Origin of the sequence: Saccharothrix tamanrassetensis, from assembly GCF_014203665.1 — a bacterium.
Taxonomy (GTDB): domain Bacteria; phylum Actinomycetota; class Actinomycetes; order Mycobacteriales; family Pseudonocardiaceae; genus Actinosynnema; species Actinosynnema tamanrassetense.
Genome location: NZ_JACHJN010000014.1, coordinates 55958 through 169991, shown reverse-complemented (window position 1 = coordinate 169991; position 114034 = coordinate 55958). Strand labels below are relative to the sequence as shown.

At 71.8% G+C, this 114034-nt stretch carries 108 protein-coding genes, 1 pseudogene and 1 riboswitch (2 of these 110 cut by a window edge); of the genes and pseudogenes, 55 read left to right on the top strand and 54 right to left on the bottom strand.

What is annotated here, in order from left to right; all coding sequences use genetic code 11:
* A protein-coding gene (locus FHS29_RS33665; RefSeq protein ID WP_312865215.1) for a sensor histidine kinase crosses the window boundary here: on the bottom strand, positions 1 to 36 show its start. Its footprint begins 1143 nt before the window's first position; only the first 36 of its 1179 coding nucleotides appear in the window; its start codon is at positions 34 to 36; the stop codon falls past the left edge of the window.
* Between the two features lie 107 nt (positions 37 to 143).
* On the opposite strand from FHS29_RS33665, the gene FHS29_RS33660 reads away from it, so the two are divergent.
* Positions 144 to 1046, top strand: coding sequence for an ABC transporter ATP-binding protein (locus tag FHS29_RS33660; RefSeq protein WP_184698265.1), 903 nt, complete (start codon positions 144 to 146; stop codon positions 1044 to 1046).
* Positions 1043 to 1738: an ABC transporter permease gene (locus FHS29_RS33655; RefSeq protein WP_184698263.1), complete on the top strand. Its 696-nt coding sequence runs from the start codon at positions 1043 to 1045 to the stop codon at positions 1736 to 1738. Before FHS29_RS33660 ends, FHS29_RS33655 begins: the two co-directional genes overlap by 4 nt.
* Positions 1739 to 1815: 77 nt before the next feature.
* Here the strand turns inward: FHS29_RS33655 and FHS29_RS33650 are convergent, their stop codons facing one another.
* The 5 genes from FHS29_RS33650 to FHS29_RS33630 are packed head-to-tail and all read right to left on the bottom strand — an operon-like array spanning position 1816 to position 7412.
* The gene (locus FHS29_RS33650) at positions 1816 to 3060 is read right to left on the bottom strand and encodes a UDP-glucose dehydrogenase family protein (protein ID WP_184698261.1); all 1245 of its coding nucleotides are present in this window, start codon (positions 3058 to 3060) and stop codon (positions 1816 to 1818) included.
* The gene (locus tag FHS29_RS33645; protein ID WP_184698259.1) at positions 3018 to 3905 is read right to left on the bottom strand and encodes a glycosyltransferase family 9 protein; all 888 of its coding nucleotides are present in this window, start codon (positions 3903 to 3905) and stop codon (positions 3018 to 3020) included. Before FHS29_RS33645 ends, FHS29_RS33650 begins: the two co-directional genes overlap by 43 nt.
* Entirely contained in the window at positions 3902 to 4852 is a 951-nt protein-coding gene (locus FHS29_RS33640; protein ID WP_184698257.1) for a glycosyltransferase family 2 protein, read from the bottom strand. The genes FHS29_RS33645 and FHS29_RS33640 overlap by 4 nt, the downstream gene beginning before the upstream one ends.
* Complete coding sequence (locus FHS29_RS33635; RefSeq protein ID WP_184698255.1) at positions 4849 to 6465, bottom strand: carbamoyltransferase family protein; 1617 nt, start codon at positions 6463 to 6465, stop codon at positions 4849 to 4851. The genes FHS29_RS33640 and FHS29_RS33635 overlap by 4 nt, the downstream gene beginning before the upstream one ends.
* 26 nt (positions 6466 to 6491) lie before the next feature.
* A complete protein-coding gene (locus FHS29_RS33630; RefSeq protein ID WP_184698253.1) occupies positions 6492 to 7412 on the bottom strand; it encodes an NAD-dependent epimerase/dehydratase family protein in 921 nt (306 codons plus the stop codon).
* A gap of 61 nt (positions 7413 to 7473) precedes the next feature.
* On the opposite strand from FHS29_RS33630, the gene FHS29_RS33625 reads away from it, so the two are divergent.
* Entirely contained in the window at positions 7474 to 8334 is an 861-nt protein-coding gene (locus tag FHS29_RS33625) for a glycosyltransferase family 2 protein (RefSeq protein ID WP_184698251.1), read from the top strand.
* Positions 8335 to 8469: 135 nt separating this feature from the next.
* On the opposite strand, the gene FHS29_RS37925 is transcribed toward FHS29_RS33625, so the two are convergent.
* Entirely contained in the window at positions 8470 to 8955 is a 486-nt protein-coding gene (locus FHS29_RS37925) for a winged helix-turn-helix domain-containing protein (protein ID WP_312865214.1), read from the bottom strand.
* A 91-nt stretch (positions 8956 to 9046) separates the two neighbouring features.
* Between FHS29_RS37925 and FHS29_RS33615 the strand changes: the two genes are divergently transcribed.
* The gene (locus FHS29_RS33615) at positions 9047 to 9865 is read left to right on the top strand and encodes an aldo/keto reductase (RefSeq protein WP_184698247.1); all 819 of its coding nucleotides are present in this window, start codon (positions 9047 to 9049) and stop codon (positions 9863 to 9865) included.
* A gap of 35 nt (positions 9866 to 9900) precedes the next feature.
* Here FHS29_RS33615 and FHS29_RS38370 read toward each other — a convergent pair whose 3' ends face one another.
* Positions 9901 to 10401: a DUF2087 domain-containing protein gene (locus FHS29_RS38370; RefSeq protein ID WP_184698245.1), complete on the bottom strand. Its 501-nt coding sequence runs from the start codon at positions 10399 to 10401 to the stop codon at positions 9901 to 9903.
* 62 nt (positions 10402 to 10463) lie between these two features.
* Between FHS29_RS38370 and FHS29_RS33605 the strand changes: the two genes are divergently transcribed.
* On the top strand, positions 10464 to 11222 hold the full coding sequence (locus FHS29_RS33605) for an anthrax toxin-like adenylyl cyclase domain-containing protein (RefSeq protein ID WP_312865213.1): 759 nt from the start codon (positions 10464 to 10466) through the stop codon (positions 11220 to 11222).
* On the opposite strand, the gene FHS29_RS33600 is transcribed toward FHS29_RS33605, so the two are convergent.
* The 5 genes from FHS29_RS33600 to FHS29_RS33580 form a co-directional block, all read right to left on the bottom strand.
* Positions 11132 to 11524: a DUF4383 domain-containing protein gene (locus FHS29_RS33600; RefSeq protein WP_184698243.1), complete on the bottom strand. Its 393-nt coding sequence runs from the start codon at positions 11522 to 11524 to the stop codon at positions 11132 to 11134. The two genes, FHS29_RS33605 and FHS29_RS33600, sit on opposite strands and share 91 nt — an antisense overlap.
* A gap of 287 nt (positions 11525 to 11811) precedes the next feature.
* Positions 11812 to 13047 (bottom strand): ABC transporter substrate-binding protein, encoded by a 1236-nt coding sequence (locus tag FHS29_RS33595; protein ID WP_184698241.1) that lies wholly within the window; start codon positions 13045 to 13047, stop codon positions 11812 to 11814.
* Positions 13048 to 13132: 85 nt separating this feature from the next.
* Complete coding sequence (locus FHS29_RS33590; RefSeq protein ID WP_184698239.1) at positions 13133 to 13285, bottom strand: hypothetical protein; 153 nt, start codon at positions 13283 to 13285, stop codon at positions 13133 to 13135.
* A 514-nt stretch (positions 13286 to 13799) separates the two neighbouring features.
* Positions 13800 to 16142 (bottom strand): glycoside hydrolase family 65 protein, encoded by a 2343-nt coding sequence (locus tag FHS29_RS33585; RefSeq protein ID WP_184698238.1) that lies wholly within the window; start codon positions 16140 to 16142, stop codon positions 13800 to 13802.
* Entirely contained in the window at positions 16139 to 16852 is a 714-nt protein-coding gene (locus tag FHS29_RS33580; protein WP_184698236.1) for an HAD family hydrolase, read from the bottom strand. Before FHS29_RS33580 ends, FHS29_RS33585 begins: the two co-directional genes overlap by 4 nt.
* Positions 16853 to 16911: 59 nt before the next feature.
* Between FHS29_RS33580 and FHS29_RS33575 the strand changes: the two genes are divergently transcribed.
* Positions 16912 to 18219, top strand: a complete 1308-nt coding sequence (locus FHS29_RS33575; protein ID WP_184698234.1) for an NAD(P)/FAD-dependent oxidoreductase — start codon at positions 16912 to 16914, stop codon at positions 18217 to 18219.
* Positions 18220 to 18375: 156 nt separating this feature from the next.
* Here FHS29_RS33575 and FHS29_RS33570 read toward each other — a convergent pair whose 3' ends face one another.
* Entirely contained in the window at positions 18376 to 18696 is a 321-nt protein-coding gene (locus FHS29_RS33570; protein ID WP_184698233.1) for a DUF3140 domain-containing protein, read from the bottom strand.
* Positions 18693 to 18983, bottom strand: a complete 291-nt coding sequence (locus FHS29_RS33565; RefSeq protein ID WP_184698231.1) for an ArsR/SmtB family transcription factor — start codon at positions 18981 to 18983, stop codon at positions 18693 to 18695. The genes FHS29_RS33570 and FHS29_RS33565 overlap by 4 nt, the downstream gene beginning before the upstream one ends.
* Positions 18984 to 19100: 117 nt before the next feature.
* On the opposite strand from FHS29_RS33565, the gene FHS29_RS33560 reads away from it, so the two are divergent.
* Both FHS29_RS33560 and FHS29_RS33555 read left to right on the top strand, forming a co-directional pair.
* On the top strand, positions 19101 to 19751 hold the full coding sequence (locus FHS29_RS33560) for a hypothetical protein (protein ID WP_184698229.1): 651 nt from the start codon (positions 19101 to 19103) through the stop codon (positions 19749 to 19751).
* An 888-nt stretch (positions 19752 to 20639) separates the two neighbouring features.
* Positions 20640 to 21332, top strand: a complete 693-nt coding sequence (locus tag FHS29_RS33555; RefSeq protein ID WP_184698228.1) for a sunset domain-containing protein — start codon at positions 20640 to 20642, stop codon at positions 21330 to 21332.
* 150 nt (positions 21333 to 21482) lie between these two features.
* Here FHS29_RS33555 and FHS29_RS33550 read toward each other — a convergent pair whose 3' ends face one another.
* The gene (locus tag FHS29_RS33550) at positions 21483 to 21770 is read right to left on the bottom strand and encodes a WhiB family transcriptional regulator (protein ID WP_184698226.1); all 288 of its coding nucleotides are present in this window, start codon (positions 21768 to 21770) and stop codon (positions 21483 to 21485) included.
* A gap of 48 nt (positions 21771 to 21818) precedes the next feature.
* Positions 21819 to 22676: a MerR family transcriptional regulator gene (locus tag FHS29_RS33545; RefSeq protein ID WP_184698222.1), complete on the bottom strand. Its 858-nt coding sequence runs from the start codon at positions 22674 to 22676 to the stop codon at positions 21819 to 21821.
* 90 nt (positions 22677 to 22766) lie between these two features.
* Between FHS29_RS33545 and FHS29_RS33540 the strand changes: the two genes are divergently transcribed.
* From FHS29_RS33540 to FHS29_RS33530, 3 genes are all read left to right on the top strand, one after another.
* On the top strand, positions 22767 to 23780 hold the full coding sequence (locus FHS29_RS33540; protein ID WP_184698219.1) for a chemotaxis protein CheB: 1014 nt from the start codon (positions 22767 to 22769) through the stop codon (positions 23778 to 23780).
* Positions 23777 to 24493: an ATP-binding protein gene (locus tag FHS29_RS33535; RefSeq protein WP_184698218.1), complete on the top strand. Its 717-nt coding sequence runs from the start codon at positions 23777 to 23779 to the stop codon at positions 24491 to 24493. The genes FHS29_RS33540 and FHS29_RS33535 overlap by 4 nt, the downstream gene beginning before the upstream one ends.
* Positions 24494 to 24640: 147 nt before the next feature.
* Entirely contained in the window at positions 24641 to 26488 is a 1848-nt protein-coding gene (locus FHS29_RS33530; protein ID WP_184698215.1) for a CheR family methyltransferase, read from the top strand.
* A 187-nt stretch (positions 26489 to 26675) separates the two neighbouring features.
* Here FHS29_RS33530 and FHS29_RS33525 read toward each other — a convergent pair whose 3' ends face one another.
* The 3 genes from FHS29_RS33525 to FHS29_RS33515 all read right to left on the bottom strand — a co-directional run bounded on the left by FHS29_RS33525 (position 26676) and on the right by FHS29_RS33515 (position 29462).
* The gene (locus FHS29_RS33525) at positions 26676 to 27221 is read right to left on the bottom strand and encodes a hemerythrin domain-containing protein (protein WP_184698212.1); all 546 of its coding nucleotides are present in this window, start codon (positions 27219 to 27221) and stop codon (positions 26676 to 26678) included.
* A gap of 50 nt (positions 27222 to 27271) precedes the next feature.
* A complete protein-coding gene (locus FHS29_RS33520; protein ID WP_184698210.1) occupies positions 27272 to 28270 on the bottom strand; it encodes a C40 family peptidase in 999 nt (332 codons plus the stop codon).
* A gap of 337 nt (positions 28271 to 28607) precedes the next feature.
* Positions 28608 to 29462 carry a PfkB family carbohydrate kinase gene (locus tag FHS29_RS33515; protein ID WP_184698207.1) on the bottom strand — a complete coding sequence of 285 codons (855 nt, stop codon included), beginning with the start codon at positions 29460 to 29462 and terminating at the stop codon, positions 28608 to 28610.
* 242 nt (positions 29463 to 29704) lie between these two features.
* Here FHS29_RS33515 and FHS29_RS33510 point away from each other — a divergent pair, with 242 nt between their 5' ends.
* From FHS29_RS33510 to FHS29_RS33500, 3 genes are all read left to right on the top strand, one after another.
* Positions 29705 to 30109: a YciI family protein gene (locus FHS29_RS33510; RefSeq protein WP_184698204.1), complete on the top strand. Its 405-nt coding sequence runs from the start codon at positions 29705 to 29707 to the stop codon at positions 30107 to 30109.
* Complete coding sequence (locus FHS29_RS33505) at positions 30106 to 31308, top strand: RNA polymerase sigma factor (protein WP_184698202.1); 1203 nt, start codon at positions 30106 to 30108, stop codon at positions 31306 to 31308. Before FHS29_RS33510 ends, FHS29_RS33505 begins: the two co-directional genes overlap by 4 nt.
* A gap of 167 nt (positions 31309 to 31475) precedes the next feature.
* Positions 31476 to 31871, top strand: a complete 396-nt coding sequence (locus FHS29_RS33500) for a DnaJ family domain-containing protein (RefSeq protein ID WP_184698199.1) — start codon at positions 31476 to 31478, stop codon at positions 31869 to 31871.
* A 30-nt stretch (positions 31872 to 31901) separates the two neighbouring features.
* Here the strand turns inward: FHS29_RS33500 and FHS29_RS33495 are convergent, their stop codons facing one another.
* Positions 31902 to 32087: a DUF397 domain-containing protein gene (locus FHS29_RS33495; RefSeq protein WP_184698196.1), complete on the bottom strand. Its 186-nt coding sequence runs from the start codon at positions 32085 to 32087 to the stop codon at positions 31902 to 31904.
* Positions 32088 to 32110: 23 nt separating this feature from the next.
* Positions 32111 to 32959 (bottom strand): helix-turn-helix domain-containing protein, encoded by an 849-nt coding sequence (locus FHS29_RS33490; protein WP_221457070.1) that lies wholly within the window; start codon positions 32957 to 32959, stop codon positions 32111 to 32113.
* 146 nt (positions 32960 to 33105) lie between these two features.
* Here FHS29_RS33490 and FHS29_RS33485 point away from each other — a divergent pair, with 146 nt between their 5' ends.
* The 3 genes from FHS29_RS33485 to FHS29_RS33475 all read left to right on the top strand — a co-directional run bounded on the left by FHS29_RS33485 (position 33106) and on the right by FHS29_RS33475 (position 37377).
* Positions 33106 to 33354: an HC3 family zinc finger protein gene (locus FHS29_RS33485; RefSeq protein ID WP_184698194.1), complete on the top strand. Its 249-nt coding sequence runs from the start codon at positions 33106 to 33108 to the stop codon at positions 33352 to 33354.
* Between the two features lie 17 nt (positions 33355 to 33371).
* The gene (locus FHS29_RS33480) at positions 33372 to 34256 is read left to right on the top strand and encodes a Scr1 family TA system antitoxin-like transcriptional regulator (RefSeq protein ID WP_184698191.1); all 885 of its coding nucleotides are present in this window, start codon (positions 33372 to 33374) and stop codon (positions 34254 to 34256) included.
* A 172-nt stretch (positions 34257 to 34428) separates the two neighbouring features.
* On the top strand, positions 34429 to 37377 hold the full coding sequence (locus tag FHS29_RS33475; protein ID WP_184698189.1) for a tetratricopeptide repeat protein: 2949 nt from the start codon (positions 34429 to 34431) through the stop codon (positions 37375 to 37377).
* Here the strand turns inward: FHS29_RS33475 and FHS29_RS37335 are convergent.
* Positions 37374 to 38522, bottom strand: coding sequence for an SEFIR domain-containing protein (locus FHS29_RS37335; protein WP_246441123.1), 1149 nt, complete (start codon positions 38520 to 38522; stop codon positions 37374 to 37376). The genes FHS29_RS33475 and FHS29_RS37335 overlap by 4 nt on opposite strands.
* A 211-nt stretch (positions 38523 to 38733) precedes the next feature.
* On the opposite strand from FHS29_RS37335, the gene FHS29_RS33465 reads away from it, so the two are divergent.
* The gene (locus FHS29_RS33465) at positions 38734 to 40374 is read left to right on the top strand and encodes a protein kinase domain-containing protein (protein WP_184698186.1); all 1641 of its coding nucleotides are present in this window, start codon (positions 38734 to 38736) and stop codon (positions 40372 to 40374) included.
* A 2-nt stretch (positions 40375 to 40376) separates the two neighbouring features.
* Here FHS29_RS33465 and FHS29_RS33460 read toward each other — a convergent pair whose 3' ends face one another.
* On the bottom strand, positions 40377 to 41348 hold the full coding sequence (locus FHS29_RS33460; protein WP_184698183.1) for a hypothetical protein: 972 nt from the start codon (positions 41346 to 41348) through the stop codon (positions 40377 to 40379).
* A 400-nt stretch (positions 41349 to 41748) separates the two neighbouring features.
* Here FHS29_RS33460 and FHS29_RS33455 point away from each other — a divergent pair, with 400 nt between their 5' ends.
* Together FHS29_RS33455 and FHS29_RS33450 are read left to right on the top strand one after the other, a co-directional pair.
* Positions 41749 to 43941, top strand: a complete 2193-nt coding sequence (locus tag FHS29_RS33455; RefSeq protein ID WP_312865212.1) for a tetratricopeptide repeat protein — start codon at positions 41749 to 41751, stop codon at positions 43939 to 43941.
* 255 nt (positions 43942 to 44196) lie between these two features.
* Positions 44197 to 44361, top strand: coding sequence for a hypothetical protein (locus FHS29_RS33450; RefSeq protein WP_184698180.1), 165 nt, complete (start codon positions 44197 to 44199; stop codon positions 44359 to 44361).
* Between the two features lie 115 nt (positions 44362 to 44476).
* Here the strand turns inward: FHS29_RS33450 and FHS29_RS33445 are convergent, their stop codons facing one another.
* Positions 44477 to 45100 (bottom strand): TetR family transcriptional regulator, encoded by a 624-nt coding sequence (locus tag FHS29_RS33445; protein ID WP_184698177.1) that lies wholly within the window; start codon positions 45098 to 45100, stop codon positions 44477 to 44479.
* Between the two features lie 208 nt (positions 45101 to 45308).
* Here FHS29_RS33445 and FHS29_RS33440 point away from each other — a divergent pair, with 208 nt between their 5' ends.
* Positions 45309 to 45881: a hypothetical protein gene (locus FHS29_RS33440; protein WP_184698174.1), complete on the top strand. Its 573-nt coding sequence runs from the start codon at positions 45309 to 45311 to the stop codon at positions 45879 to 45881.
* An 18-nt stretch (positions 45882 to 45899) separates the two neighbouring features.
* Here the strand turns inward: FHS29_RS33440 and FHS29_RS33435 are convergent, their stop codons facing one another.
* Positions 45900 to 46499 carry a TetR family transcriptional regulator gene (locus FHS29_RS33435; protein ID WP_184698171.1) on the bottom strand — a complete coding sequence of 200 codons (600 nt, stop codon included), beginning with the start codon at positions 46497 to 46499 and terminating at the stop codon, positions 45900 to 45902.
* A gap of 61 nt (positions 46500 to 46560) precedes the next feature.
* On the opposite strand from FHS29_RS33435, the gene FHS29_RS33430 reads away from it, so the two are divergent.
* Positions 46561 to 47313: a GAF and ANTAR domain-containing protein gene (locus tag FHS29_RS33430; protein ID WP_184698167.1), complete on the top strand. Its 753-nt coding sequence runs from the start codon at positions 46561 to 46563 to the stop codon at positions 47311 to 47313.
* A 164-nt stretch (positions 47314 to 47477) separates the two neighbouring features.
* Here FHS29_RS33430 and FHS29_RS33425 read toward each other — a convergent pair whose 3' ends face one another.
* From FHS29_RS33425 to FHS29_RS33415, 3 genes are all read right to left on the bottom strand, one after another.
* On the bottom strand, positions 47478 to 47738 hold the full coding sequence (locus FHS29_RS33425) for a helix-turn-helix transcriptional regulator (protein WP_184698164.1): 261 nt from the start codon (positions 47736 to 47738) through the stop codon (positions 47478 to 47480).
* 74 nt (positions 47739 to 47812) lie between these two features.
* Entirely contained in the window at positions 47813 to 48241 is a 429-nt protein-coding gene (locus FHS29_RS33420) for a nuclear transport factor 2 family protein (RefSeq protein WP_184698162.1), read from the bottom strand.
* Positions 48222 to 48713 carry a hypothetical protein gene (locus FHS29_RS33415; RefSeq protein ID WP_184698158.1) on the bottom strand — a complete coding sequence of 164 codons (492 nt, stop codon included), beginning with the start codon at positions 48711 to 48713 and terminating at the stop codon, positions 48222 to 48224. Before FHS29_RS33415 ends, FHS29_RS33420 begins: the two co-directional genes overlap by 20 nt.
* A gap of 219 nt (positions 48714 to 48932) precedes the next feature.
* On the opposite strand from FHS29_RS33415, the gene FHS29_RS33410 reads away from it, so the two are divergent.
* Positions 48933 to 49880: an NsdA family TPR-like regulatory protein gene (locus FHS29_RS33410; protein ID WP_184698155.1), complete on the top strand. Its 948-nt coding sequence runs from the start codon at positions 48933 to 48935 to the stop codon at positions 49878 to 49880.
* 90 nt (positions 49881 to 49970) lie between these two features.
* Here FHS29_RS33410 and FHS29_RS33405 read toward each other — a convergent pair whose 3' ends face one another.
* From FHS29_RS33405 to FHS29_RS33395, 3 genes are read right to left on the bottom strand one after another with little or no spacing between them, the layout of a single operon-like run.
* Positions 49971 to 50711 carry a sulfite exporter TauE/SafE family protein gene (locus tag FHS29_RS33405; RefSeq protein ID WP_184698152.1) on the bottom strand — a complete coding sequence of 247 codons (741 nt, stop codon included), beginning with the start codon at positions 50709 to 50711 and terminating at the stop codon, positions 49971 to 49973.
* A complete protein-coding gene (locus tag FHS29_RS33400; RefSeq protein WP_184698149.1) occupies positions 50708 to 52021 on the bottom strand; it encodes an MBL fold metallo-hydrolase in 1314 nt (437 codons plus the stop codon). The genes FHS29_RS33405 and FHS29_RS33400 overlap by 4 nt, the downstream gene beginning before the upstream one ends.
* Positions 52022 to 52076: 55 nt before the next feature.
* The gene (locus FHS29_RS33395) at positions 52077 to 52844 is read right to left on the bottom strand and encodes a GntR family transcriptional regulator (RefSeq protein ID WP_184698147.1); all 768 of its coding nucleotides are present in this window, start codon (positions 52842 to 52844) and stop codon (positions 52077 to 52079) included.
* Between the two features lie 296 nt (positions 52845 to 53140).
* On the opposite strand from FHS29_RS33395, the gene FHS29_RS33385 reads away from it, so the two are divergent.
* From FHS29_RS33385 to FHS29_RS33360, 6 genes are all read left to right on the top strand, one after another.
* Positions 53141 to 54229, top strand: coding sequence for an ROK family protein (locus FHS29_RS33385; protein ID WP_312865211.1), 1089 nt, complete (start codon positions 53141 to 53143; stop codon positions 54227 to 54229).
* Positions 54223 to 55071, top strand: a complete 849-nt coding sequence (locus FHS29_RS33380; protein WP_184698144.1) for a class II fructose-bisphosphate aldolase — start codon at positions 54223 to 54225, stop codon at positions 55069 to 55071. The genes FHS29_RS33385 and FHS29_RS33380 overlap by 7 nt, the downstream gene beginning before the upstream one ends.
* Positions 55068 to 55976 carry a 1-phosphofructokinase family hexose kinase gene (locus FHS29_RS33375; RefSeq protein WP_184698141.1) on the top strand — a complete coding sequence of 303 codons (909 nt, stop codon included), beginning with the start codon at positions 55068 to 55070 and terminating at the stop codon, positions 55974 to 55976. Before FHS29_RS33380 ends, FHS29_RS33375 begins: the two co-directional genes overlap by 4 nt.
* A gap of 70 nt (positions 55977 to 56046) precedes the next feature.
* Positions 56047 to 56832 (top strand): DeoR/GlpR family DNA-binding transcription regulator, encoded by a 786-nt coding sequence (locus FHS29_RS33370; RefSeq protein WP_184698137.1) that lies wholly within the window; start codon positions 56047 to 56049, stop codon positions 56830 to 56832.
* 155 nt (positions 56833 to 56987) lie between these two features.
* Positions 56988 to 57527, top strand: coding sequence for an RNA polymerase sigma factor (locus FHS29_RS33365; protein ID WP_184698134.1), 540 nt, complete (start codon positions 56988 to 56990; stop codon positions 57525 to 57527).
* The gene (locus tag FHS29_RS33360; RefSeq protein WP_184698130.1) at positions 57527 to 57955 is read left to right on the top strand and encodes a hypothetical protein; all 429 of its coding nucleotides are present in this window, start codon (positions 57527 to 57529) and stop codon (positions 57953 to 57955) included. Before FHS29_RS33365 ends, FHS29_RS33360 begins: the two co-directional genes overlap by 1 nt.
* Before the next feature lie 20 nt (positions 57956 to 57975).
* Here the strand turns inward: FHS29_RS33360 and FHS29_RS33355 are convergent, their stop codons facing one another.
* The 3 genes from FHS29_RS33355 to FHS29_RS33345 all read right to left on the bottom strand — a co-directional run bounded on the left by FHS29_RS33355 (position 57976) and on the right by FHS29_RS33345 (position 61603).
* On the bottom strand, positions 57976 to 58938 hold the full coding sequence (locus FHS29_RS33355; protein ID WP_184698127.1) for a TolB-like translocation protein: 963 nt from the start codon (positions 58936 to 58938) through the stop codon (positions 57976 to 57978).
* Positions 58935 to 60146: an MFS transporter gene (locus tag FHS29_RS33350; protein WP_184698125.1), complete on the bottom strand. Its 1212-nt coding sequence runs from the start codon at positions 60144 to 60146 to the stop codon at positions 58935 to 58937. The genes FHS29_RS33355 and FHS29_RS33350 overlap by 4 nt, the downstream gene beginning before the upstream one ends.
* A gap of 65 nt (positions 60147 to 60211) precedes the next feature.
* Positions 60212 to 61603 carry a CBM96 family carbohydrate-binding protein gene (locus FHS29_RS33345; protein WP_184698122.1) on the bottom strand — a complete coding sequence of 464 codons (1392 nt, stop codon included), beginning with the start codon at positions 61601 to 61603 and terminating at the stop codon, positions 60212 to 60214.
* 184 nt (positions 61604 to 61787) lie between these two features.
* Between FHS29_RS33345 and FHS29_RS33340 the strand changes: the two genes are divergently transcribed.
* Entirely contained in the window at positions 61788 to 62942 is a 1155-nt protein-coding gene (locus tag FHS29_RS33340; RefSeq protein WP_184698119.1) for a saccharopine dehydrogenase family protein, read from the top strand.
* A 10-nt stretch (positions 62943 to 62952) separates the two neighbouring features.
* Here the strand turns inward: FHS29_RS33340 and FHS29_RS33335 are convergent, their stop codons facing one another.
* Positions 62953 to 63813 carry a LysR family transcriptional regulator ArgP gene (locus FHS29_RS33335; RefSeq protein WP_184698318.1) on the bottom strand — a complete coding sequence of 287 codons (861 nt, stop codon included), beginning with the start codon at positions 63811 to 63813 and terminating at the stop codon, positions 62953 to 62955.
* 72 nt (positions 63814 to 63885) lie between these two features.
* Here FHS29_RS33335 and FHS29_RS33330 point away from each other — a divergent pair, with 72 nt between their 5' ends.
* From FHS29_RS33330 to FHS29_RS33315, 4 genes are all read left to right on the top strand, one after another.
* Positions 63886 to 64473, top strand: a complete 588-nt coding sequence (locus tag FHS29_RS33330) for a LysE/ArgO family amino acid transporter (RefSeq protein WP_184698316.1) — start codon at positions 63886 to 63888, stop codon at positions 64471 to 64473.
* A 156-nt stretch (positions 64474 to 64629) separates the two neighbouring features.
* Positions 64630 to 66480, top strand: a complete 1851-nt coding sequence (locus tag FHS29_RS33325) for a hypothetical protein (protein ID WP_184698115.1) — start codon at positions 64630 to 64632, stop codon at positions 66478 to 66480.
* Positions 66481 to 66508: 28 nt separating this feature from the next.
* A complete protein-coding gene (locus FHS29_RS33320; protein WP_184698112.1) occupies positions 66509 to 68101 on the top strand; it encodes an ABC transporter substrate-binding protein in 1593 nt (530 codons plus the stop codon).
* Between the two features lie 194 nt (positions 68102 to 68295).
* Complete coding sequence (locus FHS29_RS33315; RefSeq protein ID WP_184698110.1) at positions 68296 to 69003, top strand: hypothetical protein; 708 nt, start codon at positions 68296 to 68298, stop codon at positions 69001 to 69003.
* Between the two features lie 48 nt (positions 69004 to 69051).
* Here FHS29_RS33315 and FHS29_RS33310 read toward each other — a convergent pair whose 3' ends face one another.
* From FHS29_RS33310 to FHS29_RS33295, 4 genes are all read right to left on the bottom strand, one after another.
* Positions 69052 to 70125, bottom strand: a complete 1074-nt coding sequence (locus tag FHS29_RS33310; RefSeq protein ID WP_184698107.1) for an epoxide hydrolase family protein — start codon at positions 70123 to 70125, stop codon at positions 69052 to 69054.
* Between the two features lie 204 nt (positions 70126 to 70329).
* Positions 70330 to 71364, bottom strand: coding sequence for a helix-turn-helix domain-containing protein (locus FHS29_RS33305; protein WP_184698105.1), 1035 nt, complete (start codon positions 71362 to 71364; stop codon positions 70330 to 70332).
* A gap of 374 nt (positions 71365 to 71738) precedes the next feature.
* Positions 71739 to 72932 (bottom strand): hypothetical protein, encoded by a 1194-nt coding sequence (locus FHS29_RS33300; RefSeq protein ID WP_184698103.1) that lies wholly within the window; start codon positions 72930 to 72932, stop codon positions 71739 to 71741.
* A complete protein-coding gene (locus FHS29_RS33295; RefSeq protein WP_184698100.1) occupies positions 72929 to 74440 on the bottom strand; it encodes an alkaline phosphatase D family protein in 1512 nt (503 codons plus the stop codon). Before FHS29_RS33295 ends, FHS29_RS33300 begins: the two co-directional genes overlap by 4 nt.
* 238 nt (positions 74441 to 74678) lie before the next feature.
* On the opposite strand from FHS29_RS33295, the gene FHS29_RS33290 reads away from it, so the two are divergent.
* Entirely contained in the window at positions 74679 to 75158 is a 480-nt protein-coding gene (locus FHS29_RS33290) for a YybH family protein (RefSeq protein WP_184698097.1), read from the top strand.
* On the opposite strand, the gene FHS29_RS33285 is transcribed toward FHS29_RS33290, so the two are convergent.
* The gene (locus FHS29_RS33285) at positions 75077 to 75679 is read right to left on the bottom strand and encodes a hypothetical protein (RefSeq protein WP_184698092.1); all 603 of its coding nucleotides are present in this window, start codon (positions 75677 to 75679) and stop codon (positions 75077 to 75079) included. The two genes, FHS29_RS33290 and FHS29_RS33285, sit on opposite strands and share 82 nt — an antisense overlap.
* Before the next feature lie 124 nt (positions 75680 to 75803).
* On the opposite strand from FHS29_RS33285, the gene FHS29_RS33280 reads away from it, so the two are divergent.
* The 4 genes from FHS29_RS33280 (at position 75804) to FHS29_RS33270 (ending at position 79574) form a co-directional block, all read left to right on the top strand.
* Positions 75804 to 76874 (top strand): sensor histidine kinase, encoded by a 1071-nt coding sequence (locus tag FHS29_RS33280; RefSeq protein WP_184698088.1) that lies wholly within the window; start codon positions 75804 to 75806, stop codon positions 76872 to 76874.
* Positions 76871 to 77119, top strand: a complete 249-nt coding sequence (locus FHS29_RS38365; RefSeq protein WP_312865210.1) for a response regulator — start codon at positions 76871 to 76873, stop codon at positions 77117 to 77119. Before FHS29_RS33280 ends, FHS29_RS38365 begins: the two co-directional genes overlap by 4 nt.
* On the top strand, positions 77113 to 77508 hold the full coding sequence (locus FHS29_RS38360; RefSeq protein ID WP_312865209.1) for a response regulator transcription factor: 396 nt from the start codon (positions 77113 to 77115) through the stop codon (positions 77506 to 77508). The genes FHS29_RS38365 and FHS29_RS38360 overlap by 7 nt, the downstream gene beginning before the upstream one ends.
* Positions 77509 to 77747: 239 nt before the next feature.
* Positions 77748 to 79574: a DNA/RNA non-specific endonuclease gene (locus tag FHS29_RS33270; protein WP_184698084.1), complete on the top strand. Its 1827-nt coding sequence runs from the start codon at positions 77748 to 77750 to the stop codon at positions 79572 to 79574.
* Positions 79575 to 79739: 165 nt separating this feature from the next.
* On the opposite strand, the gene metE is transcribed toward FHS29_RS33270, so the two are convergent.
* Complete coding sequence (gene metE / locus FHS29_RS33265; protein WP_184698081.1) at positions 79740 to 81953, bottom strand: 5-methyltetrahydropteroyltriglutamate--homocysteine S-methyltransferase; 2214 nt, start codon at positions 81951 to 81953, stop codon at positions 79740 to 79742.
* A 115-nt stretch (positions 81954 to 82068) separates the two neighbouring features.
* Positions 82069 to 82272: riboswitch (cobalamin riboswitch) on the bottom strand.
* A 34-nt stretch (positions 82273 to 82306) separates the two neighbouring features.
* On the bottom strand, positions 82307 to 83521 hold the full coding sequence (locus FHS29_RS33260) for an FAD-dependent monooxygenase (protein ID WP_184698077.1): 1215 nt from the start codon (positions 83519 to 83521) through the stop codon (positions 82307 to 82309).
* Between the two features lie 87 nt (positions 83522 to 83608).
* Between FHS29_RS33260 and FHS29_RS33255 the strand changes: the two genes are divergently transcribed.
* A complete protein-coding gene (locus FHS29_RS33255; protein WP_184698074.1) occupies positions 83609 to 84148 on the top strand; it encodes a TetR/AcrR family transcriptional regulator in 540 nt (179 codons plus the stop codon).
* 99 nt (positions 84149 to 84247) lie between these two features.
* Here FHS29_RS33255 and FHS29_RS33250 read toward each other — a convergent pair whose 3' ends face one another.
* The 4 genes from FHS29_RS33250 to FHS29_RS33235 are packed head-to-tail and all read right to left on the bottom strand — an operon-like array spanning position 84248 to position 88987.
* Positions 84248 to 85135, bottom strand: a complete 888-nt coding sequence (locus FHS29_RS33250; protein ID WP_312865208.1) for a carbohydrate ABC transporter permease — start codon at positions 85133 to 85135, stop codon at positions 84248 to 84250.
* Positions 85132 to 86484, bottom strand: a complete 1353-nt coding sequence (locus tag FHS29_RS33245) for an ABC transporter permease (protein ID WP_184698069.1) — start codon at positions 86482 to 86484, stop codon at positions 85132 to 85134. The genes FHS29_RS33250 and FHS29_RS33245 overlap by 4 nt, the downstream gene beginning before the upstream one ends.
* Positions 86481 to 87782, bottom strand: a complete 1302-nt coding sequence (locus FHS29_RS33240; protein ID WP_184698066.1) for an ABC transporter substrate-binding protein — start codon at positions 87780 to 87782, stop codon at positions 86481 to 86483. Before FHS29_RS33240 ends, FHS29_RS33245 begins: the two co-directional genes overlap by 4 nt.
* Positions 87779 to 88987, bottom strand: coding sequence for an ABC transporter ATP-binding protein (locus FHS29_RS33235; protein WP_184698063.1), 1209 nt, complete (start codon positions 88985 to 88987; stop codon positions 87779 to 87781). Before FHS29_RS33235 ends, FHS29_RS33240 begins: the two co-directional genes overlap by 4 nt.
* A gap of 216 nt (positions 88988 to 89203) precedes the next feature.
* Here FHS29_RS33235 and FHS29_RS33230 point away from each other — a divergent pair, with 216 nt between their 5' ends.
* From FHS29_RS33230 to FHS29_RS33220, 3 genes are all read left to right on the top strand, one after another.
* On the top strand, positions 89204 to 89893 hold the full coding sequence (locus FHS29_RS33230) for a response regulator transcription factor (protein WP_184698060.1): 690 nt from the start codon (positions 89204 to 89206) through the stop codon (positions 89891 to 89893).
* Complete coding sequence (locus FHS29_RS33225; protein WP_184698057.1) at positions 89890 to 91158, top strand: sensor histidine kinase; 1269 nt, start codon at positions 89890 to 89892, stop codon at positions 91156 to 91158. Before FHS29_RS33230 ends, FHS29_RS33225 begins: the two co-directional genes overlap by 4 nt.
* Before the next feature lie 467 nt (positions 91159 to 91625).
* Entirely contained in the window at positions 91626 to 92438 is an 813-nt protein-coding gene (locus FHS29_RS33220) for a carbohydrate-binding protein (RefSeq protein ID WP_221457062.1), read from the top strand.
* Here FHS29_RS33220 and FHS29_RS38550 read toward each other — a convergent pair.
* Positions 92417 to 92800: pseudogene (locus tag FHS29_RS38550) on the bottom strand (hypothetical protein); the annotation flags it as partial. The gene FHS29_RS33220 and the pseudogene FHS29_RS38550 sit on opposite strands and share 22 nt — an antisense overlap.
* A gap of 404 nt (positions 92801 to 93204) precedes the next feature.
* On the opposite strand from FHS29_RS38550, the gene FHS29_RS33215 reads away from it, so the two are divergent.
* Entirely contained in the window at positions 93205 to 95205 is a 2001-nt protein-coding gene (locus FHS29_RS33215) for an MDR family MFS transporter (RefSeq protein WP_184698051.1), read from the top strand.
* 169 nt (positions 95206 to 95374) lie between these two features.
* Here the strand turns inward: FHS29_RS33215 and FHS29_RS33210 are convergent, their stop codons facing one another.
* From FHS29_RS33210 to FHS29_RS33195, 4 genes are all read right to left on the bottom strand, one after another.
* A complete protein-coding gene (locus FHS29_RS33210) occupies positions 95375 to 95848 on the bottom strand; it encodes a DoxX family protein (RefSeq protein WP_184698048.1) in 474 nt (157 codons plus the stop codon).
* Between the two features lies 1 nt (position 95849).
* Positions 95850 to 97490: a peroxidase family protein gene (locus FHS29_RS33205; protein WP_184698045.1), complete on the bottom strand. Its 1641-nt coding sequence runs from the start codon at positions 97488 to 97490 to the stop codon at positions 95850 to 95852.
* A 302-nt stretch (positions 97491 to 97792) separates the two neighbouring features.
* Positions 97793 to 99592 carry a S9 family peptidase gene (locus tag FHS29_RS33200; protein WP_184698042.1) on the bottom strand — a complete coding sequence of 600 codons (1800 nt, stop codon included), beginning with the start codon at positions 99590 to 99592 and terminating at the stop codon, positions 97793 to 97795.
* Positions 99589 to 100935, bottom strand: coding sequence for a M20/M25/M40 family metallo-hydrolase (locus FHS29_RS33195; protein WP_184698039.1), 1347 nt, complete (start codon positions 100933 to 100935; stop codon positions 99589 to 99591). The genes FHS29_RS33200 and FHS29_RS33195 overlap by 4 nt, the downstream gene beginning before the upstream one ends.
* Before the next feature lie 106 nt (positions 100936 to 101041).
* On the opposite strand from FHS29_RS33195, the gene FHS29_RS33190 reads away from it, so the two are divergent.
* The 3 genes from FHS29_RS33190 to FHS29_RS33180 all read left to right on the top strand — a co-directional run bounded on the left by FHS29_RS33190 (position 101042) and on the right by FHS29_RS33180 (position 103112).
* Complete coding sequence (locus FHS29_RS33190; RefSeq protein WP_184698036.1) at positions 101042 to 101572, top strand: ArsR/SmtB family transcription factor; 531 nt, start codon at positions 101042 to 101044, stop codon at positions 101570 to 101572.
* Positions 101573 to 101755: 183 nt separating this feature from the next.
* Positions 101756 to 102793 (top strand): GDSL-type esterase/lipase family protein, encoded by a 1038-nt coding sequence (locus FHS29_RS33185; RefSeq protein WP_184698033.1) that lies wholly within the window; start codon positions 101756 to 101758, stop codon positions 102791 to 102793.
* Between the two features lie 160 nt (positions 102794 to 102953).
* Positions 102954 to 103112 (top strand): hypothetical protein, encoded by a 159-nt coding sequence (locus FHS29_RS33180; protein ID WP_184698030.1) that lies wholly within the window; start codon positions 102954 to 102956, stop codon positions 103110 to 103112.
* 875 nt (positions 103113 to 103987) lie between these two features.
* On the opposite strand, the gene FHS29_RS33175 is transcribed toward FHS29_RS33180, so the two are convergent.
* Both FHS29_RS33175 and FHS29_RS33170 read right to left on the bottom strand, forming a co-directional pair.
* The gene (locus FHS29_RS33175; RefSeq protein WP_184698028.1) at positions 103988 to 104566 is read right to left on the bottom strand and encodes a hypothetical protein; all 579 of its coding nucleotides are present in this window, start codon (positions 104564 to 104566) and stop codon (positions 103988 to 103990) included.
* A gap of 84 nt (positions 104567 to 104650) precedes the next feature.
* Positions 104651 to 107002 (bottom strand): immune inhibitor A domain-containing protein, encoded by a 2352-nt coding sequence (locus FHS29_RS33170; RefSeq protein WP_184698025.1) that lies wholly within the window; start codon positions 107000 to 107002, stop codon positions 104651 to 104653.
* Between the two features lie 238 nt (positions 107003 to 107240).
* On the opposite strand from FHS29_RS33170, the gene FHS29_RS33165 reads away from it, so the two are divergent.
* The 8 genes from FHS29_RS33165 to FHS29_RS33130 form a co-directional block, all read left to right on the top strand.
* Positions 107241 to 107639, top strand: a complete 399-nt coding sequence (locus FHS29_RS33165) for a TOBE domain-containing protein (protein ID WP_184698021.1) — start codon at positions 107241 to 107243, stop codon at positions 107637 to 107639.
* A 3-nt stretch (positions 107640 to 107642) separates the two neighbouring features.
* Positions 107643 to 108395, top strand: coding sequence for a molybdate ABC transporter substrate-binding protein (modA, locus tag FHS29_RS33160; RefSeq protein ID WP_184698018.1), 753 nt, complete (start codon positions 107643 to 107645; stop codon positions 108393 to 108395).
* Positions 108392 to 109192, top strand: coding sequence for a molybdate ABC transporter permease subunit (gene modB, locus FHS29_RS33155; RefSeq protein WP_184698015.1), 801 nt, complete (start codon positions 108392 to 108394; stop codon positions 109190 to 109192). Before modA ends, modB begins: the two co-directional genes overlap by 4 nt.
* Positions 109189 to 110238 (top strand): ABC transporter ATP-binding protein, encoded by a 1050-nt coding sequence (locus FHS29_RS33150; RefSeq protein ID WP_184698012.1) that lies wholly within the window; start codon positions 109189 to 109191, stop codon positions 110236 to 110238. The genes modB and FHS29_RS33150 overlap by 4 nt, the downstream gene beginning before the upstream one ends.
* Complete coding sequence (locus tag FHS29_RS33145; protein WP_184698009.1) at positions 110235 to 110801, top strand: dienelactone hydrolase family protein; 567 nt, start codon at positions 110235 to 110237, stop codon at positions 110799 to 110801. Before FHS29_RS33150 ends, FHS29_RS33145 begins: the two co-directional genes overlap by 4 nt.
* 148 nt (positions 110802 to 110949) lie before the next feature.
* Positions 110950 to 112323, top strand: coding sequence for a cysteine--tRNA ligase (gene cysS, locus FHS29_RS33140; protein ID WP_184698006.1), 1374 nt, complete (start codon positions 110950 to 110952; stop codon positions 112321 to 112323).
* A gap of 162 nt (positions 112324 to 112485) precedes the next feature.
* Entirely contained in the window at positions 112486 to 113082 is a 597-nt protein-coding gene (locus FHS29_RS33135; protein ID WP_184698003.1) for a superoxide dismutase family protein, read from the top strand.
* Positions 113083 to 113328: 246 nt separating this feature from the next.
* Positions 113329 to 114034, top strand: partial view of an NAD-dependent protein deacetylase gene (locus tag FHS29_RS33130; protein WP_184698000.1) — the 5' portion only. It continues 233 nt past the right edge of the window; 706 of the gene's 939 nt are visible here — the first part of the coding sequence; its start codon is at positions 113329 to 113331; its stop codon lies off the right edge, out of view.

The window sequence follows — 114034 nt, the reverse complement described above, 5'->3', positions numbered from 1 at the left end:
CCAGGTCCACCGGCGGAGCGTGCTGATCTGGGTCACGGCACGAATCTACGAGCCGAACAGCCCCGCTGTCTGCTGACATCTGTCACATCAACCGGTGCGCGACGGCACTGGGAACCCGCCCGCGCGGACGCGAGCATCGTCCCATGCGGAATCCGGTGATCGACGTGGCGGCCCTGCGCTGCCGTTACGGGGACTTCGAGGCGGTGCGCGGGGTGGACCTCGAAGTGGACCAGGGCGAGCTGTTCGCGCTGCTGGGCACCAACGGCGCGGGCAAGACGACCGTGATGGAGACACTGGAAGGACTGCGGGCGCCGAGCGCCGGCCGGGTGCGCGTGCTGGGGGTGGACCCGCACCGCGACCGTGCCGCGATCCGCGCGCGGACCGGCATCATGCTCCAGGAGAGCGGGTTCCCGGCCGAGCTGACGGTCGCGGAGATGACCCGCCTGTGGCGTCCCGGCGACCACCGCGAAGCCCTCGACCGGCTGGACCTCGGGCACCGCCGGGACGTGCGGATCAAGCAGCTGTCCGGCGGCGAACGGCGCCGGCTCGACCTCGTGCTGGCCGTGCTCGGGCGACCCGAGCTGCTGTTCCTGGACGAACCGACCACCGGGCTGGACCCGGAGTCGCGGCAGCGCACCTGGGAGGTGGTGCGCGAACTGCTCGCCGAGGGCACGACCGTCGTGCTGACCACTCACTACCTGGAGGAGGCGGAGTCGCTGGCACACCGGCTGGCGATCCTGCACGAGGGCGTGGTCGCGGTCTCCGGGGCGCTGGTCGACGTGCTGGCCGCCCAGCCCGCGCGGATCTCGTTCGACCTGCCGGATCGGCTGGACGTGCGCAGCCTGCCCATCCTCACCGGCGACGTGGTGCACGAGCCGTCCGGCCGGGTCGACGTGCGCACCCGGAACCTCCAGGACGACCTGGAGACCCTCCTCGCGTGGGCCCGCCGTGACGGCCACGCGCTGGTCCGCCTGCGTGCCCACCACGCGTCGCTGGAGGACGTCTTCCACGCGGCACGCGCCGGTCGGCAGGTGGTCGCGGCATGATCACCGCACTGGGTCTCGCCGAGCTGAAGCTGCTGGTGCGCAACCGGACCGCTGCCGCCCTGGCGTTCGCCATGCCGTTGCTGTTCGGCGCCTTCTTCGCGCTGTCGTTCGGCGACGAGGGCTGGACTTTCGCCATCACCCTCCAGGTGCTGAGCACGCTGGGGTTCACCGTGTACGTGACGATCACGACCTCGCTGACGTCCCGACGCCAGGACCTCTACCTCAAGCGACTGCGCACCGGGGCGGCGTCGGACGCGGTCGTGCTGACCGGCGTCGTGCTCCCCGCCGTGCTGCTCGGGCTGGTGCAGGCGGTGCTGCTGGTCGGGGTGAGCGTGGCGGCGGGCGCGCAGTTCCCGTCCCGCCCGGACCTGCTGGCGCTCGCCCTGGTGGGCGGGGCGGCCATGAGCTGCGCGGCGGGCGTCGCCACCAGCGGCGTGACGTCGACCGCCGAACTGGCCCAGATCACCACCGGCCCGTTCTTCTTCGCCTTGCTCGGCGGCGGGATCTGGGCCATGAGCTCGGACGACATCCGCGCCCTGCTGGTGCCCGGTGGCGGGGTCGCCGACCTGGTCGGCGCGGCGTGGGGCGGTGAAGGCCGCCCGGGTTGGGCTGCGCTGTCCTTGCTCGCCTGGACGGCCGTCGGTTGCGTGCTCTCGGCGCGGCTGTTCAGGTGGGACGCCCGGAGCCAGTGACCCGGTCCCGGCCGGACCCCCGTACCCTCCCGGAGTTGGCGGGGTCCGGCCGGCAGCACCTGGCGAGGTGGCCGGCGCTACGCACGGCCGGTGGCCACCAAGCGGATGCCGCTCTCGGTGACCTTGTCGACCGGTAGGACGTTCCGGGTGTCGACGATCACCGGCCGGCTCATCCCGGCGGCCAGGGCGGGCCAGTCGAGTTCGGCGAACTCCGGCCACTCGGTCAGCACCACCAGGGCGGAGACGTCCCGGGCGGCGTCGAGGGCGGTCCCGGTCACGTGGACCGGGCCGGTGTCGGTGGTGACGCAGGGGTCGTAACCGGTGAGGACGGCGCCCTCGTCGGCCAGCAGGTCGGCCACCGCCAGGGCGGGGGAGTCGCGCAGGTCGTCGGTGCCCGCCTTGAACGTCAGGCCGAGCAGCCCGATCCGGGTGCCGTCCAGGGGGCCGGCGGCCTGCCGGACCTTGTCGACCACGCGGCGGGCCTGGCGTTCGTTGGTGTCGATGGTCGCCCGGAGCAGCGGGAAGTCGACGTGCGCACCGTCCGATGTGGACAGCAGTGCCCTGGTGTCCTTGGGGAAGCAGGAGCCGCCCCAGCCGGGGCCGGGGCGCAGGAAGGCCGCGCCGATCCGTTCGTCCAGCCGCATCCCCTCGGTCACGTCGTCGATGTCCGCGCCGGACCGCTCGCACAGCTCGGCCAGGCTGTTGACGTAGGACAGCTTCATGGCCAGGAAGCAGTTGCTCGCGTACTTCACCAGCTCGGCACTCGCCCGGTCGGTGACCAGGGCGGGTGCGTCGGGGTAGAGGTCGAGCACGCGTCGGGCGACCGACGCGTCGTCCGCGCCGACCACGATCCGCTGCGGGCGCAGGAAGTCGTCGACCGCATGGCCCTCGCGGAGGAACTCCGGGTTCGACACCACCGGAGATCGTCGGGAGCGGGCGATCCCGTCGGCGGTGCCGATGGGGACGGTGGACTTCACCACCAGGACCCGCCCGTCCAGGTCGGCCTCCCGCAGCACCGCGTGCACGGCGCTCAGGTCGGCCTCGCCGTTCTCCCCGGTGGGGGTCGGGAGGCACAGGTAGACGAACTCCGCGTCGGCGACCGCCGTGTCGTTGTCCGCGGTGAACGTGAGCCGCCCGGTCCGCAACCCCTCGGTGACCAGGTCGGCCAGGCCGGGTTCGTGCGCGCCGATCTCGGCCCGCCGCAACGCCGCCACCCTGTCCTCGTCCACGTCCGCGCACACCACCCGGTGCCCGAGGTGGGCGAAGCAGGCGGCAGTGGTCAGACCGACATAGCCCGCGCCGATGACGCCGATCCGGGACATGGCACACCTCCCAACGCCGTCAGGACTTCTTCCACGGTGATCTCCAAGAGGCCGGGATCCGGCCGGTCGGCGAACGTGTCCCCGACGGTGCCGTGCCACAGGACCCGGTGCGGGCCGGAACGCGGCCCCCACTGCCGCGGTGGGACCGGCCCGAACAGCAGGACGGACGGGGTGCGGTAGGCGGTGGCGACGTGGGCGACCCCGGTGTCGCCGCACAGCACCACCCGCGCCCCGGCGACCACGTCGAGCAGTGACGCCAGGTTGCCGAGCGAGGTGCGTGCGCTGCCGCCCGCGACCTCGTGCACCAGGTCGGCCTCGGCGGGGCTGCCGGTGACCACCACGTCCGGTCCGAGTTCGCGCACGACGGCCTGGAAGCGTTCCACCGGCCAGCGGCGCGCACCGTGGCTCGCGCCGGGGTGCACCACGATGTCGTCGCCGGTCGTCCCCGGTCGGGGCAGGTGGAGGTCGTCCGGGTCGCAGGGGATGCCGTTGCGCATCAGCAACCGGCACCAGCGGTCCACCTCGTGCTGGTCGTCACGCCACGGCACGTCCGAGCCGTGCGTGACGAGCCGGGTGGGTTCGGTGGCACGCAACAGGTCGACGCTCTGCGGCCCGCGCCCGTGCAGGTTCACCGCCAGGTCGGGTTCCCGGAAGTCGATCGGCACCAGGCCTTCGGTCGGCACCAGGCGGTCCACCGCGTCGATCCGGTCCACGGCCTCCGCCAGCCATTGCGGCGCGGCCAACGTGATCTCCGCGTGCGGGTACGCGCGGCGCAGACCGCGCAACGCGGGAACCGCGGTGAACAGGTCACCGAGCCCGAGCGCTCGCAGCACCAGGATCCTCATCGCCGCACCGCCCGGTGCCGCAGTTCGCCGCGCACCCGGTGAGCGCACGCGGCCGGCGGGATGGCTACGCTGGTCACCACCATCCGCAGCACCTCGTCTGGTGTGCGAGGGCCGGGCGCGATGCGTTCGGCGGCGAACCTGGCGGTCAACCCCGCCCACACCGCGCCGGTCACCAGTGCCGCCCGCGACCGGCGGAGCCCGAGGAGGACGGTCAGCGCGCCGACGGCCGTGGTGAGGACATGTGTACGCAGCCGTCCCGGGTGTCCGCCGATGCGGGCGCGCCAGCCCTGACCGAGCAGGCGGCGCATCAGGGCGTCGTCGGCGTTGCCTCGCTGTTGGCGCAGGCTGGCGAAGAAGTCCGCTTCGCGCACGGGGTGCGTGGTCTCCCGCGAGCCGCGCACGATCCGGTAGCCCTCCTCCTGCAAGCGCAACGCCAGTTCGGCGTCCTCCCGGTAGGCACGGGGGAAGCGCTCGTCGAACCCGCCCACGTGCACCAGCGCCGCCCTCCGGTACGCCATGTCGGCGGTGATCCAGAGCGCGTCGGCCAAGCCCGCCGTGCCGCGTTCCCAGTCGGTCGGCCGGCGGTCCTCCGGCAGCGGCACGCTGATCCGGGCCTGCGAACCGGCCACCTCCAGGTCCAGGTTCTCGATGTCCTTCGCGAGCCGGCGCTTCCAGTCCGGCGGCGGCACCACGTCGTCGTCCAGGAAGGCGATCCACTCGCAGCACGCCGCCCGCCAGCCCGCGTTCCGGGCGGCGGCCGGACCGCGTCCGCCGGTGCGCAGCACCCGTGCGGAATGCGTGGGCGGCAGCGGCCCCGGCTCGCGCCGGTCGTCCACCACGATCACCTCGCGCGGGGGCGGACCGGAACCGTGCTCCAGCGCGTCCAGCACCACGGACAGGCTCTCCCGGCCCACGGTCGGGATCACCACGGCGTAGTCAGGGCTCATCGGCGCACCACGAATCGCCCGATCGCCAGCAGGTCCACCGGCGCGGAGCCGAAGCACTCCAGCGCGTCGCGCGGGTCGTCGACCATCGGCCGCCCGGCCGTGTTCAGGCTGGTGTTGACCACGACCGGAACTCCGGTGCGCTCGGCGAAACCGGTGAGCACCCGTGCCATCAACGGCTCCTGCGCCGGGTCGACGGTCTGCACCCGCGCGGTGCCGTCCACGTGCACCACGGCCGGGATGCGGTCCCTCCACTCGGGACGGACGTCGTGCACGAAGAGCATGTACGGACTCGGGATCGGGCCACGGGTGAACAGCTCGTGCGCCCGTTCGGCCAAGACCATCGGCGCGATCGGCCGGAACTGCTCCCGCCCCTTCACGTCGTTGAGCCGTGCCAGGTTGTCCGCGTAGCACGGGTTGGCCAGCAGCGAACGACGCCCCAGCGCACGCGGCCCGTACTCGCTGCGACCCTGGAACCACGCGACGACCTTGTTGTCCGCCAAAGCTTCCGCGACCGCGACCGCGACGTCCGCCGGCTCCTCGTAGGAGATCTTGGCCCGTCGCAGGTATTCCTCGATCTCGTCGTCGGTCCACCCGCGGCCCAGGTCCGCGCCCGGCATCGCCGCGGCGGGCTCGCCGGCGGTGGCGACCACGTGCAGTGCGGCGCCCAGCGCGGTTCCGGCGTCACCGGCCGCCGGCTGCACCCACACCTCGTCGAACGGGCCCTCGGCGAAGATCCGGGTGTTCGCCACGCAGTTCAGCGCGACGCCACCGGCCATGGTGAGCCGCCGCTGCCCGGTCCGCTCGTGCAGCCACCGCACCAGGTCCAGCAGCACTTCCTCCACCCGGACCTGCACGCTCGCCGCCAGCTCCGCGTGCTCGCGGGTCATCTCGTCGTCCGGGCCACGCCGCTTCGCCAACGTGGCCCAGTCGACCGGCGTCACCGAGAAGCCACCGTCACCGGTGGGCCGGATGTGCTCGCGCATCAGGTCCAGGTGCACCGGCGAGGCGTAGGAGGCCAGCGCCATCACCTTGTACTCGTCGCTGGACCGCAGGAAGCCCAGGTGCTCCGTGAGATCCTCGTAGAGCAGCCCGAGCGAGTGGGGGAGCTGTTGCGCGGCGAGCGTTTCCAGTCGGTGACCGCGGTAGCTGCCGGCCAGGTGCGACCCGCACTCGCCGCGCCCGTCGGACACCAGCACCGCGCAGTCACCGTCGAACGGCGCGGCCAGCCCGGTGGAGCCGGCGTGCGCCACGTGGTGCGGAACGAACCGGACGATCGCCGGATCCAGCCCCGGCAGGGCGGTGGAGAGGAACTGCGGCGCACGGCGGGCGTACTCGGTGCGCAGGTCCTCCCACGGCACGTCACTCGTGGGCGGGACCATCGACGGGTCGTACGAGTACGCGACCGCGTCCAGGTCGGCGGGGGTCAGGCCCGCGTGCGCCAGGCACCAGCGGGCGGCCTGTTCGGGGAGTTCCCACGCCGAGAACGGCACCGGCCGCTTGCCGTGTTTCCGCCGGGAGAACCGCTCCTCCTCGGCGGCGGCCACGATTCTGCCGTCCACCACCAGCGCCGCGGCGGGGTCGTGGAAGACGGCGTTGATTCCGAGCACGCGCACGGTCGTTTCCCTTTCGTCCAGTGCCGCTATCCGACGAGGTGTCGGCCGAACGAGCGATGCAGGCCTTCGGCCAGGTCGATCTCCGGCTGCCAGCCGAGTTCCCGGCGGGCCAGCGCGATGTCCGGGCGGCGCCGCTGCGGGTCGTCCTCCATGGGCTCGACGTGCCGGATCTCCGACCGCCCGCCGGTCACCTCGATCACCCGGTGGGCCACCTCCAGCACGGTGACCTCTTCGGGGTTGCCCAGGTTCACCGGCCCGGGGTGGTCGCTCTCGGCCATCGCGAGCAGCCCGCGCACCAGGTCGTCCACGTGGCACAGCGACCGGGTGTGGCTGCCGTCGCCGTGCACGGTCAGCGGCTCGCCCGCCCGCGCCTGCCGGACGAACGTGGGGATCATCCGCCCGTCGTCGGGGCGCATCCGGGGCCCGTAGGTGTTGAAGATCCGCACGATGCCGGTGTCCACCCCGTGCTCCCGGCGGAACGCACAGGTCAGGGCTTCACCGAAGCGCTTCGCCTCGTCGTACACGCTGCGCGGCCCGATCGGGTTGACGTTGCCCCAGTACGTCTCGCGCTGCGGGTGCTCCAACGGGTCGCCGTAGACTTCGCTGGTCGACGCCACCACGATCCGAGCGCCCTTGCGCCGCGCCAGCTCGACCGCGTGCAACGTGCCGAAACCACCCGACTTCATCGTCTCCACCGGCTCGCGCAGGTAGTCCACGGGCGACGCCGGGCACGCCAGGTGCAGCACCAGGTCGACCGGCCCGAGCAGGTCGAGCGGCTTGGAGACGTCGGCGACCACCAGGCCCGCGCCCTGCGGCACGTTGTCCGGCGAGCCGGTCCGGAAGTCGTCCACGCACACCACCCGCACGCCCCGGCGCAACAGCGCCTCGCAGACGTGCGACCCGAGGAAGCCCGCCCCGCCGGTCACCACCGCTCGTTCGAAGCCCATGTCGAAGGGCCTACCCGTGGAATCGGGGTGTAACCACTTCGTTGCCGGGTAATACCCGGCGGTGGACCGGACGACAGTGGTGATCGCGACGCGGGACCGGGCCGGGGAACTGGCGCACACGCTGGGCCGGTTGGCGGAACTGGACGCGCCGATCATCGTAATGGACAACGGGTCGTCCGACGACACGGTGCGACGGGTCCGGCGGGAATTCCCGCGGGTGGAGGTGGTGGCCCTGCCGGGCAACGCCGGTGCGATCGCCCGCAACCTGGGCGTCCGCCGCGCCCGAACCCCGTACGTGGCGTTCTGCGACGACGACTCGTGGTGGGCCCCCGACGCGTTCGACCGGGCCGAGGAACTGTTCGACCGGCACCCGAGACTGGGTCTGCTCGCCGGCCGGACCGTGGTGGAGCCCTCCGGTCGCATCGACCCCATCTGCCGGGAGATGGCCGACTCCGCCCTCGGCACACCCCCCGACCTGCCCGGCCCGGCGGTGCTCGGATTCCTGTGCTGCGCGGCGATCGTCCGCCGCAGCGCGTTCCTGCGGGCCGGCGGCTTCCACCCGGTGCTGTTCTTCCGGGGCGAGGAACGCCTGTTCTCGTGGGACCTGGCCGCCGCCGGCTGGGCGTGCGCCTACGTGGACGCGGTGGTGGCCCACCACCAGCCCTCCACCTCACGCCCGGCCGGCTCGGCGGGCAGGCGCACCGCCCTGCGCAACGACCTGCTCACCACCTGGCTGCGCCGCCCGCTGCCGGTGGCGGCAAGCGCCGCCCGCGCCCTGGCCCGCAGCGCACTGACCGACCCCGACGCACGGGCAGCACTGGCCGCGGCGACGCTCCGCCTACCCGCCGTGGTCCGCCACCGCCACACCCTGCCCGCGGAGGTCGAACGCCAGATCGCGCGACTGCACCAGGGGCACGCCTGAACCCCGCTGCTCAACGCACAGATGCCCACCCGAATGGCGGCGTCTCACCACCACCACCACCACCACCACGCACGGGCGGACGCGCGATTCTCCTCGAGATGGGCCGGCCGAACCCGCCAACCCGGGCACCCGCCGTTAACCGGCCAGTGCGTCATGCTCCACGGACACCGCGAACGGGTTGTCCATCCGGTAGCCGACGCCACGGACCGTGGTGATCAAGGAAGCCGCCTCGCCCAGCTTCCGCCGGATCCGGCGCACGTGCACGTCCACCGTCCGGGTGTCCACGAAGCTGGTCGACCCCCAGACGCTGTTCATCAGCGCCGTGCGCCGGTGCACCTGTCGCGGATGGGTGCAGAGGTGGTGCAGCAGGTCGAATTCCAGCCTGGTCAGCTCGACGTCCACGCCCCGGTGCAGCACCCGGCGGGAGTCCGCCAGGATGCGCAGCTCGGGTTCGGTGCGCGGGACCGGCAGGTCCACCACCACATCCGCCTCGGGCAGGTCCAGCACGGCGCGCAGCGCCTCGGCGAGCTGTGCGGCGGTGTCCACGACCTGTGCCGTCGGCGCGCTGAGTCGGATGACGACCGTCACGTCCACGCTCGTCACATCGGGGATAGCCTTCACGACAGCCACCCCGAGATCGGACCAGCCACGGGGGAGGGGCGTCAACGTCGTCCAAGACGTGGGAGCCGTTGACAGCGTGCATGATGGGCCGATGAGCACCATCACCCTCAACAACGGCGTCACCATGCCGCAACTCGGCTTCGGCGTGTTCCAGGTGTCCACACAGGACACCGAGGACGCGGTCGCCGAGGCGCTGCGGGTGGGCTACCGCAGCATCGACACCGCCGCCATCTACGGCAACGAGGAGCCGGTCGGCCGGGCCGTGGCCGCGTCCGGCCTCGCCCGGGACGAGCTGTTCGTCACCACCAAGCTGTGGAACACCGACCAGGGCTACGACGAGGCGCTGCGCGCGTTCGACACCAGCCTGGGCAAGCTCGGCCTGGAGCGGCTGGACCTCTACCTCATCCACTGGCCCGCCGCCGAACGCGACCGGTACGTCGACAGCTGGCGCGCGCTGAACAAGCTGCTCGCCGACGGCCGGGTGCGCGCGATCGGCGTGTCCAACTTCCAGCGCGCCCACCTCGAACGCGTGATCGAGGAGACCGGCACGGTGCCGGCCGTGAACCAGGTCGAGCTGCACCCCCGGCTCCAGCAGGAGGAGCTGCGCCGGTTCCACGCCGAGCACGGCATCGCCACCGAGGCGTGGAGCCCGCTCGCGCAGGGCGGCGACCTCCTCCGGGACGAGGTGCTGACCTCGATCGCGGACAAGCACGGCCGCACGCCGGCGCAGGTCGTGCTGCGCTGGCACCTCCAGCTCGGCAACGTGGTGATCCCCAAGTCGGTCACGCCGAGCCGGATCGCGGAGAACTTCGCCGTGTTCGACTTCGAGCTCGACCGGGACGACCTCGATCGGATCGCCACCCTGGAAACCGGCCACCGGGTCGGTCCGCACCCGGACGAGTTCAACTAGAACCGGGCTGAACACCACACCGCGGAAATTCCCGTTCAGATCCCGACCGGGCCGCCGGAGCGCCAGTAGAACCCGTCGGCCCGGTCCAGCAGTCCTTCGTCCACGAGGTACCGGCGCACCGTCACGTGGTCCACCTCGCCACCGTCGCACCACGACCGCAGCACGTCCACCACCTCGTGTTCCGGGTAGCGACGTCCCGGCTCGAACGCGGTGCAGACCTCCTCCAGCACCGCCCGCCGCCGCGTGCGCTGCGCGGGCAGCTTGAGCAGCCGACCGTCCCTCAGGAACGGATCCTCCGCGGCCCGTTCCACCCGACCGGCCTGTTCGAACAGGTCCTGGCGCACCAGCATCTCGTTAGGCTGCCCGGCGACCAGCCCCGCGGTGCGCAGCTTGCGCAGCGCTCCGTCCACCCTACGGGCGTCCAAACCGGCCTTTTCGGCGATTTCCGCCGGGTTGCGGGCACCCAGGACAAGTGCGGCCACCACCCGCAGTCGAACGGGGTCGGCGAGCAGCCCGATCAGCGCATCAGGGGTCACGTGAACAGCTAACCGAAGCCGGCGGTCTGGTGCACGCGGATTTGGGGCGGACCTTAATACCCGTGCGCACTGATCACCTCTTCCCCCTGGCGTCGGTGGAGCCCGTATTCGGGATGCCCACCGAACACGCCCGAAAATTTCAGCAGGTGGCCGCGGAGCAGGACCTCGTCATCGACGTGCGGGCGACGAACCCGCACGCCGTGGCGTGGCTGCGGGACGGCGCGTTGCCCAAACCGGCGCCGGTGAAGGCGAAGACGATCGACGACCTGGACGTCCGACTGGGCGCGCGGGCGGGACACCGGGGCCTGGTCGGGTTCTTCCGGCCGTTGTTACCGCGCCACGGCGTCACCGAGCGGCTGTTGAGCCGGTTCGCCCAGCGCCGGGAGGAGTTCACCGCGCTGGGCGCGAAGATGGCGCAGCTGGAACGCCGCGGTGAGTACCTGGTGCGGGACGGCGTGGTGCACGGCTTCGACCGGCGCGGCCGGCTGCGCCCGTTGACCGGGGACCACGACGTGTTCGACATCCACGCCTCCGGCGGCCGGGCCCTGTCCGCCGGGCGCTACGACCGCGCCGTGGCGACCATGATCGACCTGGACATGGGCGTCACCCACGGCGCCCACATGTACTGGCGACCCACCACGCCCGCCGACCGCGTCATGTTCGAGTCCATCGCCCACAGCTCCAGCCCCAAACTGCGCTTCCACCCCGACGGCACGATGACCGCCGGCGACTACCGCCGGCTGAACGCGGGCACGAACGCGATCACCAGACCGGCCAACGCGGTCCGCCCGTACGCGACCGTCTCCAGCGTGGGGAGCTGAAGCCACCCGCCGGAAGTGTCCATGTCGGTGATGAGGAGCTTGCCGTAGAGGAGCAGCAGGGCGATCCCGTACAGGCGCGCGTGCTCGTGCTTCCAGGCGAGCACGAGGCCCGCCAGACCCGTGCACACGTGCAGCGTCTGGTGGCCCGGGGGGAGCGGGAACACGGGCACCATCCCGACCACGATCTGGAGCGTGCCCACGATGAGCGCGAGCAGTTGGGCTCGGCTCAGCCGCGTCCCGGCGCCGGCGTCGCCCTTCGCGCCGCCCCTCCCGGTGCCCTTCACCGGTGCCTCTTTCCTCATGGACCCCGGATACCCGGGCGGTTCCGGCACACGCCCGGACCTGCTCACTTTCCTCCCCGGTGGGCAGGGATGTCCGCCCTATCGGGTGGTGTCGTCGGCGAGCGGTGCAGGGGTGGACGTGAGCGGTCGCGCGTCGTTCGGCGGGGGTGCCGCTCCGCTGTTCGGCGGCGCGTGCCCCGGTGCCGGCGCGCGGCCGTGCCCGGCCGGCAGGGGGTTCGTCGTAGGGGGTGTTCCGCCGCGTCCGATGCGTGTGCCGGTGCGCTGCCCGCTCTTCGACGGGTGGCGAATCAGCGCAGCAGGGGTTCGAGTCTGGTGCGGGCGTCACCCGCCGCGTCCGCCGCCGAGCGCTCCCCGCCCAACACCTGCCGAGCCATGGTCGAGATCGCCTCCGACACCTCCGGGTACCTCGCCCCGTACGCCGGTCGTGCCCGGGTCAGCTGCCCGGCGAACGCGGGCACGTTCGGATCCCACCGCCACCCGATGTCGTCGATCGTGTCCGACCGGTTGGGCAGCGCGGTCAGCCACGCGCCGAACTCGGTGGCGTTGCCCCGCTCCTCGGCCAGCCACCGCACCACGTCCCAGGCCCGGTCCCCGTGCTGCCCGCGCCGCCCGAGCACCCAGGCCTCACCGCCCACCCGGGCCGCGCTGCCCGCCTCCCCGGCCGGCAGCGGCGCGGCCACCCAGTCCAGCCCGGCCTGGTTCATCGCCGGGACCGCCACCGGACCGTTGATCATCATCGCGCACCGGCCCTCGACGAACTCCCGCTCGACGTCGGAGTTGCTCCACCGGAGGACGTCGGCCGGCGCGCTGCGATCCGCGTTCACCAGTCCGTCCACAAAGGACAGGGCGCGGACCGAGGCGTCCCCGCCGATGTCCTTCACGTCCCCGCCGGCCTGCCACAGGAACGGCAGGAAGTTGGCCGTGAGGTCGTCGCCCGCCGCCGCGAAGCACAACCCGGAACGCCCTTCGGCGGTCAGCGCCCGAGCCGTCGCCCGCAACTCGTCCCAGGTGCGCGGAGCCGTCCCGATCCCGGCCGCGGTGAACAGGTCCCGGTTGTACAGCAGCGCGGTGGTGCTGGTCCGCAGCGGAACGCCGTAGAACTTCCCGTCGTGCTGGACGCTGTCCCGCACCGGCCCGAGGTACAGGTCCTTCACCTCCCACGACGAGAACCGGGGCGTCAGGTCGGCCAGCACGTCCTGCGCCGCCAGCCGGGGCAGCGCCGCCACGTCGACCGCCGCGATGTCCGGGAACGTGCCGGCCGCGATCGCCTCGTCCAGCTTGGCGGCGAACTCGGCACGGGGTATCGCGGTCCGCCGGATCTGCACGCCGGGGTGCCCGTCCTGGTAGCGCTTGACCAGGGCGTCCACCGCCTGGTCGGCCATGGGGGAGTGGTCCAGGTAGTCCCACCAGGTCAGGGTGACCGAACCGGTGGGCTCCGGGCTGGTCGCGCCGCCGCACGCCGCGACCGCCGCCAGGAGCACCGCCGTGAGCAGTGCCCGCACACCCTTGCCGCTCGAACTCATGCCGCTCGCACCCTTCGACACAGGCGGCGGCCTCATCAAACGGACGTCAGGTCGTCCTACCCCGGCGCGGGACGGGGTGTCAAGATCAGGCCTTCGCCCGTTTGCCCGGCTGGGGGTCGGCCGGTGCGGACGGGCCGGCGGGCAGGTCGGCCGCGGGCTCGGGGCGTGCCGACCCGCCGAGGTCGACGTCGGCGAGGTAGGTGGCTGCCAACTCGTCGTAGATCGGTGTTGAACTCACGTTCCGGGATACTGTCCGGCGGATCGTCGCCGCGCTGCCCATCTCACCTGTGTGGGTTACCCGGCAGCCGGTAGGAGCCGCAAAAGGGCGGAAACTTCCCCGGTGAGCGGTCGTCCGGCCGGTGATGCACCGGGACGTTGCCGGTCACCGGGCGAAGGGTGCCCGCAAGCGCCCCGTCGATCCCATGCCGGAATCCGCTTCGGCGGCTGACCGGCGTAACGGGCGTGCCCGTCCGCACGATGATGGCGTAGGCGGCCACCGCCCCCCTAGGCCGCCTGCGAAGTCCCGGCCGGGTCTCCACTCCCCCCAGGAGCCCCGGCCGGGCACTCGAAGCCTTTCAACGCAACGTGTCCGCGCCGTGTCAGCCGGTGACCACGAATGTCCTTTTCGGTGAGTAGTCATGCACGAAATGACGTGTGCCAACGACGGCAAGGCGTCCGTGCCGCGTCCACACGGGCACGAACACCTTGCCGTCGACAGCACCGGAATCGGATCTTCCGACCCCCGCACGGCGCTAACTGCCCGGCGGAACGCGCCTGCGTGGCACGCGGTTGGCGGGCTGGCGGATCTCCGGTGGGGTCGGCGGGTCCGGAATGGGCAGTGTCACGGGGTTGCCCGGCTCGACCACGATCGGCTCGCCGTGGTGCGCGGTGTGCAGCGCATCGCCGGAGACGATCCGGTAGGTGGCCTCGTTCCGCGTGATGCTGACCGCCAACCTGGTGCCCTGGAAGGACATCCGGAACGCCATCCGGTCCAACCCCGGTGCCAGCCGGGGCGCGAACGTCAGCCCGCTGTGGTCGCGCATCCCGCCGAACCCGGCCACCACGCCGATCCACGCGCCGGCCAACGACGCCATGTGCAATCCGTTGTGGACGTTGTTGTGCAGGTCGTGCAGGTCGGTGAACGCGGCCTCGGCCAGGTAGTCGTACGCCAGCCGGAGTTCGCCCACCTCGGCCGCCAGCACGGACTGGGTGCCGGCGGACAGTGAGGAGTCGCGCACGGTCCGCGCCTCGTAGTAGGCGAAGTTCGCGGCCTTCTCCTCGGCGCTGAACACGTCGCCCCGGACGTGCATGGCCAGCACCAGGTCCGCCTGCTTGATGACCTGCTTGCGGTACAGGTCGAAGTACGGCTTGGTGAGCAGCAACGGGTACTCGTCGGGTTTCGTGCCGTCGAAGTCCCACTCGGCGTGCGCGGTGAAGCCCTCGGCCTGCTCGTGCACCCCGAGCAGCTTGTCGTACGGGATCCGCATCCGCTCCGCGGCCTCCTGCCACGCGGTGACCTCGTCCGGGGAAACCGCCAGGTCCTTCGCCCGGTCCGGGTTCCGTTCGCACGCCGCCGCTGCCGACCGCAGGTTCTTCTGCGCGATCAGGTTGGTGTAGATGTTGTTGTCGACGACGGCCGTGTACTCGTCGGGCCCGGTGACGCCGTCGATGCGGAAACCGTCGTGCGGGTCGTTGTGCCCCAACGACATCCACAGTCGAGCGGTCTGCACCAGCAGTTCCGTGCCGCACTCCCGGTCGAACTCCGTGTCGCCGGTCGCCGCTATGTACTGCGCGACGGCGTGCGCGACGTCGCCGGACACGTGGAACGCGGCCGTGCCGGCCGGCCAGTAGGCCGAGCACTCGGCGCCGTTGATGGACCGCCACGGGAACGCCGAACCCTTTTGCCCCAGCACCTGGGCACGTTCGAGGGCCTTGTCCAGAGTGGAGTGACGCCAGCGCAGGGCGTCCCGCGCCGCGTCCGGCACGGTGTAGGTCAGCACCGGCAGCACGAACATCTCGGTGTCCCAGAACGCGTGGCCGTCGTAGCCGGGCCCGGTGAGGCCCTTGCCCGGGATCGCCCGGGTCTCCCCGCGCGCCCCGGCCTGGAGGATGTGGAACAGCGCGAACCGCAGCGCCTGCTGCAACTCGTCGTCGCCGGTCACCTCGATGTCCGCGACCTCCCAGAAGTCGTCCAGGAACGCCTTCTGCTCGGCCAGCAGCCCCTCCCACCCGGTCTGCCGGGCGCCCGCCAACGCCGCTTCCACCTGTGCGCGCAGCGCCGGCACGGACCGCTGCGCCGACCACCCGTAGCCCAGGTACTTGGTCAGCCGCAGCGAGCTGCCCGCCGGCACGTCCACCGCGACGGTGAACCGGGCCAGGTCGCCCTCGGCGTGGATGCCGGTCCGCACGCCGTCGCCGAGCACCAGCTCGTGGTCCATCGCGGCGGCCATCCGCAGCCCGGAGTGCCGGGTGTGGTGCGCGAGCACCGCGCGGGTGCCCTCCGCCCACGCGAACTCGGCGATCAGCGGGGCGTCCAGGGCGGCCGCCACCCGCGGGTCGCCGGCGCGGTGCTCGATCGGCTCGTTGGCCAGCAGGTCGGACTGCACGACCAGTTGCAGGTCCTCCTCGGGTTCCACGACGTAGTGGATCGCGGCGACCGCCCGCTGGGTGAACGACACCAGCCGCTCACTGCTGACCGTGATCCGCCTGCCGGTGGGCGACTCCCACACCGTGCGCCGGCGCAGCGTGCCGGTGCGGAAGTCCAGTTCCCGCTCGTGCTCGTGCGCCCGGCCGTAGCGCATGTCCAGCGGCTCGTCCTCCACCAGCAGGCGGATCACCTTGCCGTCGGTGACGTTCACGATCGTCTGCCCGGCCTCCGGGTAGCCGTAGCCGCCCTCGCCGTAGGGCAGCGAGTGCTCCTCGTAGAACCCGTTGAGGTACGTGCCGGGCAGACCGCGCGGCTCACCCTCGTCCAACGTGCCGCGCATCCCGATGTGCCCGTTGGCCAGCGCGAACGTCGACTCGGTTCGGCGCAGCTCGGCCACCGAGAGACCACTCCACCGCAGCGACCACGGTTCGATGTCGTACCCCGTCACAGGAGCTCCGCCAAGTCCTCGACCACCACGTCCGCTCCGCTCTCCCGCAACGCTTCCGCCTGTCCCGCCCGGTCCACACCCACCACGTAACCGAAACCTCCCTCCCGGCCGGCCTGGACACCGGCCAGCGCGTCCTCGAACACCGCGGCCCGCGCGGGCTCCACGCCCAGCAGCCGCGCCCCGGCCAGGAACGAGTCCGGCGCGGGCTTGCCGCGCAGACCGTCCCGGCTGATCGCCACACCGTCCACCCTGGCCTGCATGTACTTCGCCAGGCCCGCCGCCTCCAGCACCCGTTCGGCGTTCGCCGACGACGTCACCACACCGATCTGGAACAGGCCCTGCGCGGCCTCCAGGTACCGCACCGTGCCCGCGTAGGGCGTCACGCCCTCCTGGCGGATGATCGCATCGATCAGCTCGTTCTTGCGGTTGCCGATGCCGTGCACGGTGTCGCGGTCCGGCGGGTCGTCCGGCGCGCCCTCGGGCACCGTGATGCCGCGCGACGCCAGGAACGTCCGCACGCCGTCGTAGCGCGGCCGGCCGTCCACGTACTTGATGTAGTCCTCCTCCGCGAACAGCGGCTCGCCGCGCGGGCGCAGGAAGTCGTCGAACGTGCGCCGCCACGCACGGCGGTGCAGGACGGCGGTGCTGGTGAGCACCCCGTCGAGGTCGAAGAGGCAGGCGGTGATCCCGTCCGGCAACCCGAGTTTCATGGTCCGTGTCTACCCGTTCCCGTCGTGGGGTACCCGGTCGGCCTGGAGGTGGTCGCGCCATGGGCAAGCCAAGGGTGCTGGTCGTCGGCACGGGATTCGCGGGTTACCACGCCCTGCGCGGGCTGGAGAGTGCTCTCCCGCCGGACGCGGCGGACCTGGTCGCGGTCAACCCCACCGACTACATGCTGTACGTGCCGCTGCTGCCGGAGGTGGCCGGCGGCACGCTCGACCCGCGCCGGGTCGCGGTACCGCTGCGGCCGAAGCTGCCCCGGACCCGGCTCGTGCAGGCACATGCGACCAGCGTGGACCTCAGCGCGCGCACGTGCACGGCAATTGACGTAGAAGGCCGCGAGCAGGTGCTCGACTGGGACCGGATCGTGCTCACCTCGGGCAGCGTGACCAGGCTGATGTCCGTGCCGGGGGTCGCCGAGCACGCGTTCGGCTTCAAGTCGGTGGCCGAGGCGGTGTACCTGCGCGACCACGTGCTGCGCCAGATCGAACTCGCCGAGCAGTCCGACGACCCGGCCGAGAAGGCGGCGCGCACCACGTTCGTCGTGGTCGGCGCCGGCTACACGGGCACCGAGCTGGTCGCTCAGGGCCAGCAGCTGGCAGAGGCGGCGCGGCGCGGGCGGCGTGGTCTGCCGCCGATCCACTGGGTGCTGGTCGACCTGGCCCCGCGCGTGCTGCCGGGGCTGGACGAGCGGATGTCCGAGCCGGCCCTGAAGGTGCTCCGCTCGCGTGGCGTGGACGTGCGGCTGGAGACCAGCGTCAGCGAGGTCACCGCGACCTGCGCGAAGCTCACCGACGGCACCGAGATCCCGACCCGGACCGTGGTGTGGTGCGTGGGTGTGCGGCCGGACCCGTTGGTCGAGTCGGTGGACCTGCCGACCGAGAAGGGCCGGCTGGTGGTGGGGGAGGACCTCACCGTGCCCGGCCACCCGCACGTGTTCGCGGCGGGCGACGTCGCCGCGGTGCCGGACGTCTACAACGGCGGCAAGCCGACCCCGATGACCGCGCAGCACGCGGAACGGCAGGGCAAGCTGGCCGCCCGCAACGTCGCGGCGTCCCTCGGCCACGGCCAGTCCCGGCCGTACCGGCACTGCGACCTCGGGTTCGTGGTGGACCTGGGCGGCGGGCAGGCGGTGGCCAACCCGCTGCACGTGCCGCTGACCGGCTGGCCCGCGAAGATCGTGGCCCGCGGCTACCACCTGCTGGCGATGCCGGGCAACCGGGTGCGGGTGGCGGCCGACTGGCTGACCGAACTGCTCGCCCGCCGCCAGGTCGTGCAGTTCGGCCTGGTCCCGGCGGCCGGCGTGCGGCTGGCCGACGCGGACCGGGTGGACGCCGCCCCGGCCGTCCGCCGGTGACCGTCCGCCGGTAGCCGTCCGCGGGCGCCGTCCAGTGGTAGCCGTGCGTGGTGCGAGAGCGGCCGAGAGGTCCGGGGGCCGTTCCCGCGCACGCGAATACGCCCGGCCACTCCTGGGCCGGGCGGTGCGGTGATGCCGGAGTCCGGTCGGCTCGGGTCAGGCGGGCTTCAACGGGTCGTGGCCGATGGACATCAGGCGGTGCCGCCAGTGGGCCTCGCCGGCGGTCGGCTCCAGGTCGTCGCGGCGCTGGGCGTGCACCTTGTCCACCACCTTCCGCATCACCCGCACGTCCTCGGTGGTCAGGTCGGTCCGGCGTTTCCGCAGGACCCTCAGCACCTCTTGGCCGGTCGGCGTGCCCGACTGGTCCGGCAGCTCCTCCGACTCCTCGTCCGCCGAGCGGGTGCGCAGCCAGTCCTCCAGCTCGTGCGAGGTCATGTTGACCACGCGGTGGAACTCATCCCAGAGGGTGTCGGTCATGGCGTGCGGGGTTGCCACTTCGCGTGCCTTCGAAACCCCTCCAGCCACTCGTCCACCTCGCGCAGGCCCTGCTCGTCCACCGCGTACAGCCGCCGGGCGCCTTCCGGGTGGACGCGGGCGAAGCCGTTCTCCCGGAGCACCCGCAGGTGCTGGGAGACGGCCGGCTGGGAGATCCCGAACTCGCCCCGGATCACCGCCGTGAGGTCGCCGGAGGTCTGCTCGCCGTCCGCGAGCAGCTCCAGGATGCGGCGTCGCACTGGGTCGCCGAGAACCTCGAATACGTGCATGACCAGCACTTTTAAGGCTCAGCTTATATAAGTCAAGCCTTGTCGCTCGGGAATTGTCGTACCCCCGTGGCACCATGTCGAACAGGTGTTCGGTACGCGTTCGGAAGGGAGCTAGGGATGCGCGTACAGCTTGATCCCCGGCAGTGGCCCGGCCGTGTCATCCCCGAGACCGACCTGGAGATCGACACGGCCGTCGAGGCGCTCTGCCTGCGGGCGAACTGGTCCGATGCCGACCGCGCCGGAGTGCGCGCGGTCGTCGGGCCGTGGTTCGCCGAGGGCTGGAGCGTCGATGCCCTGCTGGCGGCCGTGGACAACAAGCCGGACGGGAGCAGGCAGGGCAGCCCCAGGAACCGCGACCAGGTTGCGCACGACTTCCTCCGTGCGCGGCTCCGGTCGTGGTGGCAGGGGGGCGCGCGACGGGCGCGCCCCCCGGTCGCCGGCATGACCCTGGGCCAGTGGTGGCGGGTCAACCGCCGCAACGCCCGGCTCACCCGGCCCCGGCCGCGCCGGCCGCTGGGCGAGGCCGGGCGGCAGGCCCAGGAGCAGTCCCGGGAGCAGGTGCGGGCGCGGCTGCGCGATCCGGTGGAGCGGTCCCGGGCCAGGGCCCGGCGGTGGCAGGAGGCGCTGGACGGCCTGCTCGTCCCCGGTCAGCGTCCGCCGACGTTCGAGGACTCGCGCAGGCTGCTGGCGGAAATCGTGCAGGTGCCCGCGCACCCGGTGTGCAGCCGGTGCGGGTGTCGGACGGGGGTGTTGTCACAGGCCGCTTGAAGTGAGCAGGCTCCGGCTGTTCGGAGTGATCAGGAGAGCGCGGGCCTCATCCGTCGAGGATGAGCCGGGCTGACGTCGACGTGAGTCGGCTTGACATCGCCGTGGATCGGCTCGGCCGTGTCGCGGATCGCGCCGACCCGGATCGCACCGACCTGGGTCCTGCTGATGGCGACGCGGGTCGGGCTGGTGTCGACCTGGTCCCACCGGGGCGCTACGCCTTGGCGATCCGACCAACGCGGTCGCGATCGCGTGATTCGTGCTGCGCTCGAACGGTCTGCGGAATTCCGCCCGCCCTGGCATGGAGTCCACACCCTACCGCGCCGGGCGGGACGGCGTTCGCAGGCCCTGAGTTTCGCGGCCCCGGTTGCGCAAGGCGCTGCGATTCGTACGGCTCTGGGCTTCGCACGGCTTCGGGAGTCGTGTCCGGACCCGGCGGGCGCGGTCGACCGTCCCCCGTGTTCTGGCGAGCGGTCCGCTGTGTCGCTGCGGCGATCGGCATTCCCGGCGAGGTCGAGCGGTGTCACCTGGACAGGTGAAATGCCGGGCGCCGGCCTGCGTGTACGGCCGGCGCCGGTGGAATCCGGACCGGCACTTCGGGTACGAACGCCCGGTGCTGAGATCCCGAGAGTGGCGAGCGTGGCTGGTCGGCGCCCTCCTCGTCCCCGCTCTGCTCGCGGGATCAGGGGTTTTCGCGCGCGCCCGGCCGGGGAGAACCTCGCCGCCGCGTTGCGCCGAGCACTGGACCGGACAGGCGTGACCGACCACGCGGTGGCGGTGGGCACCGGCCCGACCCGATCCGATCCGGACGACGGTCACGCTCGACGCCGGACCGGAAAGCTCGAACCCGGCTGCCCGCCAGGTCGACGTCCTGATTAGCTAGGAGTGGCAGTGTTCTGGTTGTTCGCCCAGATGTCCGTCCTGTGCGCGTTCGCGTTCTTCGCGGGTGCGCTGCTCACGTGGCTGCCGCTGCGCGCCACCATCCGCGGCCTGCGCGCCGAACTCGCCCACCCGGTCCTGCGCCCCGCCCTGCCTGCGGGGGCGGTGGTCATCCCGGAACAGCCCGAGGAGCAGTCGGGCGCGGAACACTCGTCCGAGGAGCGATCGCCTGAACAGCAGTCGTCCGAGCAGCAGTCGTCCGCAGAACAGTCGTCCGGGGAGCAGTCGCCTGAGCGGCAGCCTGCCGGGCAACAGCCCGAGGAGCAGGCTGCCGAGCCGCAGAGTGCCCAGCCGGAGAGTGCCCAGACTGCCGAGCCCGCCCGGCAAGCCCATCCTGCGGAGGACGATCCCGCCCGATCCCGCCAGTCCCGGTCCCAGGCCGTCCGGCCCAGGGCGGCTCAGTCCAAGCTCGACCACGCCCCGCACGCCGACCGCGCGCAGCAACCCGAGGGCGACGAGCAGCCCGAGGCGGGTCGCCGGCCCGAGTTCGCGGTCAAGGGCAGCACCAAGTCGATGATCTTCCACACCCCGGACTCGCCCTACTTCAAGCGCATGAAGGGCGACGTCACCTTCCGCTCCGCCGCCGAAGCCGAGCGCGCGGGCTACACCCGGTGGCGGCCCAGGAGCGCAGCGCCGGCCCGGTGAGCGCCGTCCACCCGCACCTCACCGTCGGGCGGTGTTCACACACCACCCGACGGTGAGTTCGGTCGCACCCAGCACCCAGCACCCAGCACCCAGCCAACGTCCAATGCCCGCACGCAGCGCGCCGCCCGGTTCGGCCGCGCGCCAGTCGGCTCAGTCGCGCTTGTGGTTGCGGTTGATCAGCCGGCGCAGTTCGCTCTCGCCGAGCCCGCCCCAGATCCCGTAGGTCTCCTCGACGGTCAGCGCGTGGTCGCGGCACTCGACCACCACCGGACACCGGGCGCACACCGCCTTGGCCCGGGCTTCGCGGTGTTCACGTGCCGCGCCCCGCTCGTTGGGGCTGTGGAAGAACAAGGCGCTGTCCATGCCACGGCACAGGCCTTTCAACTGCCAGTCCCAGGATTCGGCGACCGGCTGGGGCAAACGGGACAGTTCGGGCATGGGATCACATCCTGTGGTCGGGATGACCCCACCCAGCCTAAATTCGATTCAAAATCGGTTCAACTCAAGAACCGCTTCGACTGCCTCGGGCAGCGACGCCGGCCGGTGCGCACCCCTCGGCACCGACCCCCATCCCGGACCTCCCAGCAGCACCGCCTGACCGCGTTCCAGCAGCTCAGCCACCGGGGCCAAGGCCGCGTACTCGGCCGCGTGCGCCCACAGCACGACCACCGCGGGTGCGAGCAAATTCACCGCATCGAGCAGGGCCGGAGCCGGTACGCGCGCCCCCAGATTTCGCGAAGCGCAGTCACGTTCGGTGAGAGCCGCGCCCAGCACGTCCAGCGGCAGGCTGTGCTGCTCGTCCGGAGCGCACGCCAGCAGCGCGGGCAGCCGCCCGGACACCGGCGGCGCGTCGGACCGCAGCGCCCACTCGATCGCCGCCGTGGCCAGGTGCTCGACCTCCACCCCGGAGTCCTGCGCGGCGACCCGCTCGCCCAACGCGATCAGGAACGGCATCAGCACGTCCTGCCACGCGCGCACCACACCGTCCCGCGCGATCAGCGTCGCCGCGAGCGTGCTCATCAGCGGCAGGTCCAACCGGGCGGCGGCACGGGCGAACCCGCGCGCCTCCTCCGGCTCCACGGCCAGCGCGTGCGGACCTCCACCGGCTCGCGCCCGTTCCGGTGGCGCGTCGCCCAGGGCCACGGCGGCGGCCGACGCCGGCGTGACACCCTGGCCGGTGAGCTCCAGCATCCGCCGCAGCCGGGACACGTCGTCCTCGCTGTACCTGCGGTGCCTGCCTTCTTCACGGGTGCTGGGCCCGAGCCCGTACCGGCGGTCCCACGTGCGCAGGGTGACGGGGGAGACGCCGAGCATCCGCGCCACCGCTCCCGCACTCCAGCGCACCGCACACCGCCATCCGCATCATTCCCGCCGGGCGGAATGGTAACGAGTAGCCTCGGCACGGGCCGGGTATCCACGGCCGGAGGTGACGGGATGCCAACGAGGGACCTGATCGTCGTCGGAGCCTCGGCGGGGGGAGTCGAAGCGCTGCGGGCGTTCGTCGCCGGCCTTCCCGAAGACCTGGAAGCGGCCGTGGCCGTCGTGCTGCACCTGCCGTCCGGCGGCACCAGCGCCCTGCCCGCGATCCTCGACCGCAGCGGACCGCTGCCGGCGGTGGGCGCGCGGGCGGGTATGCCGCTGCGACCGGGCCGCATCCACGTCGCGCCGCCCGACCACCACCTCCTGGTCGTCGACGGCACGGCGCACCTGTCGCACGGTCCCACCGAGAACGGCCACCGCCCGGCGGTGGACGCGCTGTTCCGGTCGGCTGCCGCGGCCCGCGGCTCCGGCGTGATCGGTGTCGTGCTGTCCGGCGCGCTGGACGACGGCGCGGCGGGCATGGTCGCGATCGCCAACCGGGGTGGTCTCACCGTCGTGCAGGATCCCGAGGAAGCCCTGTACACGGGTATGCCGAGTGCGGTGATGCGGCACGTCAGCGTGGACCACGTGGTCTCGGCGGGCACGATGGGCGCGCTGCTCAAGGACGAGGTGGGTCGCCGGGTGCCGGACGGTCGCGAGCCGTCCGAGATGTTGCGCAGGGAGGTTGTGCTCACCGCGAACGACGGCGGGGCCGACCCGAGCGAGGTGAGGGGAATGGGTACACCGTCGAACTTCAGCTGTCCCGACTGCTCCGGCACGCTGGTCGAACTCGACGTCGAGGGCAGTCGCTTCCGCTGCCAGATCGGCCACGGCTGGACCGCCGACGCGTTGCTGGACGCGCAGGACGCCACCCTGGAGAAGGCCCTCTGGACGGCGCTGCGGACGTTGGAGGAGAAGGCCAACCTGGCACGCCGGATGCGCGCGGACGCGCAGAAACGTGGTGCCGACGCGATGGTGAAGCGCTACCAGAACAGCGAGCAGGAGTCGACGGCGGCGGCGGACGTGTTGCGCGGCCACCTGATGTCCGGAGCGTTCGCCCCCAACCCCCAGGCGGAGCACAGCACGTGAGCCTCGACTTGCGGGTCGACTTCGATTCGGGCGCCACCGTGGTGCGGCCCACCGGGCTGCTGGACCTGACCACCTACGTCGCGTTCCGGGACGGGTTGCTCAAGTGCGCGCTGGACGGGCCGACGGCGGTGGTGGTGGTGCTGGGCGAGGACTTCGAGTTCTCCACGCCGGCGTCGATGTCGGTGTTCGCCACGGTGTGGCTGAGGGTGTCCGAGTGGCCCGGCGTGCCGATCATGCTGGTCGCGGTGGCGGAGCCGCACCGGGCAGCGCTGGCGGCAGGCGGCGCGGGGCGGTACGTCCGGCACTTCCCGACCGTGGCGGAGGCGATCACCGCGGTGGGGCGGCGTCCGGAACGGCGGCGGGACGACACGTGGCTGCCGGACTCGTCGACGAGCGCGCTGTTGGCCCGGCGGTTCGTGCGCGAGGTGTGCCGGCGCTGGCAGCTGGCACACGTGGTGGACGAAGCCCTGCTGGTCGCCACCGAACTGGTGCAGAACGCCGTCCAGCACACGGGCTCCGCGCCGCACCTGCGGCTCGAGTTGCGCGGCCACCGGCTGACCATCGCGGTGCGCGACGAGGAGGCCGCGCAGCCGGAGTTGAACGTGGCGGGCGGTGGCCAGGGCCTGGCGCTGGTGGACAGGTTCAGCCGGGTGTGGGGCTCCTCGCCGTGGCCCAGCGGCGGCAAGGTGGTGTGGGCGGTGCTGCGCGGCTAGCGCCCGTGTGGTCGACACGCGCGTGTTCGGTGCTCGTGTGGTCGACGCCGGCCTGGCTCGGCCGGTCGACGCCAGCCTGGCTCGGCCGGGCGACGCCAGTGTGGCTCGGCCGGGCGACGCGGTGTCCGGCGAGTAGCGTCTGGCGGTGTGAGCGATCCCGTGAAGCCCGATGACGACTTCGAGGAAGTGCTGCGGTACCTGAAGGAGTCGCGCGGCTTCGATTTCACCGGGTACAAGCGGACCAGCCTGATGCGGCGCGTCCGGCACCGGATGAGCCAGGTGGGCATCGACGGCCACGTCGACTACATCGACCACCTCCAGGTCAACGCCGACGAGTTCAACGCGCTGTTCAACACCATCCTGATCAACGTGACCGGCTTCTTCCGGGACACCGAGGCGTGGGACTACCTGCGCGACGAGGTGCTGTCCGCGCTGCTGGTCGAACGCGCGCCGGACGACCCTATCCGGGTGTGGAGCGCGGGCTGCGCGTCCGGCGAGGAGGCCTACAGCCTGGCCATGGTGCTCGCCGAGGTGCTCGGACCGGAGCGGTTCCGGCAGCGGGTGAAGATCTACGCCACGGACGTGGACGAGGAGGCGCTGGCCCACGCCCGGCACGCCGTCTACGCCGAACGCGAGCTGACGGGCGTGCCGCCGGACATGCTGGCGAAGTACTTCGAGCAGCACAACGGCCGCTACGCCTTCCGCAAGGACCTGCGCCGCTGCGTGATCTTCGGCCGCAACGACCTGGTGCAGGACGCGCCGATCTCCCGGATAGACCTCCTGGTGTGCCGCAACACCCTGATGTACTTCAACCAGGAGACGCAGACCCGGATCCTCGGCCGGTTCCACTTCGCGCTGATGCCGCGCGGCGTGCTGTTCCTCGGCAAGGCGGAGATGCTGCTGTCGCACAGCCGGACCTTCGACCCGATCGACCTCAAGCGGCGGATCTTCCGCAAGACCGTGACCGGGATCGGCGGCGGCACGCACTTCGTGACGCAGGCGTTCGTCCAGGACCGCCGGATCGACGTGGGCGGGTTGGACCAGTTGCGCGAGCACGCGTTCTCGGCGAGCCCGGTGGCGCAGGTCGTGGTGACCGGGGACGACGTGCTGGCGCTGGCCAACCGGCAGGCCGAGTCGATGTTCGGGTTGACGGTCAAGGACATCGGCCGCCCGCTGCGCGACCTGGACCTGTCCTACCGCCCGGTGGAGCTGCGCGGGTACGTCGAGCAGAGCCGGGTGGAGCGGCGCGCCCTGCGCATCAAGGAGGTGGAGTGGTCGCGGTCGCCCGGCGAGTCGCTGTGGTTCGAGGTGCACCTGAACCCGTTGGTGGGCGGCGACAACAAGATCCTCGGCGTGTCGATCGTGTTCCACGACGTGACCTCCGCGCGCCGGCTGCTCGACGACCTGGAGTACGCGAACCGCCAGCTGGAGTCGGCGTACGAGGAGCTCCAGTCCACCAACGAAGAGCTGGAGACGACCAACGAGGAGCTCCAGTCCACTGTGGAGGAGTTGGAGACGACGAACGAGGAACTCCAGTCCACCAACGAGGAACTGGAGACGATGAACGAGGAGCTCCAGTCCACCAACGACGAGCTCCAGACGATCAACGACACGCTGCGCGAACGCACCCAGGAGCTGGACCAGGTCAACGACTTCCTGGAGTCGATCCTCACCTCGCTGCGCGCCGGCGTGGTCGTGCTGGACCTCCAGCTGCGGGTGATCGCGTGGAACCGCGGTGCCGAGGACCTGTGGGGTGTCCGGCGCGACGAGGCCGAGGGGCAGCACCTGTTCAACCTGGACATCGGTCTGCCGGTGGCCGACCTGCGCCAGGTCGTGCGGCAGGCGCTGTCCGACGCGTCGTTCCTGACCGAGGTGAAGCTGGAAGCGGTCAACCGCAAGGGACGCGGCGTCGTGGTGCGCGTGGTGTGCAGCTCGCTGCGGTCCAACCTCGGCAAGCCGAACGGCGCGATCCTGGTCATGGAGCAGAACGACTAGCTGTTCCCGCCTTCGACGCGGAGCGGGGCGTCCGGCTTCGACGGAGCGGGGCGTCCGGCCGCTGTGGTCGTCCGCTGTGGTCGTCCGACGGCCGTGGCCGGTCTGACAGCGGCGGCGGTGGGTCGGCGGTGGTGCGGCTGCCTGTTCAACCGCACTCGTCCCGCCTCACCGTGAAACCGCGCCGTGCTCAGGACGCGTTGAGCTGCTTCTCCAGCTGTTGCTTGCTCATGCTCGAAGCGCCGGAGATGCCCGCGTTCTGCGCCTGCGCCAGCAGTTCCTGCTTGCTCGCCTGGCCGGGCAGATCGCCCATGTGCCGGGCGCGGCTCTCCGCGAACGCCGAACCGAGCTCCTCGCGCCGGTTCGGGCCCAGCTTCGAGCGCATCCCCGGCAGCACCTTGGACTCCTCTTCCTCCACGTGGTGCGTGACGTCTTCGACCAGCTTGTCGAGCACCTGGTCGAACTCTGGGGACGCCGGGTCGGTCGCGGTCAGCTTGGCCAGCAACTTCTCCGCCTCGACGTGCTCCTCCTGGCTGTGCGCGATCTCCTCGGTCTCGCCGGCCTCGTCGCGCGCCACCGGGTAGACCGAGTCCTCCTCGGCCCGGCTGTGCGCGGTGAGCACGGCGGCGAGGACCGGCACTAGCAGCGGTCGCTTCTCCGGGTGGTTCTTGAGTTCGTCGAACAGCCTCTCCACCTCGCGGTGGTCCGCCATGATCAGGTCGACGACATCGGGCATCGCGGGTCTCCTCACGTCGAACGTCGGGACGACGGGGGGATACCCGCTATTCAGCCGACTACCCGCCGGATCGTGTTGATCGGACCGATCGACTCGATGTCCTGGATCTTCACCGGCACGCCCTCGGTGGACGCGTGCACGGCCCGGATGCCGTCGATCGCCATCGACACGTGGTGCTGGTCGGCGTAGTAGATGACCAGGTCGCCGGCTTTCACCTCGTTCAACGACACGGCCCGGCCGATGGTCGCCTGGCCGTAGGTGGTGCGCGGGATCGCGATGCCCACGGAGCGGTAGGCGGCCTGCATGAGGCTGGAGCAGTCCCACGAGTCCGGGCCGTTCGAGCCGTACACGTAGGGCTTGCCGCGCTCGCCCAGGGCGAACGCCAGCGCCTGCCCCGCCTGGCCGGCGGGCACCGGCACGTGACCGGTGAAGCCCTCGTCGCCGAGCGCGTCGCGCTCCGACTCGGGCAGCGCCCGGTACGCGTCGCGCGCCTCGGTGATCTGCTCGTCCAGCGCCGTCTTGCGCCGGCCGATGTCCTCGATGGCCTTGTTGGCGTTCCCGGCGGCCTCGGTGGCGCGGCGGGCGGCGTCGTTCGCCTTGTCCACGGCGGCGGTGAGGCCGTCCATCGCCTCGGCGTTCTCGCCGGCCAGGATGCCGAGCGCGGACATCCGGTTGAGGAAGTCCTGCTGCGAGTCGCTGACCAGGATCGCCGACAGCTGGTTGAACCGCGCGCCCTCGAAGGTGGCCTCGGTGAGCAGGTCCACCTGCCCGCGCAGCAGGTCCTGCGCGTGCTGGGCGTCGGTGAGGTCGCGGTTGGCCCGGTCGAGCTCGCCCTCGGCCCTGGACAGGTCGTCCTGGGCGCGCAGGTGCTCCTCGTTGAGCTTCTCCGCCTGGGTGGACAGCTCGTTGTACTTCTTCAACGCCTCGGAGGCGTTCGGGGGCACCGGGTCGGCCACGGCCTGCGGCAGGGACATCCCGCCGGCCAGCGCGAGGACGGCGGTGGCCGCCAGAGCCGCGCGGACGGTGCGCTGAACGGGGTACGACGCCACGGTCGCGCGGCCCTCCTCGAAACACCGGGTAGCCCGAACGGGTTGCCCCCCGGTCAGGTCTCGGACAGGTTACGGAACCGGAATCCGTCCGTCCATCAGGGGTCCTGTTCCGCCGGGTCGGCCCGCCACCTCCAGTCGGCCGTGCCTCTCCGCGATCCCGGCTTCCGGCCCGTCGACGGTCCGCTGCGCCAGGTCCTCCGCGTGCTGCCGGCGGCGTCCCGCAGTTCGGTGCGGGCCGTCTCGACGGCCCCCTGGTGGCGCACGACCAGCGGTTCGGGGAACTTCGCGGTCGAACCGGCCACCCTTGAGCGGTTCGAGCCCGGAGTCGGTCCCGGCGCTACCCCCGCAGGCCGGTGAGGTCCGTCCGGCCGCCCGCGTGCCCGACCGCGCGACCGGCGGCGGCCACCGCGAGCCGTCCCGCGTCGTGGGGGTGGTCGCCGCGCACCAGCGCGAAGGTGAGCGCGGCGACGAAGGCGTCCCCGCCGCCGGTCGTGTCGACGACGTCCTCTTCGGTCAGGGGCACCACCGCGTCACCCGACGACCACACCAGGACGTTCGCCTCGCCCTTCACCTCCAGCACGGCCAGCGACGGCCCGCGCTCCAGCAACTCCCGCCCGGCCTTCACCGCGTCGTCGGCCGAGGAGATCCGCCGTCCGGTCAGCTCCTCGCCCTCCTTGTGGTCGGCGCGCACGACACCGGCGCTGGCCAACTGCTCGTCGGACGCGACACCGTCCAGCACGACCAGCCCGTCCGCCCGGCGGATCGCCGCCAGCGCGGCTTCGGCGGGCTGCTGGAGCTGCACCACCACGGCGTCCGCCCCGGCCAACCCCGAGGCGTTCACGTCGGCCTCGTTCACCAGGGAGGAGTCGGGCAGGTCCTGGAGGTAGCGCCAGTGCCCGTCGCAGACCACGTCCACGATCAGCGCGCTGCGCCCGCGCCGGGCCACGTCCGACGTGTCGACGCCGTCCGCCCGGAGCTGGTCGACCAGGTGCCGGCCCACCTCGTCATCGCCGACGACGCCGACCAACGCGGCCGAAGCGCCCAGCCGGGCCACTCCGACGGCGGTGTTCGCGCCCTTCCCGCCGAGCAGCTCACGGCGTTCGAGGACCGGGACGGTGCCGGAGGCGTCCGGCACCTCCGGCACGACCAGCACGAGGTCACGGGCGATCTGGCCCACCACGGCGATCCGCATGTCCAAGCCGTACCCGGAGGCACCCCGGTGAAACGGCCGGTGAGCGCCGGGTCACCGCGGTCGCTCCCGGCGAGGCGCAACCACGCTGTGGAATGTCGGAACTGCTCGTCCGGAGCGACCGCACCCGGCCGTGAACTGGCAGTGATGCAGGTCACATTCGAACGTGTCGAGAAGCTCCGAGGTGCTCCGTCCCACGGGTGGAAGCGTCAAGATGGGCGCGAAACGAGACCGAGGAGTCCGACATGGCCAGGTTCCTGCTCCTGATGAACTACGGCGCGAGCACGAACTGCGACGTCCCGATGCCCGAGTGGGCCCCGCAGGACGTCAAGGCGCACCTCGACTTCCAGCGTGACCTGGCCGAGGAGCTGACCGCCAACGGGGAGCTGGTCGACGGTCAGGGCCTGGCCGCCCCGGAGCTGGCCAAGACCGTCGTGTTCACCGGCGCCGGCGCTCCGGTCGTCACCGACGGGCCGTTCCCCGAGTCCAAGGAACTCCTCGCGGGCTACTGGATGGTCGACACCACGCTGGAACGCGCGCTGGAGATCGCCGCGAAGGCGTCCGCCGCACCCGGCCCAGGCGGTGTGCCGCTGGGACAGCCGATCGAGGTGCGCGAGCTGATGAGCGTGCCCGCCACCCCGGACCTGTGACGGACCGCGTCGAGGACCTGCTGCGCGACCTCGCGCCGCAGGTCCTGGGCGTGATCGTGCGGCGGTACCACGACTTCGCGCTGGGCGAGGACGCGGTGCAGGAGGCGTTGCTGGCGGCGGCCGTGCACTGGCCGGAGGACGGCGTGCCGGCCAACCCGCGCGGCTGGCTGATCCAGGTGGCCGTGCGGAAGATGACCGACCTGCTGCGCAGCGAGACCGCCCGACGTCGGCGCGAGGAGGCGGTGTCGCACGAGCCACCGCCCGGTGGTGTGTCCGAACAGGACGACACGCTGATCGTGCTGTTCCTCTGCTGTCACCCGGCTCTGACGCCCGCGTCGGCCATCGCGCTGACCCTGCGCGCCGTCGGCGGCCTCACCACAGCGGAGATCGCGAACGCGTTCCTGGTGCCGGAACCCACGATGGCGCAGCGGATCAGCCGCGCCAAGCAGACCGTGAAGAAGGCCGGCTCCACGTTCGCCATGCCCGGACCGGACGAGTGGGCCGCGCGCCTGCGGTCCGTGCTGCACGTGCTGTACCTGATCTTCAACGAGGGCTACACCAGCAGCGTCGGCGGCGAACTGCACCGCACCGAACTGTCCGGTGAGGCCATCCGCCTCACCAGGGCCGTGCACGCGCAGTTGCCCGAGGACGGCGAGGTCGCCGGGCTGCTGGCGTTGATGCTGCTGACCGACGCCCGCCGCCCCGCCCGCACGGGACCGCGAGGCGAGCTGATCCCGTTGGAGCAGCAGGACCGCACGCTGTGGGACAAGGCCCTGATCAACGAAGGCGTCGACCTGGTCATGGCCGCCGTCGCCCGCGGCGCGATCGGCGAGTACCAGTTGCAGGCCTCCATCGCCGCCATCCACGACGACGCGTTGCGCGCGGAGGACACCGACTGGCCGCAGATCCTGACCATGTACGGCCTGCTGGCACGCATGGCGGACAACCCGGTGGTGGCGCTGAACCGGGCCATCGCCGCCGCGATGGTGCACGGTCCGGCCGCCGGCCTGAAGCTCATCGACGAACTGGAGCCGAGGTTGCCCGGCCACCACCGCGTGGCCGCCGCCCGTGCCCACCTGTACGAGAAGGCCGGCGACGTGGCCCGCGCGATCGAGTACTACCGAGCCGCTGCGGCCCGCACCACGAGCACCCCGGAACAGCACTACCTGCTGACGCGCGCGTCCCGGCTGTCCCACTGACCCGACCTCGGAGCAGTCACCGTCGTGATCGAAGGTGACCGGATCGGTCCGGCCCTGCTGTCCGGCTTGTCGTGGCCGGCCGGGCGTGCGCAGGGGAGGGGTCCTGTCACCCGCTGTGCCGACCTCGTGGCCGTGCGCCAGGTAGCCTGGGGGCAGGGGGTGAGGGCATGACGGAGCGCAAACCCGCTGGTACGAGCTTCGAGTCGTGGATCGATCGGCAGATCCGGGAGGCTCAGGACCGGGGCGAGTTCGACAACCTGCCGGGTGCCGGGGAGCCGTTGAGCGGGCTGTCCGGGGCCCACGACGAGCTGTGGTGGGTCAAGGAGAAGATCCGGCGGGAAGAGGGCACGGTGCTGCCGCCGACCCTCCAGTTGCGCAAGGACGCGGCGGCTGCCCGGGAGGCGGCCGGACGGGCCCGCACCGAGCAGGAGGTCCGGCGGATCATCGGGGAGATCAACGAGAACATCGTCGACGCCATCCGCAAGCCGAGGTCCGGGCCGCCGCTGAACCTGATGCCGTTCGACGTCGAAGACGTGGTGGCGCAGTGGCGGGAACGGCGCTGAGGCCCCCGGCGGGGAGCCGGGGGCGGTGGGTCACGCGTTCTTGAGGCCGGTCAGGAAGCCGGTGAAGTCAACCCGGTCGAAGGCGAGCACCGGGCCGTCGGGGTTCTTCGAGTCGCGCACCAGCAGGCGCGCGGTGGCGTGCGCCAGTTCGACGCAGTCGGCGCCGTTTCCGCCGCTGTGGCTCGACTTGCGCCACCGGGTGGGGGTCGTGGTCATGAACCTGCTCCTCCTCGTCGGTACTACAGCTCGCCAGCCGCGGTGGCCAGCAGGGCACTGCTCTTGGCCGGTGACAGCGCGGCGTCGAGCAGGTGCCGGAACACCAGGTCGTACTGCGCCACGTGCGACGGCTCTTCGACCGAGGTGGCGGTGGTCAGGTTCTCCAGGTAGACGACCGGCCGCTGGTCGTCGGAGAACAGCAGCATGACGAACGGGTAGCTCGACGCGGCGTGTGCGCCGGCGCCGAACGGCACCACCTGGACCGTGACGTTCGGCAGGCTGGCCAGCTTGCGCAGGTGCTGCAACTGCGCCCGCATGACCTCGGGACCGCCGACGACGGTCCGGATCGCCGCCTCGTGCAGCACCAGGTGCAGCCGTTGCCCGCCTGCCAGCAGGAGGGCCTGGCGGGCTTGGCGCGCCTCGACGAGCCGCTCCAGCTCCTCCTCCTGGTGGAACGGGTTCGCCTCGATCAGCGCGCGGGCGTACTCCGGGGTCTGGAGCTGGCCGGGGACCAGTTCCGCGTGGTAGCGCAGAACTTCGCTCGCGATCTGCTCCAGGTTGAAGAACCGCCGGAAGAAGTCCGGCAGGACCGTGCCGTACGGGGTGCGCGGGCGGCGTTTGCGGGCCGCGCGGGCCAGTTCCTCTATCGGTTTGCGGGCCTGCCTGGTCGCGCCGTAGAAGTCGAGCAGCACGTTCAGCTCGGCGGCGCGGATCGCCACGTCGCCGACCTCGATGCGCCGGATCTTGGCCGGGGAGCACTCCAGCACGGCGGCGGCGTGGTCCTGCGTCTTGCCCACGCTCTCGCGCATGGACGTGAGCGCCAGGCCCAACTGTCGCTTGTGGACGGTCGGGCTCGCGCCGCTGCCGGACATGACCACCTCGGCTTTCCTCGTCTTTTCCGGGCGCCGATCAGTCTGCCGCACATCGCCGGAATCGTCCTTCACTCAATGGTGTACTCCCCAACCTGCACGTGCAGGCTTTAGCGTTGGACTGCCCGTTCAGGCCAGGGGAGGACCAGATGACCCGTGCTTTCCGCTGGATGCCGCACGACGGCCGCCGGCACGCCATCCGCAGCGACCGAGCACCCCGCGACCACGCCGACACGCTGTGCGGCCTGCCGCTGACCGTCCCGCACGCCCAGCCGTACGTCCACTGGTGCTGGCCCACCTGCCCGGCCTGCGACACCGCGTGGCGCGCCCACGAGGGCATCGCCGCCTTCCCCCGGCAGTGCCACGAGCGGCCGGACCGCCCGGCGTGCGCGCGATGACCGGGGAGCCGGGAGCGATGAGCTTCAAGTCGTTCGTCACCAAAGGCTACGCCGAAGGCGAGACGATCCGTGCCCTCGCCGCCGCCACCGGCCGCTCCTACGGGACCGTGCGCAGCGTCCTGGTGGCCGAAGGCGTCCGGATGCGCAAGCGCGGCCACCGCCCCGCCACGACCATGATGGCGGTCGCCGACGCACGGGCCCGTCGCGAGGAGCTGTCCGCCGAACTGCTGCGCGCCCGACTGGCTTCGGGGCTGACGGGCGCGGTGGCGGGGCGGCGGGCGGGCATCAGCCAGTCGAAGGTCTCCAAGGTGGAGACCGGGCGGCTGCTGCCCAAGGTCGCGGACGTCGAGCGGCTGGCCGACGTCTACGACCTGCCGCCCGAGTGGCGCCGTCGACTGCTCTCGTTGGCGGACAAGGTGGCCCGCGACGCCGCGCACCGCCGAGCCGTGCTGCACCGGGGCGTCGCGCGCCGACAGGTGACGGTCGCCCGCACGGAGGCCGCCGCACGGACCGTGCGGGCGTTCGGCGTGTGCGGTGTACCCGCGCAGCTCCTGCGAGAGGCCAAACCGGGCCAACGACTGGTCGTCGTCCTGTCCGAGGGCGCCCTGCGCTCGGCATCCGAGCACTGGGATCGCCTCCACCGGCTCAGCGGGCACCCGGACGTCGAACTCGGCGTGATCCGCTGGCACCTGCGAGTCGCCCTGCCGGACGCGGGCTTCGTGGTGTTCGACGACACCATGGTGGTGTTCGACCTCCTGGCCGGCAACGTGGTCATCACCGACCCCGACGACGTGCGCGGCCACCTCAAGACCTTCCAGCGACTGCACGGCAGCGCCATCTTCGGCGACGCGGTACGGACCCTCCTCGACACCATCCGCTCCGACTACGAAAAACTCAACTAGCGCCTATGCCGCGCGCCCGCCGGGCAACCCGCCCGCCGACTCGCGCCAACCCTGGCCCCGACCGTCCACGGTTGGTTCGCTTTTTGTCCTGTCCCTCTCCTTCCGGCCATGCCACGCTGGGCCATCACCTTCCCGACCGGCCGGCCGGGCCGAGCCAGCGCAGAGGACGGCGATGACAAGCGGGCGACCCGATGTGTTCCTCAGCTACACCTGGTCCGACACGGATCTGGTCGATCGCATCGAGGACGCCCTAGTGTCCGCCGGCGTGTCCGTGTTCCGGGACGTCGCGAACCCGTCCTTCGACGCGATCTCGGCGAACCTGGCCCGGCAGCTCGACGCCGGCAGCCTGTTCCTGGCGGTGTACTCGGCGCGCTACCCGACCCGGTACGCGTGCCAGTGGGAGTTGACGCGGGCCTTCCTGGCGGCCCAGCGGCACGGTGACCCGCGCGACCGCATCCTGGTCGTCAACCCGGAGCCCGACGAGTCGCACATAGTGCCGGTGGAGCTGGAGGACGCGGGCTACCTCTCCGCCGGTCCCGGCCAGACCTCCCAGGCCCTCCACATTTCCCAGGGCTCCGACGCCTCCCAGGCCACCGAGATCGACCTGGACCTCCTCGTTCTCCGCGTGCGGGAACGACTGCGGGACATCCACGTGCCACTGGGCTACGGCGCCCCCGGATCGACGGTCCACCTGCCGCGGCAAGTGCTCGCACCACGGCGTTTCGTCGGCCGGTACCCGGCCCTGTGGCACATCCACACCCTGTTGCACACCAAGGACGTCCGTGCGATCCGTCCGCCGACGCCGTGCTCCTCCGCCGTGATCAGGGGCTTCACCGGAACCGGCAAGACCTGGCTGGCCGAGCGCTACGCCCTGCTGTTCCAGCAGGCCTACCCCGGCGGCGTGCACTGGATCGACCTCGCGGGTGTGGACCGGGCCGACGTGGTCGCGGAGTCCACGCGGCAGCTCCGCGCGATCGCGGCCGACGAACTCGGGCTGGAGGTCGAAGGTGTGCCCGGTGACCGGCTGAAGGCACTGGTGGCACGGCACTTCACCACGCGTGGGCAGGACGTGCTGTGGGTCGTCGACGACCTTCCGCGCGGCCTGGGCAAGGACGTGCTGCACGGCCTGCTGCCTGCCTCGCCGCGCGCGTACGTCTTGTGCACGACGCAGGAAGCGGGTGCGGACTGGCAGGTGCCGGTGCTGGAGCCGCACGGCCTGACGCCCTTCGAAGGCCAGGAGCTGTTCGCGTTCGAGTGGAAGGACCTGGACCAGGCCGACCGGGACGCGATCACCGCGCTGGTCGACCGGTGCGGCGGCCACCCGTACGTGCTCGCCGCGTCGGCGGTCGACCTGCGCAACAGCCAGGGGCTCGCCAACGCCCGGCGTGCCACGGACTCGGCCGACAGCGCGGCCACGTCGGTCGTCGGAGTGCTTCGTTCACGGGTCCGCGAGGTCGGAGACGCGGCTCGGCTGGTGCTGGGCGTGGCAGCCGCACTGTCCGCCGCGCCCTTCGAAGCGGGCCTCCTCGCCCGCGTCCTCGGCGTCACGAACAACGACACGCACCACAGCGCGCTCGACGCCAAGCTCGACGAACGGGCCATCGCGAGCGCCCTGGACGAACTGGACGACGCCGGCCTCGCGCACCGGCTGGACCGTGCCGACACCCGGCGGACCCGGCAGACCTGGCGGGTGCACCAACTGGTGGTGGAGGCGGTCCGCCGCGAGTCGCCCGCCGACGAGCTGAACCTGTTGACCCGCAGGGTTTCCGAGGTCCTGGTGGCACTGCTCGCGACCGACTGCCCGCCGCACACCTACCAGCACGCCCGCTCGGTGGCCCGGTCGGAGGCGGTCCGCCGGGAGGTCCGGGTCGAGCTGCTGCGTGCGGTCACCCGGGCGTCCGAGCAGGAGGGGGACCTGCTCGGCGCGCACGAGGCCGCCACCGAACTGTTGCGCATCAAGCACATGCTCGACGTGCAAGGCGTCGACGACGTGATCCTGGCCGCCCGCGCGGCACTGAACGCCGGTGACTACACCGCCGCGCTGGAACGGGCGCAGACCGCCATCCGGCTGTCCGGCGAAGACGGCAACTTCCCCGCCCACTACCGTTCCAGGCTCCTCGCCGCCCAGGCTTTCGAGCACCTGGGCGACTACCCGGCGGCGGACGAGGTGTTCTACGGCAGGCGGGACATCCAGGTGCACGGCGACGTGCCGGCGTGGATGCCCGCGGAGGAACGCGGCCTGGTCCTGATCGCACGCGCCGCCGGCTTGCGGCTGCGCGGGGAGTACGCCCCCGCGCTCGCCGTCATCAACCGTCTGCTGCCCGACCTCCCGCACGAGCTCCGCACCACCGGCGTTCGCGGGGCGTGGCCGCGTGCGATGATCGAACTGACGCAGCTGCGCCTGCGGCGCGGCGAGGCGGGCAAGGCGCGCAAAGCCGCGGGAGAGGTGGCCGACGCGTTCCGCGCGGCGGGGATGGTCGAGCACCCGCTGCACCTCCAGGCGGTCGCCTTCCGCGCGGAGGCCGAGCTCCAGGTGGCGCTGACCGACATCGGGTCGCGGAACCAGGTGTGGGAGCGCTCCGCGCAGCGCATCGGCGAACTGCGCGCAGACTACGAGCGCAGGTACGGCCCGGACAGCCCGTTGACCCTGAACCTCCTGGTGATGGAGGGCAAGGCGATCGTCAGCCGCGGCCGACCGAGGCAGGCGCTGGAACTGCTGGCCGAGGTCGGGGCACGGGTCGCGCGGGTGCTGGGCGAGGACCACCCGCTGCACTACCGGGTCCGCCACGCGACCGCGCAGTGCCACGGCCAACTCGACGACCACGAGCGGCAGGGCGCGATCCTGGAGGACCTGTTGCCGAGGCAGGTGGCGGCGCTCGGCCGCACCCACCCGGACAGCCTGGCCACCCGGCTCGACCTGGGCCTGTGCCACGTCATGACCGATCGGATCGCGGAGGGCAACCGGATGATGTCCGAGGCCTCCCGCGAGCTGAGGGCGCTCGGGTGGTCCGAGCCGGCGCTCGCGGCCTGGCTGTCGCTGATCTTCTCGAACCTGCCCGCGCCGGCGTGGAAGTTCCTCCTGTGGTCGGAGAAGTTCATCCCGCCGAGGAGGAAGCGCTAGCCGACCGTCGGATTGCCCCAGGCCAGCTCCGGCAGCCGAGCAGACCTCCCGCACGCCGACAGGGCGCCCGCGTGCAACGGGCTGCCGACGGTATCCGGCCGGTAGGCGACCAGCCGCAGGCGGAGCACCCGGGACACGTCCTGCACGATCCGGGCCGGCCTGCCCAGCGTGCACTCCACCCGCGGCTGCCGCACACCGTCGTGGAAGGTCTCGAAGCAGCCGACCTGATCGGCCTCGGTGGCGTCGTCCAGCACCCCCGCCACCACCTCGAACCTGCGGAACCGACGACCCAGGTCGAACTCGATCACGCCACGCGCCTCGGACGCGAACAGCGTGGGCCGCAGCACGATGCTGTCCCCGTAGTGCTCGCCGTCGATGCGGGCGCCGGTGAGCCGGATGTCCCGACCGCGCACCACGGGCACCAGGATCGAGGTGAGCGGCAACGGCCGCCGGGGCTGCGAGGTCTCCGGGACCGCGGCACCCCCGACGAACGGCGGTCCCCCGACCGGAGAGGCCCCCGACCGCGTCGCAGCGAGCGGCGAGTGCCCGACCGGCGAGTCCCCGAAGGCCACACCAGCGGCCGGCGAGCCCTCGAACGGCGTACCCTCGAACGGCGTACCCGCGAACGGCGAGCCGACGAACCTGCCCTTGGACGGCAACGAGAACCGCGGCACGCCGGTCAGCGCGACCAGCAGTTCCGCTATCCCCGCCAGGGTGAACTCGCGCACGACGTAGTGCGTGGTCGAGTGCGCGCACAGGAAGTCCGGGATCTCGTCCACCGACCGGCCGGGCAGCACGACCGGCAGCACGCGCTCGGTCTCGGCGGACAGGTTGCGGGTCAGGTTGTCGCGGATGATCGCCGCCTCGTACTGCGCCCCGCGCCCCTCGTCGGTGGGCGCGAGGCCTTCCGCCCGCCGCTTGTACGCCGGGGAGGCGATGACCATGATGAAGTCGGCCTCGCGCAGGTGTCGGGAGGCCCACGCGGACCAGTCGCGCCGGCGGTCCTCGTACCACTGGTCCAGGTGGGTGTCGATGCCCGCCTCCACCCGCAGGAACGTGCTGAACCGGCGGACGAGTTCCTTGTGCCGCGGCGAGTCGTGCGAGTACGAGACGAACACCTTGGGGGAGAGGTCGGATCCGGTCATCCAGGCAGTCCTCGGTCGTGAAGGGATCAGCCCGATTGAACCCCGCCGGTGCTCCCGGCACGGCCGGTGTCCGGCGGTTGTCCGGGTTCTGTCCAGTCCACTGTGGACTGCGCAAGGAACTGTCCGGTGGGTGTCCTGGACGGCCGGGCGCGTCACGCGGTCTGCTCCGAGGTGTCGACACGGCACTGGAGAACAGGGGTGGCCGCCACACATGGAGCAGCGGCTGGGAGACGGGTACCGGCTCGGCCCGCGGCGCGGGTCGACGGTGCTGGGGTACGTCCACGAGGGCGTGCGCGAAGAGCCGGACGGCGAAACGACTCCGGTCGTGATCACCGTGCTCGGCGAGGACGTGGCGACCGCGCCGGGCGTGGTGGACCACCTCAAGATGCTGGTGAACCGGGTTCGCGGGGTGGGCGGGGAGAACCTGGCCCCGGTGCGGGACGTGCTGGCCGACGAGCAGCACGTGTACGTGGTCGCCGACCACGTGCCGGGGCGGGACCTGCGCGGCTGGATCGCCGCCAACGGGCCGATGCTGCCGTCCGGGGTGGCCGAGTTCGGCATCGGCGTGGCGACCGCGCTGGCCGCGCTGCACGACCAGGGCGTCGCGCACCTCGGCGTCACGGCGGACAGCCTGCTGGTAGACGGCACGACCGCGCGGCTGACCGGGCACTGCGTGGTGCCGGCGCTGATGGACGCGCCGAAGCTGGGGCCGGACACGGTGGCCCTGGCCATGCCGCAGTACGTGGCACCGGAGCTGCTGCGCGGCGAGCCGGTCGGGCCGCCCGCCGACCTGTACGCGCTGGGTGCCGTGCTGTACCAGCTGTGCTGCGGCGTGCCGCCGTTCGGCGGCAAGCGGGTGCACGTGACCCTGGCCGACCACGTCGAGCACCTGCCGGGCAGGCCGGAGGGCATCCCGGACCCGCTGTGGTCGGCGATCTGCGCGCTGATGGCCAAGAACCCGGCGGATCGGCCGTCCGCGCGGGAGCTGATCGGCCGGTTCGCCGACCTGCCGACGGTGCTCGGGGTGTGGTCGGTCGCGCCGTGGATCGAGGCCCCGCCGCCTGCCGTCACGCCGGAAACCGTCACCCCGCCACCGCCGCCGCTGACCGGGGGGTTCGGCGGCGGCCTGATGTACGTACCCGGAGCCGCCATGACGAAGCCCCGCCGCCGCAGGGCCCTCCAGCTCACCGCCGTCGGCCGCAGCCTCAACGAGGCGAAGGTGTCGCTGCCGGGTTCGGTGGAGCTGGAGGCGGTGCCCCGGTACTCGCCGGACAAGGAGGACGGGACGGTGCTGGAGCAGCTGCCGCTGCCCGGAAAACCGTTGGAGGACAAGGTTCGCCTCGTCGTCGCGCGGGACGTCGTGCCGATCCAGCTCGACACGGTCGAGCCCGTCACCGGGCGGATGGAGAGCAGCCGGGTGGAAGCCGGCGTGGCGACCATGGCGGGCAAGCAGTACCTGCACAGCCTCGGCGCGGACGTCAACGGCTGCACCCTGGAGGGAGAGGTCGACTTCCTGCTGTCCAAGGCGTTCGGCAAGCTCACCGCCACCGTGGGGCTGGACGACGAGTCGGCGTCCCCGGAGGCCAAGGTGCACCTGGAGGTGCTGGCGGACAACCGGAAGGTCGCCGAGGCCACCGCCGAGTACGGCAAGGTGGTGCCGATCGAGGCGGACCTGACCGACGTGCTGCGGCTGCGGGTGCAGTGGCAGCTCACCACCGAGGACAGTTGCGGCAAGTACACGACCGTCGTGCTCGGGACGCCGATGGTGCACGGTTTCCCGGAGACGCTGCCGACCTCGGGCACACCGGCGGCGACCGCCACCACGACCAGGACGACCACGACGACGCGGTGAGCTCAGCGCGGATCCCAGCCGATGCCGTAGGACAGGTTGGGCCGCAGGTCGGTGAACGACGCGGTGGCCTCGCCCGCCGCGTCCACCGCCAAGGGGGTGCGCGGGACGAGGGGATCGTTGAGCTCCAACGGGAATTCGCCGTCCAGCCGCCAGATCCGCTCGGGTGCGCGGCCGACCCCGAACCGGACGCTGAGCGTGAACCGGTCGCACGGTTGGCGCGGCGTGCAGACGTAGTGCGGGGCGAACTTCATCGGCACTCGCAGGCGGAAGGAGAACGCGTGCGTCTCGTCCAGGCCCAGCGGGTGGGGCAGTCCGACCCGGAACGCCAACCGGTTGCCGCTGACCGGGGTGGCGGGGCCGAGCAGGAAGCCCCGGACCGGGTCGATGCCGACCGCGACCGGGTCCACGGAGCCGTTGGCGCCCGGCGGTTCGCTGACCGTCACGGAGTGGTCCAGCTCGGTCAGCCGTTCGCGGTGACTGATGATCCGGCGCTGTTCGAACACCTCCACGACGGGCAGGTCCAGCAGCACGGCGACGGTCAGGTCCGTGGTGTGCCAAGGGTGATCCGGTAGTTCGGCGTCCGCCTGCGCGGCCTGCGGGGTCGTCGGCCGGTACAGCGCGGCCTGGGCGAGCCGTTCCAGCAGCTCGTCGACGCGGCGGCGGATGGTCCGCGGGTCGCGCTGCGCCCGGACCGCGATCCGGGTCAGCCGTTCCTCGTAGCGCACGTCGGCGGTGCCGTCGAGGCCGAACGCGGCGCGGGCGAGCTCGGCCAGGTCGTCGGGCAGGTCGTCGATGAGCCCGGTGAGCGTGGCGATGACCTTGGTGCGCTGGGCGGGTGGCGGGTCGGCGTCGGTGATCCGGCAGACCTGGCGGACCATGCCGCCGGTCCGCGCGGACAGGTCGCCGGACTGCACGCCGTACCCCTTGCGGAGCGCTTTGAGTTCGTCCACCAGCACCTGGACGTCGGAGCTCATCGCCTCACCACCTCGGGGGCGAGTGTAGCGAGACCGCCCACCCCCAAACCCTCGTTCTGCGGTTTCCCACAGGTTGTCGACGAAGCCGGTCAAAGGCGTTTCCAGGTTTCCGGAGAAGCCGGAAACAGGCAACGCCTGGTGGTTCCCTTCCGGGCGTCCGACTATTTCCGTGTCGAGGAATTCTCGACGGAATCGGAAACAGACCGGGGCGGGCGAATGGCTTTTCCGCCGTGCGGCCGGATCGCCCGAGGGGAGAGACAACCATGCACACCCACGTCATCATCGTTATCGTGACCCTGCTGGGCACCCTGCTCGGCTGACCTACCGCTCCCCGGCCGCCGGGCAGGCCCGGCGGCCGGGGAGCCCTTTCCACCGTTCCATCGACCTCATCGGGGCTCCCGTGTTCGAACCCAAGCAGGAGTTTGGCCATGAATTACGCCGTCGTCGCCTGTCGGCGGGGATGTCGCTGGCCGCGCTGGCGGCCGCGGCGCATTTCACCAAGGGTTACCTGAGCAAAGTGGAGAATGGCCGGGTGTCCGCCAACCGCGGACTCGCCGGAATCTGCGACCGGGTGCTCGGCGCGAACGGCGAGCTGGTCGCCATGGTGGACCGGGAACCCGCGCCGGTCCGGGCCGCGGGTGGTCTGGCCGGGCTGCCGGACGGCACCCGGCACTTCGTCGGCCGCTCCGACGAGTCCGAGCGGCTGGCCGAGTTGCTGCGCGGGCCGGACTCGGTGCGCACGTGCGTGATCAACGGCATGGCGGGCGCGGGCAAGACCGAGCTCGCGGTCACCGCCGCACGGGCCGCGTCGCCGGACTTCCCGGACGGCTGCCTGTTCCTGGACCTGCACGGCCACACCGACGGGGTGCCGGAGCTGTCCGCGTCGGAGGCGCTCGACCGGCTGCTGCGCATGCTGGACGTGCCCGGTCCGCGCATCCCGGCCGACCTGGACGGGCGGGCGAACCTGTTCCGGGACCGGCTGAACGGCAAGCGGGTGCTGCTGGTGCTGGACAACGCGGCCGGCGGCGCGCAGGTGCGACCGCTGCTGCCCGCCGAGTCGCGGTGCCGGGTGCTGGTGACCAGCAGGCACCGGCTGGTGTCGCTGGACGACGCGGCGCACGTGTCGGTGGGCGAGCTGTCGCCGACCGACGCCGTGCTGCTGTTCCGCGTGGTGGCCGGGGAGTACGCGGCGATCGACGAGGGGCCGATCGCCGACATCGTGAAGCTGTGCGGGCTGGTGCCGCTGGCGATCCGCATCGCGGCGGCCAGGTTGCTGGGCGGCGGGTGGAGCCTGGCCGAGCTGCGGGACCGGCTGGCCGACGACAAGACCCGGTTCGGCGCGCTGGACGACGGCGAGCGCAGCGTCGCGGCGGCGTTCCGGCTGTCCTACGACAACCTGCCCGCCGACCAGGCCCGGATGTTCGGGCTGCTGGCCGTGCACCCGGCGGTGGACATCGAGGTGGACGCGGCGGCGGCGCTCGCGGGCGTGAACCGGGCCGAGGCGGAGCGGCTGCTGGACCGGCTGCACGACGCGCACCTGGCGACCCGGCGGCCGGGCGGCTACCTCGCGATCCACGACCTGGTGCGGTCGTTCGCCGTGGCGCGGGTGCTGCCCCGGGCCGATGCGGTCGAGCAGCGCGCGGCGGCCCGTCGACTGGTGGAGTACGCGGTGGCGCGGACCCGTGCGGCGGACACCGCCCTCGCCCCGTTCCGGTTCCGGCCGTCCGTCGACCTGCCGGACGCCTGGTCGTTCGGCGACGAGTCGGCGTTGGGGTGGCTGCGGGCGCAGTGGCCGACGCTGGTGGAGGTCGCCGAGCTGGCCGCCGCCGAGCAGGTGTTCGACCGGTGCTGGCAGCTGGTGTACCTGCTGCGGGCGTTCTTCTCGCGGGAGAAGCTGTCCGAGCCGTGGGTGCGCAGTCACCGGGTCGCGCTGGGGGCGGCCACGGCGCTGGGCGACCGGGAGGCCGAGGGGATGATCCTGAACAACCTCGGCATGGCGCACCAGGAGCGGTGCGAGTTCGCCGAGGCGGCGACCTGCCACGCGCGGGCGCACGAGCTGTTCACGTTGGTGGACAACAGGTTCGGCGCCACCGACGCGATGGCGAGCCTGGCGTGGGTGCGGTGCTACCAGGGGGAGCCGGAGTCCGCGTTGCGGGACCTGACGGCGGCGCTCGCGGCGTACGCCGAGGACGGGCGGGTGCGCAACGAGGTGATCACGTTGCGCGGCATGGCGATCGCGCAGACCGCGATGGGTCGCTTCGCCGAGGCCGCGGAGCACGCGGAGCAGGCGGCGGCTCGGGCGCAGACACCGCTGGACGTGGTGATGACGCTGAACTGCCAGGCCTGGGTCCGGTACAGCGCCGGGGACGCCGACTCCGCACGTGACCACTACGAGCGGGCGCTGGCGTCGGCACGGGCGGAAAGCGTCGCCTACGAGGAAGCCCGCGCGCTGGTGGGGCTGGGCAACCTCGCGGCGGCGGGCGGCGACCACCGGGCCGCCCGACGGCTGTGGGCGTCGGCGGACGCGATCCCGGTGACGCTCGACCCGTGCCTGCTGGACGAGGCGCGGGTGCGGGAGGAACTCGCCGGGTGACGGGGCGGCGCCCGGTTCCGTCGGACGACCGGAGGTGGGAACACGGGTCGTGGCAACGACCGGTGGGAAGGACCGGCCTCGGAATCGACCGGTCGTGGGAACGGTCGGTAGTGGGAACGACGGGTAGTGGGACGGTCGTCGTGGGAACAGCCGGCCGCACCGGCAGGCCGTGAGCGGGCGCCTGCCGCGCGGCCGTCGCCCGCTCACGCGGGTCCTGCAGGGTCCGTGTTCCCCCGAGGAGACCTGTCCGATCGGGTGATCGAGGTGACCGCCCCGGTGACCCCGGCGGGGTTCCTGCCGCTGCTCGTCGCCTGGCCGGGGCTCGACACCCGGTCGGGCCCGCTGCTCACCCCGGCGCTGCTCGCCCTGGCGGCGGCTTGCGTCGCGGTGGCCATCGCGGGCAAGTTCGGTGCGTGCTGACTGGCGGGCGGGAGCGACGCCGACACGTCGTAGGTCGGCGTGCCGACGAACGCGCCCGGACCGGTACGGCTGACGGCGTCGGGCCGGGCGGCCCGCCGTGCGGAGGTGGTGCCGGTCAGCCGACCAGGGCCGTGGCGCGCACGTGGGCGCGCCGCTCCGGGGCGACCAGGTGCTCCAGCCGGTGCCGCCACATCGTGGCCAGTCGGTCCGCCGGGTCGCCCCGACTGGTGATCACGGTCATCGCCTGCGCGCCGATGACCGCGGCGGCGATGCCGTCGGCCTCCTCGCGGGTGTCCAGGGAGGGTCTCACCTCGTCCGCCGCCACCGCCTGGCCGAGCAGGTCGCGGACCATCGCCACCAGGCTGACGAAGTGCACGCCCGCCAGCAGTTCGAACAGCTCGCTGGTGAACAGCAACCGGACCCCGACGCGGACCGTGCGGTCGGTGCGGGTGAGGGAACCCATCCGGTGGGTGAGGTCGATGAGCGTCTGCAACGGTCCCGCGCCCGAGCCCTCCACCTCCACGCGGACCTCGTGCCAGCGCCGGAAGTGCTCCTCCACGACCGCCACGGCCAGCGCCTGCTTGGAGGGGAAATGGCGGTAGAGCGCCCCTTTGGTGACCGAGATGGCGCGGCACACGGAGTCCAGGGAGGTGCCCTCGTAGCCGTCGCGGTCGAACAGCTCGATGCTCGCCGCGATCAGACCGGCCCTGGTGCGGGCACCTTGCGCCAGGTCGTTCAAGGAGTCCTCATCTCGACGGACAGCGCCATCTCGACGGACAGCGCCTTTCGATCACCCAGGGTAGGTACCCGGACACTTTCAGGTCAACACATCAGGGTTAACGGGGCGCGTGATGCAGAGTGACCTATTGGAAGTAGAGCTGTATGGCGCAAACGGCGTCTCGGTCCTGTCGCCGTTCGGGCTACTGGGCCCAGCCACCTACACCCGGATGCGTGACGTGCTGCTGAAGACCGTGCTGGCCCAGCCGACCGCCGTCGTGGTCGACATGAGCGAGCTGAGGGTCGAGCGGGACATCGCGGTCTCGGTGTTCCAGGCGGTGTGGGCGCAGGTCGCGGAGTGGCCGGGTGTGCCGATCCTGCTGGCCGGATCCCGCCGGCCGGCGGACTGGTCGCTGCCCAGCTTCGCCACCGTGCGGGACGCCCTGGCGAGCGTGGGGGCACCTCCGGAGCGCTGGGTGGTCCGGGCGCCGCTGCCGCTGCGGGGCAGCGCCGAGTTCGCGCGGCTGGTGGCGGAGGAGACGTGCCGGGTCTGGGGGCTGGACCGGATCGCCGCCGCAGCGGCCGACATCGCCGACGCCCTGGTCGGGCTGGCGGCCCGCGGCATCCGCCCGACCGCGGTGTTCGAGCGGTGGCGCGGACGGCTCGTGGTCGGGGCGAGCGAGGAGGCCGTGGTGCCGTGCACCCCGCTGGAGCTGCGCTGCGCGGCCACCGGCGCGAACCGCTGCGGCTGGTCCACCACGTGGTCCGACGGCACCCTGATGTGGGCGGTCATCGTCCCCTGAGAACCGGCGGAACGGGGTTCACGGCCGCGGTCTGCGGGGTGGCTCCACCCGCAGCGTCGCGCACACCTCGGCCCGGGCCAGCGTCGGCAGCCACGTCCGCCAAACCCGCGCGACCTGCCGTGGCACGCCTTCCGGGTCCTCCACGGCCATCGACATCAGGTGCACGCCGACGAGCGCCGCGACGACCGCGTCCGCGCAGGCGTCGAGGTCCAGCCCGTCCCGCAGTTCGCCCCGGTAGTCCGCCGTGCGCAGCAGGTCCCGCACGGTGGACGTCCACTGCGCGAGCTGGCGGTCCGCCACGTCGTCGCAGATCGGGGCCTGGAACAGCAGGCGCTGCACCACGGCCCGGTCCTGGTTGACCACGTAGCCCAAATCCACCAGCACCTGCAACGGGCTGCGGTGGATGCGTTGCAGGCGTTCCCTGGTCCTGGCCCACTCCTGCGCCTGTCGGTCCAGCACGGCCACCGCGAGGGCCTTCTTCGAGCTGAAGTGGCCGTAGAGCGCGCCCTTGGTGACCCCGGCCCGGTCGCAGACGTCGTCGATGGTGGCGCGCACGTAGCCGTCGCGGTCGAACGCGGCGGCCGCCGCGGTCAGCAGACCGTCCCTCGTGGTTGACACCCGGTCGATTGTCGTCGGCTCATCGGGCAGACCACAACCGCTGTCTGCGAGCATGGGGCGGGTGGACAGCCGACGAGCGGACGACGAGCGCCGCGCCTGGCTGCGGAGCCGGGTCCGCGGCCTCGCGGCGGACGAAGGCGTCCCGGCGGGCCTGCGGCACGTCGCCCTGACCGCCTCCGCCGTGCTGGCCGCCGGTGACGTCGTGGTCTACCAGGTGCTCGACGGCAGCCGGTGCGAACCGGTGTGGGTCACCGGCCCGGTCGGCGACCTGGTGAGCGAAGCCGAGATCACCTTCGGCGAGGGGCCCGCGGTCGACTGCCTGCGCGCGGAGCGCCCGGTGGTGGCGAGCGACCTCGCGTCCGCGGCGGAGGCGGTCCGCTGGCCGGTGTTCGCGCCGTTCGCGCTGTCCCACGGGGTCGCGGCGATCGTCACGTTCCCGGTGACGATGGGCGCGGTGGTGGTCGGCTGCCTGGAGGCGCTGCGGTCGACGGCGGGCCCGCCGACCCGCGCGGAGACGCTGGACGGGCTGCTGCTGGCGGACGTGGCGATGCTGTTGCTGCTGCGCGCCGAGCCGCCACGGCTGGGTCTGGACCGGTTCGCGGACGCGGTGGAGGCGCGCTGGGCGGCCGTGCACCAGGCCACCGGCATCACGTCCGTCCAACTCGACAGCGACCTGGGTACCGCGTTCCTCCGACTTCGGGCGCACGCCTACCTCACCGGGCGTCGGCTGAGCGACGTGGCGGCCGACGTGCTGGCGCGCCGGGTGCGGTTCCGCGTCGACCCCGACGTCGAACCCGAGGCCGGACAGCGCTGATCCCCGAAGGCGTACGACGCGGTTCCGGACAGGTTCCGCGGCTCGGCGGGGTGCGTTCGCGAGGGGTTGTATGCGCCTATTGCAAGGCATTTGCGGTTACCGGACCGGGCGCGCCGTCGACCGGCAATGCGCCCGGTCGTCCAATGGGTGGCCGGGCGCGGCGGTCAATGCCGCCGACGGGAGGCGCGCTCGATTGCGGCGGCGCGTTCCAATTCCTGCTGCGGGGTGTCCAGCACCTGCCCCAGCCAGCCGCGCCAGTACGGGCCGGGGATGCGCTTGCCGCGCTCCCAGCGGGACACTTCTTCCCTGGTGACACTGGTGTTGCCGGACGCGGCGTGCAGCCGCTCGGCCAGGTCGTCCTGGGTCAGCCCCCGACCGCGTCTCAGTTCGGCGAGGATTTCGCTGATCGGTCCCGGCAGTGGCACGGCGGCACCCTTTCCGTTCTCTCACACGGTTGTCCGGCCATTCTTCCAGTGCCGGCGTTCCGTTCGGGAAAGCATCACGGTGATACCGGCGGAACATCCTGTGCGAGTGCACGTGCAATTGCCAGCGTATCCGCATACATGCGGAATTCGGTGACCAGTCCGCGGTGCACGCTGACCGCCACCGCGAAGTCGTAGGACACCGCCGTGCCGGTCGCCTGCACCCGCGCGTGCAGCCGGCCGGTGAGCACCGCGTCCGGGCCGTCCACCACGAGGGCGCGGGTAGTGATGCCGGTCAGTTCCAGCACCGCCCGGAACGCCAGGAAGAACGACTCGACCTCGCGCGGGTTGCGCACCTCCGACGGCCACGGCGCGCCCGGCACCGGGGCCGTCCACCACCGCACGCCGTTGGCGAACAGCCTGCTCAGCCCGGCGGTGTCCTTGGCAGCCCACCGGGCGACCAGTCTCTCGACCACCATCGTGACGTCAGCGCGGGTGCGCGTCATGCGCCGTCCACGCCCGGGACCGCTCCAGCGGCTCGCCATCGGCCCACTCCGCACCCGCCGCGCACCACGTCCCGGCCACCGCCCGGCTTCCCGGTCGGGGGGTGCCGGCGGCCCGCCGGAAACCGTTGTGCGGAAACCTCTCCGGCACCGTCCGCACCGGCTTCGTGATCGGGACGACCCGCCGCCGCCCGGCATCGACCTGCGCCGGGGCCGGCGTTCGTGGCTTCCCGTACCGCGCAACACCCGAGACCCGGCCGGTTCCGGCGCGCCGGCAGAGGTGGTCCAGACCGGTAGGGCAGGTGGGCGGCGCGGGGGTGATCGGTGCCCCCTGGCACCGCCGGCACGGCGGGTCGAGATCGGCTCGGCGGATCGCCTCGGCCGGTTCCCGCTCGTCCTGGGAACCCAGCGGCGTCATCCACACCTCCCGGCCGTCGCGCAGGCGCGGCGCGGGTGCGGGCACCTGTCGGTACATGAGTACTCCTCCAGGGGCCGGCTGTGCGCCGCCACGCCGTCGGAGACGGAAGTGATCACTCGGCACAGCCTGGTACGGACCGCAGGTCCGACCCAGGGGCCAATGTCGTCCTCCAACGGCGGAGTCCACCCGAGTGGTACCAGCGGTGCAGGGGCCGCCCTGCCGCGCGCCGCGAGTTTGATCGCTGCTACCGCTCGAAAACAACTGTGAGGTGCGGCGATGGCGGAACAGGACCGTGTGCCCGCGCGCATCGGCGTGGGCGACGTGGTGCGGTTGGAGGCGGAGACCGAGCGACTGCGCGGTCTGGACTACCGGCACGGCGGCGGTTCGTGCCGGGACTCGGTGATCGCCACCGCCGCGTGGAACGACCAGCTGCTGCGGGCGAAAGCGACCGCGACCGCGCGGTCCCGACTGCACGTGGCGCTGGCCGACGTGCACAACCTCGCGGGGTGGACGTGCTTCGACACCGGCCTGGAACAGGCCGCCACGAAGCACTGGGACCGGGCCCTGGAGCTGGGTGCGGTGGTCGGCCACCAGGACCTGATCGCCAACATCCACTACCGCGCCGGCCGGATGCGGCTGCACAACGGCCGACGCCGCGATGCGCTGGAGGTGTTCGACCTCGGGGTGGTGGCCGCGAAACGCGCGCGTTCCCACCACGCCACCGCGATGCTGCGGGCGAACCAGGCGTGGGCGCACGCCGGCCTGGGCGACCAGGGCATGGCGCTGATCCGGCTGCGCCAGGCCTACGAGGAGTTCGCGCAGGCCACGGTGAGCGCCGTGCCGAGCTGGGCGCGGTTCTTCGACGAGACGGACCTGTCCGCGCTGACCGGTGTCGTGCACACGGAACTGGCCCGCACCGTCGACCCCTGCCACACCGCCACCGCGATCCCGGCGCTCACCGCCGCCATCCTGGGCTACCCGGACGGCATGACCCGCAGCCGCGCGCTGAGCCTGATCGCGTTGACCGCGAACCACCTGCTGGACAACGACTTCGCGCACGCGGACCTGGTGGGCCGGCGGGCGGTCGCGGCGGCGGGCCGGGTCAGCTCGATCCGGGTGGCCGACCGCCTGCAACCGTTGCGCCACCTGGCCGGCCGCTACCGGGGCGATCCGCACGCCCGACAGCTGGCCGCGCGGATCGCCGCGTTCACCCCCGTCCTGTGACCGCTGCCCGGACGTGCCCGGTGACCGCTGCCCGGACGGCGACCCCGACCCGGGTTCCACCGACGCCGCCGGGAGCGCCTCCCGTCACGCTCACAGCAGGGCGTCCAGCATCATGAACGCGGCGACCGCGAGCAGCACCACCGCGAACACCCGTTGCAGGGCCACCGCGTCCACCTTGGCCGCCAACCGCTTCCCGTCCCACGCGCCCAGCAGGGCGGTGGCGGCGAACGGTCCCACCAGCGCCCAGTCCACCGCCGCCACGGTCCCGATCCGGGCGGCGAAGGCGACGGCCGCGTTGGCGGTGATCACCAGCAGGCTCGTCCCCACGGCGGCCGACATGGGCACCGCCAGCACCCCGACCAGCGCCGGCACGGCCAGGAAACCGCCGCCCACGCCCAAGAACCCGGTCAACGCGCCGAGCCCGGCCCCAACCCCCGCCGCCCGCGCCGGCCGCGCCGCGCCGACCGGACGCGTCGGCCGGCGCAGCACCAGCACGGCCGCGACCGCCGCCACCGCCGCGAACATCCCGGTCAACACCGCCGCCGGCACCCGGTGCGTGAACAGCCCCGCTGCCGCCGCCGGCAGCACACCGGCGGCGGCGAACAGCACGCCGAGCCGCCACCGCACGGCACCCGCCCTGGCGTGGGCGGCCAGCGCCGTCGCCGAGGTCGCGACCACGATCAGCAGGCCGGCGGTCGTCGCCTGCTGCGGGCTGAAGCCCAGCAGGTAGATCAGCGCCGGGACGGCCAGCACGCTGCCACCGCCGCCCAGCGCCCCCAGCGACAGCCCGACCACCGCCCCGGCGACCAGGGCGAGCACGACGACCGTCACGACGAACGGGTTCCGGCGAACCGCGTCCAGTCGTCGTCGATGTGCACGACGTCCCGCCCGGCGCGGTGCAGGAGGCCGGCGGCGATGCCCGCCCGGTACCCGGACGCGCAGTGCACCCACACCTCACCGGACGGCACCTCGTCGATCCGCCGCACCAGGTCGTGCAACGGGATGTGGAGCGCGCCCCCGATGTGCCCGGCCCGGTACTCGTCGGCCCGCCGCACGTCCAGCACGACCGACCGCTCGGCACGCTCTGCCAGGGCGTCCCAGCCGACCCGCGGGTAGCCGGTCGTCGGGAGCCCGTCGGTGTCGCCGACCGACGGGCGGTCGACGCCGATCCGGGACAGGTCGCGGATCGCCGCGCGGACGTCGTCCTCCGAGCCGACCAGGGTGACCGGCTCGCCCCAGGGCAGCGTCCAACCCAGGTAGGTGGTGAAGTTGTCGCCGTACTCGACGCTGACCGTGCCCCGCACGTGGCCCGAGGCGAAGGCGACCCTCGAACGCAGGTCCACCACCCAGTGCCCGGCGTCGATGCGCGACCGGACTTCGTCGGGCCGCAACGGTTGCGGCACGGTCAGGTCCGGCGCGCCGGGGCCGACCCGGTTGAGCGGGGCCATGTGCGAGTAGTACGACGGGTACGCGGTCAGTCCGGCGATCAGCGTCTCGACGAAGTGCTGCTCGTCCTCGTCGGTCAGCGCGTGGTTGGTGGTCAGTTGCTCGCCGATGGTGGAGGCCTGCGCGCCGGTCGCCGGGCCGGACGAGCAGAAGCTGCCGAAGCCGTGCGTCGGGTGCAGGGTGGCGTCCTCGTGCACGTGCTCCGCGAGGACTCGTGCCGAGTGGTACTGGGCACGGGTCAGGTCGACGGTCTTGTCCGGCGCGACCAGGTCCGTGCGGCCGACCGAGCCGAACAGCAGGCTGCCTCCGGAGAACACGGCCTGCTGCCGGTCGTGGGTGACGACGTAGGCGAGGTGGTGTTCGGTGTGGCCCGGTGTGGCCAGCGCGGTGACCTTCATCGAGCCGACGTCGAACTCGTCGCCGGGGTGCACGGGCCGCCGCGCGTAGGAGACGTCCTCGGCCGCCGCCACCAGGTAGGCGGCGTCGTGGCGGCGCGACAGCTCCAGTCCGCCGGTGAGGTAGTCGTTGTGCACGTGGGTCTCGGCGACGTGCGTGATGCGCACGCCGAGCCGCCGTGCCAGGTCCTCCACGCGGTCGATGTCCCGCTGCGGGTCGACCACCAGCGCCGCGGTGCCGTCGTGCACCAGGTAGCTCCGGTCGCCGAGCGCGGCGGTGTCGATCATCTCGACGTTCATGTCCGCACCTCCGTCATATGTCCGTACATTATGCCGGAGGTGCGGCGAAGGGGGGTCAGCGGGTCGTCACGGACCTGGTCAGCCGGCGGCCGCGGGCCGCCGAGAACTCGGCGGTCACCGCGAACCGGTCGCCGCGCACCATGGTGTGCCGCCACTCCACCGGCCGGTCCGCCGCCAGGCCCTGCCGGTGGATGGACAGGCACGCCACGTCCGGCCCGCACTCCAGCAGGGCGCGTTCGGCGGCGGTCGGCACCACCGCCTTGATGTTCTCCCGGCTGCCGTCGAGCCGGACGCCGGCCCGCCCGGCCAGCACCGCGTACAGGCTGGTGCGGGTGAAGTCGGCGGTCAGGATCGGCGCGGCGAGTTCGGCCGGCAGCCAGGCGCGGTCGATCGCGAACGGCACGCCGGCGGCCAGCCGCAGCCGCTCCAGGTACACCAGCGGGGTGGACCCTTCGAGGTCGAGCTGGTCGGCGATGACCCCGTCCGCCCTGACGTCGAGCACCCGGACGGCGCTGCGCTGCTCCAGGCCGGCCGCCTCGACGGACGCGAACAGGCTGTAGAGGGTGTCCAGCGGCTGCTCGACGTCGGCGGCCGGGCTGACCCTGGGCTGCCGGCCGCGCTCGGCGACCACCAGCCCGTCCGCCCGCAGCCGTTGCAGGGCCTGCCGCACGGTGTAGCGGCTGACGCCGTAGTCGTTCATCAGGGCCAGCTCGCCGGGGAAGCCCGCGCCGAACTCGCCCGCCCGCAGCCGGCTGACGAGGTCGTCTTGGAGCTGGCGCCACAGGGGGTGCGGTCCGGACCGGTCCAGTGCTCGGGGTGTCACCCGGGCAGTTTGGCACTGCCGTGTCCTCCGGGGCGGATCACCGCTGGCGCAGTTGTGCGGACACTCGTCCGGCGGTACGGGATCCACATGCACCTGGGTAGCGAGGTCGTGGCCGACCGGCCTGATCGGCGTGACGTGGTGGTGCGCGGACCGGGTGGGGAGAGCGCACTTCCCTGCACCGTGGGTGTGGCGCGCCTTGCTGTGCACACCTCTTGCACAGTCTTTGACTAAAAGTGCATGATTGCGCCACGTTGAGTGCAGTCGTGAACAGGTAGTCGAGACGGGAGGGGTGTGCGGTGGGGTTGGTGGTGGGCGTGGACGTCGGGGGCACGGCCACCAAAGCCGTCCTCACTGATGGTGACCGCGTCGTCGCGCACGCCTCCCGTGCGACGCCACGCCCCGGCCCGGACGTCGTCGACCGCGTGCTCGACGTGGTGGCGGAGCTGGTCGAAGAACTCTCCGACCCTGCCGACCGCGCCGACCCTGCCGACCGCGCCGACCCTGCCGACCGCGCCGACCCTGCCGACCGCGCCGACCCTGCCGACCGCGCCGACCCCGCCGACCTCGCTGAACGCGCCGGTCCGACCGGTCCCGCCGGGCCTGCTGCGCGCACTGACCTCGCAGAACCCACCGGCGGAGCCTGCGGCGCCGAGTCCGCTGGACGCGACGCGCCGGCGGTGGGGGTCGTGGTGCCGGGCATCGTGGACGAAAAGCGCGGCGTGGCGGTGTGGTCGGAGAACCTGGGCTGGCGCAACGTCCCGTACGCCGCCCTGCTCGCCGAACGCCTCGGCCGCCCGGTGGCGTTCGGGCACGACGTGCGCGCGGGCGGGCTGGCCGAAGCGACAGCGGGTGCGGGCAGGGGCGCGCGGGACGCGTTGTTCCTGCCGTTGGGCACCGGGATCGCGTCCGCGCTGATCCTGTCCGGTCGCGTGCACGACGCCGGCGGCTACGCGGGCGAGATCGGGCACGTCGACGTCGGCCACGGCGAGCCGTGCGCCTGCGGGCGATCCGGCTGCCTGGAGGCCATCGCCTCGGCGTCCGCGATCGCCCGCCGCTTCACCGTCCGCACCGGACGGCACGCGCAGGCCGTGGAAGTGGCGGAACTCGTCGCCGCCGGGGACGCCGACGCGCGCGAGGTGTGGCGGGAGGCGGTGGAGGCGCTGGCGTTCGCGCTGGCGTGGACGGCGAGCGTGCTCGCACCGGAGGTGGTGATCGTCGGCGGCGGGCTCTCGGCCGCCGGCGACCTGCTGCTCGGCCCCCTGAACGAGGCGCTGGCGCAGCGCCTGACCTTTCAACGTCGGCCGCGTCTGGTGGCGGCGGAACTCGGAGGGCTCGCCGGATGCCGTGGCGCGGCCCTGCTGGCGTCTAGGAGAACACCGTGCTGAGGCCAACTGCCGCGATCGTGTCCGCCGCCGTCGAAGGCGGGCACGGGGTGGGCGCGTTCAACGTCATCCAACTGGAGCACGCGTCCGCGATCGTGGCGGGAGCGGAGCAGGCGGGCACGGCGGTGCTGCTCCAGATCAGCGAGAACTGCGTGCGCTACCACCGTTCCCTGGCCCCGCTGCTGGAGGCCGCGCTGGCTGTCGCCGCGGAGTCGTCGGTGCCGGTCGCCGTGCACCTGGACCACATCGAGTCGGCGTCGTTGGTGCGCACCGGTGCGGCGCACCGGATCGGTTCGGTGATGTTCGACGCCTCCACCGAGCCCTACGGCGAGAACGTCGCAACGACAAGGGAAATCGCCGAGTTCTGCCACGCGCGCGGCATCTGGGTGGAAGCGGAGCTGGGGGAGGTCGGCGGCAAGGACGGCGTGCACGCGCCCGGCGTGCGCACCGATCCCGGTGAAGCCAGGGAGTTCGTGGCCGCGACCGGTGTGGACGCGCTGGCCGTCGCGGTGGGCAGCTCGCACGCCATGACGACCCGTGACGCCCGACTGGACTTCGACCTCATCGCCGCGCTGAAGTCCACTGTGGACGTACCCCTGGTGTTGCACGGCTCGTCCGGAGTGTCCGACGAGGACCTGACGCGCGCGGTCCGTTCGGGCATCACGAAGGTGAACATCTCCACGCACCTCAACAAGGTCTTCACCGACGAGGTGCGCAACCAGCTCGACGACGGGAACCTCGTCGACACGCGCAAGTACCTCGGGCCGGCCCGCGACCGGATGGCGGACGAGGTCGCACGGCTGCTCGGCGTGCTGGACGCGGTGCCCGCCGGGAGCGTGCGGTGATCGTCACCGTCACGCCCAACCCCGCGCTGGACGTCAGCTACCGCGTGGACAAGCTCGCCCCCGGCACCACCCACCGGGTGCGCTCGGTGCGGGAACGGGCCGGCGGCAAGGGGTTCAACGTCAGCCGCGTGTTGCACGAACTGGGCGTGGCGACGCTGGCGATCGGCCCGGTCGGCGGGGTGCTGGGCGAGTCGATCCGCGCGGACCTGCTGGCCGCCGGGATCCGGCACGCCCTGCTCGCGGTGGACGCGCCGACCAGGATGACCGTGGCCGTGGTGGACGAGGAGGACGCCACCCTGTTCAACGAGGCGGGCGCGGCCCTGCTGGACACCGAGTGGGACCGGCTGCTGGACCTGGTGCGCGCCCGGCTGGTCGGCGCCGACGTCGTGGTGTGCTCGGGCAGCCTGCCGCTGGGGTCGCCGCGTGACACGTGCGCGCGGATCGTCGGGATTGCCCGTGACGCCGGGATACCGGTGGTCGTGGACACCAGCGGCCCGGCTCTGCTGGCCGCTGCCCAGGCCGGGGCGGACGTGGTGAAGCCGAACGCCGCCGAATTGCGCGAGGTGGTCGACGCGGACGACCCGGTGGCGGGTGCGGAAGCGCTGCGCGCGGCGGGGGCGGGAGCCGTGGTGCTGTCGTCGGGTCCGGACGGGATGGTCGCGGTGACCGGCGAGGGCCGTTGGCGCGCGATCCCCCCGTTCCCGGTGCGCGGCAACCCGACCGGCGCCGGCGACGCGGCCGTGGCGGCGCTGGCGAACGGCCTGGTGGAGCAGTCGTCGTGGCCGATGCGGCTGCGGGCGGCGGTGGCGTGGTCGGCGGCGGCGGTCGCCGCTCCGGTGGCGGGCAGCGTCGACCTGGCGTTGTTGCACCGGCTGTACGAAGAGGTGGCTGTCGAAGCCTTCTGAAGACATGCGCGTCGGGAACACTTCTGCGCATCTGTAATGTGCATTAATGTTCGTGCGCAGGAGGTAGCCAGTGAATCGGTATGAACGGTTGAACGCGCTGCTGGAGCTCTTGGCCGAGCGCGGCAAGATCGAGGTCGACGACATCGCCGAGGAGCTGGACGTCTCCGGCGCGACCATCCGGCGCGACCTGGACCACCTCGCCGAACAGCAGCTGCTCACCAGGACGCGCGGCGGCGCGGTGGCGCACTCGGTGGCCTACGACCTGCCGTTGCGCTACAAGACGGTGCGCCGCGCGGGGGAGAAGCAGCGCATCGGGAAGGCCGCGGCCGAGCAGGTCGCGCGCGGGGCCGTGGTCGGCATGAACGGCGGCACCACCACGACCGAGGTCGCCCGTGCGCTGATGACCAGCGCGGACGTCGGTGGCGCGGAAGGCGACGGGGTGATCACCGTGGTCACCAACGCGCTCAACATCGCCAACGAGTTGGCCGTGCGGCCACAGGTGAAGCTGGTCGTCACCGGCGGCGTGGCGCGCCCGCAGTCCTACGAGCTGATGAGCCCGTTGGCGGGCAGGATCCTCAGTGGACTGAGCCTGGACGTGACGTTCCTCGGCGTGGACGCGATCGACCCCGACGCGGGCGCTTCCGCCCACCACGAAGGGGAAGCGGACATCAACCGGATGCTCGCCGAACGGGCGCGCAGGGTGGTCGTGGTGGCCGACTCGTCCAAGATCGGCGCTCGGGCGTTCGCGTCGATCTGCGCGATCAGCCAGGTGCACGTGCTGGTGACGGACACCGAGGCCCGCGAGGAGGACGTGCGCCGGTTCCGCGAGCGGGGCGTCGAAGTCGTTCAGGTTTGATGCCGGCCAGTGCTCATTTGATGCACTTGTGAACATATCTGCTCATCGCAGGTGTACTGCAAGGGACGGGTCGTCGGCCCCCGGTTGGACCGCATCAGCACGGTTGGGTAAGGCATCTGGTTGTCATGGGTGTCCGTGCGGAACAATCACCGGCTGTGGGCGAGGACAACGCAGAGCTGCTCGCGGCGGCCGCGCGGGGGGACCAGGCGGCGTGGAACGAGCTGGTGGCCCGGTACGGGGCGCTGCTCTGGTCCGTTGCCCGGGGCTTTCGGCTGAGCACCGCCGACTGCGCGGACGTCGTGCAGAACACCTGGTTGCGGCTGGTGGAGAACCTCGATCGGGTGACCGAGCCGGAGCGGTTGGCGGGGTGGCTGGCGACCACCGCGCGGCGGGAGTGCCTCCAGCTGCTGCGGCGGGCCGGCCGGCGGCGGGAGAGCGACGTGCCGCCGCCCGAGGTGGTGGACGACACGCCCCCGCCGGACGAAGGGCTGCTGGTCGCCGAACGGGACCGGGCGCTGTGGCGGGCGGTGGACCAGCTGTCGGACAAGTGCCGGCAGCTGATCCGGACGTTGATGACCACACCGCCGTTGAGCTACCTGGAGGTGGCGGCCCTGCTGGACATGCCGGTGGGCAGCATCGGGCCGTCGCGCAGCCGGTGCCTGGAGCAACTGCGCAAGCTCGCCGGGGAGCTGTGATGGACGACGACGAGCTGATCGAGCGGCTGCGTGCGGTGTCGGCGGAGGTGGACCCGGTGCCGGTGTGGGTGGAGCTCGCCGCCCAGGCGGCGCTGGCCACCCGGCGGCTGGACGAGGAACTCGCCGAACTCACCCACGACTCGTGGGCGGACACGCCGCAGCTGGTGCGCTCCGACCACGGTCCGCACCTGCTGTCGTTCGAGATCGGGGCGGTGTCGCTGGACGTGCAGGCCGACGCGGGCGTGCTCCGGGTGCTGGTGGCCGGCGCGTCCGGGGACCTCGTCGTGGAGAGCCCGACCGGCGAACGGACCGCGCCCATCGGCGCGGACGGCTGGGTCTCGGTGTCCGACCTGCCCCGCGGCGCGCTGCGGCTGCGCGTGACGGGTGACGACGGGCGGATCGTCGTCACCCGGTGGTTCACCGCGTGAGCCGGGGCCGCCTCCCGGCCCTACAGCGGAGCGGGGGAGTTCGCCTCCCGCACCAGCACGCTCGGTGAGCCGGTCGCGTCGGCGGGCACCGCCCACACGTCGTTCACGCCGTCGCTGCGCTGCATTCCGTAGGCGATGGTGTCGTCGTCCAGCCACGTCGGCTGGTCGTCCACGCTCCGGGTCTCCGCCAACGGCGTGACCTCCATGGTCGCCAGGTCCAGCGTCGACAATCGCCAGCCCTGCTGCGGATCACCGTTGACGGCCGCCTTGTACGCGATCCGCCTGCCGTCCGGGGACAGCGAGGGGCACTCCACGTTGTCCGCCAACGCCTTCACCGTCCGCGCCGCGAAGTCGCCCTCCACCAGGTAGCGGTGTCCGCCGGTCGACATGGTCGCGTAGAACCGGTTGTCGTCGGCGGCGAACGTGACACCCCAGTAGTTCCGGTCGACCGCCTGCACCGGTCGTCCGTCCACAGTGGAGGTGAACTCCTCCAGTGACTGCACCAGCGTCCCGGTCCTGGTGTCCAGGATTCCCGTGCTGGTGGAGAACCCGTTGGCCGCGTAGGAGTGCCCGTCCACGAACAGCGTCCAAGCGACCATCCGCCCGCTGCCCGACACCCGGGTCCGGTTCGGGAACCCGGTCAGCGGCACCGTCCGCGTCTCCCGCGACGACGAGTCCAGCACGGCCAGCTCACCGGCCTTCAACGCGCTCACCGGGCGCAGGCACGCGGTCGTCCCGCCGGCCGAGTACGCCCGGTCGCACCGCTGCCCGGTCACCTCGCGGGGCCCGGACGGGTCGTTCCACGACACGGTGGACAGCTTCCCGTTGCTGAGCACCTGCAACCGGGGTCCGGTCACGGTCCCGGACTGGATGTCCGGCTCCGGGGAGGCGGACAGGGACGTGTAGCCGATCGCCACCCCGGCCAACGCCAGGGCGGCGACGGCGGTGACGGCGAGGCGGGCGCGGGTGGAGAGGGAGTTCACGGTCGACGTCCCAACAGTGCGGCGGTGGCGGCCAGGGCGAGGGCCACTCCGAGAGCGGCCAGGCGGGTCGCGGTCTCCGGACCCCAGAACTGCCAGACGAGCCCGAACAGCACGGAAGAACCCAGGTACGCCAGTGCCTGTCCGCTCTGCACCAACGCGATACCGGTGCTGCGCAACCGTTCGGGCAACAGCGGGCCGGCCAACGCCATCAGCACGCCGTCGGTCGCCGCGTAGAAGAACCCGTAGAGCACCAGGACGACCGCGATCAACGGCCGGCCGCCCAACGGCCCGAAGATCAGCAGGTACACCGCGATCAGCGCGACATACCCGCCCAGCACCACCGGCAGCCTGCCGACGCGATCGGCCAACGCGCCCAGCGGTGCGGCCAGCAGCAGGTAGACCAGACTCGTCCCCACCGCGAGCAGCGGGAACCAGCCGATGGACAAGCCCTCCCGCTTCTGCAGCAGCAGGTACACGAACCCGTCGCCGACGGTCGCCAGACCCAGCACCGAAGCCGCCAGCACGATCCGACGAACGCCCCTGTCCCGCAACAAACCCACTACGGCAGCCGGACGCACGGGAGCGGCCGGCACGGCGGAACGGTGGTCCCGCACGAACATCACCAGGACCACCACGCCCAGCGCGGCGACGCAGAAGCTGGTCACGAACACCGCGTCGAACGAGTCGGCCGCTGCCGCCAGCACACCCAGTGCCACCAACGGCCCGGCGAACGCGCCGATCCCGTCCATCGCCCGGTGCACGCCGAACGCCCGCCCGAGGTCGGCGGTCGGGGTGGACAGCGTGATCAGCGCGTCCCGCGGTGCGGTCCGCAACCCCTTGCCCGCCCGGTCGGCGGTGATCACCGCGCCCAGCAACGCGGTGGACGTGCCGGCGGCGAGCAGGCCGAGCTTGGCCACCGCCGACAGCGCGTAGCCGAAGCCCGCCACGGCTTTGCGCTTGGTGGTCCGGTCGGCCAGGTAGCCGCCGACCAGCCGGAGCAGGGTGGTCGCCCCGGTGTACACGCCGTCGATCACGCCGTAGGCGGCGGGGCTGAGCTGGAGGCCGACGACGAGGTAGAGCGGCAGGACGGCGGTGACCATCTCCGACGAGACGTCGGTGACCAGGCTGACCGCGCCGAGCGCGAAGACGTTGCCGCTCAGCCCTCGCCAGCTCCCGGTCCTGGGCCGGTCGATGGTGGACAGGTACACGGCGGGACCTCCTTTCCGGGCGGGGTGCCGCACCCGGCGGCGAAGACCGGGTGCGGCGGTCTGGATCAGTGGCAGGCGGTGCTGCCGCTGTCGGTGAAGGACTTGCCCGCCTCGGGCACGAACTGCCAGTCGAAGCTGTTGCCGTGCAGCGTCAGCTTCAACACGCCGTAGGTGTCGCTGTTGCGCACCTCGCTGTTGGGCTTGATGGTGCCGAAGCCGTAGTGGCTGGCGCCGCCCATGCCCGCGACGAACGTCCGGATGCCGCGGGTCGTGTCGAGCCCACCGCTCGGGTTCTGCGGGGCGAAGCGCTCGTACTGGTGGTTGTGGCCGAACAGCACCACGTCGGCGTTGTGGTCGTACAGCGCCTGGAACAGCGGGCGCGTCGACGTCGACGGGGCGTGGTTCGCGCCCGACGTGAACAGCGGGTGGTGCCAGTAGGCCGCCGTGCACGGCTTCGTGCTGGCCGCCAGGTCGTTGCGCAGCCACGTCTCCTGGGCCGAGCCCGCCGCCATGCCGACGTTGGAGTTCAGCGAGACGATGTGCCAGTTGCCCAGGTCGTAGGAGTAGTACCCCCGGCCCGACGGACCGGCCAGCGCGCCGAAGTAGCCGTAGTAGCCGGTCGCGCCGCTAGTGTTGTAGTCGTGGTTGCCCGGCGACGGCCGGGTGCGGGCCTTGTGCCTGCCCCAGGTCGGGTTGTAGTAGTTGTCGAACTCCGCGGTGGTGCCGCTGTTGTAGACGTTGTCACCGGTCGTCCAGACGGTGCCGGGGATGCCGTCGAGCAGCGCGGCGGTCGCGCTGTCACCCGAACCGGAGTTCGAGATGTCGCCCGCGCCGACGAACACCGGGTCACCACCGGGCGGCGGCGTGGTGGTGGTCGTGGTGGGCGTCGTGCCGGTGGTGACGACCAGCTGCGGGGCGGTCGCACCGGACTCGCGCGAGTCGTAGTCGACGCCGTCGCTGTTGGACGAGGTGACCCCGATGCTGTACGTGCCGTTGCCCGTGACGTAGGAGGTCACGTCGACCTCGTACCAGGCGTTGCGCGCCACCGAGCCGAGCGAGCCGAGCGTGGCGCCGTCGATGGCGGGCTGGTCGTTCCAGGTGACACCGGTCTCCGACCACGTGGTGTCGGTCATCGACCGGAACGTGCCGCCGCCGGGGCTCTGCGACCCGGAGACGTCGTCGGTGTGCACGCGCAGCTTGGCGCTGCCGACCGTGCCGGACACACCCGACACGGTGAACTTGAGGAAGGTCCGCTTGATCGGCGAGTTGTCCACGCCGAGCTGGCCGGACGTGCCGTGGTTCGTGCCGGTGGCGGAGTTGTCGACGTAGGTGTCCGCGGAGGGGGTGAAGGTGGTGGTGGCGGCCGACGCGGTGTCGGACGTTGCGACGACGGTGAGGGTGCTCGCGATGAAGACGCCTGCGGCGACCACCGCGATGGGGGCCCTGCGACCTGACATGCCGAAACCCTTCGCTTCCTGATGTACCGGACAAGGGCCTGGGGAACGGTAGGGACGCGCGAGCACGATGGGGTGATCGCCCGGAGGCGGGCGGGTGAACTGCCCGCGAACGCCCCTACCCGCTGCGTCACTCCGCATACTTGCGGTCGTTGATCGATGTGACGAAATCTCGGAGAGGCGGCGGATGTACGACTTGGTGCTGTTCGGAGCGACCGGTTTCACCGGTGGGCTCACCGCGGCGTACCTGGCGGTGAACGCGCCCGGCGGTATGCGCTGGGCGCTGGCGGGCCGCAGCCCGGCGAAGCTCGCGGCGGTGCGGGAGCGGCTGGCGCAGATCGACCCGGCCTGCGCCGACCTGGACCTGCTCACCGCCGACGTGACCGACGACCGTTCGCTGCGGGCGGTCGCCGAGTCGGCGCGGGTGGTCGTCACGACCGTCGGGCCGTACGTCCACTACGGCGACGGGTTGGTGGCGGCGTGCGCGCGGGCCGGCACGGACTACGTCGACCTGACCGGCGAGCCCGAGTTCGTCGACCGCACTTACCTGCGCCACCACGCGACGGCGGTGGAGTCCGGGGCGCGGCTGGTGCACTCGTGCGGGTTCGACTCGATCCCGCACGACCTCGGTGCGTACTTCACCGTGCAACGGCTGCCCGAGGGCGTGCCGATCTCGCTGGACGGGTTCGTCAGCGCTTCGGCCACGTTCTCCGGCGGCACGTTCCACTCGGCGGTGACGGCGTTCTCACGACTGCGCTCGTCCGCTTCGGTCGCGAGGCAACGGCGCAGGGCGGAGGGGAGGCCGGTCGGCCGGATCGTGCGGGGCAAGGTCGCGAAACCCGGCCACGACAAGAGGATCGGCGCGTGGGTGCTGCCCGCGCCGACCATCGACCCGCAGGTGGTGCTGCGTTCGGCGGCGGCGCTGGACCGGTACGGGCCGGAGTTCTCCTACGGGCACCACATCGCGGTGCGGAAGCTGCCGGTCGCGCTCGGCCTCGTGGGCGGGATGGGCGCACTCGTCGCGCTCGCCCAGCTCCCGCCCGCCCGCGAGTGGTTGCTGGATCGGAAGAAGGCCGGTGACGGGCCGACCGCGCAGCAGCGGGCCGAGTCGTGGTTCAAGGTCGTCTTCTTCGGCGAGGGCGGCGGCGAACGGGTGGTGACCGAGGTGTCCGGCGGAGACCCGGGCTACGACGAGACGGCCAAGATGCTCGCGGAATCCGCGCTGTGCCTGGCTTTCGACCACCTGCCGGAGACGTCGGGGCAGGTGACCACGGCGGTGGCGATGGGCGACGCGCTGACCGCGCGGCTGGCGAAGGCGGGCATCGGGTTCTCCGTGCGGTAGGGCCGGTGCGTCACGCCCCGTGGAGCTCACCTCGTGCGGCACGGAAAACAGCCTCGGCGACCCGCTTCAGCGGCGGTGAGTCGAGCTTCCACTGCTGCCAGTACAACGGCACGTCGACCGGCTGGTCCGGGTGCAGGTGGACCAGCCGGCGGTGCCGCTTGACCTGGTGCTCGCTGAGCAGCGCCCAACCCGCGCCCGCCGCCACGGCGTCCTCGAACACCGGCCCGTCCGGCAGGAGGTGCCGGTGCCCGGAGGCCGAGCGCCCGGTGACCGACCGGCAGAACGCGTCCTGGAGGTCGTCCTTCTCGTCGAACACCACCACCGGCACATCGCACAACGCCTTGTCCTGCCAACGTTTCGCGAACGCCCGATCGGCCACGGCGTGGTAGCGCATGCTTCCCAGCGGTCGGACGCCGCACCCCTGCACGGGTTGCGGCGACGACGTGACGGCCGCGACCACGAGACCTCGGCGCAACGACTCCGCGGTGTGGTCCTGGTCGTCGCGGAGCAGGCCGAGCACGATCCCGTCGTCGCTCGCGAGTTCCCGCACCGCCGCGCGGAACCACGTGGACAGCGAGTCGGCGTTCACCGCGACCTGGATCGGTGTCGGGCGTTCGGCCAGGCCCAGTTCGGCGAACGCGTCCTGCTCCAGCAGCGCCAGCTGACGGCCGTAACGGGCGATCACCGCGCCGGACTCGGTGAGGCGAGCCGGTTTCGCGCGCACCAGCAGCACCCGTCCGGTGCGCTGCTCCAACGCCTTGATGCGCTGGCTCACTGCCGACGGCGTGACGTGCAGCGCCCGCGCCGCCGCGTCGAACGTGCCCTCGTCCACCACGGCCAGCAGCGTGCGCACCGACTCCGCGTCCAGCATCACAGTGGCTGATGATACTTAAGGAAATGTAGCTGGTCTTACTGTCGATGCCTTCCTAGCGTGGCCACCGTGATGTACGCACTGCTCGCCGGACTCGGCGCCGGACTGTCCCTGATCGTCGTCATCGGTGCCCAGAACGCCCTGGTGCTCCGGCAAGGTGTGCTCCGCCGACAGGTTCCGGCGATCGTGGCGATCTGCGCCGCCTCCGACGCCCTGCTCATCGCCCTGGGCGTCGGCGGAGTCGGAGCCGTCCTCACCGCGTGGCCGCCCGCGCTCACCGCCGTCCGGTGGTCCGGTGCGGCATTCCTGGTCGGCTACGGCGTGCTCGCGGTGCGCCGGATGCTGCGGCCGGCCGCGTTGCAGGTCGGCGGGGCGGCGTCGGCCGCCATCGTCACGTGCCTGGCGCTGACGTGGCTCAACCCGCACGTCTACCTGGACACCGTGCTGCTGCTCGGCACCGCGTCCACGTCGTTCGGCGAGGACCGCTGGTGGTTCGGGCTCGGGGCGATGGCCGGCAGCGTCCTGTGGTTCACGTCCCTCGGGTTCGGGGCACGGTGGCTGTCCGGTCTGTTCACCCGGCCTTCGGCGTGGCGGGTGCTGGACGGCGCGGTCGCGGTGGTCGTCACGGCCACCGGGGTTTCGCTCGCGCTCGGCGCCTGATACCGCATTTTTACGGTTGTTTGCGCTTGCCGACGACTCTTATGCCATACGACAGCGAATATACTCGGAATGGAGGCATTTCGCCCTGAACGGCCGCTCGTTCACCTAGCATTGTGCGATCGAAAGACGGTCGGCTTCGCCCGCGGAGGAGTGCGCATGTTCGTGGGTCGAACCGGCCTGGTATCCCTCGTCGAGCAGTTGGTACTGGTGGACGGCACGCCGCCGGTCCCGGTCGGCCGCGACCGGCCGGTGCTGGTGGTCGAGGGGTACGGCGGCTCCGGGCGCACCGAATTCCTGCACACGCAGTGGTCGCGGTGGAAAGCGGATACGCCCACCGTATGGGTGGACGCCCGTCTGGTGGACGACCCGGAGAGCCATTCGCTGCGGCCCCTGTTGGTGGCCGTGATGCAGGGGCTGAGTGAAAAGGTCGGCGGGTACGAGGTGAAGTTCCCGCGCGTGGTGCTCGCGCACATCGCGATGGAGAGCCCGGTACCCGATGTCGACCCCGAGCGGGCCAAGCAGACCATGCGCCGGCGGCTCATCGAGTACCGCGACCGCGACGCGCTGATCACGCTGGTCGGCTCCCTGCTGGGGACCTCGCTCGGCGCGGTGACGCCGAACGTGCCCGGCGCGGACGTCGTGGCCGACACGGTGGCGCAGGCCATCGTCGACCGGCTGAGGAGGGCGTCCAAGCTGGCCAAGTTCACCTGGGACGAATCGCTGGCCTGGTTCGGCCACCAGGACAACAGGCTGCGGTTCGACCCGGTGGCCGCGCTGGTGCAGCTGAGCAGGCAGGCCGCGATCGACACCGCGGACGTGCGCGGCGACGTGGACGACCTGCTGGTGGCCGCGCTGCTCGCGGACGTGCGGGAGAGCCTCGCTCGGGTCGCCGGGCGGCCGTGGAACGCGCTGGTGCTGCTGGACGAGGGGGACGTGCCCACCGCGCGGTCGTTCATCGCGGCCCTGCTGCGGATGCGGCGCAGCCGCGCCAACCGCTCGCCCGACCCGTCCACCACCCCGGTCGACCCGCTGGTGGTGGTCACCACCAGCGGCGGACGGCTCGCGGCCGACCTGCCGGGCCGGGACGAGGCGCGCCCGTCGTGGCTGGCCATCGACCTCGGCGAGCTCACCGAGCAGGACGTGCACGACATGGCCCGCGCCCACATCTGGCCGCCGGAGCTGGGCACCCGCCGGGTCGCCGACGCCGTCTACCGGCTGACCGGTGGCCACGCCGCCGCGACCGACCTGGTGCTGCGCGCCCTGGAGACCGCGCCCGGCCTGGTGGACCGGGTGGACGAGGTGCTCGGCCGCCCCGGCACCACCGCGAGCCTCACCGTCGAGGAGGAGCTGCTGGGCCGGATCGTCAAGGGCCTGGGGCCTGGTGACGACGTCGGCGAGCACCTGGTGACGCTGTCCGCCGCCCGCGACCGGACCGAGGCCGGGAAGCTGCGCGAACTGCTGGACCACCCGCCCGGCCTCGACCTGATGATGTCCACCACGCTGTGGTCCGGCCGCAGCCCGCAGGGGCTGCCCGCGTTGCCGAGGTTCATCCGCTACCTGGGTCTGCGCGCCCTCGCGGCCCGCTCGGACGGCCAGGACTGGGTCACCGTGTTCACCGCGCTGCGCGACCAGGCCCTGGCGGACGGCGACCACGCCGGACGCCTGCACCACGAGCTCGCCCTGGGCGACACCGCCCTGGTCGCGGCGGAGCTCGGCGAACTGCTGCCCGACCTGGCGGACGAGGAGTGGCTGGCCCTGCTGGACGGCATCACCGCCACGCCCCGGCTGGTCGCCGAACCGCAGTCGGCCGCGGTGGACGGCCGGGACCTGGTCCGCCGGCTGATCGGCACCCTGCACGCGCTCGGTGACCCCAGGCTGAGCGAGCGCAAGGCGCTGTGCCGCCGATACCTGTTGGCGGAGAACGACTTCCGCACCCTGGCGGGCTCCTCCGAGGCGTTCCTGCTGCGTGCCCAGCACTACCACCGCCTGGCGGAGCGGCTGTGCTGACCGGAAGGACCGGAGAGGAGCCGCGGCGATGCCGCCGGAAGAGCTGAGGAACAGGTTCCACCTGAAGGTCTACCCGCGCCGGAACAAGTTCTTCCGGGGCTGGTGGGACAAGTGGCTGCGGGTCGTGGTGGTGGCGGCCGTGCTGGTCGCCGCGTTACCCGGCTACCTGGCGGTGGACTGGCTGTCCGCCCGGCTGAGCTGCCGGGACGGCGCGCCGTCCGGGGACATCTGGTCGGCGGGCGGCGAGTGCGTCGGCGTCAGTTCCGGGCCGTACGCGTTCGGGCTGGACGCGTTCGGGCCGGTGCTGGCGAAGATCGCCGAGCAGAACGCGAACGCGGGCAAGGCGGGCTGCCAGCCGGGCGCGGCCCCGGTGACGGTGGCCGTGCTGTCCACGCTGACCTCGCCGAACGGCGGCGGGCGCACGTTGCACGAGATCGAGGGCTACGCCGCGGCTCAGGCGAGGGCGAACGGCGTCGGGTGCATCCACCCGTTGCTGCTCAAGGTCGCGCACATGGGCGCGACCCAGCAGGCGGCGACGCGGGTCGCGGAGATCCTGCGGGACGACCCCTCGGTGGTGGGTGTGGTCGGCATGGGCCTGAGCGACCAGCGTTCGGCCGACGCCGCGGACGTGCTCGGCGCTCCAGGCCAACCGATGCCGATGGTGGGCGCCCTGATCACGGCCGAGGGCTTCGACGCCGACGGCTCGGCCGACGACCGGCCCGACTACTCGACGTGCGACGAGAGCGCCAACTACGACAACGGGATCGGCGAGGGCTACTTCTACCGCGTGGCGCACCGCAACTCCAAGCAGATCAGGCTGCTCGGCGACTTCCTCAAGACCGGGCCGGACTTCATCGTGACGCCGAACGACAAGCGCGACCCGTACACCTGCACGGCCCTGCCGTTCGTGCGCAGACTGGGCGAGCGCCCGGAGGTGAAGTTCGACCCCACCGACCCGGCCACGGTGAGCCTCGCCGCGCAACGGATCTGCGGCCGGCCGGGCAGCGTGACCGCGTTCTACATCGCCCGCAGCCGCGACCTGGGCCGGTTCCTGCGCAGCATCGACGAGCAGTACCGCAACGGCCTGTGCGAGGCGACCTCGATCACCGTGGCCAGCACCTCGGACGCGGTCCGGATGCGGGTGCCGGAGGTCGACCCGGAACTGGAGGGGGCGCGCGGGCAGGCGTTGAGGTCGACGGTGTTCCGGGACGGCACGCTGAGGTTGGTCTACACGCCGTTGGCCGACGCGGATTCGTTGCGCGGCAGCAACACCGAGTTCTCGACCTTGGAGGACCTGTTCGAGGCGGCCGGTTTCGACCTGAGGCACCTGGACGGTGGCTGGGCGATCAACGCGTATGACGCCCTCTACACGATGTCGGAGGCGGTGCGGACGTTGAGTGTCAACAGCGAGGTGACGCGCAGTGTGCTCAACAGCGCCATCAGCGGGTTCGCGGCGGGTAGCGGACGCCTCGGGGCCGGTGGGCGGATCGAGTTCGACAACAGCGGCAACCGGACCGGCGACCCGGTGGCCGTGCAGCTGTGCCCACCCCGTGAAGGCGACCGCCCGGTGACCGTTCGGGTCGACGCGCAGAGCTCACCGGCGAGCACCCACTGCCGGTGAGCAACCCTCTGCCGGTGAGCTACCCGTCGTCGGATTCCACGTGTGAACAGGATCGTGCTCAGCAGGTGCAGGAGGAACGGGTGACGAGTCGACCTGGGCGACCGCAGCAGGGCGCACCGGGACAGTGGCAGCACAGTCGGCCGGCACAACCGCGGCAGGGCTCGCCGGGGCCGGCTGGACCGGAGCACAGGCCGGTGTCGCAGCGGCTGTGGTTGATCGGGATCGTGGCAGACGTGGCGGCGGTGCTGGCGGTGCTCGCGGGATCGACGCGGAACATCGTGGTGGTCGTCGGCGCGGTCGCACTGCTCCTGGGCACGGTGCAGTTGATCACGAGTCGGGGCGGACCCGTCGACAAGTGGGTGTTCCTGGCGGTCATCGGCATCGTCGCGGGCGCGGTGACGATCACCGCCGTGGTCAGCCGTTCGCCGGCGGACACACCGCCCGACGCGGGCAGCCCGACGGTCGGCGGGACCACGCGCGCGGCGGAGCTCTCCGGCCCCGTCGTCCAGCCGACCGCGACGACCGCACCCGCCGCCCCCGTCATCGGCCGGGAGAGCGGTCCGACCCCGCTCCAGCTGACCGACGACCACGCCGTGGACCTGGACTCCCGGGAACCGGACTGGGATGCCGACCGGGAGGCGGTTCCCGGCAAGTACGACCTCCGCTACGACGGCGGCTACCTGTGGACGTCCGAAGAGATCGCACCCGTCAAGCCGGACGCGACCCCGACCACCTGTGCGACAGCCGGGTACGACGACGACATCCCGGCGGATGATCTCGACGTCGGCGCGGCGTTCTGCGTGAAGACGACCGGCGGTGCGGTCGCGCGGATCGTCATCCGCGACAAGGGCGGCGACCCCGGGAAGCTGACGCTGGATGTCGTCGTGTGGAAGAAGCCCTAGACCTGGGAAGGCCCCCAGGCCTCCACCCGGTCCGCTGGGAGTCCGACGTCACCGGAGGTCGGCGAAGAACGCGCGGACGTCCTCCACCAGCAGCTCCGGGGTCTCCAGCGCCGGGAAGTGGCCGCCCCGGTCGAACTCCGTCCACCGACGCACGTCGTACAGCTTCTCCACCACCCCGCGCACCGGCAGGATGATGTCCCGCGCGAACACCGCCACGCCCACCGGCACGGGGCACGGGGTGGCGCCGCCGGCGGTCTCGCGGGTGATCCTGAGCGCCGACCCCGCCGTGCCGGTCAGCCAGTACAGCGACACGGTGGCGAGCAGCTTGTCGTCGTCCACGTCCGACGCGGGGTCCAGCCACTCGGTGAACTTGTCGCCCACCCAGCCCAGCAGCCCGACCGGCGAGTCGGTCAACCCGTACGCCACGGTCTGCGGCCGGGTCGCGTGCATCACCTGGTAGCCGGGCCGTTGGGCCAGGAAGCGCCTGATCCTGCCCACCCGGTCCAGGTCCGTGTCGGACAACCCGTCGGTGCTCGGCGGCGGGGGAGTGGGCACGTAGTTCAGGTGCACGCCGACCACCTCGTCCGGTGCGACCGCACCCAGCGCGCGCGAGATGCCCGAGCCCCAGTCGCCGCCCTGCGCGCCGTACCGCCGGTAGCCCAGGCGGCCCATCAGCACCGCCCAGGCGCGGGCCACCCGGTCGACGTCCCAGCCCCGGTCCCGGGTCGGGCCGGACGGACCGGAGCCCGGGATGGACGGGATCACCAGGTGGAAGTCCCGGGACAGCGGCTCGGCGACGTCCAGGAAGTCCAGCACGGAACCCGGCCAGCCGTGGGTCAGCACGAGCGGCAGGGCGTCCTCGCGGGGTGACCGGACGTGCAGGAAGTGCACCCGCTGCCCGTCGACCACGGTGGTGAACTGCGGCCACGCGTTGAGCGCCGCCTCCTGCGCCCGCCAGTCGAACGCCTGCCACCGCGCCACCAGCTCACGGGTCCGGCCGAGCGGGAAGCCGTAGTCGCGGCCCGCGTCGGGCAGCTCGTCCGGCCAGCGGGTGCGGGCCAGGCGGTCGCGCAGGTCGTCCAGGTCGGCCTGCGGGACGTCCAGCTTGAACGGCTCGATCATGGTCACTCCGTTGGTCTCACCAATGTTGGCACGGCCAACGATACACCCACTCGTTGGTTGCACCAACGATTACTCGGGCAGTGCTCCCGCAACGCCCGCGACCGCGCTCAGCGGCCTTCCGGTGGCGACGGACGAGCCGACCCCTCGACAGCTCGTCCGACGCCCGTCACCGGAGCGCCGCGGGTTCGCGCGGGGCGCGCCGCGTCACCCGTCATCCCCTTGCGGCGCTTCGGACAGCGGCGCCACGACACGGGTGGCGCCCAGCGCCAAGCCGAGCTGGAACCGGTTCTCCACGCCGACCCGGTCCATCAGCGTGCGCATCGTGTAGGCGATGGTGCGCCGGCTGATCCCGAGCTGCTGCGCGGCCGACGAGTCGGTGTGCCCCTCGGCGAGCAAGGCGAGCACCGCCTGCTCCCTGGGCGTGAGCGCGATCGGTGGCACGCCGCCCCTCCGCGGGTCTCTGGCTGTGGACCACAGCTGTTCGAACAGGGCGATGAAGGCACCCACCACGGCGGGCTCGTCGATCTCGAACGCACCCGCCTCCAGGTCGAGCGGATCGGCGGGCAGCAGCGCCACCCGCCGGTCGAACACCATCAGCTTCAGCGGCACGTCCGGGCGCTCCCGGTAGTCCCAGCCCAGGGTGGCCAGCTCGCGGGCCGCCGCGCAGCTCGCGTCGCCGTCCGACGGCGGCACGCCGCACGTGCGCACCCGCACGCCGCGGGCCAGCAGTCGGCGGTCCAACGGCAGCGCGGCGCGGGCCGCGTCGGGCGCGAAGGACCGCTCCGGGTTGACCGACAGGTGCTCGCGGCGCTCCACCGCGATCAGCTCGGCGATCCGCTGCCGGGTCGTCGCACGGTCCGCGAGGTGGTTCGCGCGCAGGCCCCCGACCTGCGGCAGCACCGCCCCGACCACCGCCCGGTGACGTCGGGCGTACTCGTCCAGGTCGACCACCCTGGGCCGGCGCCGGCGCACCTCGGCGAGCACGGTGGCGGGTGGCGCGGGCGCCCACACCTCGTGCGACCGGCCCGGCACGACGACCGCCCGGACGGCGGCCAGCTCCTCCAGCGCGACGCCCACCCGGCGCGGCGGCAGCCCCAGGTCCGACGCGAGCACGGGGAGGGCGCGGGGCCCGAACGTGGCCAGCGTCCGGTAGACGAGGTCGGCGTCCGGCGACAGCCCCCAGCGCACCAGCGTCGGGATCGCCGCACCGTGGGGCAGCCCCGCGTGCCTCGCCGCCATGCCCTGTCTCCCCCTTCGTCCGACACCGACACCCAACCTCGCGACCGCTCCGGCGGGCAAGGGCCACGGGTGCGTTGCACAAACACGCAACCGGGCCGGCGTTCGGCATGGCCACCCGGGACGACGTGCGACGGCTCGCCACGGCGCTGCCCGAAGTCACCGAGCGCGCGACGGCGGACGGCCTGGCGGGTCAGGGACAAGCTGTTCGTCGGGGACCGGCCGCTGCGCCGCGCCGCCTCCTGGTCGCCGCCGTCGGTGGCGCAGACGGCCCGGATGGCGGGCAGTCTGGATGGCGCGGGAGCCGGAGGGCATGTCGATGGTGGCGGTGGACGGGTGACGCGGCGCGTTCCGGGAGAACGCGCCGCGCCCCGACGTCACCAGGAGCTGTTCTGCCACCCGGTGCCGAGGTAGACCTGGTCGAAGCCGTTGCCGTCGTTGTCATCCGTGTACGCGACGGTGATCAGACCCCACGCGTCCACACCGATCGCGGGCTCGTCCTGCCGTCCCGTCACGGTCTGGTCGGTGGCCTGGCGGGGGAGCCGGCCCGTGACCGAACCGTCCGGGTTGAGGCCCTGCGTGTGCACGTCGGACGCGACCACCGAGGTGACCACGACGCCGCGCTGGTCGTCGATGCCGATCTGCGGATCGGTCCCGTCGACCAGAGTATCCACAGTGGACTGTGCCGTGCCGGCCGCGTTGAAGGAGCGGACGGCGGTCTGCAACGTTCCGGTGTGGTCGCTCTCCCAGGAAACCGCGAAGTCGCCGTTGAAGTTCGCCGCCACGGAAGCGTGCCGCTGCTGCCCGCCACCGCTGACGTTCACCGCTCCCTGCGCCAGCTTCACCCCACCGGACGGGGTGAGGATCTTGCGTGCCACGTTGAAGAAGCCGTTGCCGTCGCCATCCTCGTCCCACACCACGATCGCGTTGCCCGCCGCGCCCATCGCGACGTCCGGGCGCTGGTGCGTGCCGCCGGCCGTGTGCACCTGCGCCTCGTACGTCTTCGACGACACGGACGCGAAACCCGCCACCCGGACGGTTGGTTCGGTGGTGGACTGCTTGTCCTCCCAGGTCACCGCGAACCCGGCCGTGTCCGGGTCGGCGGCCACCGCTGGGACGCTCTGTTGGCCGTCGGACGAGGCGTTGGCGGTCGCGGAACCGGCGATCGTGCCGTCGGTCCGCACCACCCGTACGGCGATGTTGTAGAAACCGTTGCCGTCCGGGTCTTCCGACCAAACCACGACCGCGCTGCCGTCGTCGTGCAGCGACACGTCGGGCTGCACGTGCCGCCAGTCACCCGTGCCGCCTGCGGACAGCTTCTTCTCGTACCGCGACACGCCGTCCTTGAACAACCTGATCCAAACGTCGCTGTGCACGGGGTCGGCCGGAGTCGCCGAGTCGCGGTCGTCCTCCCACACCACGGCCGTGTACCCGTTGCGCACGGTCGAAACGGCGGCGTTGTCCTGGTCTCCGGTCGCGGTGGAGTTCGCCGTCGTCCACGTGACGGCGGCGGACGCGGTACCCGTGCACACCAGGACGAGCACGGCGGTCAGGGCGAGGATCTTCTTCATGGCACCTGCAATCCGGGGTTGCCGGCCTGGATGATGTAGCTCTGCAACGTCTTGACCGGGTAGTCGCGCGTGGTCACCCGGTCCACGAAGCGGAAGTCGACCGCCACCTGGCCCGGTGTGGTGAGGGTGCGGACGTAGCCGCGCAGGTTCTTGTAGAACTTCACGTGCGGGTTGAGGCTCGACAGACCGTTGTCGGCCGCGTTGCCGTCACCACCGGAGGTGACCGACGTGGTGACCAGCTCCGTGCCGACGATGCGGTCCTGGGTCTTGTAGTCCAGCATCAGGTTGCTCGCCCACGACCGGTGCACGTCACCGGTCAGCACTACGGTGTTCCGCAACCCCGCAGCGTCCCAGCCGCGCTGGAGCCGGTCGCGGTTGGCGCTGTAGCCGTCCCAGGAGTCCATCGACTTCGCACCGTCCGCCGACGCCAGCTTCTGCGCGAAGAACACCTGCTGGCCCAGGAAGTCCCAGGTGCCTGCCTTCTGCCGCATCCCGTCCAGCAGCCACGTCTCCTGCCCGGTGCCGGTGAGCGTGCGGGCGGGGTCGTCGGCCTCCGGGCACACCTTCGTGCCGTCGCCGCACGCCTGGTCGTTGCGGTACTGCCGGGTGTCGAGCATGTGGAAGGTGGCCAGGCTGCCCCACCGCACCCGCCGGTACAGCTGCATGTTCTCCGCCACCGGGGCCTGCGCGGACCGCAGGGGCATGTGTTCGTAGTACGCCTTGTACGCCGCCGCGCGGCGGGCTTTGAAGTCACCTGCCGGGGAGCCGTCGTTGCGGATGAGGTTGGCGTAGTTGTTCTCGACCTCGTGGTCGTCCCATACGAGCAGCCAAGGCGCGACGGCGTGCGCGGCCTGGAGGTCCGGGTCCGTCTTGTACTGCGCGTGCCGCACCCGGTAGTCGGCGAGCCCGGAGATCTCCACGGCCGGCGTGTGCTTGCGCACGTTCGTCGTGGACGCCGCGCCTTCGTAGATGTAGTCGCCCAGGTGCAGGATGAGGTGCGGGTTCTCCTCGGCCATCCGCCGGTACGCGGTGAAGTACCCGGCCTCGTAGTGCGAGCACGAGGTGAACAGCATGGTCAGCGCCGGCGAGGTGCCGGGCGCGGGCGCGGTCACCGCACGGCCGACCGGGGAGATGAAGCCCGAGGCGCGGAACCGGTAGTAGTACTCGCGTCCTGCCAGGAGCCCGGTGACTTCGACGTGCACGCTGTGCGCCCAGGTCTGGTTGGCGCTGAACGTGCCGGACTTCACCACCTGCGTGAACCTCTGGTCGGTGGCGACCTGCCACTCCACGCCGACCGGTGCGCTCGACATGCCACCGAGGCCGTCGGGGTTGAGCGGGCTCGGCGCGAGGCGCGTCCAGATGACGAAGCCGTCCGGTGCGGGCTCACCGGACGCCACGCCGAGTGTGAACGGGTAGGCGATGGCGCTTGCGGACGAAGGGGCGAGGACCGTGACGCCGGCACCGGCGATGCCGCCGGCGATCAGGGTCCGCCGTGTCAGTGGGGACATGGGGAGTTGTGCCTCCTTCTCAGGACAACGCACAGAAGAGTGACCACGACGACGGCTACTCCGCGCATCCATAGATGCGTACACCGTGAAGGTGATCGCCGGCCATCCCCGACGTGTACACCCGGATGTCGAATCGGTGTCCGTGGGGAAACCCCACTCACACGCGCACCCCCGGCGAAGGTGGGCCTGGAGTATTTCGGTTACCTCATCGCCTCGTGCCGGCTAGCCTCCGAGGGTCATGGGGGAGAATCGGGAAGTGGCCACGGCCACCTCGCTCCGCGGACTGAACCACGACGTGTGGGAGCCGTTCCGGAGCGCCTACGGCAGGCTTGACGCCGCCGGGTTCATGGCGGTGCACGGCCCCGACCTGATCCGCGCCGAGGGTGCGGCGAAGCGGGTCAGGGGCCGTGCGGAGTACGCCACCGAGATCGCGGAGTGGTTCGCGCGCGTGGCCGCGAGCGGGGACTCGCTCGGCATCGCGTTCCGGTTCCTGGAGCGCCTCGCCGACGGCGACGCGGCCAGTGAGCGCGGGATCTACCGGATCGACGCGGTCCGCGCCGGCGCGCCGAAGGTCTTCTACGGCAGGTTCCACGTGTTCTGCCGCAGGATCGACGGCCGGTGGCGGATCGTGGTCGACTACGACGACGAGGAGGGCGCGACCGAGGAGGTCTTCGCCTCGGGCGCGGCGATGGACGACGTGACGGCGTTCAGCGAGTAGACCGACACCGCCAGCCAGATCAGCGAGCCGCCCGCCAGCACGTGGACTCCGCTGGTCACCGGCGAGTCGGGCAGTCGGGCGGCGATGGCGAGCACGGGCAGCGCGACGGCGTAGATCCACACCGCCACGCGCGGGTGCACCTTCGCGCGCAGCATCGCGGCGGCGAACAGCGCGGTGCCGACGGCGAACACCAGAGCGCTCGCCAGCAGCACGACCCCGGTCGACGGGGTGGGTGTGACGTCGAGCGGGAACAGCACGATGTTCAGCGCGTAAGCCGCCCCGCCGAACAGGCCGAGGCCGACCACGTTGACCGCGAACGCGATCGACGTGAACCGGTCGGCCCGGTGCAGCTGGGTGAGCTGGAGCGCGGTGATCAGCGGCAGGGCGAGCGCCGGTGACAAGCCGATCACCAGGCTGGTGGGCAGGGTTTCGCCGAGGAACGCCTCGGCGGCCCCGGTCACCACGATCAGGACTCCGGACAGGACGCCGAACACGGCGCCGAAGCGCAGCAGGAAGGTCATGGCCGCAACGCTAGGAACGGGCAGCGGCCGGCCGGCAGTGCCGAGCGACCGGAGCCGGGGGTGCCGGTGGGCACGTGCCGACCGGCACCCCGGTCTGCCGTCCGACCGGCAGTAGCCTGCGGTGGTGCGCCCGGTCCCGTGGTTGTCCCCGCTGCTCTACGGGGTTGTGCTGGTCGTCGGCTGCTACGCGGGCATGGCGGGACTGGGCGTGGTGCGCCCGGAGTTCGTGGCGGGTCTGGTCGTGCTGGCCCTGGTGGACGTGTTCGAGCGTCGCCGACACCCGGAGCGGACGCCGCCCACACCCGCCGTGGCGCTGCTCGTGGTCCGGGCGGCGCTGGTCGTCGTGGTGGCCGCCGCCGACGGTTCCGGCATGTCCCGCGTGCTGTTCCTGCTGCTGCCGTTCGGCGCGTACTTCGTGTTCGGCCGGCTGGTCGCGATCGCGCTCGGGCTGGTCTGCGTCGCCCTGGTGGTGATCACGTTCCAGGTCACCGTGCCCGGCTGGACGCGCCAGGTGGAGCAGGTGTCCGACCTCCTGATGTTCGCCGTGGGACTGGTGCTGACCGTCGCGATGGCGGCGGTCGCGGTGGAGGAGCAGCGCGGCCGGGCGAAGCTGGCCGAACTGTCCGCCGCCGCCGAGCGCAACCGGGTGGCGCGCGACATCCACGACGGCCTGGGCCACCACCTGACCGCTGTCTCCGTGCTGCTGGAGAAGGCCTCCGCCTTCCGCGACCGCGATCCCGCCGTCGCCGACCAGGCCGTGGCCGACGCCCACGAGTCGGCTCGACGGGCTTTGGAGGACGTGCGGCGGTCGGTGCGGACCCTGCGCGAGCCGTTCCGGCTGTCGTCGGCGTTGGGGGAGCTGACCAGCGGGCTCAAGGTGACGCTGGACTGCGCCGGTGACGAGGGCGACTACGACCCTGCCGTGCTGCTGGCCGTGTACCGGGCGGCGCAGGAGGGCATCACCAACGTCCTGCGACACGCCAACGCGTCCGCCGTGTCGGTGAACGTCCACTGTGGAGAGGTCGACCTCCGGCTCGTGGTGGCCGACGACGGCCGGGGGTTCGATGGTGGAGAAGGGTTCGGGTTGCTGGGCATGAGGGAACGGGTGGCCCAGGTCGGTGGGGCGGTGGAAGTGCACAGTGCGCCCGATGCGGGAACCCGCCTCGTGGTGACCGTTCCCCGGCGGACGTCGTGACGGACGTGCGCGTGCTGGTGGTGGACGACCAGCAACTGATCCGGGAGAGCATCGCATCGCTGCTGGACATCCAGCCCGGTATCGCAGTCGTCGGCACCGCCGGCGACGGTCGGCAAGCGGTGGACAGGGCGATGGAACTGAACCCGGACGTGGTGCTGATGGACGTCCGGATGCCGGTGATGAACGGCATCGACGCACTGGCCGCACTTCGAACCCGACCCCGTCCTGTCGAGTGGTCATGCTGACCACCTTCGACGACGAGGAGTACGTCGTGCGGGCGCTGCGCGGTGGCGCCGTCGGCTACCTGCTCAAGGACCGACCCGCCCGCGAACTGGCCGCAGCGGTCCGCCTGGCACACGAGGGCATCGCCCAGTTCGACCCCGCAGCGGCAGCGCGACTCGCGACAGCCTTGGCGCGCGGAGCGGGCACACCACCAAGCGACCATTCGCTCACGGAGCGCGAAGTCGAGGTGCTCCGCTTCGTTGCCACCGGCAGCACGAACCGTGAGATCGCCCGCAGGCTCTACGTCAGCGAAGGCACCGTGAAGAACCACATCTCCCGCATCCTCAACCGCCTGGGCCTACGCGACCGCACCCAAGCCGCGATGTATGCCCGGGACCACGGCCTGGCCTAGGTGCAACCCGGGAGGCAAGGGCTCGGGCTCGGCGAAGGGCACGCGGCTTCGTCGGTCGTTCAGCGGCAGGTCGCGCGGTGTTGACGTCCTCGTTGTCTGCCTTGTGAAAGCTTGATCGAAACGGCGTTCGGCGGACGGTACTGGGCTGGACGGGTGAACCGGCTGTCGTACGGCTAACGACGCTTCGCGGTCCGTCGACAGCAAGGCCACCGACGTGCGCGAACAGGGGGACGGGTGTCATGGCCAAGAAGAAGAACGAAGCGTTGACGGCTTCACTCAGACGGTTCGTGCGCACCAAGGGCGCCGACTTCCTGAGGGACGGCAACGTGTCGTCGATCGGCATCGGCTACAAGGTCGAGGACGGCCAGCCGACGGATCGGATCGCCATCCAGTTCACCGTGAAGCAGAAGGCGGAGCCCGAGGCGCTGGGTGCGCTGGGTACCGCGCTGCTGCCGGAGACGATCACCGTGGACGGCGTCGAAGTGCCGACCGACGTGCTGGAACGCGACTACAAGACGAACTTCCAGGTGGTGTCGGAGCGGGCCTCCGGTGATCGCAAAACCCGCCTCGACCCGATCGCGCCGGGCGCCAGCGTGGGTCACGTGAAGGTGCCCGCGGGCACCGTCGGCTGCATCGTCTACGACCGGGCCGACGGCACGCCGTACATCCTGTCCAACTGGCACGTCCTGCACGGTCCCGACGGGGCGTTGGGCGACACCGTCGTGCAACCCGGCTCGCACGACGACAACCGCGTCGACCGCAACCGGGTGGGCAGGCTCGTCCGCTCGCACCTGGGCGCGGCCGGCGACTGCGCGATCGCCACGGTCGAGGACCGGGGGTTCGTCGGTGAAATCCTCGAACTCGGTGTGTGCGTGGACAAGATCGGTGAGCCGGAGCTGGGGGACAAGGTCGTCAAGAGCGGTCGGACCACCGGCGTGACGCACGGGATCGTGCGCCGCATCGACACCATCGTGAAGCTGGACTACGGCGGCTCGACGGGTGCCAAGGAGATCGGCTGCTTCGAGATCGGACCCGACCCGGCGCGTCCGGCGACCGGTGGCGAGATCAGCATGGGCGGCGACTCGGGCTCGGCGTGGATGTTCAAGGCCGCCAACGGCAAGACCACCAAGACCATGGCGGGCCTGCACTTCGGCGGCGAGGCGGGCGGCAACAGCGACGAGCACGCGCTCGCGTGCCTGCCGCAGTCGGTGTTCGAGAAGCTCGGCGTCACCATCAGGGCACCGAAGCCGGAAGCGTTGCCCAAGAAGGGCTTCGCGGCGGACTTCCTCGGCGTCGACGTCGGCCTGCCGGTGCTGGGTGCGGCGGCCGAGGCGGACGCGGTGGTGGTCGGCGGCTCCGAGGTCGTGGACTACACGCACTTCTCGCTCGCGCAGAGCAAGTCGCGGCGGTTCGCGATCTGGGTGGCCTGGAACATCGACGGCAAGACGCTGAAGGCGCTGAACCGCAGCGGGATCCCGTTCATCCTGGACTCGCGCATCCCGGCCGGGTTCCAGGTCGGCGACGAGCTCTACAAGGGCAACCGGCTCGACCGAGGCCACGTGGCGCGGCGCGCGGACCTGTTGTGGGGCAGCAAGACCGAGGCGGAACAGGCCAATGTGGACTCGTTCTTCTTCACCAACATCACGCCCCAGATGGACGACTTCAACCAGAGCATGCGCAACGGCGTGTGGGGCAGGCTGGAGGACGCGGTGATGTCCGACGTCGACGTGGACGACATGCGGGTCAGCGTCTACGGCGGACCGGTGTTCCAGGCCGACGACCGGGTGTTCCGGGGCGTCCGGCTGCCGCGCGAGTACTGGAAGGTCGTCGCGTTCGTGGAGCAGGGCGTGCTCAAGGCGCGGGCGTTCCTGCTGACCCAGAACCTGAACCAGTTGGAGGCGCTGGAACTCGACGAGTTCCGGGTGTTCCAGGTGAAGCTGGCGGACGTCGAACAGCGGTGCGGCTTCACGTTCCCGAAGTCGTTGCGGGCCGCCGACACGTCAGGGGTGCCGGAGTCGCTGGACGAGCGGCAGCCGTTGGACGCCCTGGAGTCCATCCAGTGGTGAACCCACGCTGACGCCCGGCTACCGCATCCCCGACTGCCCGGTTCCGGAGCGCACCCGTTGCGGGCACGATCCCGAAACGCCTCGAAGCCGGCCCACCGCGTTGCCGGAAGCCGCGACAGCGCGGATCGCGCGGTCTGCGGCTGCCGACAACGCGGCTTCGACCCGCTACAGCGAGGCGCGGACCTGCTTGGTCGCCGTCACGAGGTTGCGCAAGGCGGGCTCGACCTCGGCGTAACCGCGCGTCTTCAGCCCGCAGTCCGGGTTCACCCACAGCCGCGAACCCGGCACCGCCCGCACGGCCGCTGTCAGCAGTGACACCACCTCATCGGCGTCGGGCACGCGTGGGGAGTGGATGTCGTACACGCCCGGCCCCACGCCACGGCCGAAGCCGGTCGACCTCAGGTCGTCCAGGATCTCCATCTTCGACCGTGCCGCCTCGATCGTGGTCACGTCCGCGTCCAGGCCGTCGATCGCGTCGATCACCTCGCCGAACTCCGAGTAGCACAGGTGCGTGTGGATCTGGGTGGCCGGTGACGCGCCCGCCGTGGCCAGCCGGAACGCCCCGACCGCCCACTCCAGGTAGGCCGCGTGGTCGTCCGCCCGCAGCGGCAGCAGTTCCCGCAGCGCGGGCTCGTCGACCTGGACGATCCGGACGCCGGCGGCCTCCAGGTCGCGGATCTCGTCCCGCAGCGCCAGCGCCACCTGCGCCGCCGTCTCCGCCAACGGCTGGTCGTCGCGCACGAACGACCACGCCAGGATGGTCACCGGCCCGGTCAGCATTCCCTTGACGGGACGGTCGGTGAGGGACTGCGCGTACGAACTCCACGGCACGGTGATGGGTGCGGGCCGGGACACGTCGCCGTGCAGGATCGGCGGGCGCACGCACCGCGAGCCGTAGGACTGCACCCAGCCGGCCTCGGTGGTGGCGAAGCCGTCCAGGTGTTCGGCGAAGTACTGCACCATGTCGTTGCGCTCGGGTTCGCCGTGCACCAGCACGTCCAGCCCGATGTCCTCCTGCAACGCGATGACCCGTCCGATCTCCTCGCGCATCCGCGCCACGTATCCGGCCTCGTCCAGCCGTCCCGTCCGCACGTCGGCCCGCGCGGTGCGGATCGCGGACGTCTGCGGGAACGACCCGATGGTCGTGGTGGCCAGTGGCGGCAGGCCGAGCCGTGCCTGCTGCGCGGCGGCACGTTCGGCGTACGGGGCCCGCTCCCGGTGCGCAGGTCGCAGCGAGGCGATCCGCGCCCGCACGTGGTCGTCCCGGCGGGGTGTCACGCCGAGCGCCCGACCTGCGTCGACCGCGCCGCGCAGGGCCTGGGCGATGTGCACGACCTCCCGCACCTTCTGCCGCGCGAACGCCAACCGCTCGCGCACCCCGGGCTCCAGCGACCTCTCCGCGTCCAGGTCGTAGGGCACGTGCAGGAGCGTGGACGACGTCGACACGGCCACCTCACCCGCCGTGCCCAGCAGCATCGCGGCCTTCGCCACGGCCGCCGGGACGTCCGTCCGCCAGACGTTGCGCCCGTCCACCACACCGGCCACGACCGTCTTGTCCCGCAGGGAGTGCAGCGCCGGCACCGGGCCCGCGACCAGGTCCACCGCGATGGCCTCCACCGGGGTGGACGCGAGCACGTCCAACGCCGGCCCGAGGTCGCCGTAGTAGCCGGTGACCAGCAGCTTCGGCCGGTCCGTGAGGGCTCCCAGCCGTTCGTGGGCACGTCGCAGCGCGGCCAGGTCGTCCGGCGAACGGTCGCCGACGAACGCGGGCTCGTCCAGCTGCACCCACTCGACGCCCTCGGCGGCCAGCGTCCGCAGCAGCTCGGCGTAGCAGTCCAGCAACCGGTCCAGCAGGTCGAGCCGGCGGTCGCCCTTGGCCAGCAGCAGGAACGTCACCGGCCCGAGCAGCACCGGCCGAGTGGTCACGCCCAGCGCCCGCGCTTCCCGGTACTCGGCCACCGGCTTGTCCCCCACCAGCCGGAACTCCGTGTCCGGGCCGAGTTCCGGCACCAGGTAGTGGTAGTTGGTGTCGAACCACTTGGTCAGCTCCAGCGGGGGAGCGTGGTCGTGGCCGCGGGCCATGGCGAAATAGGTGTCCACTTCGGACAGGCCCAGCGCGCGGAACCGCTGCGGCACGGCGTCGAACAGCACGGCGGTGTCCAACACCTGGTCGTAGTACGAGAACGTGTTGCCGGGCACCGAGTCCAACCCGGCGTCACGCAGGTCCAGCCAGGTCGCGGCACGCAGTTCCGCGCCGACGGCGTGCAGGGCGGGTGCGTCGATGGCGCCCGACCAGTACCGCTCGACCGCGCGCTTCAACTCCCGGCGCGGGCCGATCCGGGGATAGCCGAGCACGGTGGCGCCGATGGTGGTGGTCACAAGCTCTCTCCTCGCGAGCGTGCGGACCGGTCCGGAACGCGGGCACGCTTCGCGGGCGGCACGGGTGCCGCATCCGCCAAGCCCACCCGAGAGGCCCCGGACCGCCGCGCACCGGTCGGTGCGCGGGCCGATGGCAGGTCTTCGGACTCGTGGGCGTCGTTCCCGTTCCTACCGGCCGTGGCTTCCCGGAGGCTTCCAGTGCTTGTGACTACGGCTTTCGTTCCCACTCACCGCTGCGGGGCAGTCCCGGACTCACACCGGGGTTCCCTCTTGCCCCGCCCCGTCGCAACGGGGCGGACCACCAGCACCGCCGAGCGTAGCGGATCATGGGAACGGGTTTCACGATGCGGGAATCACCTCACCGGGTCGGGTGGCGCTGCCGCAGCGTGAGCGGCCGGCGGGTAGTCCTTGAGCGGCACGGTGTCGTGCAGGCTGATGCCGTCGCGGTTGAACCTCGCCAGCGCTCGGGCGAGCGGCATGGGCAGGCGGCTCACCAGCCTGGCCCCGTTGCGCAGGAGCCACACGTCCCGCGGGGTGGCGGGCACGATGCGTTTCGCGGCGGCCCGCGCGGCCGTCCGGCTGCGGCGGACGTAGTCGCCGAGTTCCGCTTCGTACGATGCGAAAGCGCGTTCGTGGTCGCCGTTCGCCGCCGCGAGTTCGCCCGCGAGGGTGTACGCGCCGACGACGGCGAGGCTGGTGCTGCCGCCGACCGCCGGACCGGGGCAGTGGCCCGCGTCGCCGACCAGCGCCACCCGGCCCCGGGACCAGGTGTCCATGCGCAGCTGGGTGACCGAGTCGAAGTAGAACGCGCCGTCGTGGTCCAGCCAGCGCTCGGCCTCGGTCATCCCGGTGAACGCCGAGCGCAGCAACTCCTTCTGACGCACCGCGTCCCGGTAGTGGTAGTCCAGTTTTCCGCTGTGGAACAGGAACACCGCCCGTGCGTCGGGCAGGTTGCGCGCGCTGTACATGGCGGCGATCCGGCCGGGCTCGACGTACGCGGTGGTGTGTTCCGCGCGCTCGAGGCCGCCCGGCAGCGACTGCACCGCCAGGTACGCGCCGATGAAATCCTCGCGCACGTCGCCGAACACCAGTCGACGCACGTTGGAGTGCAGCCCGTCCGCACCGATCACCACGTCGAACCGGCGGGGCGCGCCCCGTTCGAACGTCACCTCGCCGTCGGCCGAGATGGATGTGATCGAGTCGCCGAACACGTACTCGACATCGCCGCGCGTGGCCTCGTAGAAGACGTCGCTCAGGTCGTCGCGCATGATCTCGATGTGCCGGTCGGACACCGCGCTGGACACGCGGCGCAGGTCCACCTCGACCGGCCGGGCGCCGGGGCTCCGGATCGTCATCCGGTCGGTGCCGGTCTTGAGGTCCAGCAGGGCCGGCAGCACGCCCATCCGTTCGGCGATGTCCATCGCGGGCCGGAACAGGTCGACGGCGTGGCCACCGGTCTTGCGCAGTGCCGGCGTCCGTTCGACCACCGTCACCTCGAAGCCGTGCCGGGCCAGCCAGTAGGCCGCCACCGGACCGGCGATGCTAGCGCCGGAGATCAGGATCTTCATGTCACTACCTCCTTACTTACCGGATGGTAAGTGAACGGCCGCGGGTTGCGCAATGCTTACCGACCGTTCAGTCGCTAAGCTGCGGGAATGTCCAGGGTCAAGTCCGACACGAAAGCCCGCGCGCAGGCCATCGCGCGCGAGCTGTTCCTCAAGCAGGGGGTGCAGCGCACCAGTCTCCAGGAGATCGCCGACCGGCTCGGCATCACCAAACCCGCGCTCTACTACCACTTCTCGTCCCGCGAGGACCTGGTGCGCAGCGTCGTCCTGCCGCTGTTCGACGACGGCGAGGAGTTCGTGGCCGAGGCGGAGCGCACCGGTCCGGCACCCCGCGCCCTGCTGGAGGGCTACTTCGACCTCCACCACCGGCACCGGGAGGTGGTGGCGCTGATCGTCCACGAGCTGACCTCGCTGAACGAACTCGGTCTCGTCGACCGGGTGTTCGTGTGGCGGGAGCGGCTGGGCGCGCTGCTGGTCGGGCCGGAGCCGTCGCTCGCCGACGCGGCGAAGGCGACGGTCGCCCTGGGCGGTCTGGCCGACTGCGTGCTGATCTTCCCGAACGCGCCGCGCGACGAGCTGCGCGCGGCCGGGGTGGCTGCCGCTTGCGCCGCGCTCGGCGTGTCGCCCTGACTCGTACGCCGGTCGCGTGGGCCGACCCGCCGCTCACGTGAAGTCCACCGTGGACAGCTCGCCGTCGTGGTGGACGGGCTGATCGCCGGGTAGGCGGACTCACTTCGTCGACCCCGCCAGCACGCCCTGCACGAAGTAGCGCTGGAACGCCAGGAACACCGCCAGCGGCACGATCATGGACAGGAACGCACCGGTCGACAGCAGGTCGATGTTCGTGCCGAACTGCCGCAGCTGCGCCCGCAGCGCCACGGTGATCGGGGCCGAGTCCTGGTCCGCGAAGACGAGTGCCACCAGCAGGTCGTTCCACACCCACAGGAACTGGAAGATGGTCAGCGACGCGATCGCCGGTTTCGCGATGGGCAGCACGACCCGCCGGAAGATCACCCACTCGCGGGCACCGTCCATCCGCGCGGCCTCCACCAGGTCGCGCGGGATGCCCGCGAAGAAGTTGCGCAGCAGGAAGATCGCGAACGGCAGGCCGAACGCCACGTGGAACAGCACCACCCCGGTGATGGTGCCGAACAGGCCAAGCGACCCGAACAGCTTCGCCACCGGGATCAACGCCACCTGGATCGGCATCACCAGCAGCCCCACCACCAACGTGGTCAGCCACAACCGCCCCGGGAACTCGATCCACGCCAGCCCGTACGCCGCCAGCGCCGAGATCACCACCACCAGCACGGTGGACGGCACGGCGATGTACACGGTGTTCAGGAACGACCGCAGCACGGTCGAGTTCCCCACCAGGTCGGCGTAGTTCGACAGCGTCAACGACGTCGGAGCGGTGAAGATCGTCCACCAGCCGGACGCGGTGTTCGAGGCCTCGTCGCGCAACGACGCGATCAGCAGCCCGAACACCGGCACCAGCCAGAACAGCGCGACCAGCGCCAACCCCACCTGCACCACACCGTTGCCCAGCCGCGACACCACGCGGGACAGCACGCCACGGCGGGGCGCGCCGGTCACCGACACCTCGACCACGGTCACGACTGCTCCCGTCGGAATCGCCTGATGTTGAACAGCATCGCCGGGGCCACCAGCAGGAACAGCACCACGGCCAGCGCACTGCCCGCGCCCTGGTCGCCGCCCGTGCCGAAGGACACCTGCCACATCTGGAGGGCCAGCACGTTCGCCTCCTCCTGCACCGAGCCGGGCGCGATGACGAACACCAGCTCGAAGACCTTCAGCACGTTGATCACCAGGGTCACGAACACCACCAGCAGCACCGGCGACAGCAGCGGCACGGTCACCCGGCGGAACACCTGCCACTCGGTCGCGCCGTCCACCCGTGCCGCCTCCAGCGCGTCCCGGGGGATCGCCGCCAGGCCCGCCGCGATGAACGTGATGGCGAACCCGGTCATGATCCAGATCCAGGACGAGATGATCACCGGCGTGATCAGCGACGGTCCCAGCCACGTCAGGCCCCGGAACGGCAGCGCGAAGTTCGACGCGGCCAGCCGCAGCGCGTAGTCGCCCGCCCCCAGGTCCGGGAAGGTGAACCGCCCGTCGTTGCCGGTCGTGGTCCGACCGACCACCCGCCCGTCCCGCACGGCCTCCACCGCGAGACCGGGCACACCGCGTTCGCCCCGGTCCAGCGCACCGGACCGCCCACCGACCGAGACGTCCAGCCACACCACGCCGCGCAGTTCACGCGCGTCCGACGGCGGCAGCGACGCCGAAGACGCCCCGGCCGGGATCTGACCCGGCGCGAAACCGACCAGCGGCACGGTCACCGCCGTGCCGGGCGTGAACGTTTGCGAGCTGGTGAACCCCTCTTCGGCCGCCGTGAACGCAGCGCCGTCGCGCGGCTGTGCGCCGGGGTACGGCGACGGGTCGGAGAACAGGTCGTGCACCCCGACCACGACGGCGTTCACCACGCCCTGGTTCGGGTCCTCCTCGTACACCAGGCGGAAGATGATGCCGGACGCGAACAGCGAGATCGCCATCGGCATGAACAGCACCAGCCGGAACGCCGTCGCCCACCGGATCCGCTCGGTCAGCACCGCGAAGACCAAGCCCAGCCCGGTGACCAAGGCGGGCGCGACCACCACCCAGATCACGTTGTTCTTGAACGCGGTCAGCGTGCGCGGGTCGGTGAACAGGTTCACGTAGTTGCCGACCCCGACGAACGACGCGCCGGACCGGTCGAAGAAGCTGCGCACCAGCGAGTACACCAGCGGGTAGATCACCAGCGCGGCCAGCAGCACCAGCGCGGGCACCAGGAACGGCACCGCCTGGCGCGGCGAACGGCCCGGGGTCGGGTCGACGGCGAGGTTCGGGGAACGCCCCCTGCCGGCCCGGGAGCCGGCAGGGGGTTTCTCGGCGGCGACCGTCACTTCTGGTACGCCTTGGCCGCTTCGGACTCCAGCCGCTGCACGGTGGCCTCGACGTCCGCCGGGTTGGCCAGGAAGTCCTGCAACGCCTTCCACTCGCCCGCGCCCTTCGTGCCGCCGAACGCGGCCGGCGCGAGGTCGGACATGTCGAACCGGACGTTGTCGCCGGCGTCGACCAGCTGCTGGACCAGCTCGCGGGTCACGTCGTCGGGGTAGTCGGCGGCCGGGATGTCCTTGTTGGGCGACAGGAACCCGCCCAGCCGCGCCCACACCCGGCCCGCCTCGGGCGAGGCGAGGAACTTCATCAGCTCGGTGCTCGCCGCGTCGTCCTTGAGCTGCACGGCCACGTCGCCGCCCGCCACGACCGCGTCCTCGCTGCCGCCGATGGACGGGAACTTGAAGAACTTCGCGTCCTCGCCGACCTTCGCCTTGGTGTTGGTGCTGATCACGGACGCCACGAAGTCCGCCTCGAACACCATCGCGGCCTTCGGCGGCTCACCGAACACGTTGATCACCGACTTCGGGAACTCGGTCTGCAGCGCGCCCGCGCCGCCGCCCTCCACCAGCCGGGGGTCGCCGAACAGCTCGGCCAGCGTCTCCAACGCCTTGCGCACCGACGGGTCGGTCCACGGGATCTCGTGCTTGGCCAGCTTGTCGTAGTTGTCCGGGCCGGCCGTGCGCAGGTAGACGTTCTCGAACCAGTCGGTCAGCGTCCAGCCGTCCGCGCCGCCCACCGACACCGCCGCCTGCCCGGTGTCCACGACCGCGCGGCCCACCGCGAGGAAGTCCTCCCAGGTCTTCGGCGGCTCCGCGCCGACCTGGCCGAACGCCTTCTCGCTGTACCAGACCGTGGACTTGTTGGCGGCCTTGAAGTAGACGCCGTACAGCTTGCCCCCGAACGTGCCCAGCTTCTTCCACACGGCCGCGTTGTGGTCGCCGACGAGCTTCTCCACGTCCGGTGACAGCGGGATGAGCGACCCGGCCTGCTGCAGCTGGTCGACCAGGCCCGGCTGGGCGACCAGCGCGACGCTCGGCGGCGTGCCGCCCTGCACCCTGGTCTGCAGCACGGTGGGCAGCTCGTCGCCGGCGGGCGTGTACCGGACCTCCGCCCCGGTCTTGTCCTTGAACGCGCTCAGCACCTGCTCGAACCGCTGCTGCTCGTCACCCGACCAGGTGCCGACCACCTCCACGGTCTGCCCGCTCAGCGCCTTGCCCTCCGGCCCGGCGGTCGTCCCGCCCGAGCACGCGGCCAACGTCCCGATTGCCGCGACCAGTGCGGCGGTCACCTTCAAGCGGCTCATTCCAGCTCTCCTGACGTGGTCCAGACGGACAACCCGGTGTCCGGGTCGAAGAAGTGCAGTCGGGACGTGTCCACCCACGCGGCCACCGGCTGGCCCTCGTAGATGTGCGTCCGGGGGGAGAAGCGGCCGACCAGCACCACGCCGCTGCCCTTGGGCAGGTCCGCGGTGCCGTCGTCCTCGGCCAGCGCCTTCGTGTCGTCGGTGACCACGGGTGCGGCGTCGACCGGGAAGTGCACCAGCACGTCCGAGCCCATCGCCTCCACCAGGTCGGCCACCGAGTGCAGGATGGAGCCCTCCTGGGCGTCCGCGAGCGCCGCGTCCTCCATGTCCTCGGGGCGGATGCCGAGCACCACGTCCCGGCCCGCGTAACCGGCCAGCGCGGGGCGGGCGAGCAGCACGGATTCGGGCAGCAGCAACGCGTCCGAGCCGACGGTGACCCAGTGGTGGCCGTCGTCGTCGCGGTCCAGGCGGGCGGTCACCAGGTTCATGCCGGGCGAGCCGATGAAGCCGGCGACGAACAGGTTCACCGGCCGGTCGTAGAGCTCCTGCGGCGGGCCGACCTGCTGGAGCACGCCGCGCTTCATCACCGCCACCCGGTCGCCGAGGGTCATCGCCTCGGTCTGGTCGTGCGTCACGTAAACCGTGGTGACGCCGAGATCGCGCTGTATCCGGGCGATCTGGGCGCGCATCTGCACGCGCAGCTTCGCATCCAGGTTGGACAGCGGCTCGTCCATCAGGAACGCCTGCGGGGCGCGCACGATCGCCCGCCCCATCGCGACCCGCTGGCGTTGCCCGCCGGACAGGTTGCGCGGTTTCCGCTCCAGGTGCTCGTGCAGTTCCAGCACTTCCGCCACCTCGCGCACCCGCCGGTCGATCTCCTTCTTCGGCAGCTTGCGCAACGTCAACCCGAACGCGATGTTGTCGTACACGTTCAGGTGCGGGTAGAGCGCGTAGGACTGGAACACCATGGCCACGTCCCGGTCCCGCGAGGGCACCTCGTTGACCACCTGGGGGCCGATCCGGATCGACCCCTCGCTCACGCTCTCCAGGCCCGCGATCATGCGCAGCGCCGTGGTCTTGCCGCACCCGGACGGCCCGACCAGCACGAGGAATTCGCCGTCCCGGATCTCCAGGTCGAGGTCGGCGACCGCGCGGGTGCCGTCGACGTAGACTTTGCCGAGACCGCTGAGAACGACTTCCGCCACGCCCACTCCTCGTCGCCGCCGGGCCGGGTCTTCCCGGTGACCGCAGAATTGCGATTCCCGCCGCGGTGTGATCCGCGGCACCCTCGATTTCGGTGGGGCAGACGGTAGTGGCCGGTTCCCTAAGAGACCGTTAAGGGCCAGGCACGATTTCGCTAAGTCGCGACAACCGGTTCACTTCCCGGCGACCGGGTCGTCGGAGGCCCTACCCTCCAGGACATGTCCAAGGTGCTGCTGGTCGAGGACGACCCGGTGGTCCAGGCGGCGCTGGTGCACGCGCTGACCGACCTCGGGCACGACGTGTGCGCGGTCGGCACGGCCGTCGCCGCGCTGCGCGAAGCGGGCACGCGCGAACCCGACCTGGTGATCCTGGACCTGGGGCTGCCCGACCTGGACGGGGTGGCGGCGCTGCGGATGCTGCGCGGCATCAGCGACGTGCCGGTCATCATCGCCACCGCCCGCGGCGGCGAGAGTTCGGTGGTGGGCTCGCTGAACGCGGGCGCGGACGACTACATCGTCAAGCCGTTCTCCGCCGAACACCTGGCGGCCCGGATCAACGCCCTGCTCCGCCGCACCGCCGGCTCGGCCCGCACCGACCACCCGGACCTGGTGACGGTGGGCGAACTGCGGGTGGACCTGGCCCAGCGCCAGGTGTTCCGCGCCGACCAGCCGGTCGCGCTCAGCCGCCGCGAGTTCGACCTGCTGGCCTACCTGGCCCGGCGCCCGAACCGGGTGGTGCCGCGCCGCGAGCTGTTCCAGGCGGTGTGGGGCCAGCCGTACCTGGGCGACGACAAGACCATCGACGTCCACGTGTCGTGGCTGCGCAGCAAGCTGGGGGAGACCGCCGCGAAGCCGCGCCACCTGCACACCGTGCGGGGCGTGGGGTTCAAGCTGGTGGCGCCGGAATGAGACGGCTGCTCACCCGTGCCCTGGTGTGGTCGGCGGCGCTGGTGGGCGTGCTGCTGGTGGTGGGCGCGGGTGCCCTGCTGGTGTGGTCGGCGGCCGACCGCGCGGCGTCGGACGACCGGCACGACGTGACGACGGTGGCCGCCGTGTTGGCCGTGACGAACGACCCGGACGCCGTGCGCGGTGCGCTCGCCCGGACCGCCGCGGGGACGGAGGGCAGGCTGGCCGTCCACCTGCCGGACGGCACGACCATCGGCGTCGGACAAGGCACCGGCCGGTTGACCTCGGTGTCCACTGTGGACGGGTCACGCGCGGCCGTCGAAGTCTCCTCTCCCGCACCGCCCGGTCCCGGCTTGCCGCTCCACCTCACCGTTCTGCTGCTGTCGGCGCTACTGGCCCTCCCGGCCGCCCTGCTGGTCGGTCGGCGGACGTTGGACCCCGTGCTGCGCGCCTTGCGGGTACTGGCCGACACCGCCTCGGAGATCGCCCACCGCGACGGCAACGCCCGCATCCGCGTCACCGGTCCACCCGAGCTGACCGCCCTGGCGACCGCGATCAACGCCGCCGCCGACCGCACCGAACGCCTGCTCGCCAAGGAGAGGGAGATGATCGCCGACGTCTCCCACCGCCTGCGGACCCCGTTGACGGCACTGAGGCTGGACGCGGACGCCATCGGCGAAGGCCCGGTGGCCGACCGCATCCGCAGCGCCGTCACCGCGCTGGGCCACGACGTGGACCGGATCATCGAATCACTGCACCCCGTGTCCACCGCCGCCGCGACCGGCACCTGCGACGTGGCCGAGGTGGTGAAGACCCGCATGGGCTTCTGGTCCGCGCACGCCGAGGACCAAGGCCGCCCGTGCGAGGTCGACCTGCCGTACGAACCGACCCCCGTCCCGCTCGCACCGGACGCCCTGGGCGCGGTGGTCGACGCCCTGCTGGAGAACGTCTTCCGGCACACCCCGCCCCGTTCGGCCCTCACCGTCGCCGTCGTCCGGCACGCGGGCTGGGTCACGCTGGCCGTGGAAGACGGCGGGCCCGGCGTGGTCGACCCGGAACGCGCCCTGCACCGCGGCTCGTCCGGTGGCGGCTCGACCGGCCTGGGGCTGGACATCGCCCGCGCCGCCGCCGAGGCCACCGGAGGCACCATCCACGTCGAACGGGGCAGGCTGGGCGGGGCCCGCATCAGGCTCCGCCTGGGCGAGTCGGACAGCCACCACGAACCCGCCGTCCCCCGCGCCTGGCGGCTGTGGCGCGGCCGGGCCTGACGGCCGGATCCCCACGCCGGTGCGGTCCACTGCCATGCGGTCTGGACCACGTGCAATGTGATCCAGCACACATGACGAGGCGGCCGGTTGACCTATAGCTGTGATCGCCGGCGGGGAGCACGCTGGGGTGAGCCGCAACGTTCTGGGGGCATCCGGGATGTGTCGTCCACACGTCCTACTTCGCCTGCGGTGAGCCGACTCTGCCCATCCGAGGGGAAAAAATCGTGGCAATGCCGTCATTACCCCGGTTACGCCGTTCACCGGTCCGCCGAACGGCCGTCGCACTGCTGGCGGTCGGCGCGCTCTGGGGTGCCGTCGTCGCACCCGCATCGGCTTCTCCCGCGGGAGCCACCTCCGCACCTCAGTCCACTGTGGACAAAGCGGTTCCGTCTCCGGACGCGCCGGTCAGCGGGAAGCCGGTGCCGGCGCTGCGCGGTGAGGCCGCCAGAGCGGCAGCCGGTCCGCTGGTGAGCGAGCAGTTCAAGAAGCTGGGCGAGTCCCGTCACGGCGACCGGGCCGGCACCGACCAGCCGGTCCGCACCGACCAGGCGACCGCCCCCGGCCAGCCGGCGCGCGCGGCGAGCCTCCCGCCGTGGTCCGGGGCGCTGCACGCCGCCTGGGGCGCGTTCCCGAACGTCGCCTCCGACGGCGCGCAGGCGACGCACACCATCGACCCCGGCATCTCCATCCCGCCCGGCAACCCCGACGTGGTGTACGCCCCCACGCTCGACCCGAGCGGGAAGACCTGCATCGAGGTGACCACGTTCTACTGGCAGGGCGGCAACGGGGTCGGCGCCTGGGACTGGTGCGCGGCCTCGCCCGGGTTCGCCGCGGTGGCCTGGATCGACGCGAGTTTCCAGAGCACCTACGTCACCACGCACCTGGGTCCGCCCGCCTACACCGTGCAGGACGTGCAGACCGACCCGGTGACCAACTCCTGGACCGCCTACCTCTACAACTACTCCACGGGGTACTGGGACGCGTTGTTCACCAGCGCCGACCCGGCGAAGCTGGTCAACCCGCACGGCGGCTGGAGCATGTTCGAGGTCTACACCGAGTACAACTCGGCCACAGGTGAGGGCTACTACTGCACGGAGACCGCCGGCAGCTCGTTCGCCGCAGCCGGCATCCAGATCAAGGTCGGCGGCACCTGGACCCTGCTGACCACGAGCAACTCGTCGGTGGTGCCGCCGGGCAGCGTGTCCAGCGCCAGTCTTGGCTGCACGGGTCTGTCGTTCTCGTTGCCATCGGCGAACGACTACTGGCAGGTGGACAACTGACAGGCCGTCAGGCCGGATGAAGTCGGCTGTGGCGCCCGCCGCCGTGCGGGCGCCACAGCGCACGGGGATGTGCAGCGCGGTAGCTCAGCCGAGCACGACCGGCAGGGGCACGAACCGGCCCCATCGCGGACCGCGGTCGTCAGCCGGCTCGTCCACCGCCCACCCGTCCGGGCACAGGTCCGAAGTCGACGCGGCCCAGGAAGCGGGCGGCGAGGAATGACGTCGGGCCGTGCTGGGAGGCGAAGGTGAAAGTAGGCGGCGCTCGCGAAGCGTGCCTGGTCGAACACCGCCCTGCCGGTGAACTCCGCGTCGGTGAAGTCGGCGGTGCTCGCGAAGTGTGCCTGGCCGAACGCCACCCTGCCGGTGAACTTCGCGGGACGCTTCGTCGAACCGCGCTTCCCGGGCGACCGTCAACCCGGAGAAGCCCGTCGACCCGGTGAACGTCGCGCCGGTGAACGCGGCGGTGCGGACGGCACACCCGGACAGTTCGAAGTCGATCAGCGCCGCGTCGGTCAGGTCCAGGTCGAACCCGCCGGGGGTACTCGACCTCCGCCCAGTACGTGCGCGCCGGCCCGCGCCGACTAGCCCGCGCCGACTAGCCCGCACCGACAGCGCGTGCCGAATAGTCCGCACCGACCGGCCCGCGCCGACCAGCCGACCCCGATCAAGCCGCGCCGACCGGCCCCGCGACGACGTCGCCGGATCCGGGGACGGCCGACGCGCGGGGCGGTGGAACCGGCCCTATCGTCCACTCGGGAGGTTCCGCATGGTCGACCGGGCCGAGATCAAGCCAGCCGCGCGCAACGCCGTCATCGCCGTGATCATGCTCGGGATGCTGCTGGCCGCGCTGGACCAGACGATCGTGGCCACCGCGCTGCCGACCATCGTCAGCGACCTGGGCGGCGGCGGGCACCTGTCCTGGGTGGTGACCTCCTACCTGCTGGCCGAGACCATCATGACGGCCCTGGTCGGCAAGTTCGGCGACCTCTACGGCCGCAAGCCCGCGTTCCTCGCCAGCGTCGCGCTGTTCATGGCGGGCTCGTTCCTGTGCGGCTGGGCGGACTCCATGACGTGGCTGATCGCGGCACGGGCGGTGCAGGGCCTGGGCGCGGGCGGCCTGATGGTCACGTCGAGCGCGGTGATCGCCGACGTGGTGCCGCTGTCCGAGCGCGGCAAGTACCAGGGCGTCATCGGCGCGCTGTTCGGCGTCTCCACCGTGATCGGCCCGCTGCTGGGCGGTCTGTTCGTGGACCACCTGAGCTGGCGCTGGGCGTTCTACGTCAACCTGCCGCTGGGCGTGGTCGTCCTGGTGGTCGGCGCGCTGGCGTTGCCCGGGGTGCGCACCGCGGGCAGACCCCGCATCGACTACCCGGGCATCCTGCTCATCGGCTTGGCCGCGACCGGGCTCACGCTGGTCACCAGCTGGGGCGGTGTCGAGTACGACTGGACGTCCCCGACCATCCTGTGGATGGCGGCGGGCTCGGTGGTGGCGCTGGCGCTGTTCGTCCGGGTCGAGCAGCGGGCGGCGGAGCCCATGCTGCCGATGCGGCTGTTCCGCAGTCCGGTGTTCGCCGTGTGCAGCGTGCTCAGCTTCGTGGTCGGGTTCGCGATGCTGGGCGGCGTCACGTTCCTGCCCACCTACCTGCAGTACGTGCACGGCGCGTCCGCCACCCGATCCGGCCTGGAGATGCTGCCACTGGTGATCGGCCTGCTGATCGCGTCCGTCGTCACCGGCAACGTGATCGGCAAAACCGGCCGCTACCGCGTGTTCCCCCTCGTGGGCAGCACCCTCATGGTCGCCGGCATGTTGCTGCTGTCCCTCCTGGACGAGAACACCGCGTTCTGGCAGGCGTCCTCGTACATGCTCGTGCTGGGGCTCGGTGTGGGCATGTGCATGCCGGTGCCCGTCGTGGTCGTGCAGAGCACCAGCAGCTACGAGGACCTCGGCGTGGCCACCTCGGGCGTGAGCTTCCTGCGCACCCTGGGCAGCTCCTTCGGCGTGGCGATCTTCGGCACCATCTACGCGGGCAACCTGCCGGACAACCTGGCCGACGCCATCCCGCCGGGCGTGGACCCGCGCGCGGCGTCGAACGTCCAAGCCCTGCACGCCCTGCCGGACCAGCTCAAAGCCCCGATCATCGCCGCCTACGCGGACACCCTCCAGGGCGTCTTCCTGGCCGCCGCGCCGGTGGCCGCCGTCGCGTTCGTCGTCGCCCTGTTCCTCCGCGAGGTGCCACTGCGTGACACCGCCCGTGCGGCGGCGTCCGGCAACAACGGCGTGGGGGAGAGCTTCGCCGTACCGCAGTCCACCGCGTCCAGCCAGGAGCTGGAGAAGTTGATCGCCCTGATCGTGCGCAAGGAGGACCGCGACCCCACACCGCAGGTGCTCGCCGCGTCCGGCCTCCCGCTCAGCCACGCGCAGGCCTGGCTGGTGGTCAAGGTGTTCCGGCAGAGCGTCCGCGACGGCGACGCGACCCTGCAACGCCTGGCCGACGAGACCCAGGTCCCAGCCGGGATGTTCGAACCGGTCGCCCGCCAGCTCATGGCCAAGGGCCTGCTGACCGAGGCTGACGACCACTACCGCTTCACCCCGGAGGGCACCGAGGCCTTCACCCGCCTGGTCGCCTCGTGGCGGAACTGGCTGCGCGCCAAGCTCGTCGACTGGGACTGCGACGACCGCGAGTTCACCGAAGCCGTGGACCGGGTGGCCGCCGAACTGGTCACCACCGGCCGCGCCCTGGCCGACCGCCGACCGACACGGGTCTGACCGCCCGGGAACGGCCTGCGGCCCGCACACCGCTTTCGCACGGGACCGGGTTTCCGGCCCACGCACCATGATCGAGCTCCGGCTCGGTGAACGCGGCCGGCGGACGGACGTGCCACGGCCGCCGGGCAGCCGACGGCCCCGCCGGGGCGAACCCGGCGGGGCCGTCGGACTAGCGGCGGACTGTCCGGCGGTGTCCGAGCAGCATCAACACGGCGCAGATGAGCACCACGTTCTTCAGCACGAACTCGCCGTTCGCGGTCAGCAGCAACGGGTTGCCGTCCGACCACGACAGGGTGGGCGCGTTGACGAACACGAGGAACGTGCCCGCCAGGTGCCCGGCCACCGCGATGAGCGCGAGCCTTCTCGGGTGGCCGATCATCAGCGCGACCCCGAGCACGATCTCCACCACGCCCAGGACCGGCATCAGCAGGCCCTCGGACACGAACGGCACGGTGGCGTGCACCAGGTCGGCCACCGGCGACTCGCCGATCGCCTTGAGCAGACCGAACCACACGAACACCAGTCCGATCGAGACCCGCAGGGCGGTCGGCGCGTACTGCCTGAGCCGCTGTTCCAGCCGGTCCCACCACGGCGGCGGATCCGGTTTGATCTCCTCGACCCCGTAGTTCCTCGTCGTGGACATCTCAGTCACCCAACGGGTTGAGCAGGTCGGCCTTGCCCTCGAACGCGAACAGCAGCAGGTCGGTCATCCGGAACGTGTCGGTGTCCGGCCCGAACACCGGCCGCCACGACGGCTCCCGCACGATCGAGGTGCGCGAGGCCTCCATCGCCCGGTGGAACACCTCGGCCACGATCCGGCCACCGACCCGTCCCAGCAGGCCGTTGTTGAACTCGGCCTCGCGCAGGATGTAGAACCACAGCGGCGTGTCCGCCACGACCGACGCCTTCTGCTCGTCGGTCAGCGAGTCCAGCGCCACGCCGCCGTTGCCGGCGAGGATCTGCTCCGCGGTGAGCGCCTCCTCGTTGAACAGCGAGGCGATCTGCTGACCACTGGCCAGCTTCACCATGTTCGCCCGGGTCAGGTTGCGGAACGCCAGGTTGCGGTGGATCTCCGGGAACGTCGTCCCGCGCCCGTCGAACGTGCCCGCCGGCAGCAGCGTCAGCGGGTTGACCAGCAGCGTGTCGATCTTCTTGGTGACGTTGCCGCCGCCCGTACCGGGCACCAGGTCGGGCCGGTCGGCCTCGGTGAAGTCGTACAGCCTGCGGAAGTCCGCGATCCAGTTGCTCGGCAGCCGCTCGGTGCCGCCGACGTTCGGGTCGTCCTGGTTCGTGCCGGGCTGGAAGTTGCCGCTGGTCCCGGTGAAGATGAACAGCAGGTCGAGGGTGGCGATGCCGCCCTCGCCGCCCCCGCTGTTGAACACCCGGTTCCACTGGTAGGCGCTCCGGATCATGCTGTGCCCCAACCGGTACGCCGCCACCGAGAACTCCAGCGGCATGGTCGCCTCCTGCGACGTGCCCTGGCCGGTCTCGAAGAACCGCCGGCCGTTGGCGAACACGTCGTCCACGATCGCCGGGTCGACGATGCGCGGCAGGTGGTCGGTGCGCAGCATCCACTGGTAGTGGCGGACGACCTGCTCCCGGGCCGCGTGGAACAGCCGCTGCCCGGTCAGCCCGGTCAGCGCCAGCTCGTCGACCACCCGGTTGTGGAACCGGATGAACGCCAGGTGGGTCTGGGCGACCACCAGGTTCTCGTCGTTGCGGGCGTCCGGGATGAGCGGGCGCCGCCGGTCGGCCCCGGTGACCCCGGAACCCGCGCGCGGCAGGTCGAACCCGTCGAGCTCGACCTCGGTGAGGTCCGCCGGGAACGGCGGCTTCGACGTCCGGCCCATCTTGAGCTTGACCTGGTCGTCCGCGTAGAACACCCGGTCGGTCGGGTCGAGCGGGCCCCGGCCGTAGACCGAGTCCAGGTCGAGCGCGGGCGACCGGCCCTGCACCAGGTCGTCCAGGTTGACGTCCGAGCCCAGCTGCGACTCGGTGCGGTCCATGGTCAGGTCGTGGTCCACGAACTGACCGAGGTAGGTGAAGCCGGCCGGGATGGCCGGGTCCGCGGAGTCCGCCTGCGGTACGTCCGCGGTGACCGCGGTGGCCAGCGCGATCCGGACGTCCTCGGGTACCTGCACACCCTCCGGTCCCAGTCGGGAGAACCGGAAGCGGCGCAGCTCCTCGATGGTCAGCGGGCGCCGGGCGTTCGGGGCCCCGTTCCCGTCGAACTCCAGCACCCCCTCGCCGACGACGAAGAAACTATCCGTGCCGTGGTGTTTCACTTTGTTCGTCTCCCCCGTGGTCGTTCCGGAGATCCCCATCCCCGGAGGAGGTCGGCACGCCCCCTGCGCACCGCCCTCACCAGACAAGTGTCGACCGCCATTCGGTGGATACACCCGAATGCGTTCGCGCGGCGAATTCTCAGGATTGAGCGTCCGCTCAGTCGGGGGTGCCCGGATGGGCGAGCGCGCTCGGAGCGGGCAGCGCGGCTGCGGTGACCAGCACCGAACGGCGGGTGGGCGCGGGGCCGCGAAGATCGGCCCGGGTTCTGGGTTGGAATAGGATCACGGGCCGATCCGCCGCTTCACAGGTTCGTGGTGAACCAGCCGACGATCATCTCCACGGTGTCCGCCAGACCTTCCCTGTTGATCTCGTGCCCGATTCCGGGATGCAATTCCAAGCGGACCGGCTTGCCGAGTTCGCGCAGCCGCCGGTACATCTGCTCGGATTCCTCCGGGTCGACCCTGGTGTCGTTCTCGCCGTGCATGAGCAGCACCGGGGCCTGGACGCGGTGGGCGTGGCCGAGCGGGCTGCGCTCGACGAGCCGGGCCCGGTCCGCCGGGTCGTCGGGGTCGCCGATCCACTCCGCGGTCCGCCTGCGCCACGTCGGCGGCCCGTTCCGGATGTCGCTGAGCAGGTCGGACGTCCCGCACTCGCTGACCGCCGCCCGCCACAGGTGGGGCAGCCTGGTGACGCACGACAGCGCGGCGAAACCGCCGTAGGACGCGCCGTGCACGCCGAGGCGCGTCCCGTCGGCCCAGTCGACGTCCTCGAGCAGCGCGGCGGTGGCCGCCAGGTCCTCCAGGTCGCCGCCGCCCCAGTCGCGGTAGACCGTCCTCTGGTAGCGCAGGCCGTAGCCCGAGGAGCCCCGGAAGTTGGGCGCGATCACGCCGATCCCGTGGGCCAGCAACGACTGCACCATCGGGTAGTACTCCGGATAGGCCTGTGATTCCGGTCCGCCGTGCACCGTCATCACCACCGGCACGGGGTCGTCGGCGCTCGCCGAGGGCGGCCGGTAGAGCAGGCAGGGCACGCGGAGCCCGTCGGCGCTCGTCGCGTGCACGACGGTCGGCGCGACCAGGTCGTCCGGCAGGCCCGCGCCGAAGTCGGTCAGCCGCTTCGCCGTGCCCGCGTCGAGGTCCGCCAGGTACAGCTCGGTCGCCGCGTTCCCTTGCGCCAGTTGCACGAGCAGCTCGCCGCTGTGGGTGAAGTGCAGCGCGTGGCCGCCGTAGCCGAACTCGCAGATCGCCAGGCCGCGGGGGAGTCCGGTGACCTCGCGGGGTTCGCCGCGCAGCTCCCGCGGGTTGCCGCCGATCTCGGCCCAGAGCAGCCGGGTGTAGCCGTCCTCGTTGCGGCCCCAGGCGATCCGCGTCCCGTCGCGGGACAGCGCGCCACCCTCCACATCGGACTCCGGGGTGTCCAGCCACGTCAGCTCGCCGTCCAACGACAGCGTTGCCAGACCGGTGAAGTCACGGCCCTGCGTGGTGCACAGGTAGATCCCGGACGAGTCGGGCAGCCACGCGACCGGTTCGTACTTCGCCGGGCCGTCGAACCGGGTCAGCTGCCGCACGGTGTCGGTGGCCAGGTCCACGGCGAACAGCTCGTGGTCGGTGTTCTGGTGCAGCTTCAGCACCAGCAGCACCCGCGAGTCGGGGGAGAAGCCCAGCGGGAGGTAGCGGTCGTCACCGCGCAGCACGATCCGGGAGCCGTTCGCGTCCCGCACCAGCACGTCGAAGACCTCGTGGTCACGGGCGTTGCTCGCGTACGCGAGCAGCGTTCCGTTCGCGTTGTAGGGGTCGCCGGTGCCGCCGTACGGGACACCGATCTCGCAGCGCACGCCCGGCTCGGCGACCAGCCACCGCACCTCACCGGTCGCCGGGTCCAGTTCGCCCAGCCGGTGGTCCTCGCCGCCGTCCGGGTCGGTCAGCACCAGCAGCCGGGCGCCGTCCGGTCGCCACACGCACCGCCGCACCGACCCCGGTACCGGCAGGCACCGGCCGTCCAACCACGGCTGAGGCCGGCCCGTCGCGTCGCTGATCCACACGACCCGGCCGTCCGGTCCGGGCTCGGCGCCGTAGACCCACTCGAAGTCGGTCAGCGTCACCGCCCCACCTCCGCGATCGCCCGCTGCACGGTCGCGGCGGCCACGACGCCCCGGCGGAACCAGTCCAGCACCAGGTTCTCGTTCGGCGCGTGGTTGCACTCGTCCACGTTGGCGAACGGCACGCCGTAGCAAGGCACGCCCAGCTCGTCGCTGAACGCGGCGATCGGCAGGCTGCCGCCCAACGCGGGCAGCAGCAGCGGCTCCTCGCCCAGACCCGTGGCCGCACCGCGCAGCACGGCGTCCGTCCACGGTGTCTCGGGCAGCGTCCGGGACGGTGACATCGCACCGCCGGGCACGAACTCGACGTCCGGCGCGTGCCGCTCCAGGTGCGCGCGGATGGCCGCGAACACGGCGTCCACCCGCTGCCCGCCGACCAGCCGCATGTCGCACTTCGCGACCGCCACGTTCGGCACCACGGTCCGGTGCTCGCCACCGTCTTCGCAGGTCAACGAGTTGATGCTGAAGGTGGGGCCGGTGAGCCGCTGGTAGAACCCGGGCCCGCTCGGCGGCTCCATGCCGGCCGCCCCGATGCCCGCCAGCACCGCGGGCACGTCCACCGGCAGCTTGGCCAGCGCCTCCCGCTCGCCGGGGCTCAGCGGCACCACGTCGTCGTCGAACCCGTCGATCAGCACCCGGCCCTGCGGGTCGCGCATCGTGCCCAGCACGTGCACCAGCCGCCACGCGGGATTCGGCGCGACACCGCCCCAGTTCCCCGAGTGCAGCACGCCGGACGCGCCCCTGACCCGCAGTTCGAACGTGACGATGCCGCGCACCCCGAGCACCACCGACGCCCGCCCGGACTCGTGCACGGGGCCGTCGCTCCACACCACGAGGTCCGGTTTCTCCAGCTGCCGCACGGCTTTCGCCAGGTTCGGGCTGCCGATCTCCTCCTCGCCGTCGAGCAGCACCGTCACCCGGCACGGCAACCCGCCGGTGATGTCGCGCAGCGCCCGCAGCCCGAGCAGCTGGGCCAGGTGCTGGCCCTTGTTGTCACCGGTGCCGCGCCCGTAGATCCGGCCGTCCCGGAAGTCCGGTTCGAACGGTGGCGTCACCCACTCGTGCAACGGTCCGGCCGGCTGCACGTCGTAGTGGCCGTAGATCAGCACGTGCGGCGAGTCGGGAGGGCCCGGTGCGGTGCCGACCAGCGCGGGCCAGCCGCCGGTCTCCACCACCTGGGGCGTCAGACCACTGCGCCGCAACAGCTCCAAGCCGTGCGCGGCGGCCTCCGCCATGCCTTCGCCGGTGCGGCTCACACTGGGCTGGGAGATCCACGCGGCCAGTTCGGCCAGCAGCCGCGGCTCGCCCTCCGTCACCCAGTCGCGGACCTGTTCCGCCAAATCCATCGTCGCTCCCCAGGGCGTTCGGGACTGATTTCAAAAGTTGCAATCGATGTCAGTGAACCAAATCACTGTGCTGCCCGGCAAGGTCCGGGTGGGCTAGCCTCTTGCGGTGCCCGCAGACCAATCCCCGCGAACCGCGTCGGTGGAGGAGCTCAAGGCGTTGGCGCACCCGCTGCGCTGGCGCATCCTGCGCCTGTGCCTGGACCGCGCGTGGACCAACCAGGAGCTGGCCGAGCGCCTGGAGGTGGCACCCGCGACCGTCCTGCGCCACATCCGGGCGCTGGTCGAGACCGACTTCCTGGCGCCCGAACCGGTGCGGACCGGGGCGAAGGGCGCGTTGGAGCGGCCCTACCGCACGACCGGTCGCACCTGGCGGTTGGGGTTGATCGACGTCGAGGGTGTCGGCCTGGTGCAGCAGGTGGACCTGGCGATGCTGGCGGCGCACCGGGCCGAGATCCTGGAAGCCGGGCCGGAGTCGGGGCGTGACGTGTCGCGCGGGGTGCTGAGGTTGACCCCGGCTTCGCAAGGGGAGTTGAAGGCGCGGTTGGCGGAGCTGATCAACGAGTTCCTGGATCGGGACGAGCCGGAGGGTGAGGCGTTGAGCTACCTCTGGTCGCTGGTCGCCCGTCCTGGTCGGTAGCGGAGGCCGTCCACCGGTAGGCCGGTAGTCGGACTCTGGTAGTTGGTGTCCGGTGGCCGGTATCAGCCCGGCGTGTCCGGGTGGCGTGCGGATAGCCGTATCGGCTCATTGTCGCGGTGTGGTGGCGGCCCTACCGTGGGCTGGCGTCCAACGCAGGACGCCACGAGCGGTGGAGGTCTCGCGGTGACGTGGAGTCGGGTCGTGGGCGCGATGGCGTTCGTCGGTGCGTCACTGCTGGGCGCATCGCTGGTGGTGTCGCCGGGGTCCGCCGGCGCGGTGGACACCCGGCAGACGGCGGCGGTGTCGCTGGGCGACAGCGCCATGTCGGGCGAGGGCGCGGGCTCCTACGAGCCGGGCACCGAGGGCGAGAACGGCAACTGGTGCCACCGCTCCACGCAGTCGATGATCCACAAGACCCAGCTCGCCGAGCGCACGTTCAACCTGGCGTGCTCGGGCGCGGACTCGGCGAACGTGTCGCTGGCCGACACCACCCACTACACCGAGGGCTCGCAGGCGCGGCGGCTGATCGGGATCGCCCGGCAGTACCGGGTCACCACCGTGCTGGTGCAGGTCGGGGCCAACGACGACCCGCGGTTCGCCGACACGATGGTCGACTGCGTGGCCGCGTGGGTGAACCCGTTCGGTCCGAGCTGCCGGTCGAAGCTGGCGGCGGAGTGGCCCGGCCGGCTGGCCGCGATGGCGCCCAAGGTGGAACAGGCGGTGCGGGACGTGCGGTCGGCGATGTCCCAGGCCGGCTATGGGGATTCGGCGTATTCGCTGGTGTTGACGTCCTATGCGTCACCTGTGACGGAGAAGATGGACAAGCTGTTGCACGGTCCGCAGGGCTGCCCGTTGCGGCTGGCCGACGCGGGCTACGGGCGGACGGTGGCGGTGCCGCAGCTGTCCGAGGCGTTGCGCGGGGCGGCGACCAGGACCGGTGCGAAGTTCCTGGACTTCTCTCGTGCCACGGAGAACCGCGAGGCTTGCAGCAAGGGCGCCAGTTCGGCTGGTGAGTGGCAGCGCAGGCTGACCGTGGATCCGTACGCGTTGGTCAACGGTGGGTTGGATGCGATCGGCATTCACCTGGCGCAGCAGTCATTCCATCCCAATGCCGCGGCGCACGCGCAGTTGGGGCGGTGCGTGACGGAGTTCGTCAACGGTGGTGCGGGGTCCGGGCGGTGCTTGGAGGGGACGGACGGCAACCTGCACGCGGTCGCTTGAGGGTCGGGGACGTCGGGGACCGTGATGGGTGTTGGTCGTGCGGTCCTCGACGACGTGGAACCCAAGGCGACAACGTCGAACCCTAAGGCTTCCTCAAATCCTGCCCTAAGGCTTCCTCAAATCCTTCGACGGGTGTGACCTGCGTCCCTAGCCTTGGTTCATGAGGCTGCTGCTCTGGACCGTCCTGGTCTGCGCGTGCGCGGTCCAAGGCGATGATGTGCTGGTTCTGCTGTCGGGCGCGCTGTTGATCGGGTGCGCCGCTGACTGCTCGTTCACGCGTCGGGGGCGTGTGCGGGTTGATACGCGTTGGATTGGTTGACGTGTGTAAGGGGTGGGAGGGCGTGTGGGGGAGGGGTGAGGTGAGGGGCCATGGGTGAAGGGCGTCCTCGCCGGACAGGCGGGCCGCCAAGGATCTCCACAAGAGCCCTGCAAAGCTCTTCGAGCTGACGCGCGGACACGCAGGGGCAGGAGTATGCGGGACGCAGCCGGTGAGGCTGTCTTCGGTGACGAGTCGCGAGACTGTGCCCTGGTGTGGAACAGGGTCGGGGAGTCCCGTGGACGGACTCCCCGACCCTCGCGAGCGTCAGGCGGGACTGGGGGACCTCGCCTGACGCGCAGTCTGGACCGGACCGGCGTCGACTTGACGACCGCCCACCAAGGAGGCACGTCGTCGGTCCATTCCGCGGAATGGCCGAGTCGGCGCGGTACGGAATTCCGGTGGTGGGCGGTGTGGATCCGATGTGGAAAAGTGCGAATCCCCAGCCCCCGTCCCCCGGAGTTGAACCGCGTTCACCCCAAGACCGCGGTTCGTGCAGGACGGTATTCGGAGTGCCCGGATCCCCGGAAGGGGCTGAACGGGTGATGATGCGAAACGCGCTGCTACCGACGGCGGGCCATACCGCATTGTGTCGGAAGTCGTGCCGGACTTGACGCAATCGGCCATTGCGCAGCCGTGCGACTCCGGAATATTCCATGCGGTGCGGCGAGAGCGGTCGGTGTCCGCTCGGGGTGTGGAGGGCTTCCGGGCAACGGCGGGAATGTGAGGAAGTTATTGTTCGTCGCCTGTTGTTTTGTGCGGGTGATTCGGTGCATTCCGGGGCGGGCGGCACCGCCCGGCGTGGTGTTCGGGGAGCGTGCGCTCCTCGGCCGGGTGCACGGCGGTGCGTCGCCGGTGCCCCGGCGACGTCCGACCGGTCAGGACCTGGCCAGCGCGGGCACGATCTGCTCCAACGCCCCCAGGTGGGCGGCCCGGATCTTCGCGTACTCCGGGTCCGAGGCGTTCGTCATCGCGCTGGTGACGGTGATGTTCAGCGGCTCGGCGAGTTCCGGCAGGTTCACCAGGGTGCGACCCCGCGCGTTGGCCACCCGCGAGTAGTGCCCGGCCACCGACCGCTGCTCGTGCGGCGGGTAGGAGCCCTTGAGGTCGTCGAACGCGCTGGACCCGTCCTTGCCCCGGTCCGGGGACACCGCGATCTCCACCGACTCCACGTGCGGCTGGTTGCGGCCGGTCGGTGGGAAGGTCCACTTGCCGAACGCGCGCAGGGTGCGGCCGTCGGCCGGTTCGCCGGTGCAGCGGGCGTCGTCCACCGGCAGGCCGTCGGCGCGCATCCACGCGGTCAGGTCGCCGGGGTTGTCGCACAGGTTGATGCGCAGCGGTTCGGTCGTGTTCGTGGTCGAGCCGACCGGACTCGCCGGGGCGGCCTGCTGCGCGCAACCCCCGAGCGCGACCCCGACGACCAGGACGGCGGCGACTACCGCTCCACGTGATCTCACCATGTCCGTCTACATCGCCGGACGGACGCCGGACGTGACACTGAATGGATCACGTCCGGCGCCGAACGGACTACCGCCTGCCCGCTACCTCGTGCGGAACAGCTTGACCTTCATGGACGTGCCGGACTGCGACAGCACCCGCAGACCCACGCCCGCACCGGGTGTCTTGACGCCCGCGGTGGGCGTCTCCGGGAACCAGAACTGCCTGGTGTCGTCGAACACCGGCTTCGCCGGCTGACCGCGCACGTAGGACGCCTTGCCGTTGATGTGCAGGGTGAACGAGTCCGACTTCTGCAACCCGAACGGCGCGTCGTAGCCGCTGACGGTCGGCGCCCACGCCCCGCCCTCCAGGTTGTAGATCGGCGCGGGGTTCGCGTCGATCGGCAGGATCAGGCCCTCGCCGGGGTGCTCGCTGGTGTTGTTGTCCAGGTAGCTGGTGTCCCACAGCGACACGAGCAGGCCGTCCTGGTACGGGAAGTGCTCCACCCACTTCGGCTTGTTCGGGAAGCTGTACCGGTAGGGGCCGGTGCGGTTGTACTTGCCGTACGACTCGTAGGTGCGGTTCGACGCGATGTAGAACTGGTCGAACGACTTGGTCTCGGTGCCGGCCGTGCTGCGGAAGCCCTTGAGCGCCCAACCGGTGCCGGTCTCCGCGCCGTCCTCCAGTACCGGCGCGCCGTCCGCGGTCACCGTGATCGCGTCCGCGAAGAAGCCCTGCAGGGCCAGGCCACCGTCGGTGCGGTAGGCGAACCGGAGCTTGGTGTTCTTGCCCGCGTACGCGCCCAGCGGCACCTTGATGTCCACCCAGCGGTTCCCCGACGTGCCGCTGATCGCGGGCGCGTTGCCGGAGTCGCGGAGGAACGGTCGCCCGTCCACCGTGCCGTCCAGCTGGGTCCAGCTGCCGTCGGCGTTGGCGGCCTCGACGTAGAGGTAGTCGAAGTCCTCCTCGATGTCGAAGCGCGCCTTGAGGGTCAGCTCGGCGGTCGACTTCCCGGTCAGGTCCAGCGGCCGGGTCATCGAGTTGTCCAGGTCGTTGCCCTTGTCGCTCCACCACATCTTCGAGCCCGCGAACGGGTCGCCGTAGTCGAACGTCTTGGCCACGTCGGGCAGCACGACCACCAGGCCCTGCGCCTTGGCGGTGTTGTACTCGTGCGGCCCGAGCTCGAACGTGCGCTCCTGGCCCGCGACCGCCACCTCGTAGTCCAGCCAGCCCAGCTGGAGCTTGTCCCACGCGGACAGCTCGTTGGCCCGGGTGCCCGGAGGCTCGCCCGGCTCCCCGACCCGCGTCTGACCCATCAGCGACCACCAGTTGACGCTGTTCGTGCCGCCGCCGCTGACGTCGTAGTGGTCGGGCAGGCCCAGGTCGTGGCCGTACTCGTGGGCGAACACGCTGACGCCGCCGTTCTCCGGCTGCATCGTGTAGTCGCCGACCCACAGGCCGGTGTCACCGATCGGCGCGCCGCCCAGCTTGTTGGTGCCCGGACCGGTGTTGTAGTTCTTGAACGCGTAGCCCCGGTGGCTCCAGATGGCGTCCTCGCCCTGCCAGGGGTCGCGGTCGGCCTGGTCGCCGCCCGCGTGCACGATCTGGAAGTGGTCGAGGTAGCCGTCCGACTCGTTGAACTCGCCGTCGCCGTCGTAGTCGTAGCGGTCCCACTCGTCGAACGTGGCCAGCTCCTGCCGGATCTGCTCCGTGGTGCGACCGGCGGCCTGCTGGTCGGCGACCCACTGGGTGACCGCGTCCCGGACCAGCTCGTAGCTGTTGTTGCACAGGTTGGAACCGCACGGGTAGCCGTCGGAACGGCCGTAGCGGGCCTCGTTGTAGCGGACCTTGACCCAGTTGGTCACCGTGCCGGTGACGCTGTAGCGGCCGGAGGACTGCTTGTCGTAGTAGTTGGCGACCGAGTTCGCACCGGGCGAGGTGGCGAAGTACAGGTCCTGGAAGTACTGGCGGCTGAAGTCGGGCTGCCAGATCGTGGTGTTGTCCACCGCCCGGTCGGGCTGCGGGATCTGGTTGTGCGCCGGGCCGTCGAACCGCTGCGGGCCCGGGATGCCCGGCGCGGTGTCCTGGTCGGGGTACTGCGGGTGGCGCTCGTCGCCGAACTCGGCGAGCACCACGAAGATCTTGTCGACCTTCTCCCGTTCCAGCTCCACGTACTGGTCGACCTTGGCCTGCTGCCCGGCCTTGTCCTTGCGGCCGACCTTGACCACCGTGCTGGCGCCGCGCTTCTCCGTGGTCGCCTCGCCGGTCAGCACCTTGGCCAGCGCTTCCTGCCGCAACGCCCGCCGCTTGTCCTCCAGCGGGTGCGGCAGCTCGTCGGTCTGCTGCCGCACGGTGTCGGTGGTGGCCTCCGGGGCCGCCACCGCGACCGCGGGCACGGTCGTGACGCCCGCGGTGATCAGCGCGAACGCTGCCGCACCGATTAAGAGTCTTCGCACGAGATCCCCTAGCTGGTAGGTGAAAGAGGTTCGTGCGGGGACGTTACGTAGCCGTTCGCCCGCGCGGCACAGCCGGAAGTCGCGAGCGGAACGGAGCAACGGCGTTGGAGCAGGCGGCGGGAAGGGACAGTTCGCACGCGGGCACCGTGGCGATCGGCAGGGAACCGCACAGGCCCGGCGATCACCATCGGCCCGAAGCTGCCTCCCGATCCGCGTTTGCGGCGTCTACGATGCTGTGGTGCCGAATCTGCGGATAAGTGAGGCCGCCGCGCTGCTCGGCGTCAGCGACGACACGGTGCGGCGGTGGATCGACCAGGGGCGGTTGCCCGCCGTCCAGCTGGACAGCGGGCGCAAAGGGGTCGACGGGCGGGACCTGGCGGAGTTCGCCAAACGCCTCGCCGACAGCGCCGAACCCGGGACGACGGTCGCCGCGTCCGCCCGCAACCGGATGAGGGGCATCGTCACGCGCGTGGTCAAGGACGTGGTGATGGCGCAGGTCGAGATGCAGGCCGGGCCGTTCCGGATCGTGTCGCTGATGAGTCGGGAAGCCGCCGACGAACTCGGCCTGGAGGTGGGCAGCGTGGCGGTCGCCTCCATCAAGTCCACGCACGTCGTCGTCGAGATCCCGGAGGGCTGAGGGGTGTTCCGCACCGCGCTCGCGCTGGCCGCCGCACTGTCCCTGGTCGGGTGCGGCTCCACGCAGCAGGCCTCGGGCGTCACGGGCGACGTCACGGTGTTCGCCGCCGCGTCGCTCACCGGGACGTTCACCGAGCTGGGCAGGAGGTTCGAGGCCGCCCACCCCGGCGTGCGGGTGAGGTTGAACTTCGCGGGCAGCTCCGCGCTGGCCCAGCAGATCAACCAGGGCGCGCCGGTCGACGTGTTCGCCTCCGCCGCGCCCGCCAACCTGGAGCAGGTCGCCGACGCGGGCGGGATCACCGCCACCCCGGCGGTCTTCGCGCGCAACCGGCTCCGGATCGCGGTGCCGAAGGGCAATCCGGGCAAGGTGGCGGGGCTCGTCGACTTCGGCCGGGCGGACGCCAAGATCGCGTTGTGCGCGGAACAGGTCCCGTGCGGTGCGGCGGCGAGGAAGGTGTTCGAGGCGGCCGGGGTGGCACTGCGGGCGGACACGCTGGAGCAGGACGTCAAGGCCGTGCTGACCAAGGTGCGGCTCGGCGAGGTCGACGCCGCCCTGGTGTACCGGACGGACGTGGCAGCCGCCGGGGACGAGGTGGAGGGGATCGCGTTCCCCGAGGCGGACCAGGCGGTCAACGACTACCCGATCGCGCCGCTGGCCAAGGCCCCGAACGCGGCCGGAGCACAGGCCTTCGTGGACTTCGTGCGGTCCGACGAGGGCCGTGCGGTGCTCGCCGAAGCCGGGTTCGACAGCCCGTGAGGCGGCGTCGGACGCGGGGGCGGCTGCCCGTCGTGCTGGTGGTGCCCGCCCTGCTGGGGTTGGCGTTCCTGCTGGTCCCGTTGGCGGGCCTGCTGATCCGCGCGCCGTGGGCGACCGTGCCGGACCGGCTGTTCAGCGCGGAGGTGGGGGAGGCGCTGCGGCTCTCGCTGGTGTGCGCGAGCCTGGCGACGGTGGTGTGCCTGGTGCTCGGCATCCCGCTGGCCTGGCTGCTGGCGCGCGGCGACCTGCCGGGGCGGGGGTTCCTGCGGGCGCTGGTGACCGTGCCGCTGGTGCTTCCCCCGGTGGTGGGCGGCGTGGCGTTGCTCCTGGTGCTGGGCAGGCGTGGGCTGATCGGGCAGTATCTCGACGCGTGGTTCGGGGTGTCGCTGCCGTTCACCACGGCCGGTGTGGTCGTGGCGGAGGCGTTCGTCGCGATGCCCTTCCTGGTGATCTCGGTGGAGGGTGCGCTGCGCGCGGCCGACCCCCGCTACGAGGAGGCCGCCGCCACGCTGGGCGCGTCGCGCTGGCTGACGTTCCGCCGGGTCACGCTGCCGTCCGTGATGCCCGGTGTGGTCGCGGGCGCGGTGCTGTGCTGGGCGCGTGCGCTGGGGGAGTTCGGCGCGACCATCACGTTCGCGGGCAACTTCCCCGGCGAGACGACGACCATGCCGCTGGCCGTGTACCTGGCCCTGGAGACCGAGCCGGACGCGGCGATCGTGCTCAGCATCGTGCTGCTGCTGGTGTCGGTGGGCGTGCTGGCGGGCCTGCGGGACCGGTGGATCGGCGGGCCGACGTGACCGTGCACGCCGAACTCCGGGTCACCCGCGACCGGTTCCGGCTGGAACTCGACCTGAACGTCGCGCCCGGCGAAGTGGTCGCGCTGCTCGGCCCGAACGGCGCGGGCAAGACCACCGCGCTGCGCGCGCTCGCCGGACTCCTGCCGCTGTCCGCCGGGCACATCCGGCTGGACGACCAGCCGTGGGACGAGCCGCCGAAGGTCTTCGTGCCCGCCGAACGCCGCCCGATCGGCGTGGTGTTCCAGGACTACCTGCTGTTCGGGCACCTGACCGCGCTGGAGAACGTCGCGTTCGGCCTGCGCGCCCGGGGTGCGCACCGCGGCACCGCCCGTGCGCTCGCCGGCGACTGGCTCGACCGCGTCGGCCTGGCCGACCACGCCCACACCAAGCCCCGCGAGCTGTCCGGCGGCCAGGCGCAACGCGTGGCGCTCGCCCGCGCGCTGGCCACCGGCCCGCGCCTCCTGCTGCTCGACGAGCCGCTGGCCGCGCTGGACGCGAGCACCCGGCTGACCGTGCGCGCCGAACTGGGCCGGCACCTGGCCGACTTCCCCGGCCACACCGTCCTGGTGACGCACGACCCGTTGGACGCCATGGTGCTGGCCGACCGGCTGGTCATCGTGGAGCACGGCCGCGCGGTGCAGCACGGACCGCCCGCCGAGGTGGCCCGACACCCGCGCACCGACTACGTGGCCGACCTGGTCGGCCTCAACCTGTACCGGGGCACCGCCGCCGGGACCGCGGTCACCCTGGCCGACGGCGGCGTGCTCACCGTCGCCGAGCCCGCCTCCGGTACCGTGCACGTCGCGTTCCCGCCCAGCGCCGTCAGCCTCCACCCCGAGCCGCCGTCCGGCAGCCCCCGCAACACCTGGCAGGTCATCGTGACGGATATCGAGCAGCACGCCCACACCACCCGGGTCCGGCTCGACGGCACACCACCCGTGCTGGCCGACATCACCACGGCGACCTTGGCGGACCTGAGGGTCGGGCCCGGTGACGCGCTGTGGGCCGCGCTCAAGGCCACCGAGATCCGGACGTACCCCGCGTGAGCACCGCGCTGGTCGTCGCCCACGAGATTTTCGGGCCGGACAAGCACATCCAGCGGATGGCGGAGGCCGTGCGCCATCCGGAGTGGACGGTCTCCACGCCGAACTTCCTGCCGGGCAACGAGGTCTTCCCGTTGGAGCAGGAGGAGCGGGCCTACCGGAGGTTCACCGGGGAGCTCGGCGTGGTGGCCATGGCCGAGGCGCTGGCCGAGCACGCCGCCGGCCTCCGCACCGACCACCACCGCGTGCTGTGCCTGGGCTTCAGCGTCGGTGCGACCGCCGCGTGGCTGGCCGCCGCCGCGTTCGACTCGATCGTCTGCGTCTACGGCTCGCGCATCCGGGACTACACCGGGCACCGGCCGAGGTGCCCGTGCCTGCTGGTGTTCGCCGAGCAGGAGCCCGGCTCCACCCCCGGCGAGGTCGTCGGCGGGCTGGCCGGCCCGACCGTCGCGGTCGAGCTGTACGAGGCCCGGCACGGGTTCTGCAACGAGGACAGCCCGCACCACCACGCGGTGCACAGCGCTTCGGTGGTGCGCAGCGCGCGCAGGTTCTTCCACTCCGGTTGACGGCTATCACGCATTGTGCTGCCTGATACACTCTGCGCTTGTGTGGGTGATCTTCGACTTCTCGGACGGCGCGGTCCGACGCGTCGTGGCGGAGTGTCGGCCGGTGGCGGATCAATAGCCCCCGTCCCGCGCTCCGAGGAGATCCCCGGTGTCCGTGCTGCTCTACAACACGCTGAGCAAGAGCCTCGAACCGTTCCGCCCGATGACCTCCGGAGTCGTCCGGATGTTCGTGTGCGGCCCCACGGTCTACGACCTGAGCCACATCGGCCACGCGAAGACCTACACCCAGTTCGACTTCATCGCGCGGTTCTTCCGCAAAAGCGGTTACCACGTCACGTACGCGCAGAACATCACCGACGTGGACGACAAGATCATCAGCCGTGCCCGGGAGCTGGGCGTCGAGCCGCGCGAACTGTCCGCGCGGTACGAGGCCCGCTACCTGGAGGACATGGCCGCGCTGCACAACACGTCGGTCGACACCTATGAGCGCGCCCACGACCACATCGACGACATCGTCGCCCAGGTGCAGGCACTCGTCGACCGGGGGCACGCCTACCGGTTGGACGACGGCTGGTACTTCGACCTGTCCACGTTCCCGGACTACGGGAAGCTGTCCGGCCGGACCCACGTGGAAGCCGAGGACTCGGTCGCCCGGATCGACGAGAACGCGCGGAAGCGCAATCCCGGCGACTTCGCGCTGTGGAAGGCGCGCAAACCCGGTGAGCCTTACTGGGACACGCCGCTCGGCCCCGGCCGGCCCGGCTGGCACATCGAGGACACCGCCATCACCGAGGCCATCTTCGGCCCGCAGTACGACCTGCACGGCGGCGCGGTCGACCTGATCTTCCCGCACCACGAGGCGGAGATCGCGCAGCAGGAGGCGGCGTCCGGGAAGGTGCCGCTGGTGCGGCACTGGCTGCACACCGGACTGCTCCGGGTGGACGGCGCGAAGATGGCCAAGAGCTCCGGCAACTTCCTCACCATCCGGCAGGCCCTGGACCTGGCCGACTTCCGCACCCTGCGCTACGCGTTCCTCAGCCAGCACTACCGCTCGTCCATGGAGTTCAACGACGTCACGCTGGCCAACGCGCGCGCCGCCCGCCGGCGGGTGGAGAACTTCGCCCGCCTGGTCGACCCGGCGCACACCGACAGCGCCGCCGCGCTCGCCCTCGTCGAGCGGACCCGCGACCGGTTCTTCACGCACCTGCGCCACGACCTGGACACGCCCGGCGCGGTCGCCGCGCTGTTCGACTACATCCGCGAGCAGAACCGCCAGGACGAACCGCCCGGCCCGGCCGCGCGGGCGCTGCTGCGCGAGGTGGACGAGCTGTTCGACGCGTTCGACCTGGAGCAGCCCGCCGGCGACGACGCCCGCATCGAGGCGGAGCTGACCCGGCGGCGAGAGCTGCGGGCGGCGCGGCGGTTCGCCGAGGCCGACGAGATCCGGGACAGCCTGCGCGGCCGGGGCATCCTGATCGAGGACACCCCGGAGACCACCCGCTGGTGGCACGAGAAGGTGTGATCGATTACGGCCGACGTCGTGGTGAATTCGTCGACCCGGGGTGTTTTCACCGGTTCGGGGAAGGCGTGCCCGTTTCCGCCGGGGAATCGGTGCAAGATCATTGTGCTAGCGTCGGGAGAGTACGGACAAAACGGCCGCCGACTATTCGGAAAGGCATGAGGTGTGAAGCGTCTCCTCCCCCTGCTCGGTGCCACCGTGGCTCTCGTGGCCACCACCGGCACCGCGATCGCGCTCAGCCCGAACGCTCCCGACAGCCCTGACGGGCACGGTCACGGTCACGGCGGTGTCGTGGTGACCAGCGGGCGGTTCGCGCCGCCCGAGACGGCCACCAACGCGTTCACCTACGACACCGCCCTCATCGCGCCCGGCTCGAAGGTCATGGTGGTGGCGACGCCGAAGTGGCGTTCCACCAAGGTGCAGCTCAGCGTGTACGGGCTGGTGCCCAACCGGACGTACGGCTCGCACGCCCACCAGAAGCCGTGCGGGCAGCTGCCCGCCGACTCCGGCGCGCACCACCAGCACGTGGTGGACCCGAAGCAGCCTTCGGTCGACCCGCAGTACGCCAACCCGAAGAACGAGATCTGGCTCGACTTCACCACCGACGAGCGCGGGCGCGCCACCGTGACGACGGTCGTGCCGTGGCGGTTCGAGGACCGCCGCGCCGGTTCGGTCGTGATCCACGCCGAGAAGACCGCCACCGAGCCCGGCAAGGCGGGCACCGCCGGTCCGCGGCTGGGCTGCGCGACGGTCAAGTTCTAGGCTTCACCCACTTCCCGCGGTGGGCGGGAACCGCCCGCCCACCGCGTCGGAAATCGGATTCTTTTTCACACTCACCTCCACTTCGGTCAAGACGGCTCATGACGGATGTCGGGTCGCGGGTCGTGACGAGTGGAATCCCCGCAGGCCCCGCCGCGGACGCGCCATTCCCGTGACGCGCGCGACAGCTGTCCACGCCGGCGCCGCCGAGCACAGCGGACGGCCGGGAACCGCACGTAAGCTGGGGCAATGCGTACACGGCCGACGCTGAGCTGGACCGCCACCGGTGCGCCGCTGCCCCGTACGACGAGCCTGGACGAGGTCGTGCGGGTGGTCGCCGAACGGGACGCCGTGGTGCTCAGCGGCGCGGGTCTGTCCACCGAGTCGGGCATCCCGGACTACCGGGGCGAGGCGGGCAGCCTGCGCCGGCACACCCCGATGACCTACGACGAGTTCACCGGCAGCCCGGCGGGTCGCCGCCGCTACTGGGCGCGCAGCCACCTGGGCTGGCGCACCATCGCCCGCGCCGACCCCAACGCCGGTCACCACGCCGTGGCCGCGCTGCGCGCCGCGGGCTTCCTGTCCGGCGTGATCACCCAGAACGTGGACGGCCTGCACCACGCGGCGGGCACGACCGACGCCGTGGAGCTGCACGGCAACCTGGACCGCGTCATCTGCCTGGGCTGCCGCCGGCTGAGCCCGCGCGAGGAGTTGGACCGCAGGCTGCGCGCGGCGAACCCGGACTTCACGGCGACCATCGCGCGGATCAACCCGGACGGCGACGCGGACCTCGCCGACGAGGACGTGCGCGGCTTCCAGGTCGTGCCCTGCACCGACTGCGGGGGCGTGCTGAAGCCGGACGTGGTCTTCTTCGGCGAGAACGTGCCGCGCCCGCGCGTGGAGGAGTGCTTCCGCCTGGTCGACGAAGCCCGGTCGATGCTGGTCCTGGGTTCGT

Coding starts and splice junctions, on each gene's coding strand:
- FHS29_RS33490 (WP_221457070.1), bottom strand. CDS start 32,959: ATGTCCGGCAGCGGCGCGAGCCCGACCGTCCACAAGCGACAGTTGGGC.
- FHS29_RS33210 (WP_184698048.1), bottom strand. CDS start 95,848: ATGTCCACGACGAGGAACTACGGGGTCGAGGAGATCAAACCGGATCCG.
- FHS29_RS33495 (WP_184698196.1), bottom strand. CDS start 32,087: ATGACCACGACCCCCACCCGGTGGCGCAAGTCGAGCCACAGCGGCGGA.
- FHS29_RS33630 (WP_184698253.1), bottom strand. CDS start 7,412: ATGGGCTTCGAACGAGCGGTGGTGACCGGCGGGGCGGGCTTCCTCGGG.
- FHS29_RS33600 (WP_184698243.1), bottom strand. CDS start 11,524: ATGAGGAAAGAGGCACCGGTGAAGGGCACCGGGAGGGGCGGCGCGAAG.
- FHS29_RS33320 (WP_184698112.1), top strand. CDS start 66,509: ATGCCGCCGGAAGAGCTGAGGAACAGGTTCCACCTGAAGGTCTACCCG.
- FHS29_RS33485 (WP_184698194.1), top strand. CDS start 33,106: ATGACCCGTGCTTTCCGCTGGATGCCGCACGACGGCCGCCGGCACGCC.
- FHS29_RS33310 (WP_184698107.1), bottom strand. CDS start 70,125: ATGATCGAGCCGTTCAAGCTGGACGTCCCGCAGGCCGACCTGGACGAC.
- FHS29_RS33500 (WP_184698199.1), top strand. CDS start 31,476: ATGACGGAGCGCAAACCCGCTGGTACGAGCTTCGAGTCGTGGATCGAT.
- FHS29_RS33285 (WP_184698092.1), bottom strand. CDS start 75,679: ATGACCTTCCTGCTGCGCTTCGGCGCCGTGTTCGGCGTCCTGTCCGGA.
- FHS29_RS33255 (WP_184698074.1), top strand. CDS start 83,609: ATGTCCAGGGTCAAGTCCGACACGAAAGCCCGCGCGCAGGCCATCGCG.
- FHS29_RS33660 (WP_184698265.1), top strand. CDS start 144: ATGCGGAATCCGGTGATCGACGTGGCGGCCCTGCGCTGCCGTTACGGG.
- FHS29_RS33330 (WP_184698316.1), top strand. CDS start 63,886: ATGTACGCACTGCTCGCCGGACTCGGCGCCGGACTGTCCCTGATCGTC.
- FHS29_RS33325 (WP_184698115.1), top strand. CDS start 64,630: ATGTTCGTGGGTCGAACCGGCCTGGTATCCCTCGTCGAGCAGTTGGTA.
- FHS29_RS33270 (WP_184698084.1), top strand. CDS start 77,748: ATGGCCAAGAAGAAGAACGAAGCGTTGACGGCTTCACTCAGACGGTTC.
- FHS29_RS33550 (WP_184698226.1), bottom strand. CDS start 21,770: ATGCCCGAACTGTCCCGTTTGCCCCAGCCGGTCGCCGAATCCTGGGAC.
- FHS29_RS33615 (WP_184698247.1), top strand. CDS start 9,047: ATGAGCACCATCACCCTCAACAACGGCGTCACCATGCCGCAACTCGGC.
- FHS29_RS33515 (WP_184698207.1), bottom strand. CDS start 29,462: ATGCGGATCGCCGTGGTGGGCCAGATCGCCCGTGACCTCGTGCTGGTC.
- FHS29_RS33525 (WP_184698212.1), bottom strand. CDS start 27,221: ATGCCCGATGTCGTCGACCTGATCATGGCGGACCACCGCGAGGTGGAG.
- FHS29_RS33180 (WP_184698030.1), top strand. CDS start 102,954: ATGAGGCTGCTGCTCTGGACCGTCCTGGTCTGCGCGTGCGCGGTCCAA.
- FHS29_RS33260 (WP_184698077.1), bottom strand. CDS start 83,521: ATGAAGATCCTGATCTCCGGCGCTAGCATCGCCGGTCCGGTGGCGGCC.
- FHS29_RS33480 (WP_184698191.1), top strand. CDS start 33,372: ATGAGCTTCAAGTCGTTCGTCACCAAAGGCTACGCCGAAGGCGAGACG.
- FHS29_RS33400 (WP_184698149.1), bottom strand. CDS start 52,021: ATGAACGTCGAGATGATCGACACCGCCGCGCTCGGCGACCGGAGCTAC.
- FHS29_RS33440 (WP_184698174.1), top strand. CDS start 45,309: ATGCGTGACGTGCTGCTGAAGACCGTGCTGGCCCAGCCGACCGCCGTC.
- FHS29_RS33410 (WP_184698155.1), top strand. CDS start 48,933: ATGGCGGAACAGGACCGTGTGCCCGCGCGCATCGGCGTGGGCGACGTG.
- FHS29_RS38360 (WP_312865209.1), top strand. CDS start 77,113: ATGCTGACCACCTTCGACGACGAGGAGTACGTCGTGCGGGCGCTGCGC.
- FHS29_RS33575 (WP_184698234.1), top strand. CDS start 16,912: ATGGGCAAGCCAAGGGTGCTGGTCGTCGGCACGGGATTCGCGGGTTAC.
- FHS29_RS33650 (WP_184698261.1), bottom strand. CDS start 3,060: ATGTCCCGGATCGGCGTCATCGGCGCGGGCTATGTCGGTCTGACCACT.
- FHS29_RS33305 (WP_184698105.1), bottom strand. CDS start 71,364: ATGGCGGCGAGGCACGCGGGGCTGCCCCACGGTGCGGCGATCCCGACG.
- FHS29_RS33570 (WP_184698233.1), bottom strand. CDS start 18,696: ATGACCGACACCCTCTGGGATGAGTTCCACCGCGTGGTCAACATGACC.
- FHS29_RS33465 (WP_184698186.1), top strand. CDS start 38,734: ATGGAGCAGCGGCTGGGAGACGGGTACCGGCTCGGCCCGCGGCGCGGG.
- FHS29_RS33560 (WP_184698229.1), top strand. CDS start 19,101: ATGCGCGTACAGCTTGATCCCCGGCAGTGGCCCGGCCGTGTCATCCCC.
- FHS29_RS33510 (WP_184698204.1), top strand. CDS start 29,705: ATGGCCAGGTTCCTGCTCCTGATGAACTACGGCGCGAGCACGAACTGC.
- FHS29_RS33225 (WP_184698057.1), top strand. CDS start 89,890: ATGAGACGGCTGCTCACCCGTGCCCTGGTGTGGTCGGCGGCGCTGGTG.
- FHS29_RS33215 (WP_184698051.1), top strand. CDS start 93,205: ATGGTCGACCGGGCCGAGATCAAGCCAGCCGCGCGCAACGCCGTCATC.
- FHS29_RS33300 (WP_184698103.1), bottom strand. CDS start 72,932: ATGAAGAAGATCCTCGCCCTGACCGCCGTGCTCGTCCTGGTGTGCACG.
- FHS29_RS33340 (WP_184698119.1), top strand. CDS start 61,788: ATGTACGACTTGGTGCTGTTCGGAGCGACCGGTTTCACCGGTGGGCTC.
- FHS29_RS33540 (WP_184698219.1), top strand. CDS start 22,767: ATGCCAACGAGGGACCTGATCGTCGTCGGAGCCTCGGCGGGGGGAGTC.
- FHS29_RS33295 (WP_184698100.1), bottom strand. CDS start 74,440: ATGTCCCCACTGACACGGCGGACCCTGATCGCCGGCGGCATCGCCGGT.
- FHS29_RS33335 (WP_184698318.1), bottom strand. CDS start 63,813: ATGCTGGACGCGGAGTCGGTGCGCACGCTGCTGGCCGTGGTGGACGAG.
- FHS29_RS33345 (WP_184698122.1), bottom strand. CDS start 61,603: ATGTCAGGTCGCAGGGCCCCCATCGCGGTGGTCGCCGCAGGCGTCTTC.
- FHS29_RS33415 (WP_184698158.1), bottom strand. CDS start 48,713: ATGTACCGACAGGTGCCCGCACCCGCGCCGCGCCTGCGCGACGGCCGG.
- FHS29_RS33645 (WP_184698259.1), bottom strand. CDS start 3,905: ATGAGGATCCTGGTGCTGCGAGCGCTCGGGCTCGGTGACCTGTTCACC.
- FHS29_RS33460 (WP_184698183.1), bottom strand. CDS start 41,348: ATGAGCTCCGACGTCCAGGTGCTGGTGGACGAACTCAAAGCGCTCCGC.
- FHS29_RS33360 (WP_184698130.1), top strand. CDS start 57,527: ATGGACGACGACGAGCTGATCGAGCGGCTGCGTGCGGTGTCGGCGGAG.
- FHS29_RS37335 (WP_246441123.1), bottom strand. CDS start 38,522: ATGACCGGATCCGACCTCTCCCCCAAGGTGTTCGTCTCGTACTCGCAC.
- FHS29_RS33240 (WP_184698066.1), bottom strand. CDS start 87,782: ATGAGCCGCTTGAAGGTGACCGCCGCACTGGTCGCGGCAATCGGGACG.
- FHS29_RS33475 (WP_184698189.1), top strand. CDS start 34,429: ATGACAAGCGGGCGACCCGATGTGTTCCTCAGCTACACCTGGTCCGAC.
- FHS29_RS33580 (WP_184698236.1), bottom strand. CDS start 16,852: ATGAAACTCGGGTTGCCGGACGGGATCACCGCCTGCCTCTTCGACCTC.
- FHS29_RS33195 (WP_184698039.1), bottom strand. CDS start 100,935: ATGGATTTGGCGGAACAGGTCCGCGACTGGGTGACGGAGGGCGAGCCG.
- FHS29_RS33420 (WP_184698162.1), bottom strand. CDS start 48,241: ATGACGCGCACCCGCGCTGACGTCACGATGGTGGTCGAGAGACTGGTC.
- FHS29_RS33230 (WP_184698060.1), top strand. CDS start 89,204: ATGTCCAAGGTGCTGCTGGTCGAGGACGACCCGGTGGTCCAGGCGGCG.
- FHS29_RS33595 (WP_184698241.1), bottom strand. CDS start 13,047: ATGAGTTCGAGCGGCAAGGGTGTGCGGGCACTGCTCACGGCGGTGCTC.
- FHS29_RS33655 (WP_184698263.1), top strand. CDS start 1,043: ATGATCACCGCACTGGGTCTCGCCGAGCTGAAGCTGCTGGTGCGCAAC.
- FHS29_RS33290 (WP_184698097.1), top strand. CDS start 74,679: ATGGGGGAGAATCGGGAAGTGGCCACGGCCACCTCGCTCCGCGGACTG.
- FHS29_RS33565 (WP_184698231.1), bottom strand. CDS start 18,983: ATGCACGTATTCGAGGTTCTCGGCGACCCAGTGCGACGCCGCATCCTG.
- FHS29_RS33640 (WP_184698257.1), bottom strand. CDS start 4,852: ATGAGCCCTGACTACGCCGTGGTGATCCCGACCGTGGGCCGGGAGAGC.